This window comes from Novosphingobium hassiacum (assembly GCF_014196055.1).
Lineage (GTDB): Bacteria > Pseudomonadota > Alphaproteobacteria > Sphingomonadales > Sphingomonadaceae > Novosphingobium > Novosphingobium hassiacum.
In genome coordinates, this window is the sequence record NZ_JACICY010000002.1 from 1 (window position 1) to 113,530 (window position 113,530).

General features: G+C 64.1%; 103 protein-coding genes (1 of these 103 cut by a window edge). 53 read left to right on the plus strand and 50 right to left on the minus strand.

Annotated features, from left to right (window positions below; all coding sequences use genetic code 11):
- Positions 1-192: 192 nt before the first annotated feature.
- From prfA to GGQ88_RS04715, 7 genes are all read left to right on the plus strand, one after another.
- Entirely contained in the window at positions 193-1,257 is a 1,065-nt protein-coding gene (prfA, locus tag GGQ88_RS04685) for a peptide chain release factor 1 (RefSeq protein ID WP_183611989.1), read from the plus strand.
- A 114-nt stretch (positions 1,258-1,371) separates the two neighbouring features.
- Positions 1,372-2,235 carry a peptide chain release factor N(5)-glutamine methyltransferase gene (gene prmC / locus GGQ88_RS04690; protein WP_183611990.1) on the plus strand — a complete coding sequence of 288 codons (864 nt, stop codon included), beginning with the start codon at positions 1,372-1,374 and terminating at the stop codon, positions 2,233-2,235.
- A gap of 251 nt (positions 2,236-2,486) precedes the next feature.
- Positions 2,487-3,509, plus strand: a complete 1,023-nt coding sequence (locus tag GGQ88_RS04695) for a DUF4167 domain-containing protein (RefSeq protein WP_246385547.1) — start codon at positions 2,487-2,489, stop codon at positions 3,507-3,509.
- Positions 3,510-3,570: 61 nt separating this feature from the next.
- Entirely contained in the window at positions 3,571-5,154 is a 1,584-nt protein-coding gene (gene lnt, locus GGQ88_RS04700) for an apolipoprotein N-acyltransferase (RefSeq protein ID WP_183611992.1), read from the plus strand.
- A 74-nt stretch (positions 5,155-5,228) separates the two neighbouring features.
- Positions 5,229-6,434: a methionine adenosyltransferase gene (metK, locus tag GGQ88_RS04705; protein WP_183611993.1), complete on the plus strand. Its 1,206-nt coding sequence runs from the start codon at positions 5,229-5,231 to the stop codon at positions 6,432-6,434.
- Between the two features lie 137 nt (positions 6,435-6,571).
- A complete protein-coding gene (locus GGQ88_RS04710) occupies positions 6,572-7,198 on the plus strand; it encodes a lysozyme (RefSeq protein ID WP_183611994.1) in 627 nt (208 codons plus the stop codon).
- 292 nt (positions 7,199-7,490) lie between these two features.
- The gene (locus GGQ88_RS04715; protein ID WP_183611995.1) at positions 7,491-8,459 is read left to right on the plus strand and encodes a serine hydrolase; all 969 of its coding nucleotides are present in this window, start codon (positions 7,491-7,493) and stop codon (positions 8,457-8,459) included.
- 213 nt (positions 8,460-8,672) lie between these two features.
- Here GGQ88_RS04715 and GGQ88_RS04720 read toward each other — a convergent pair whose 3' ends face one another.
- On the minus strand, positions 8,673-8,870 hold the full coding sequence (locus tag GGQ88_RS04720; RefSeq protein WP_183611996.1) for a hypothetical protein: 198 nt from the start codon (positions 8,868-8,870) through the stop codon (positions 8,673-8,675).
- Between the two features lie 279 nt (positions 8,871-9,149).
- Here GGQ88_RS04720 and polA point away from each other — a divergent pair, with 279 nt between their 5' ends.
- Positions 9,150-11,987, plus strand: coding sequence for a DNA polymerase I (polA, locus tag GGQ88_RS04725; protein ID WP_183611997.1), 2,838 nt, complete (start codon positions 9,150-9,152; stop codon positions 11,985-11,987).
- A gap of 89 nt (positions 11,988-12,076) precedes the next feature.
- Here the strand turns inward: polA and GGQ88_RS04730 are convergent, their stop codons facing one another.
- Positions 12,077-12,775, minus strand: coding sequence for a hypothetical protein (locus GGQ88_RS04730; RefSeq protein ID WP_183611998.1), 699 nt, complete (start codon positions 12,773-12,775; stop codon positions 12,077-12,079).
- 169 nt (positions 12,776-12,944) lie between these two features.
- Here GGQ88_RS04730 and GGQ88_RS04735 point away from each other — a divergent pair, with 169 nt between their 5' ends.
- A complete protein-coding gene (locus GGQ88_RS04735) occupies positions 12,945-14,453 on the plus strand; it encodes a YifB family Mg chelatase-like AAA ATPase (protein WP_183611999.1) in 1,509 nt (502 codons plus the stop codon).
- 13 nt (positions 14,454-14,466) lie between these two features.
- Here GGQ88_RS04735 and GGQ88_RS04740 read toward each other — a convergent pair whose 3' ends face one another.
- Positions 14,467-14,718: a GlsB/YeaQ/YmgE family stress response membrane protein gene (locus GGQ88_RS04740; RefSeq protein ID WP_183612000.1), complete on the minus strand. Its 252-nt coding sequence runs from the start codon at positions 14,716-14,718 to the stop codon at positions 14,467-14,469.
- A 481-nt stretch (positions 14,719-15,199) separates the two neighbouring features.
- On the opposite strand from GGQ88_RS04740, the gene GGQ88_RS04745 reads away from it, so the two are divergent.
- The 3 genes from GGQ88_RS04745 (at position 15,200) to GGQ88_RS04755 (ending at position 18,180) form a co-directional block, all read left to right on the plus strand.
- Positions 15,200-17,221, plus strand: a complete 2,022-nt coding sequence (locus GGQ88_RS04745; RefSeq protein ID WP_183612001.1) for a ribonucleoside-diphosphate reductase subunit alpha — start codon at positions 15,200-15,202, stop codon at positions 17,219-17,221.
- 35 nt (positions 17,222-17,256) lie between these two features.
- The gene (locus GGQ88_RS04750; protein WP_183612002.1) at positions 17,257-17,646 is read left to right on the plus strand and encodes an SPFH domain-containing protein; all 390 of its coding nucleotides are present in this window, start codon (positions 17,257-17,259) and stop codon (positions 17,644-17,646) included.
- Positions 17,647-17,802: 156 nt separating this feature from the next.
- Positions 17,803-18,180 carry a PepSY domain-containing protein gene (locus tag GGQ88_RS04755; protein WP_183612003.1) on the plus strand — a complete coding sequence of 126 codons (378 nt, stop codon included), beginning with the start codon at positions 17,803-17,805 and terminating at the stop codon, positions 18,178-18,180.
- Between the two features lie 176 nt (positions 18,181-18,356).
- Here GGQ88_RS04755 and GGQ88_RS04760 read toward each other — a convergent pair whose 3' ends face one another.
- A complete protein-coding gene (locus tag GGQ88_RS04760; RefSeq protein ID WP_183612436.1) occupies positions 18,357-18,581 on the minus strand; it encodes a DUF2171 domain-containing protein in 225 nt (74 codons plus the stop codon).
- A 516-nt stretch (positions 18,582-19,097) separates the two neighbouring features.
- On the opposite strand from GGQ88_RS04760, the gene GGQ88_RS04765 reads away from it, so the two are divergent.
- On the plus strand, positions 19,098-20,156 hold the full coding sequence (locus GGQ88_RS04765) for a ribonucleotide-diphosphate reductase subunit beta (RefSeq protein WP_183612004.1): 1,059 nt from the start codon (positions 19,098-19,100) through the stop codon (positions 20,154-20,156).
- Positions 20,157-20,233: 77 nt separating this feature from the next.
- Complete coding sequence (locus GGQ88_RS04770; RefSeq protein WP_183612005.1) at positions 20,234-21,322, plus strand: DUF4062 domain-containing protein; 1,089 nt, start codon at positions 20,234-20,236, stop codon at positions 21,320-21,322.
- Between the two features lie 380 nt (positions 21,323-21,702).
- Here GGQ88_RS04770 and GGQ88_RS04775 read toward each other — a convergent pair whose 3' ends face one another.
- Positions 21,703-22,053 (minus strand): endonuclease domain-containing protein, encoded by a 351-nt coding sequence (locus GGQ88_RS04775; RefSeq protein ID WP_183612006.1) that lies wholly within the window; start codon positions 22,051-22,053, stop codon positions 21,703-21,705.
- A gap of 239 nt (positions 22,054-22,292) precedes the next feature.
- On the opposite strand from GGQ88_RS04775, the gene GGQ88_RS04780 reads away from it, so the two are divergent.
- The gene (locus GGQ88_RS04780; RefSeq protein WP_183612007.1) at positions 22,293-22,553 is read left to right on the plus strand and encodes a hypothetical protein; all 261 of its coding nucleotides are present in this window, start codon (positions 22,293-22,295) and stop codon (positions 22,551-22,553) included.
- Between the two features lie 85 nt (positions 22,554-22,638).
- Complete coding sequence (locus tag GGQ88_RS04785) at positions 22,639-23,064, plus strand: acyl-CoA thioesterase (protein WP_343057093.1); 426 nt, start codon at positions 22,639-22,641, stop codon at positions 23,062-23,064.
- On the opposite strand, the gene GGQ88_RS04790 is transcribed toward GGQ88_RS04785, so the two are convergent.
- Both GGQ88_RS04790 and ubiG read right to left on the minus strand, forming a co-directional pair.
- Positions 23,061-23,243 (minus strand): hypothetical protein, encoded by a 183-nt coding sequence (locus GGQ88_RS04790; RefSeq protein ID WP_183612008.1) that lies wholly within the window; start codon positions 23,241-23,243, stop codon positions 23,061-23,063. The genes GGQ88_RS04785 and GGQ88_RS04790 overlap by 4 nt on opposite strands.
- Before the next feature lie 12 nt (positions 23,244-23,255).
- Positions 23,256-23,984 carry a bifunctional 2-polyprenyl-6-hydroxyphenol methylase/3-demethylubiquinol 3-O-methyltransferase UbiG gene (ubiG, locus tag GGQ88_RS04795; RefSeq protein ID WP_183612009.1) on the minus strand — a complete coding sequence of 243 codons (729 nt, stop codon included), beginning with the start codon at positions 23,982-23,984 and terminating at the stop codon, positions 23,256-23,258.
- Positions 23,985-24,069: 85 nt separating this feature from the next.
- Between ubiG and GGQ88_RS04800 the strand changes: the two genes are divergently transcribed.
- Positions 24,070-25,326: an aspartate kinase gene (locus GGQ88_RS04800; protein ID WP_425490410.1), complete on the plus strand. Its 1,257-nt coding sequence runs from the start codon at positions 24,070-24,072 to the stop codon at positions 25,324-25,326.
- 1 nt (position 25,327) lies between these two features.
- Here GGQ88_RS04800 and GGQ88_RS04805 read toward each other — a convergent pair whose 3' ends face one another.
- A complete protein-coding gene (locus tag GGQ88_RS04805) occupies positions 25,328-26,002 on the minus strand; it encodes a pentapeptide repeat-containing protein (RefSeq protein ID WP_183612010.1) in 675 nt (224 codons plus the stop codon).
- A gap of 111 nt (positions 26,003-26,113) precedes the next feature.
- Between GGQ88_RS04805 and GGQ88_RS04810 the strand changes: the two genes are divergently transcribed.
- Positions 26,114-27,124 carry an NAD(P)H-dependent flavin oxidoreductase gene (locus GGQ88_RS04810; RefSeq protein WP_183612011.1) on the plus strand — a complete coding sequence of 337 codons (1,011 nt, stop codon included), beginning with the start codon at positions 26,114-26,116 and terminating at the stop codon, positions 27,122-27,124.
- 26 nt (positions 27,125-27,150) lie between these two features.
- Positions 27,151-28,416 (plus strand): TCR/Tet family MFS transporter, encoded by a 1,266-nt coding sequence (locus tag GGQ88_RS04815; protein WP_183612012.1) that lies wholly within the window; start codon positions 27,151-27,153, stop codon positions 28,414-28,416.
- Here the strand turns inward: GGQ88_RS04815 and GGQ88_RS04820 are convergent.
- Together GGQ88_RS04820 and GGQ88_RS04825 are read right to left on the minus strand one after the other, a co-directional pair.
- Positions 28,389-29,024 (minus strand): HNH endonuclease, encoded by a 636-nt coding sequence (locus GGQ88_RS04820; protein WP_343057116.1) that lies wholly within the window; start codon positions 29,022-29,024, stop codon positions 28,389-28,391. The genes GGQ88_RS04815 and GGQ88_RS04820 overlap by 28 nt on opposite strands.
- Before the next feature lie 167 nt (positions 29,025-29,191).
- Positions 29,192-30,610, minus strand: a complete 1,419-nt coding sequence (locus GGQ88_RS04825; protein WP_183612013.1) for a M20/M25/M40 family metallo-hydrolase — start codon at positions 30,608-30,610, stop codon at positions 29,192-29,194.
- 149 nt (positions 30,611-30,759) lie between these two features.
- On the opposite strand from GGQ88_RS04825, the gene gyrB reads away from it, so the two are divergent.
- The gene (gene gyrB / locus GGQ88_RS04830; protein ID WP_183612014.1) at positions 30,760-33,276 is read left to right on the plus strand and encodes a DNA topoisomerase (ATP-hydrolyzing) subunit B; all 2,517 of its coding nucleotides are present in this window, start codon (positions 30,760-30,762) and stop codon (positions 33,274-33,276) included.
- A 44-nt stretch (positions 33,277-33,320) separates the two neighbouring features.
- A complete protein-coding gene (locus GGQ88_RS04835; RefSeq protein ID WP_183612440.1) occupies positions 33,321-33,530 on the plus strand; it encodes a hypothetical protein in 210 nt (69 codons plus the stop codon).
- On the opposite strand, the gene GGQ88_RS04840 is transcribed toward GGQ88_RS04835, so the two are convergent.
- Both GGQ88_RS04840 and GGQ88_RS04845 read right to left on the minus strand, forming a co-directional pair.
- Complete coding sequence (locus GGQ88_RS04840) at positions 33,527-33,877, minus strand: arsenate reductase (protein ID WP_183612015.1); 351 nt, start codon at positions 33,875-33,877, stop codon at positions 33,527-33,529. The genes GGQ88_RS04835 and GGQ88_RS04840 overlap by 4 nt on opposite strands.
- Positions 33,874-34,185: an antibiotic biosynthesis monooxygenase gene (locus GGQ88_RS04845; protein WP_183612016.1), complete on the minus strand. Its 312-nt coding sequence runs from the start codon at positions 34,183-34,185 to the stop codon at positions 33,874-33,876. Before GGQ88_RS04845 ends, GGQ88_RS04840 begins: the two co-directional genes overlap by 4 nt.
- Before the next feature lie 162 nt (positions 34,186-34,347).
- On the opposite strand from GGQ88_RS04845, the gene aroC reads away from it, so the two are divergent.
- Together aroC and GGQ88_RS04855 are read left to right on the plus strand one after the other, a co-directional pair.
- Complete coding sequence (gene aroC / locus GGQ88_RS04850) at positions 34,348-35,418, plus strand: chorismate synthase (RefSeq protein WP_183612017.1); 1,071 nt, start codon at positions 34,348-34,350, stop codon at positions 35,416-35,418.
- Between the two features lie 56 nt (positions 35,419-35,474).
- The gene (locus GGQ88_RS04855; protein WP_183612018.1) at positions 35,475-36,794 is read left to right on the plus strand and encodes a dicarboxylate/amino acid:cation symporter; all 1,320 of its coding nucleotides are present in this window, start codon (positions 35,475-35,477) and stop codon (positions 36,792-36,794) included.
- Positions 36,795-36,926: 132 nt separating this feature from the next.
- Here the strand turns inward: GGQ88_RS04855 and GGQ88_RS04860 are convergent, their stop codons facing one another.
- The 4 genes from GGQ88_RS04860 to dapB all read right to left on the minus strand — a co-directional run bounded on the left by GGQ88_RS04860 (position 36,927) and on the right by dapB (position 39,992).
- A complete protein-coding gene (locus GGQ88_RS04860) occupies positions 36,927-37,334 on the minus strand; it encodes a hypothetical protein (protein ID WP_183612019.1) in 408 nt (135 codons plus the stop codon).
- A complete protein-coding gene (gene nth, locus GGQ88_RS04865; RefSeq protein WP_183612441.1) occupies positions 37,331-38,029 on the minus strand; it encodes an endonuclease III in 699 nt (232 codons plus the stop codon). The genes GGQ88_RS04860 and nth overlap by 4 nt, the downstream gene beginning before the upstream one ends.
- Positions 38,026-39,201, minus strand: coding sequence for a M48 family metallopeptidase (locus GGQ88_RS04870; RefSeq protein WP_183612020.1), 1,176 nt, complete (start codon positions 39,199-39,201; stop codon positions 38,026-38,028). Before GGQ88_RS04870 ends, nth begins: the two co-directional genes overlap by 4 nt.
- A gap of 62 nt (positions 39,202-39,263) precedes the next feature.
- Complete coding sequence (gene dapB / locus GGQ88_RS04875; RefSeq protein ID WP_183612021.1) at positions 39,264-39,992, minus strand: 4-hydroxy-tetrahydrodipicolinate reductase; 729 nt, start codon at positions 39,990-39,992, stop codon at positions 39,264-39,266.
- A gap of 35 nt (positions 39,993-40,027) precedes the next feature.
- Between dapB and GGQ88_RS04880 the strand changes: the two genes are divergently transcribed.
- Entirely contained in the window at positions 40,028-40,738 is a 711-nt protein-coding gene (locus GGQ88_RS04880) for an NAD-dependent deacylase (RefSeq protein ID WP_183612442.1), read from the plus strand.
- Here the strand turns inward: GGQ88_RS04880 and GGQ88_RS04885 are convergent.
- The 7 genes from GGQ88_RS04885 to GGQ88_RS04915 all read right to left on the minus strand — a co-directional run bounded on the left by GGQ88_RS04885 (position 40,730) and on the right by GGQ88_RS04915 (position 49,617).
- Positions 40,730-41,494 carry a HesA/MoeB/ThiF family protein gene (locus tag GGQ88_RS04885; RefSeq protein WP_183612022.1) on the minus strand — a complete coding sequence of 255 codons (765 nt, stop codon included), beginning with the start codon at positions 41,492-41,494 and terminating at the stop codon, positions 40,730-40,732. The two genes, GGQ88_RS04880 and GGQ88_RS04885, sit on opposite strands and share 9 nt — an antisense overlap.
- Before the next feature lie 199 nt (positions 41,495-41,693).
- Positions 41,694-43,088: a chromosomal replication initiator protein DnaA gene (gene dnaA, locus GGQ88_RS04890; protein ID WP_183612443.1), complete on the minus strand. Its 1,395-nt coding sequence runs from the start codon at positions 43,086-43,088 to the stop codon at positions 41,694-41,696.
- A 598-nt stretch (positions 43,089-43,686) separates the two neighbouring features.
- Positions 43,687-43,947 (minus strand): 30S ribosomal protein S20, encoded by a 261-nt coding sequence (rpsT, locus tag GGQ88_RS04895; protein ID WP_183612023.1) that lies wholly within the window; start codon positions 43,945-43,947, stop codon positions 43,687-43,689.
- A gap of 114 nt (positions 43,948-44,061) precedes the next feature.
- The gene (locus GGQ88_RS04900; protein WP_183612024.1) at positions 44,062-45,456 is read right to left on the minus strand and encodes a cytochrome P450; all 1,395 of its coding nucleotides are present in this window, start codon (positions 45,454-45,456) and stop codon (positions 44,062-44,064) included.
- 65 nt (positions 45,457-45,521) lie between these two features.
- Positions 45,522-46,535 carry a ferrochelatase gene (gene hemH / locus GGQ88_RS04905; RefSeq protein WP_183612025.1) on the minus strand — a complete coding sequence of 338 codons (1,014 nt, stop codon included), beginning with the start codon at positions 46,533-46,535 and terminating at the stop codon, positions 45,522-45,524.
- A complete protein-coding gene (locus GGQ88_RS04910) occupies positions 46,535-48,844 on the minus strand; it encodes a molybdopterin cofactor-binding domain-containing protein (RefSeq protein ID WP_183612026.1) in 2,310 nt (769 codons plus the stop codon). The genes hemH and GGQ88_RS04910 overlap by 1 nt, the downstream gene beginning before the upstream one ends.
- 5 nt (positions 48,845-48,849) lie before the next feature.
- The gene (locus GGQ88_RS04915) at positions 48,850-49,617 is read right to left on the minus strand and encodes an Mrp/NBP35 family ATP-binding protein (RefSeq protein WP_246385593.1); all 768 of its coding nucleotides are present in this window, start codon (positions 49,615-49,617) and stop codon (positions 48,850-48,852) included.
- 348 nt (positions 49,618-49,965) lie between these two features.
- On the opposite strand from GGQ88_RS04915, the gene hflK reads away from it, so the two are divergent.
- The 3 genes from hflK to GGQ88_RS04930 all read left to right on the plus strand — a co-directional run bounded on the left by hflK (position 49,966) and on the right by GGQ88_RS04930 (position 53,593).
- Positions 49,966-51,057: an FtsH protease activity modulator HflK gene (gene hflK, locus GGQ88_RS04920; RefSeq protein WP_183612445.1), complete on the plus strand. Its 1,092-nt coding sequence runs from the start codon at positions 49,966-49,968 to the stop codon at positions 51,055-51,057.
- A 1-nt stretch (position 51,058) separates the two neighbouring features.
- Positions 51,059-51,910, plus strand: a complete 852-nt coding sequence (gene hflC, locus GGQ88_RS04925) for a protease modulator HflC (protein WP_183612027.1) — start codon at positions 51,059-51,061, stop codon at positions 51,908-51,910.
- A 129-nt stretch (positions 51,911-52,039) separates the two neighbouring features.
- Positions 52,040-53,593: a Do family serine endopeptidase gene (locus GGQ88_RS04930; protein ID WP_183612028.1), complete on the plus strand. Its 1,554-nt coding sequence runs from the start codon at positions 52,040-52,042 to the stop codon at positions 53,591-53,593.
- Positions 53,594-53,669: 76 nt separating this feature from the next.
- Here GGQ88_RS04930 and GGQ88_RS04935 read toward each other — a convergent pair whose 3' ends face one another.
- The 5 genes from GGQ88_RS04935 to GGQ88_RS04955 all read right to left on the minus strand — a co-directional run bounded on the left by GGQ88_RS04935 (position 53,670) and on the right by GGQ88_RS04955 (position 57,863).
- Complete coding sequence (locus GGQ88_RS04935; protein ID WP_183612029.1) at positions 53,670-53,912, minus strand: hypothetical protein; 243 nt, start codon at positions 53,910-53,912, stop codon at positions 53,670-53,672.
- A gap of 102 nt (positions 53,913-54,014) precedes the next feature.
- Positions 54,015-56,132: a transglycosylase domain-containing protein gene (locus GGQ88_RS04940; protein ID WP_183612030.1), complete on the minus strand. Its 2,118-nt coding sequence runs from the start codon at positions 56,130-56,132 to the stop codon at positions 54,015-54,017.
- 134 nt (positions 56,133-56,266) lie between these two features.
- Positions 56,267-56,668, minus strand: a complete 402-nt coding sequence (gene msrB / locus GGQ88_RS04945) for a peptide-methionine (R)-S-oxide reductase MsrB (RefSeq protein ID WP_183612031.1) — start codon at positions 56,666-56,668, stop codon at positions 56,267-56,269.
- Positions 56,669-56,713: 45 nt separating this feature from the next.
- Positions 56,714-57,400 carry a hypothetical protein gene (locus GGQ88_RS04950; RefSeq protein ID WP_183612032.1) on the minus strand — a complete coding sequence of 229 codons (687 nt, stop codon included), beginning with the start codon at positions 57,398-57,400 and terminating at the stop codon, positions 56,714-56,716.
- Positions 57,401-57,509: 109 nt separating this feature from the next.
- The gene (locus tag GGQ88_RS04955) at positions 57,510-57,863 is read right to left on the minus strand and encodes a DUF8200 family protein (RefSeq protein ID WP_183612033.1); all 354 of its coding nucleotides are present in this window, start codon (positions 57,861-57,863) and stop codon (positions 57,510-57,512) included.
- Between the two features lie 173 nt (positions 57,864-58,036).
- Between GGQ88_RS04955 and GGQ88_RS04960 the strand changes: the two genes are divergently transcribed.
- Positions 58,037-58,531: a winged helix-turn-helix transcriptional regulator gene (locus GGQ88_RS04960; RefSeq protein ID WP_183612034.1), complete on the plus strand. Its 495-nt coding sequence runs from the start codon at positions 58,037-58,039 to the stop codon at positions 58,529-58,531.
- Between the two features lie 177 nt (positions 58,532-58,708).
- Here GGQ88_RS04960 and GGQ88_RS04965 read toward each other — a convergent pair whose 3' ends face one another.
- Positions 58,709-59,005 (minus strand): UrcA family protein, encoded by a 297-nt coding sequence (locus GGQ88_RS04965; RefSeq protein ID WP_183612035.1) that lies wholly within the window; start codon positions 59,003-59,005, stop codon positions 58,709-58,711.
- Between the two features lie 269 nt (positions 59,006-59,274).
- Here GGQ88_RS04965 and GGQ88_RS04970 point away from each other — a divergent pair, with 269 nt between their 5' ends.
- From GGQ88_RS04970 to GGQ88_RS04980, 3 genes are read left to right on the plus strand one after another with little or no spacing between them, the layout of a single operon-like run.
- Positions 59,275-59,541, plus strand: a complete 267-nt coding sequence (locus GGQ88_RS04970; RefSeq protein ID WP_183612036.1) for a hypothetical protein — start codon at positions 59,275-59,277, stop codon at positions 59,539-59,541.
- A gap of 52 nt (positions 59,542-59,593) precedes the next feature.
- Positions 59,594-60,445, plus strand: coding sequence for a diacylglycerol kinase family protein (locus GGQ88_RS04975; protein ID WP_183612037.1), 852 nt, complete (start codon positions 59,594-59,596; stop codon positions 60,443-60,445).
- A 47-nt stretch (positions 60,446-60,492) separates the two neighbouring features.
- A complete protein-coding gene (locus GGQ88_RS04980) occupies positions 60,493-61,341 on the plus strand; it encodes a metallophosphoesterase family protein (RefSeq protein WP_183612446.1) in 849 nt (282 codons plus the stop codon).
- A gap of 4 nt (positions 61,342-61,345) precedes the next feature.
- On the opposite strand, the gene panC is transcribed toward GGQ88_RS04980, so the two are convergent.
- A complete protein-coding gene (panC, locus tag GGQ88_RS04985; RefSeq protein WP_183612038.1) occupies positions 61,346-62,197 on the minus strand; it encodes a pantoate--beta-alanine ligase in 852 nt (283 codons plus the stop codon).
- Between the two features lie 98 nt (positions 62,198-62,295).
- Here panC and GGQ88_RS04990 point away from each other — a divergent pair, with 98 nt between their 5' ends.
- From GGQ88_RS04990 to pgmG, 3 genes are read left to right on the plus strand one after another with little or no spacing between them, the layout of a single operon-like run.
- Positions 62,296-63,111, plus strand: coding sequence for a division plane positioning ATPase MipZ (locus GGQ88_RS04990; protein ID WP_183612039.1), 816 nt, complete (start codon positions 62,296-62,298; stop codon positions 63,109-63,111).
- The gene (locus GGQ88_RS04995; RefSeq protein ID WP_183612040.1) at positions 63,111-63,401 is read left to right on the plus strand and encodes a J domain-containing protein; all 291 of its coding nucleotides are present in this window, start codon (positions 63,111-63,113) and stop codon (positions 63,399-63,401) included. The genes GGQ88_RS04990 and GGQ88_RS04995 overlap by 1 nt, the downstream gene beginning before the upstream one ends.
- A gap of 25 nt (positions 63,402-63,426) precedes the next feature.
- A complete protein-coding gene (gene pgmG / locus GGQ88_RS05000) occupies positions 63,427-64,830 on the plus strand; it encodes a phosphoglucomutase/phosphomannomutase PgmG (protein ID WP_183612041.1) in 1,404 nt (467 codons plus the stop codon).
- Between the two features lie 56 nt (positions 64,831-64,886).
- On the opposite strand, the gene GGQ88_RS05005 is transcribed toward pgmG, so the two are convergent.
- Positions 64,887-65,795, minus strand: a complete 909-nt coding sequence (locus GGQ88_RS05005; protein ID WP_183612042.1) for a BON domain-containing protein — start codon at positions 65,793-65,795, stop codon at positions 64,887-64,889.
- A 194-nt stretch (positions 65,796-65,989) separates the two neighbouring features.
- Here GGQ88_RS05005 and GGQ88_RS05010 point away from each other — a divergent pair, with 194 nt between their 5' ends.
- The 3 genes from GGQ88_RS05010 to GGQ88_RS05020 are packed head-to-tail and all read left to right on the plus strand — an operon-like array spanning position 65,990 to position 71,910.
- Complete coding sequence (locus GGQ88_RS05010) at positions 65,990-67,696, plus strand: Hsp70 family protein (protein WP_183612043.1); 1,707 nt, start codon at positions 65,990-65,992, stop codon at positions 67,694-67,696.
- 10 nt (positions 67,697-67,706) lie between these two features.
- On the plus strand, positions 67,707-69,473 hold the full coding sequence (locus GGQ88_RS05015) for a hypothetical protein (RefSeq protein WP_183612044.1): 1,767 nt from the start codon (positions 67,707-67,709) through the stop codon (positions 69,471-69,473).
- A 22-nt stretch (positions 69,474-69,495) separates the two neighbouring features.
- Positions 69,496-71,910: a ligase-associated DNA damage response DEXH box helicase gene (locus GGQ88_RS05020; RefSeq protein WP_183612045.1), complete on the plus strand. Its 2,415-nt coding sequence runs from the start codon at positions 69,496-69,498 to the stop codon at positions 71,908-71,910.
- Between the two features lie 250 nt (positions 71,911-72,160).
- Here GGQ88_RS05020 and GGQ88_RS05025 read toward each other — a convergent pair whose 3' ends face one another.
- The 4 genes from GGQ88_RS05025 to GGQ88_RS05040 all read right to left on the minus strand — a co-directional run bounded on the left by GGQ88_RS05025 (position 72,161) and on the right by GGQ88_RS05040 (position 74,798).
- The gene (locus tag GGQ88_RS05025) at positions 72,161-72,598 is read right to left on the minus strand and encodes an ExbD/TolR family protein (protein ID WP_183612046.1); all 438 of its coding nucleotides are present in this window, start codon (positions 72,596-72,598) and stop codon (positions 72,161-72,163) included.
- Between the two features lie 69 nt (positions 72,599-72,667).
- Complete coding sequence (locus GGQ88_RS05030) at positions 72,668-73,195, minus strand: ExbD/TolR family protein (RefSeq protein ID WP_183612047.1); 528 nt, start codon at positions 73,193-73,195, stop codon at positions 72,668-72,670.
- A 116-nt stretch (positions 73,196-73,311) separates the two neighbouring features.
- Complete coding sequence (locus tag GGQ88_RS05035; protein WP_183612048.1) at positions 73,312-74,061, minus strand: MotA/TolQ/ExbB proton channel family protein; 750 nt, start codon at positions 74,059-74,061, stop codon at positions 73,312-73,314.
- A gap of 77 nt (positions 74,062-74,138) precedes the next feature.
- The gene (locus GGQ88_RS05040) at positions 74,139-74,798 is read right to left on the minus strand and encodes an energy transducer TonB (protein ID WP_183612049.1); all 660 of its coding nucleotides are present in this window, start codon (positions 74,796-74,798) and stop codon (positions 74,139-74,141) included.
- Between the two features lie 465 nt (positions 74,799-75,263).
- Here GGQ88_RS05040 and GGQ88_RS05045 point away from each other — a divergent pair, with 465 nt between their 5' ends.
- Both GGQ88_RS05045 and GGQ88_RS05050 read left to right on the plus strand, forming a co-directional pair.
- Positions 75,264-76,031, plus strand: coding sequence for a hypothetical protein (locus GGQ88_RS05045; protein WP_343057094.1), 768 nt, complete (start codon positions 75,264-75,266; stop codon positions 76,029-76,031).
- Between the two features lie 83 nt (positions 76,032-76,114).
- Positions 76,115-77,422, plus strand: coding sequence for a homoserine dehydrogenase (locus GGQ88_RS05050; RefSeq protein ID WP_183612051.1), 1,308 nt, complete (start codon positions 76,115-76,117; stop codon positions 77,420-77,422).
- Here the strand turns inward: GGQ88_RS05050 and GGQ88_RS05055 are convergent.
- Positions 77,419-77,862: a hypothetical protein gene (locus GGQ88_RS05055; RefSeq protein ID WP_183612052.1), complete on the minus strand. Its 444-nt coding sequence runs from the start codon at positions 77,860-77,862 to the stop codon at positions 77,419-77,421. The two genes, GGQ88_RS05050 and GGQ88_RS05055, sit on opposite strands and share 4 nt — an antisense overlap.
- Positions 77,863-78,096: 234 nt before the next feature.
- Between GGQ88_RS05055 and glpX the strand changes: the two genes are divergently transcribed.
- On the plus strand, positions 78,097-79,089 hold the full coding sequence (gene glpX / locus GGQ88_RS05060) for a class II fructose-bisphosphatase (RefSeq protein WP_343057095.1): 993 nt from the start codon (positions 78,097-78,099) through the stop codon (positions 79,087-79,089).
- Between the two features lie 73 nt (positions 79,090-79,162).
- Here glpX and GGQ88_RS05065 read toward each other — a convergent pair whose 3' ends face one another.
- The 3 genes from GGQ88_RS05065 to rpoB all read right to left on the minus strand — a co-directional run bounded on the left by GGQ88_RS05065 (position 79,163) and on the right by rpoB (position 89,717).
- Positions 79,163-80,965, minus strand: a complete 1,803-nt coding sequence (locus GGQ88_RS05065) for a methyl-accepting chemotaxis protein (protein WP_183612053.1) — start codon at positions 80,963-80,965, stop codon at positions 79,163-79,165.
- 186 nt (positions 80,966-81,151) lie between these two features.
- Complete coding sequence (gene rpoC, locus GGQ88_RS05070; RefSeq protein WP_183612054.1) at positions 81,152-85,438, minus strand: DNA-directed RNA polymerase subunit beta'; 4,287 nt, start codon at positions 85,436-85,438, stop codon at positions 81,152-81,154.
- A 118-nt stretch (positions 85,439-85,556) separates the two neighbouring features.
- A complete protein-coding gene (gene rpoB, locus GGQ88_RS05075) occupies positions 85,557-89,717 on the minus strand; it encodes a DNA-directed RNA polymerase subunit beta (RefSeq protein ID WP_183612055.1) in 4,161 nt (1,386 codons plus the stop codon).
- Positions 89,718-90,223: 506 nt separating this feature from the next.
- On the opposite strand from rpoB, the gene GGQ88_RS05080 reads away from it, so the two are divergent.
- From GGQ88_RS05080 to rplL, 6 genes are all read left to right on the plus strand, one after another.
- Entirely contained in the window at positions 90,224-91,030 is an 807-nt protein-coding gene (locus GGQ88_RS05080; RefSeq protein ID WP_183612056.1) for a hypothetical protein, read from the plus strand.
- A gap of 168 nt (positions 91,031-91,198) precedes the next feature.
- Positions 91,199-91,351: a hypothetical protein gene (locus GGQ88_RS05085; protein WP_183612057.1), complete on the plus strand. Its 153-nt coding sequence runs from the start codon at positions 91,199-91,201 to the stop codon at positions 91,349-91,351.
- 18 nt (positions 91,352-91,369) lie between these two features.
- Positions 91,370-91,900 carry a DUF2975 domain-containing protein gene (locus GGQ88_RS21640; protein ID WP_183612058.1) on the plus strand — a complete coding sequence of 177 codons (531 nt, stop codon included), beginning with the start codon at positions 91,370-91,372 and terminating at the stop codon, positions 91,898-91,900.
- Complete coding sequence (locus tag GGQ88_RS05095) at positions 91,900-92,112, plus strand: helix-turn-helix domain-containing protein (RefSeq protein ID WP_183612059.1); 213 nt, start codon at positions 91,900-91,902, stop codon at positions 92,110-92,112. Before GGQ88_RS21640 ends, GGQ88_RS05095 begins: the two co-directional genes overlap by 1 nt.
- A gap of 305 nt (positions 92,113-92,417) precedes the next feature.
- Positions 92,418-92,930 carry a 50S ribosomal protein L10 gene (gene rplJ, locus GGQ88_RS05100; RefSeq protein WP_183612060.1) on the plus strand — a complete coding sequence of 171 codons (513 nt, stop codon included), beginning with the start codon at positions 92,418-92,420 and terminating at the stop codon, positions 92,928-92,930.
- Between the two features lie 63 nt (positions 92,931-92,993).
- Positions 92,994-93,365: a 50S ribosomal protein L7/L12 gene (gene rplL, locus GGQ88_RS05105; protein WP_183612061.1), complete on the plus strand. Its 372-nt coding sequence runs from the start codon at positions 92,994-92,996 to the stop codon at positions 93,363-93,365.
- 86 nt (positions 93,366-93,451) lie between these two features.
- Here rplL and GGQ88_RS05110 read toward each other — a convergent pair whose 3' ends face one another.
- Positions 93,452-94,819 carry an ATP-binding protein gene (locus GGQ88_RS05110; protein ID WP_343057096.1) on the minus strand — a complete coding sequence of 456 codons (1,368 nt, stop codon included), beginning with the start codon at positions 94,817-94,819 and terminating at the stop codon, positions 93,452-93,454.
- Between the two features lie 140 nt (positions 94,820-94,959).
- Here GGQ88_RS05110 and GGQ88_RS05115 point away from each other — a divergent pair, with 140 nt between their 5' ends.
- The 3 genes from GGQ88_RS05115 (at position 94,960) to groL (ending at position 98,452) form a co-directional block, all read left to right on the plus strand.
- Positions 94,960-96,336, plus strand: coding sequence for an MATE family efflux transporter (locus GGQ88_RS05115; protein WP_183612062.1), 1,377 nt, complete (start codon positions 94,960-94,962; stop codon positions 96,334-96,336).
- Positions 96,337-96,470: 134 nt separating this feature from the next.
- Positions 96,471-96,758, plus strand: coding sequence for a co-chaperone GroES (groES, locus tag GGQ88_RS05120; protein WP_183612063.1), 288 nt, complete (start codon positions 96,471-96,473; stop codon positions 96,756-96,758).
- Positions 96,759-96,805: 47 nt separating this feature from the next.
- Entirely contained in the window at positions 96,806-98,452 is a 1,647-nt protein-coding gene (gene groL / locus GGQ88_RS05125) for a chaperonin GroEL (RefSeq protein ID WP_183612064.1), read from the plus strand.
- Between the two features lie 118 nt (positions 98,453-98,570).
- Here groL and GGQ88_RS05130 read toward each other — a convergent pair whose 3' ends face one another.
- The 6 genes from GGQ88_RS05130 to GGQ88_RS05155 form a co-directional block, all read right to left on the minus strand.
- A complete protein-coding gene (locus tag GGQ88_RS05130; protein ID WP_183612065.1) occupies positions 98,571-99,107 on the minus strand; it encodes a GNAT family N-acetyltransferase in 537 nt (178 codons plus the stop codon).
- Positions 99,104-100,309, minus strand: a complete 1,206-nt coding sequence (locus GGQ88_RS05135) for a DUF445 domain-containing protein (RefSeq protein WP_183612066.1) — start codon at positions 100,307-100,309, stop codon at positions 99,104-99,106. The genes GGQ88_RS05130 and GGQ88_RS05135 overlap by 4 nt, the downstream gene beginning before the upstream one ends.
- A gap of 140 nt (positions 100,310-100,449) precedes the next feature.
- Complete coding sequence (locus GGQ88_RS05140) at positions 100,450-103,668, minus strand: efflux RND transporter permease subunit (protein ID WP_183612067.1); 3,219 nt, start codon at positions 103,666-103,668, stop codon at positions 100,450-100,452.
- Positions 103,669-103,674: 6 nt separating this feature from the next.
- On the minus strand, positions 103,675-104,868 hold the full coding sequence (locus GGQ88_RS05145; protein WP_183612449.1) for an efflux RND transporter periplasmic adaptor subunit: 1,194 nt from the start codon (positions 104,866-104,868) through the stop codon (positions 103,675-103,677).
- 378 nt (positions 104,869-105,246) lie between these two features.
- On the minus strand, positions 105,247-105,546 hold the full coding sequence (gene sciP / locus GGQ88_RS05150) for a CtrA inhibitor SciP (RefSeq protein ID WP_183612450.1): 300 nt from the start codon (positions 105,544-105,546) through the stop codon (positions 105,247-105,249).
- Between the two features lies 1 nt (position 105,547).
- Positions 105,548-105,886, minus strand: a complete 339-nt coding sequence (locus GGQ88_RS05155; RefSeq protein WP_183612068.1) for a hypothetical protein — start codon at positions 105,884-105,886, stop codon at positions 105,548-105,550.
- A gap of 133 nt (positions 105,887-106,019) precedes the next feature.
- On the opposite strand from GGQ88_RS05155, the gene mnmA reads away from it, so the two are divergent.
- Positions 106,020-107,168, plus strand: coding sequence for a tRNA 2-thiouridine(34) synthase MnmA (mnmA, locus tag GGQ88_RS05160; RefSeq protein WP_183612069.1), 1,149 nt, complete (start codon positions 106,020-106,022; stop codon positions 107,166-107,168).
- Positions 107,169-107,175: 7 nt separating this feature from the next.
- On the opposite strand, the gene GGQ88_RS05165 is transcribed toward mnmA, so the two are convergent.
- Positions 107,176-107,544: a hypothetical protein gene (locus tag GGQ88_RS05165; protein WP_246385552.1), complete on the minus strand. Its 369-nt coding sequence runs from the start codon at positions 107,542-107,544 to the stop codon at positions 107,176-107,178.
- Between the two features lie 31 nt (positions 107,545-107,575).
- On the opposite strand from GGQ88_RS05165, the gene GGQ88_RS05170 reads away from it, so the two are divergent.
- The gene (locus tag GGQ88_RS05170; protein WP_183612070.1) at positions 107,576-108,700 is read left to right on the plus strand and encodes a serine hydrolase domain-containing protein; all 1,125 of its coding nucleotides are present in this window, start codon (positions 107,576-107,578) and stop codon (positions 108,698-108,700) included.
- A gap of 414 nt (positions 108,701-109,114) precedes the next feature.
- Here the strand turns inward: GGQ88_RS05170 and GGQ88_RS05175 are convergent, their stop codons facing one another.
- From GGQ88_RS05175 to pdxH, 3 genes are read right to left on the minus strand one after another with little or no spacing between them, the layout of a single operon-like run.
- Positions 109,115-109,927 (minus strand): PhzF family phenazine biosynthesis isomerase, encoded by an 813-nt coding sequence (locus tag GGQ88_RS05175; RefSeq protein ID WP_183612071.1) that lies wholly within the window; start codon positions 109,925-109,927, stop codon positions 109,115-109,117.
- Between the two features lie 8 nt (positions 109,928-109,935).
- Positions 109,936-110,895, minus strand: a complete 960-nt coding sequence (locus GGQ88_RS05180; protein ID WP_183612072.1) for a cation diffusion facilitator family transporter — start codon at positions 110,893-110,895, stop codon at positions 109,936-109,938.
- A gap of 12 nt (positions 110,896-110,907) precedes the next feature.
- On the minus strand, positions 110,908-111,531 hold the full coding sequence (gene pdxH / locus GGQ88_RS05185; protein WP_183612073.1) for a pyridoxamine 5'-phosphate oxidase: 624 nt from the start codon (positions 111,529-111,531) through the stop codon (positions 110,908-110,910).
- Positions 111,532-111,607: 76 nt separating this feature from the next.
- On the opposite strand from pdxH, the gene GGQ88_RS05190 reads away from it, so the two are divergent.
- Together GGQ88_RS05190 and GGQ88_RS05195 are read left to right on the plus strand one after the other, a co-directional pair.
- The gene (locus tag GGQ88_RS05190) at positions 111,608-112,561 is read left to right on the plus strand and encodes a DnaJ C-terminal domain-containing protein (protein ID WP_183612074.1); all 954 of its coding nucleotides are present in this window, start codon (positions 111,608-111,610) and stop codon (positions 112,559-112,561) included.
- A gap of 3 nt (positions 112,562-112,564) precedes the next feature.
- Positions 112,565-113,530: the 5' portion of a YihY/virulence factor BrkB family protein gene (locus tag GGQ88_RS05195; RefSeq protein ID WP_183612075.1), read on the plus strand. 69 nt of this gene lie beyond the right edge of the window; the window shows 966 of its 1,035 coding nt (coding positions 1-966); its start codon is at positions 112,565-112,567; its stop codon lies beyond the right edge, outside the window.

The following is a 113,530-nucleotide window of genomic DNA, read 5'->3' on the forward strand; positions in this document are numbered from 1 at the left end:
CGCCCCGTTTTCTCCCCCGGTTTTGTCTATTGGTTTTTTCCCCCAACCCAACCAAACCCTTTTTTTTTCCCCCCCCCCCCCCCCCCCCGGGGGGGGGGGGGGGGGGGGGGGGGGGGGGCGAACGCCAGTACGGACGCGCGGCCTTGCCGCGCTCCCCCTCCCCCAGCCCCTCCCCGCCGGGGAGGGGGGCAAGTGAGCATATCCGACACCCGCCTGGGCCACCTGACGCACCGCTTCGCCGAACTCGAAGCGCGGCTCGCCTCCGGCACGCTCGAGGGCGCGGACTTCATTGCTGCCAGCCGCGACTATGCGGAACTCGAACCCGTCGCGCGCATCGCGCAGGAGATTGCCGCGATGCGCGGCGAACTGGCCAGCCTTGCCGCGATGGATGACCCCGACATGCGTGAGATGGCGGATGAGGAACTCTCCCGCATCCGCGCCCAACTGCCCGAGGCCGAACACCGCCTCGCCATTGCCATGCTGCCGCGCGATGCGGCAGACGTGCGCCCGGCCATGCTCGAAATCCGCGCGGGCACCGGGGGCGATGAGGCCGCGCTGTTCGCCGCCGACCTGTTCCGCATGTACGAGAAGTACGCGGCCGAGCAGGGCTGGCGGGTCGAAGTCGTCTCGGTCAACGCCAGCGACATCGGCGGCTACAAGGAAGTGGTCGCCAACGTCACCGGCAACGGCGTGTTCGCCAAGCTCAAGTTCGAAAGCGGCGTCCACCGTGTGCAGCGCGTGCCCGTCACCGAAAGCGGCGGGCGCATCCACACCTCGGCCGCGACCGTCGCGGTCCTGCCCGAACCCGATGAGGTCGATGTGCGGATCGAGGACAAGGATCTGAAGATCGACGTCTATCGCGCGAGCGGCGCGGGCGGACAGCATGTGAACACGACCGATTCGGCGGTTCGCATCACCCATTTGCCCACCGGCACGGTTGTCACCTGCCAGGACGGACGCAGCCAGCACAAGAACAAGGACAAGGCGATGCAGGTTCTGCGCGCCCGCCTGTTCGAGGCGCAGCGCGATGCCGCACAGGGCGAGGAGGCTGAGGCGCGCAAGGCGATGGTCGGAAGCGGCGATCGCTCCGAACGCATCCGCACCTACAACTTCCCTCAGGGCCGCGTGACCGATCACCGCATCAACCTGACGCTCCACCGGTTGCCCGAAGTGCTCGAAGGCACGGGCCTGGCCGAACTGATCGACGCGCTGATCGCCGAGGATCAGGCCAAACGGCTGGCTTCGATGGATGGGTGAGATCAGTCATCCCATGCCGCTCCCCCGCGCAGGCGGGGGCCTCGGGCACAACGCGATAGCTCTCGACAATTCGGCCCGAGGCCCCCGCCTGCGCGGGGGAGCGGTACTTTTTTGGTGACCGTCGCCCAAGCCCTGCGCGATGCGACCGCGCGTCTCGCCGCCACCAGTGATACCGCGCGGCTCGATGCCGAAGTCCTCATGGCCCACGCGCTGGGTTGCACACGCTCGGACCTGTTGCTGCGCCACATGACCGGCGAGGTGCCCCCCGGTTTTGCCGCGCTGGTCGAGCGCCGCTTGGGCCATGAACCCGTCGCCTACATTACCGGCTCGCAGGAGTTCTATGGCCTCGACCTTACCGTCAGCCCCGCCGTGCTGATCCCGCGCGGCGACAGCGAGACGCTGATCGACGCCGCCCGCGAGGCCTTTGCAGACGCAACGCCCCAACGTGTTCTCGACCTCGGCACCGGCTCGGGCGCTTTGCTGCTGGCGGCGGCAACGCTCTGGCCGCAAGCCGAAGCCATCGGGATCGAGCGCTCGCCCGATGCCCTGGCCGTGGCTACAGCCAATGGAAGACGCCACGCCCCGCATGCGCAATTCATCGCCGGCGACTGGACGCTCCCGAACTGGAGCGCCGCGCTTGGCAGGTTCGACCTCGTCCTCGCAAATCCACCCTATGTCGAGGACGCCGCAGACCTTGCCCCCTCGGTCCGCGCGCACGAGCCTGCACAGGCGCTGTTCGCAGGCCCCGATGGCCTCGACGATTACCGCGCGCTCATCCCGCAAATCCCTGGATTGCTGAGCGTCTGCGGCATCGCCATGATCGAGATCGGCTGGACGCAAACCGAGGCCGTCATCGCCCTCGCGCAAGCCGCTGGCCTCACTGCGAAGCTGCACCACGACCTCGGTGGACGCCCTCGCGCTATCGAAATGGCAGATCCTCGCAATAAAGCACTTGGCAAGGCGGATTTGCGCGACTAATTATGAATTCTGGCAGGGGACGGATGAAGGCTTCCCGTCCCGGCCAACTCCACCATGTGCAGGGATGAACGGCCACAGGGGCCGGGACGAGCGCAGATGCTGGGAACCCCGATTCGCCCATCGTTGAACGTAGGGCGAGCCGGTGGCGGAGGGCTTCGCGGCAGAAAGATTGCAGGTACGGCGGATTGCCCGCCAACATCGATACAAACCTGCAATTCATGAGGGCCGCCCCATTTAAGGAAGTGCCTGAGTTGAATAACAACAATCGTGGTAACAACCGCCGTCGCGGGCGCAGCAATAACGGTCGCCCGCAGAACGGTGGAGGACAGCAGCTCAACCGGATCGACAGTCGTGCGCGGGGCAATGCCCCCCAGATGCTGGAGAAGTACCGCAAGCTCGCGCAGGACGCCCATCTCAATGGCGACCGCGTGCAGGCCGAGTATTACCTGCAGTTCGCCGATCATTATTTCCGCGTGACCGCCGACAGCCGCGTCCGCCAGGAAGATCAGCGCACCCGCCCCCCCGGTCCCAACGGCGAACGCTGGCAGGAACAGGAAGGCGAGGACGACGCAGGCGATTTCAGCGTCGAGGGCGATTTCGCCGCATTCGACCGCGCCCCCTCGCGTCAGGAACGCGAAGCCCGTGACGAACGTCCCCGCGATGATCGTCAACGTGAGGACCGGCCCCGCGACGATCGCCCCCGGGACGATCGCCAGCGCAACGACCGTCCACGCAACGATCGCCCCCGTGAGGATCGCCCCCGTGAAGACCGTCCCCGTGAGGACCGTCCGCGCGTAGAACGTGTCAGTGACGAGCGGCCGCGTGAGGAACGTCCCCGCGACGATCAGCCTCGTGAAGATCGCCCACGGCGTATCAAGCGTGAGCGCGAAGCGGAGAACCCCGTCGTTGCTGAAGCACCAGTTCCCGGCGAAGGCGTCCCCGCCATCGAGGGTGAACCGATTGCCGACGCCAGCGACAACCCGTTCGTGCGCGAAAACCGTGGCACGCGCGGCCTGCGTCCACGCAACGAAAAGCGCCAGCGGCCCGCGCCGTCTACCGACGACGCACCTGCAACGTTCGATCCGTCGAGCTTGCCGCCGTCGATCAGCCTGCGCGCCGAACCTGAACCCAAGACCGCTCCTGCCCCTGCTCCCGCTGCCGCTCCTGTGGTGGCTCCAGCGCCGGTAGCCGAAGATGCGCCACCTGCGCCCAAGAAGCGCGGCCGTCCACGCAAGAACCCCTTGCCTGAACCAGCCGCGCCGGTTGAAGGCTAAGCTCATGGCACAGGGGCTGGCCGCTTGCGGTCGGCCCCTGCGCACCCCATAGCAGGCGCGCATGTCACGCTCCCGCCCGCTCCTCCGCCCCCATCTTCTGACCATCGTCGCCGGCGCGCTTGCCGCCTGCGGTTTCGAGCCGCTCCGGCTCTGGCCGCTGACGCTGGTTGCACTCGCGTTCCTGCTTCACCGCGTCTATGCGGCGAAAAGCTGGCGGCAGGCGCTGCTGACCGGCTGGCTGTTCGGGCTGGGCCTGTTCACCATCGGCAACAGCTGGATCGCCACCGCCTTCACCTATCAAGCCGAAATGCCCGCGTGGCTGGGCTGGATCGCGGTCGTCCTGCTCGCAGTCTATCTCGCGGCCTATCCGGCTCTGGCGACGCTGGGCGCGTGGTGGCTCGGCCGATCGCGCCGCGCGGCATTGCTTCCCGCACTGGCCGGATGCTGGATCATTGCCGAATGGCTGCGGTCATGGGTGTTCACCGGGTTTTCGTGGAACCCGCTGGCGATGGTCACGCTGGGCGGGTTCGAACGGCCCGGCCTCGCGCTGCTGTCGCAATGGACCGGCACTTACGCGCTCTCGGGCCTGGTCGTGCTGTTCGGCGGCTGGTGGCTCTTCGCGTGGCGCGCGTGGGCCAAGGGTCAGCGATGGGGCGCTGCGGCTTATGCGATCGGCCCTGCGCTGCTGATGGTCCTGCCCCTCCCGAACGCGATACTTGGCCATCAGCGCGTCGAGGGAACCTTGCCCTACACGCTGGTCCAGCCGGACATCCGCCAGGAGCTGCTCAACGATCCCGCCAACTTCGAAAACCAGTTCCGCAAGACCGCCGCCCTTTCGCTACACCGCGCGCCGGGTGCGCGGCGCATCCTGCTCTGGCCCGAAAGCGGCGTGCCCGATTTCCTGCGGCCGGGCTATCCCCGCTTCTGGTACGAGGAAACCACGTACGCCGCCGACCCGATTCTGGCGCGTGAGCGGATCGGCCGCGTGGCAGGCCCCGGCAGCCTGCTGCTGACCGGCACGACCGACCTCGCCATGCGGGGGCAGAACGTGGCTGGCGCGTACAATGTCGTTACCGCGCTCGACAGCACCGGCGCGATCCTCGGCAGCTACGCCAAGGCACACCTCGTGCCTTATGGCGAATACCTGCCGATGCGCGAGATCCTCGAACCGCTGGGCCTGTCGCGATTGGTCGCGGGTAGCATCGATTTCCTCAGCGGTCCCGGCGCGCGCACGATCGACTATGGCCCGTACGGCAAAGCCGGCGTCCAGATCTGCTACGAGATCATCTTCTCAGGGCAAGTCGTCGACCGCGCCCATCGCCCCGACTACATCTTCAATCCCTCGAACGACGGCTGGTTCGGCACCGCGGGGCCACCGCAGCACCTCGCGCAGGCCCGCATGCGCGCAATAGAGGAAGGCCTTCCGGTCCTGCGCTCGACAACCACCGGGATCAGCGCGGTGATCGATGCCGACGGCGTAGTGCGAGCTTTCCTGCCGCAACAGCGCGCCGGGCGTCTCGACGGCATGGTCCCCCCGGCGCACCCGCCCACGCTGTTCGCGCGGACGGGCAATGCGCTGGCGCTTGTCTGGGCGACAGTTCTTCTTGTCATCGCACTGGTTGCCACAACCGCTCGGAGACGCTAAGCGAAGGGCCACATAAAGGTTTCTTTATATCGGCCCGGCCCTGTAGACGGCCCGTTCCCTAAGAAGGATCGCCAATGCGCAGCGACTACCTGTTTACCTCCGAATCCGTTTCCGAAGGCCATCCTGACAAAGTCTCCGACCAGATCAGTGACGCTATCGTCGATCTGTTCCTGTCGAAGGACCCCGAGGCGCGCATCGCGTGCGAAACCCTGACCACGACCCAGCTCGTCGTGCTGGCCGGAGAAATTCGCTGCAAGGGCGTCTACGAAGACGGCGCATGGGCACCGGGTGCGCAGGATGAAATCGAGAAGGCCGTGCGCGATACGGTCAAGCGTATCGGGTACGAACAGGACGGATTCCACTGGGAAAAGCTTGAATTCATCAACCGCCTCCACGGCCAGTCGGCGCACATCGCGCAGGGCGTCGATGCGGCTGACAACAAGGATGAAGGCGCCGGCGATCAGGGCATCATGTTCGGTTATGCGACCGACGAGACCCCCGACCTGATGCCTGCGACGCTCTATTACAGCCACAAGATCCTCGAGCGCATGGCCGCCGACCGTCACTCGGGCGCAGCGCCGTTCCTTGAGCCTGACGCCAAGAGCCAGGTCACGCTGCGCTACGAAGGTTCGCTGCCGGTGGCCGCAACCGCCGTGGTCGTCTCGACCCAGCACGCGCCCGGCTATGACGAGGGCGACAAGGAAGCCGAACTGCACGCTTATGTGAAGCGTGTGATTGCCGACGTGATCCCGCCAGTGCTGCTGCGCGAGACGACCTACTACATCAACCCGACCGGCTCGTTCGAGATCGGTGGCCCCGATGGCGACGCAGGCCTGACCGGGCGCAAGATCATCGTCGACACCTACGGCGGCGCTTCGCCCCACGGCGGCGGCGCGTTCTCGGGCAAGGACCCGACCAAGGTTGATCGCTCGGCGGCCTACATCACCCGCTATCTGGCCAAGAACGTGGTTGCCGCAGGCCTTGCCACGCGCTGCACGATCCAGATCGCCTATGCCATCGGCGTGTCACAGCCGCTGTCGCTCTATGTCGATACGCACGACACCGGCACCATCGGTGACGACAAGATCGAAGCTGCGATCAAGGGAATCACCAAGCTGGGCGGCCTGACGCCACGCGCGATCCGCACCCACCTCGGTCTCAACAAGCCGATCTACCAGCCGACCGCTGCTTATGGCCACTTCGGACGCAAGCCCACGGGCGACTTCTTCCCGTGGGAACGCACCGATCTGGTCGAGGACCTGAAGGCGGCCCTCGCCTGATCCGGTAGCACGATTGCTGCAAGTTTTGGCGGCCCGCTTCCATGGGGAGGCGGGCCGTTTGCTTGTTGGGTTACATCTCGTCTTTCCTACAGTTCCGTATCTGCGCCAGCACCATGGCTTTTGGCGGAGTGTGGCGGATGCGCGAAATTACCCCCCGGATTGCCCTCGAACTGATCGCCCACGAAGGTATCGTCACCGAGGCTTACAAGGACAGCGTCGGCGTATGGACGTGGAGCGTCGGCGTGACCGACGCCTCGGGCCACAAGGTTTTCCCGCGCTACAAGGATAAGCCGCAGCCGCTTGAACACTGCATCGGTGTATACTTGTGGCTGCTGCGCGAGAAATACCTGCCGACCGTGCTCGCCGCATTCGGCCCGCACGATCCGACCGAGGCCGAACTGGGCGCCGCACTGTCGTTTCACTGGAATACCGGCGCGATTGCCCGCGCAAGCTGGATCGGGCGATTTGTCGCAGGCGATATGGCAGGCGCACGCAAGGCCATGCTCGACTGGGCGCGCCCTGCCTCATTGCTCGCGCGGCGCAAGAAGGAGCAGGCGCTGTTCTTCGATGGCAAGTGGTGTCAGGACGGCAATGCGGTCGTCTACAGGGTTGCCAAGCCTTCCTACCAGCCGTCAGGCGGCAAACGCGTGGATGTCCGCGCATTGGTCGAGGGGCTGTTCACCACCGCAGCACCCGGGCCTGCACTAACTCTGACACCTGCGCCAGAAAGAGCGCGCACATGGTTCGACCGTCTGTTCGACTGACCTCACGCCCCCCAGATAGCCGAACAGGAGCCCGCCCACCTCGCGCACCTGCCTCTCCTCCACACCCGAGAGTTCGCGCCTGCCTGGGGCGAACTGGCCCTGACCGATCGATTGAAGTCCAGCGCCAACCCCTGCCGCGCCGCGTTCGATTATTAAAAAGTGAGTTCCCGCCTTATCGCCAGCCCGCGCGGCAGACGCGGCAAGTCGTTGAAAATCGCACTTTCCGCGCAAATCGTGATGCGGTACCTTATGTTAAAGGCGCATAAACCAGGTTCAGGGTAAGGCATTTGGCATGAAGTTCCGCACCGCAAGGATCATCGCTGCGCTCCTGACCGCGGCCCCGGCGCTGGTTGCCACCGTTCCTGCGGTCCAGAGCCGCGCGCCGACAACCCTGCAAAGCCAGCGCGACCTCATCGTTCAAAGCCAGGTTGCCGCGATCGCCGCCGAAGGGCGCGGTCGAATCGGCGTTGCCGCTATGGATCTGGACGGCGGCGGGCAGATCTTCGTCAATGGCGACATGCCCTTCCCGATGGCCAGCACCGCCAAGATCGCGGTAGCCGCCACCTTCCTCGAACAGGTCGAGAAGGGCACTTACCGTCTCGACCAGCAGTTCCCGATGATGATCCGGGTGCGTGAAACCGGCGGAGTGAACCCCGAAGCACCGCTGCGCGCTGGCACGATCATGACCGCGCAAAGCCTGATGGAACTGATGATCACCCGCAGCAACAACGAGGCGACGGACGGGCTGATCACGGCGGTCGGCGGCTTCCACAACGTCAACAACTGGCTGACTCGCAACGGGATCATGGGCCAGCGTCTCGATCACACGATGGCAACGCTGGTCCGCGACGATGGTAAGGTCGATCCTGCCCGCGTGATCGACACCCGCACTTCGAGCACGCCGCGCGCAATGCTGGCGCTGCTGGCCGCGATCGATCGCGGCGGAGTGCTAAGCCCTGAAAGTCGCGCAGTCCTGCTCGATACGATGACCCGCACCAGCACCGGCAAGACCCGCATCCGTTCGGGCGTTCCCGCAGGTACGCTGGTTGCGCACAAAACCGGCACGCTCTGGGGCGTTACCGACGACGTCGGCATCATCCGCCTGCCCGATGGCCGCCATCTGGCGGTCGCGTTCTTCGTCACCGGGCCTGAAGGCCATGCTGCGCATGCCCAGCTGATCGGCCGGATGACCCGCGCGATCTACGACGGCTACAGCGCCCCGATGGCCGCAAACACGCAGGACCTCGTCCGCCGCCGCTGATCCTTGGCGTAGCCGCCCGGCGGCCGCCAATCACCGACCGCAATTGCTCTGCTCCCCCGCGAAGGCGGGGGCCTCAGGCCGAACGCGAACCCCTCGGCGCATGCGATTCCCGCACGTCGTTCGAACAGAAGTCGTTCGCACAGAAAAAGGGGCGTGGCCCGTAAGGACCACACCCCTTTAATTCCTGATATAACCTGCTCTTGCGAGCGGAGATTACATCGAAGCAGCGGTGCTCGCTTCAGCAGCAGCTTCCGAAGCGGCGCCCGAAGCGTCCATGGCGGCGCCCGAGGCGTCCATAGCAGCGTCGGTGGCTTCCATAGCGGCTTCGGTGGCTTCTTCAGCCGGCTTTTCCGAGCAGCCAGCGAGAGCAAAGGCAGTGCCGGCGACGGCGGCGAGGATGAGCTTGCGCATGCGTTACAATCCCTGGATTGAAGTGAACCGCGCCGGGCAAGCAGCCCGCCGCAAAGCCTACTCAGCCGGTAGACTTCTCAGCCCAATTAATCGCCAATTCATCAGCATGCAAGCATAAGACGACAGCAACTTGTCGCAACCTGCCTATCGCGCGGGGGCTACAGGCTTTTTTTCGCGGTTTCCCGTGCGTTCAAGCGTCTTTAGCATGCGCCGAAACGATGCAGAATGTCACACTGCAATCCCCATGACGCCGCGCTATCGCCCTGCTAACATCGTCTGATGGACGAAAAACAGCATCTCTATCTGGTCGACGGATCGGCCTATATTTTCCGCGCCTATCATCGCCTGCCGCCGCTCACCAACCTCCACGGCGTGCCCGTCGGCGCGGTCTACGGCTATACCACGATGCTGTGGAAGCTTGCCGAGGACCTGCACAAGGCCGACGGCCCCACGCACCTTGCAGTGATCCTCGACAAGGCGGGCACTTCGTTCCGCAATGACCTGTACGATCAGTACAAGGCGAACCGCCCGCCGCCGCCCGAAGACCTGGTTCCGCAGTTCCCGCTGATTCGCGATGCCACGCGCGCATTCAGCCTCGCCTGCATCGAGGAAGACGCGCTCGAAGCCGACGACATCATCGCCTCCTACGCGCGCGCCGCCACGCTGCGCGGCTGGGACGTGACCATCGTCTCGTCCGACAAGGACCTGATGCAACTGGTCGGCAAGTGTTCGGAAGGTGGCGGCTGCATCGACATGCTCGACACCATGAAGAACCTGCGCATCGACGTGCCCGAGGTGGTCGAGAAGTTCGGCGTCATGCCCGAGCTTGTCGGCGACGTGCTCGCGCTGATGGGTGATTCGGTCGACAACGTCCCCGGCATTCGCGGCATTGGCCCCAAGACCGCGACCAAGCTGATCCAGGAACATGGCAACCTCGAGTCGGTGCTCGCCGCCGCCCCGACGATGAAACCGGGCAAGCTGCGCGACAGCCTGATCGAACAGGCCGAGATGGCGCGCCTGTCGCGCGTGCTGGTGCAATTGAAGGAAGACTGCACGCTGCCGATACCGATCGAGGACTTCAAACTCGACACGATCCCGCGCGAGCCGCTGGCCGCATTCCTGACCGAGCACGGCTTCACCAGCCTGCTCAAGCGTCTGGACGGCGGTCAGGGCAGCCCGGGACCCAAGACCCAGCTCAACCCCGCCAAGCCCGACCATGCCGCCACCACGGCCGCCCCAGCCGGTGTCGCCCGCAAGCTGCCCGATTGGCCCGCGCCCGACCTGTCCTCCTACGCCTGCGTCCAGTCGGCATCGGAGCTCAGCGAATGGATCGCCCGCGCCTTTGCCGCGCGCGTCGTCGCGGTCGATACCGAAACCAGCGCATTGGATGCGATGCGCGCCGATCTGGTGGGGGTCAGCCTCGCGCTAGGCCCCAATCAGGCGTGCTACATCCCGCTGGGCCACGGCGGGACCGACATGTTCGCCGAACGCCCGGTGCAGATTGACCGGGCCACCGCGCTCAGCCTGCTCAAACCGCTGCTTGAAAGCGATGCGGTGCTGAAAGTCGGCCAGAACATCAAATACGACATCAACATCCTTGCCCGCCACGGCATCGCCGTCGCGCCGATCGACGACACCATGGTGATGAGCTTCTGTCTTGATGCCGGACGCGGCGAGGTCGGCATTGCCGGGCATGGCATGGACGAACTGTCCGACCGCCACCTCGGCCACACCACGATGACCTTCAAGGAGCTGTGCGGCAGCGGCAGGAAGGCGATCTCGTTTGCCGAAGTGCCCTTGGCGGACGCCACGCGTTACGCGGCAGAGGACGCCGACATCACCTGGCGGCTCCACCGCCTGTTCGCCCCGCGCCTCCCCGAAGAAGGCGGCACCCGCGTGTACCAGCGCGTCGATCGCCCGCTGGTGCCCGTGGTCGCGATGATGGAGCGCAACGGCATCAAGGTCGATCGTGAGCGGCTGGCCGGCCTATCCACTGAATTCGCCGTCCAGATCGCGCGCCTCGAAGGCGTGATCCACGAGAAGTGCGGCCAGAGCTTCACCATCGGCAGCCCCAAGCAGCTGGGCGAGATCCTGTTCGACAAGCTCGGTTACAAGGGCGGCAAGAAAGGCAAGACCGGGCAGTATTCCACCGACCAGTCTGTGCTCGAAGGGCTCGCCGGACAGGGCGCCGAAGTTGCCACGCTGGTGCTTGAATGGCGCCAGCTGTCCAAGCTCAAGTCCACCTATACCGACGCGCTGCAGGCCGCGATCAACCCGGATACGGGCCGGGTCCACACCAGCTACAGCCTTGTCGGCGCGCAGACCGGGCGGCTGTCGTCGAACGATCCCAACCTGCAGAACATCCCGATCCGCACCGAGATCGGTCGCCAGATCCGCGATGCTTTCGTCGCCGAACCCGGCAACGTCCTGCTCGCCGCCGACTACAGCCAGATCGAACTGCGTCTGGCTGCGCACATGGCCGATGTCCCCGCGCTCAAGGAAGCGTTTGCCGCCGGAGAGGACATCCATTCGCGCACGGCGATGGAGATGTTCGGCAGCGTCGATCGCGACACCCGCGGTCGCGCCAAGACGATCAACTTCGCCATCCTCTACGGCATCAGCCGCTGGGGCCTTGGCGGACGACTGGGCGTGAGCGCGGACGAGGCGCAAGCGATGATCGACCGCTATTTCGAACGCTTCCCCGGCATCCAGCGCTACATCCACGAGACGCTGGAGAGCGTGCGCGAGTGCGGCTATTCGCAAACGCTGTTCGGCCGCAAGACGTGGTTTCCGCGCATCGGCTCGAAGAATCAGGCCGAACGCCAGGGCAGCGAGCGCGCCGCGATCAACGCCCCGATCCAGGGCACCAGCGCCGACATCATCAAGCGCGCGATGGCCCGCATGATGCCCGCCTTGGACGACGCCGGGCTCGGCCACGTGAAGATGCTGCTGCAGGTCCACGACGAACTCGTGTTCGAGCTGCCCGAGGGTGATGTGGAAGCGGCGAGGCCAGTTATCGAGCGCGTGATGGCGACGGCGGCTGAGCCTTCGGTCAAGCTAACCGTGCCGCTGGGTGTTGAGATCGGCACCGGGCTTTCGTGGGGTGCGGCGCACTGATCTGAGAGTGGAGGCCCACCCCCGGCCCCTCCCGCCTGCGGGAGGGGGGAACGACGGTCAGCACTTTCTTCTCGGGGGGTGGGCTTCAATCAATCCAGCGCAGCAAACCGCGCCAGATCCGCCTTGCCCAGCATCAGGACATCCCGGTTGGGCACCGAATTGGTCAGCGCATAGAACGCCGCAGCCTGGTCATCGGCCAGCCCCATGTCGCGGTAATAGCCCAGATAGGCTTTGTTGACCGAGGCGTCGGCGGCAAAGTCATCCGGCTCGCGTCCATCCTCGTCGATCCACGAATGGACCACGAACGCGGCATCGGCCGCAGCGCTGCGGCTGGCACCGGCCAGAAACAGCTCGACCGCGCCCGAGCGTACCGATCCGTGATCGGGCACATGCGTCGCGATGCCCTTGGCGCGGATCATCCGCCCCAGCCGCAAGTTGGCGAAGTCATCGACCGTACCCGGGCAATCGGCCATCTCGAGCACGCGAATACCCGGATGCGCGCGCAGCATCGCGGCAAAGTCTGCGGGCGAATAGCTGTCGGTTTCGGCGACCAGCGCGGCGCGCGTACCATCGAGTACGTCGAACGGGCCATAGCTGGCGATACCGGTCCGCGGCGCGTCGTGCAGCGCGACCAGCCGCTCGGACCCCGGCTCCTCGACTTCGACCACGGTCGTCTCGGTCCAGGTCACGCCGTCTTCGACCCAGGTGCGGGTAGACACCTCACGCGCGGCAAGCGACTGGCAGGCAAGCAGCGCGGCAAAGACGGGCAGGATCAGGCGGCGGATCATCCCTCCTCATCCGCGCGAGCGCCTTGCCGAAGTGCCAAGAAAGCCGGTTAAATCCCGTTCACCAACAATATGCCACTCGCCGCAGATGCCTCCGTAATGGCGCGATCGCGGCATCGCCGCTTCCCTCTGCCCCTTCGCTACGCAATGACCCTGAGCGACAGGAGCATGCATGGTCGCGCTGGTATCGACGGTCGCCTATCTCGGACTGGAAGCGCGCAGCGTCGAAGTGCAGTGTCAGGTCGCGCCGGGACTGCCAGCGTTCAAGCTGGTCGGCCTGCCCGACAAAGCCGTTGGCGAAAGCCGCGAACGCGTGTCCTCGGCGCTCTCCGCCTTGGGCCTCGCGCTCCCACCCAAGCGGATCACGGTCAACCTCTCGCCCGCGGACCTGCCCAAGGAGGGATCGCACTACGACCTGCCCATCGCCATCGCGCTGCTCGCGGCGATGGGCGTTGTCGATCTCGAACAGATCGCCGATTACGTCGCGGTCGGCGAACTTGCGCTTGATGGGCGCGTGCTGCCCTCGCCCGGGGTGCTCCTCGCGGCGCTTCATGCCAGCGGTCTCGACAAGGGCCTGATCTGTCCTGCGGCGCAAGGACCAGAGGCGCGCTGGGCGAGCGGGATCGACGTGATCGCCGCGCCCGATCTGATCGGTCTCCTCAACCATCTCAAGGGCACCCACCGCCTTCCCCCTCCTTCCCCCGGCATTGCCGAAACGCCGCGCCGCAGAGCCGATTTACGCCAAGTGAAGGGCCAGGAAACCGCCAAGCGCGCGCTCGAAATCGCAGCAGCCGGCGCACACAATCTGCTGATGAGCGGGCCGCCCGGCGCGGGGAAATCGCTGATGGCCTCGTGCCTTCCGGGCATCCTCCCCGAATTGACTGCTGCCGAGGCGCTGGAAGTGTCGATGGTCGCATCGGTCGCGGGCACGCTCGAAGACGGCCGCATCAGCCGCGCCCGCCCATTCCGCGCACCCCACCACTCCGCCTCGATGGCCGCGCTGACCGGCGGCGGGCTGAAGGTCCGTCCGGGCGAAGTCAGCCTTGCGCATCTCGGCGTGCTGTTCCTCGACGAGCTGCCCGAATTCCAGCGCGCCGTCCTCGATTCGTTGCGCCAGCCGCTGGAGACGGGTGAAGTGACCGTCGCGCGCGCCAACGCCCACGTCACATTTCCCGCGAGGGTCCAGTTGATAGCGGCGATGAACCCCTGCCGCTGCGGGCACCTCGGCGATCCTGCGCTGGGCTGCAGCCGCGCCCCCCGCTGCGCCGCCGATTATCAGTCGAAGGTCTCAGGCCCGCTGCTCGACCGCATCGACCTTCATGTCGACGTTGATCCGGTCTCCGCCGCCGACCTGACGCTGCCCCCGCCCGCCGAGGGTTCGGACCAGGTCGCCGCACGCGTCGCAAGGGCGCGCGACATTCAGACCAAACGGCTGGAAGGCACCGGACGGCGGACCAATGCAGAGCTCGACGCAGACTTGCTCGACCAATACGCCACGCCCGACGAGCCGGGTCGCAAGCTGCTCGCCCAAGCCGCCGAAGCGATGCGGCTGTCCGCGCGCGGCTACACCCGCATGCTGCGCGTCGCACGTACGATCGCCGATCTGGCGGGCGCGGACACGATCGGGCGCGTCCACATCGCCGAAGCCCTCAGCTACCGCCGGGTCGCGCCGAGGGCCTGACAACCAAGCCCGTTTACAGGAAATGGCGCCCGATGAAGATCAGCACCATCGCGCCGATCACGGAGGCCAGGCAGCCAGCGCGATTCACGCCATCACCGAATGTGCTGCTGGTACGCCAGCTTGCGAACAGACCCGCCAGCAACGCACCGCCCACGCCGAGCAGGATCGTGCGGAGCAGGCCGATGTCCACGTCACCGGGATAGAAGAACCGCGCAAGGACGCCGACCACCAGCCCGGTGAACACGATCGAGATAAGATTCAGCATGGGGTCTGCTCCATTCCTGTGGACACCCTATATGGGGATGGTTGACCCCGGCTTGTCCACAATTTGTCATCGACGGCTGAAAAATATTTGGCATCGCCGGATTGCCCCTTGCAGTGCCGCTTGGTCCACGCGTCGCTGCACTGCAGCACGACCCTTCGAGCGCCAGAACGAATCGCATATGCGACGAATCGAGTCGCGCGCAGGGGCTTTACCCTCTTGTGTCTCCAACAGGTTGAGGCACTATAGGTAGTGGTTGGGCTTCGGGGGAACCTCTAGACCTTGTTTGGAGTAGTTTTTCGCGGATTGGCAACGCGTTGCTGCTGCGAACTGTCGACCGACGACGATTTGATATTGCGACGGCGTGGTGCTGCAGGAAGCATGTTCCTGTTACGTTCCATATCCGTTAGTGTCGGGCATGGCCCCGATTCGACAGGACGATGTGCCCGCAGCTTTGCGCGGGCATTCATACAGGGGTGACGACGTGGATTTCAGAACTGGAGACGGCTCGGTGGCTGCGCAGGACGAACTGGCCCTTAGTGAATCCGATGGAGGCGCTGCTGCGTCTGCCGGGAAGGCGAAAGCCCCAAACAAGGCAATGGATATGAGCAAGCAGGACACTGGCAGCGACGCACTGGTCGCGGGCATGGCGGCCTCGGTCGCAGCCGCGATGGCAGCGCCGCCGGTCAGCGATTCCAAGAAGGTCAACGACCGCCGCTTCACGATCGTTACCGATCACGCGCGCGATGCGCTGCTGACCGATTTCGGCAAGGATACGCTCGACGACCGCTATCTGCTGCCCGGTGAAAAGTATCAGGATCTGTTCGCGCGTGTGGCCGATGCCTATGCCGACGATCAGGACCACGCCCAGCGCCTGTACGATTACATCTCGAAGCTGTGGTTCATGCCGGCAACGCCGGTTCTGTCGAACGGCGGCACTGGGCGTGGGCTACCGATCTCGTGCTACCTGAACTCGGTGGATGACAGCCTCGAAGGCATCGTCGCCACCTGGAACGAGAACGTCTGGCTCGCCTCGCGTGGCGGCGGCATCGGCACCTACTGGGGCAAAGTGCGCGGCATCGGCGAGAGCGTCGGCCTCAACGGCAAGACCAGCGGCATCATTCCGTTCGTGCGCGTGATGGACTCACTGACCCTTGCGATCAGCCAAGGCTCGCTGCGTCGTGGCTCGGCGGCCTGCTATCTCGACGTCAGCCACCCGGAAATCGAGGAGTTCCTCGAAATCCGCAAGCCATCGGGCGATTTCAACCGCAAGGCACTGAACCTGCACCATGGCGTACTGCTGACCGACGAATTCATGGAAGCGGTGCGCAACGGCGACGAGCATCACCTGCGCAGCCCCAAGGACGGTTCGATCCGCGCCACCGTCGATGCGCGCTCGCTGTTCCAGAAGCTGGTTGAAACGCGCCTCGCCACGGGTGAGCCGTATATCGTGTTCTCCGACACCGTGAACCGCATGATGCCCAAGCATCACCGCGATCTGGGGCTGAAGGTCTCGACTTCGAACCTGTGTTCGGAAATCACCCTGCCGACCGGGCGCGACCATCTTGGCAACGATCGCACCGCCGTGTGCTGCCTGTCGTCGTTGAATCTTGAAACCTGGGAAGAATGGAACGGCGACAAGCTGTTCATCGAGGACGTGCTGCGCTTCCTCGACAACGTGCTGCAGGACTACATCGACCGCGCGCCCGCCGAAATGGACCGCGCCAAGTATTCCGCGATGCGCGAACGCTCGGTCGGCATGGGCGTGATGGGCTTCCATTCGTTCCTGCAGATGAAGGGCATTGCGTTCGAAAGCGCGATGGCCAAGGCGTGGAACCTCAAGATGTTCCGCCACGTCGCCGCCAAGGCCGATGAGGCATCGCTGATGCTGGCGCAGGAACGCGGGCCTTGCCCGGATGCTGCCGACATGGGCGTGATGCAGCGCTTTTCGTGCAAGATGGCGATCGCGCCCACCGCGTCGATCTCGATCATCTGCGGCGGGACGTCGGCCTGTATCGAGCCGATCCCGGCAAACATCTACACGCACAAGACGCTGTCGGGCTCGTTCGTGGTCAAGAACCCGTACCTGCAGAAGCTGCTCGCCGATAAGTCCAAGGATTCCACCAACGTGTGGAACACGATCCTCGAAAACGGCGGCTCGATCCAGCACCTCGACTTCCTGTCCCCTGAGGAAAAGGCGGTCTACAAGACCAGCTTCGAGATCGACCAGCGCTGGCTGCTCGAATTCGCGGCCGACCGCACGCCCTACATCGATCAGGCGCAGTCGCTGAACCTGTACATCCCGGCGGACGTCGACAAGTGGGACCTGATGATGCTCCACTTCCAGGCTTGGGAACGCGGCATCAAGAGCCTCTATTACCTCCGCTCGAAGTCGGTCCAGCGCGCGGGCTTTGCCGGTGGCGTCGAAGCCGACAACACCGCCGCCGCCCCGGTCATGGAACTGGCCGGACCGACCGATTACGAAGAATGCCTCGCCTGTCAGTGAGGGCATAGACACGAAGCGGGAATACGGAGCGAGTGATGGACCAGAAGACCGGCTGTAGCCTGATTGCTATCGTTGCAGCCGCAGTACTTCTGGCCATCGCAATGATTGGTTACCCGCAGTATCGCGTCTATTCGCAGCGTCTTGCAGGCGAAGCAGCACTGGCCGAGGCGCAATCCTCACGCCAAGTCGCAATCCTCGAAGCCCGCGCCAAGAAAGAAAGCGCGATCTCGCTGGCTGAGGCAGAAGTAATCCGCGCTGAAGGTGCCGCCAAGGCGAATCGGATCCTGCAGGATTCGCTGGGCGGGCCGGAGGGTTATCTGCGCTATCTGCAGATTCAGGCGTTGGAGGAGACCAAGGCCTCGCTGATCTACGTCCCTACCGAGGCTGGTTTGCCGGTGACGGAAGCGCGGCGCTTGGGCCAATAATGGCCTCACCCCCGCTACATTCAGCGACACTTCGCGGCTTGCGCGAGACAGCAACACTGCGCAACAAAACACCTGCTTGCACGATCCCAAGCAAGTCCGCTAAGGCGGCCTCGTCTAATTTTGCGATCAATTCGCATTATCAAAAGGATTCGTATCATGCGCAAGTGGCACCGCTGGATCACGGTGTTCTTCGGGGTGTTCATGCTGTGGATGTCGCTGACCGGCATCGGCAGCCACGTCACCGCGCTTTGGCCCGCTGGCCCCAAGGCCGAGGCGCCCGCCGCGCCTCCGGGCTTCGTCTGCCCCGAAACGATGATGTGCCGGCCCAAGGCCAAGCCCGGCGGCATGAAGTCGCTGGTCGGCTGGTTCCATCACCTGCATTCGGGCGAGGAATTCGGCCCCGTCGGCACCGCGATCTCGCTGATGACAGGATTTGCGCTGCTGTTCTTCAGCATATCGGGCCTGTGGATGTATTTCTCGATGTGGGCCAACCGCAAGTATCGCGATCTCAAGCCGCGCTGGTTCTGGAAGTAGGGCAGCATTTGTCGGGTGCGCCCCTGACATCCGTCAGGGGCCTGCCCGGATGCGCTTTCCTCCCAACAAAAACGAAAAGCGCCCCGCTTTTCAGCGAGGCGCTCTCCGGCCGCGATGTGCGACCTGGTCCCGAAGGGGGCGGGACGTTCGCGCAATCGGTACGCCGTAAACCGGACTTATTCTTCTTCGAGCATGCCCCAGGCAACGTCGCCGTTGGCCGACAGACGGACCTTGTCACCTTCGACTTCGGCGATCAGACCGACCGACAGGTAATGATGGTGGCCCGAATGGGTGCCGCCTTCGTGCCCGGCGTCGTTTTCACGCTTGGTCAGCTTGATGCGATGGCCATCGACGTGATCGACCGTGCCGACATGCGTGCCGTCCGCGCCGATCACTTCCATGTGCTCGCGGATCTGGCTCGACCAGTCGGACTGCCCGCCTTCAAGCTGCGACTGCTGGCCGGTGTCGGAGCTGAAGCCACCCTGCTGCTGGCCGCTTCCATCCTGCGACTGGCTCTGCTGCCCGTCGCCTGCCCAGCGCTGTTCGCCCTGGCGTTCGAAGCTGCCGCCGGCTTGCGGACGCCCACCGAGGTTGGCGTTGGCGCCGGTCACGTTGCGCGAGTCTTCAGGTTCATATTCACCCATGGCAAATCTCCTGCGGTATCAAGGGGTCATGGTCGCTTAGGAAAACCCTGCGGCCTTGCACTGAGAACCGTCTCGCCACCTGCCGGTTCCGCCCGAAACATCGCGCCGTCGCCAGTACGCGCCGGGTCAGCGCCAGTCCGCCCGAACCTGCACCAAAGGCGGTGCGCCGGGCCGGTGGAAAACCGCTCCGCAATCCCCCGCCAAGGCATCGCCTGCGCTTTCGCCGCGCCCCGCCAATCCCTACATTGACAGAATCAGCACAGGACTCACCCCATGCCCCTTCTTGAAGCCCGCAAGACCTACAAGCCCTTCGAATATCCCTGGGCCTACGAATTCTGGAAGCGCCAGCAGCAGATCCACTGGATGCCCGAAGAGGTGCCGCTGGGTGAGGACTGCCGCGACTGGGCGCAGAAGATTTCCGAGCATGAGCGCAACCTGCTGACGCAGATCTTCCGCTTCTTCACCCAGGCCGACGTGGAAGTGCAGAACTGCTACCACGAACAGTACGGCCGCGTGTTCAAGCCGACCGAGGTCAAGATGATGCTCGCCGCGTTCTCCAACATGGAGACGGTGCACATCGCCGCCTACAGCCACCTGCTCGACACCATCGGTATGCCCGAGAGCGAGTACGGCATGTTCCTCGAATACGAGGAACTGAAGGCCAAGCACGATTACCTGCAGACCTTCGGCGTCGACAACGACGAGGACATCGCGCGCACGCTCGCCATGTTCGGCGGCTTCACCGAGGGGCTGCAGCTCTTCGCCAGCTTCGCCATGCTGATGAACTTCCCGCGCTTCAACAAGATGAAGGGCATGGGCCAGATCGTCACCTGGTCGATCCGCGATGAATCGCTGCACTGCGAAGGCATCACCAAGCTGTTCCACGCCTTCGTCGCGGAGCGCGGCTGCCTGACCAAGGCGGTCAAGGAAGACATCATCGACTGCTGCCAGAAGACCGTGCGGCTGGAAGACGCGTTCATCGACCTCGCCTTCGAACAAGGCCCGGTTCCCGGCATGAGCGCCAAGGAAATCAAGCGCTACATCCGCTACATCGCCGACTGGCGCCTCAGCCAGCTTGGCCTGCCCGCGGTCTACATGATCGAAGACCACCCCCTGCCGTGGCTCGCACCGCTGCTCAACGGCGTCGAACACGCCAACTTCTTCGAAACCCGCGCGACGGAATATTCGAAGGCCGCCACGCGCGGCGACTGGAACACCGTGTGGAGCAGCTTCGACAGCCGCCGCAAAGCCAAGGGCGCGGCGAACGAGGAACTGGTCACGGGTGAGGTCGAGGTGGATATGTTTGGGGCTGCGGGGATTGCGGCGGAGTGAGGTGAAAGACTGAGCTGGACGTAACGTAAGGGATGGATGCGAGGGGATTCGCCCCTCGCGCTCCTCGGGGAAAGTAAATGGCGAAGCCGCGCGTATTTATAAGTTCGACATACTACGACCTAAAGCATGTGCGCGCTTCCCTCGAGGTCTTTGTCGAAACGCTCGGCTATGAGCCCATTCTATCGGAATATGGCTCGATAACATACGATCCGGCACAACCTTTAGACGAATCTTGTTATCGTGAAGCTCAATCTTCGGACATATTAGTGTTAATTATTGGTGGCCGATACGGCTCTGCTGCGAGTAATCAAACTCCCATCCAGAAAAAGAGGGATGAAGAGTTCGAAAGCGTGACGCGGCGTGAGTTCACTCGCGCGCACGATGCAGACATCCCAGTCTACGTGTTAATTGAAAGTGGGGTCTACTCCGAATACCAAACCTATCTGCGAAATAAAGATAACGAAAGCATTAAGTACGCACATGTCGACTCCTCCAAAGTCTTCAGCTTTATTGAGTTTATATTCGGAAAGCAACGGAACAATCCAGTGCAATCTTTTGAAAAAGGGGTAGACATAGAATCTTGGTTGAGAGATCAATGGGCAGGACTCTTCCAAGAACTCCTTCGGAAAAGACAGGACCAGTCAAAGTTTTCTGATTTGGCTTCTCAAATTCGGCACCTAGAAGCAATCAACACCACACTTAAATCTTATATGGAAACTGTTTTAGAAACAGTTTCTCCTGATAAATCATCTGATATTATTGAAAGAGAGAATAAATCTCTTTCAAAATCTCAGCTTGTCGAAGCTATCAGGAAGAATGATTGGTTTGATCACCTTGTTTCACTAGGCAGCATTTCACAAAATGACGCACTAGATGCGTCCTTAGACATAAACTCGACAAGCGATGTTATCCCAGCATATAGCTCAAGAATAAAAAATCTTCGTGATCTTGTGTACTGTTTGGAACCACTCGTGGAGTTTACAGAAGCAAGGCGTGCTTTTTATGCCCTGCGGGCGATGCTAGGGCAAGATAGAATTAGGTTTACTAAGAAATCTTTGCAGGAAATCAGTAGATTTCTGGAAGATAAACGGAAAGACAAGGCGTATAAGGAGAACATTGTTAGCTTAAGTTCTTCTGATGACATAACAGATGACTCGGAAGAATGATTAATTCATCTCGCGGATTGTTTGTCTAGAATATAGCTTTCATAAAGTTTTTATCATCGCAGATACTTGAATCCTATTGTCCCCCCTCACCACCACCCGGCTACGCTAGCTTTTCAACGCTCCGTAAGCCACGTGGAGGCTTGCGTATCGCCGTCGCGGATGGTTCCGCACAGGTTGCGGCCGCATTGTTGGTTTTATGCCTCGTAGGTTCGAGGCTTAGCGGGGCTTGTTTTTGATCAAGAGGGCGGAGGCCCACCCCTGGCCCCTCCCGCTTGCGGGAGGGGGATTTTGTTGTGTGTTGCTTGTGGGGTGTTCGCCCTTTCTTCCCCCTTCCCGCCTGCGGGAGGGGTTGGGGGTGGGCATTCGGCGGTGGCTGGGCCTCAGACTCTCCTCGCTGAAACCGCCAGTTGGATCGCGGTTGCTACGCCTTCGATGTTCTCGCGCACATCGGTGTTGGTGAAGCGCAGGACGCTGTAGCCGGCGTCGGTCATGAAGCGGTCGCGGGTGGCGTCGTGGTCGGGGCGGAGATCGTGGCTGTGGCCGTCGAGTTCGACCACGATCATCAGTTCACGGCACAGGAAATCGGCAAAGTAGGGGCCGATGGGCATCTGGTGGCTGAACTTTGCGCCGAGCGCACTGTTGGACAGGTAGCGCCACAGGGCGCGCTCCATCGGGGTGGCCTCGCGCCGGAGCGTGCGGGCGCGCTCGGTGTTGCGGGGTTTGAAGGGCATGGCGGTTTGTCGCGCGGGGTGGTGGGTTGCGCAATTGGGGTTGGTTCGGATTTGGTGCGAGTGTTGGGGGACGTGGACGGGCCCACCCCTAACCCCTCCCGCAGGCGGGAGGGGGACTGTGTTGTGCGCTCCCTCGCGTGTGCGCCCTTTCTTCCCCCCTCCCGCCTGCGGGAGGGGTCGGGGGTGGGCCTGCGCGACGACCATTGCGCGTGGCTCCCACCTCAACTACCCAACCACGCATGGAATTCGACGATCAGATGCGCCGGTACTTCGGGACCGAGGATATCGCTGCCGCCACGCCGGCCGCGCTTGATGCCGGGATCGAGCATATGCTGGTGGATTTCGGACTGGAGCGCGATCCTGCGCGCAAGTTCGGGATGTGGACGCTGCTCTACATGCTCGGCAGCGCGCCCGATCTGGACGTGGCGTTCAAGGATACGGAGACGCGCGATGCGGCCCGCAACTTCATGGATATGATGGATCGCGCCGGGGACGCCTGAGGCTGCGGCCAGCAAAAAACCGGCAACACGAAAAGGGCGGCTGCGCGCCTACCGCCGCGCCGCGAATCGTGCTATCTACACTGGTGTGAACAACTCCACGCCTCAGACGCTGCCCGCCCATCTCGTCCCGATCGCCATCCAGCCTTCGGACATCGACTTCATGGGGCACGTCAACAATGCGTCGTACCTGACCTGGGTGCAGGAAGCGGTGATCGATCACTGGCGTGCGCTGGCCCCGGCAGAGGCCGTCGCGGCGCACCTGTGGGTCGCGCTGAAGCACGAGATCACCTACCGCCGCCCAACGTTCCTTGACGACACGGTGATCGCGCACGTGATCCTGGAGAAGGTGCAAGGCGCGCGCGCATTCTACGAGACGATCATCAAGCGTGGTGAAGACGTGCTGGCCGAGGTCAAATCGAGCTGGTGCTGCCTCGATGCCGAAACGCTGCGCCCGGCGCGGCTGGCACGCGATCTGGTCGAGAAGTTCCTGCCCTCGGAAAAGACCGCCTAACGCAGCTTGGTAATGCCGAGGCTATCGGCCTTGGCGCGGGTCTTGACCGATTCCTCGCTGCGGGTCAGCGCCTTGGCGATGGCTTTCAGCGGCATGCCTTTCTTGGCCAGCGTGTGCAGCTTCTGGATTTCGTCGGGAGTCCACGCCTGCTTGTGACGCTCGAAACGTTCGGCGGCCATTGGTAATTCCTTTCAACCGTGCGTGACGGTGACGATGTAATTGAGCGCCGTGTTGTCGGACAGGTGCAGCCCGCGCGAGACGCTCCACGCGATGCCCATGGGGTTGCCCATTTTCAGGCCCGCCGCGCAGAGCAGATCGTGCAGCTCGACCGGCGTGATGAAATCATCCCAGTGATGCGTGCCGCGCGGGACCATGCCGATCCTCTCGGCTCCCTCGACCAGCAGCAGCCGCGATTGCGGGGTGCGGTTGGGGGTCGACAGGATCATCAGTCCGCCTTCTCTCAGCGCGGATTTGAGAGCGGCGATGAACGCGGGCTTGTCGGATACGTGCTCGATCACTTCCATTGAGGTGACGAGGTCGAAGCCGGTCAGGCCGAGTTCGCTCACGTCGCCGCAGCGATAATCGATGGCGAGGCCCGACCCTTCGGCATGAATCTGAGCAGCCGCGATGTTTTCCTGCGCGGCATCGACACCGGTGACGTTTGCGCCAAGGCGGGCCAGTGGCTCACACAGCAGGCCGGCCCCGCAGCCGACATCGAGCGCGCGGCGCCCGGCCAGCGGCTTGCGCCCATCGCTGGCGAAATGCGCATCGATGGCGCTGCGGATGAAGCCGAGCCTTACCGGGTTCAGCCGATGGAGCATCGCCGACGAGCCCTTGGGGTTCCACCAGTCTGCCGCCAGCTTGCCGAAATGCGCGGCCTCGTCAGGGCGGATGGTGGGCGCAGAGGTTGCATTGCTCATTTGACGTCCCTAAAGCGCGCGCGCCGCATGGTCCACCGGACTTGTGGGAAAGATTCTTTCACCTGTTGAAGTTGGGGAGCACGCCTTGGCCCGCATCGTGATGAAATTCGGTGGCACGTCGATGGCCGGGACCGAGCGCATCCGTCGTGTGGCGCGCATCGTGCAGCGCCAGCAAGCAGCGGGGCATGAGGTCGCGGTGGTCGTTTCGGCCATGGCGGGCGAGACCGACCGGCTGGTGAACTTCTGCCGCGAAGCCAATCCGCTTTACGATCCCGCCGAATACGATGTGGTCGTGGCCAGCGGCGAGCAAGTCACCTCGGGCCTGCTGGCGATGCACTTGCAGGCGCTGGGCTGCAGCGCGCGTTCGTGGCTCGGCTGGCAGGTGCCGATCAAGACCGACGACGCCCACGCCAAGGCGCGGATCGAGGACATCGACGCCGACGCGCTGATCGCCAGCATGGCGTCGGGCGAAATCGCTGTGATCCCGGGCTTTCAGGGCGTCAGTCCCGCTGGCCGCGTGACCACGCTCGGCCGGGGTGGCTCGGACACCTCGGCGGTAGCCGTGGCAGCGGCGGTCAATGCCGATCGCTGCGACATCTACACCGACGTCGACGGGGTCTACACCACCGACCCGCGCATCGTCGCCAAGGCGCGCAAGCTGAAGAACGTGACGTATGAGGAAATGCTCGAACTGGCTTCGGTCGGCTCGAAGGTCCTCCAGACACGTTCGGTCAGCCTGGCGATGAAGGAGGGCGTGCGCGTGCAGGTGCTGTCTTCGTTCATCGACGACGATGCGCCCGCCGCAGATACCATTCCCGGCACGATGATCGTCTCTGACGAGGAGCTTGAAGGACTCGATATGGAACGCCAGCTGATCACCGGCATCGCTGCCGACAAGAACGAAGCCAAGATCACCCTGACCCGCATCGCCGACCGTCCCGGCGCGGTTGCGGCGATCTTCGGGCCGCTGGCGGCTGCGAACATCAACGTCGACATGATCATCCAGAACATCGCCAAGGATCGTGGCGAGACCGACGTGACCTTCACCGTGCCGATTTCGGACCTCGCCCGCGCGCAGGCGTTGCTTGAGGAGCGCAAGGACACGATCGGCTATTACCGGATGCTGTCGAACGGCAAGGTCGCCAAGATCAGCGTCGTCGGCGTCGGCATGCGCAGTCATGCCGGCGTTGCCGCAACGATGTTCCGGGCCCTTGCCGATCGCGGGATCAACATCCAGGCGATCACTACCAGCGAGATCAAGGTCTCGGTGCTGATCGACGAGGACGAGACCGAACTGGCCGTACGCGTGCTGCACACCGCCTACGAGCTCGACGGCGAGTAATTCAGCGGATCAGCAGGCCCCAGCCCGAGAGGAGCTGTTCGGCCTGCTCGCGTGAGATGATCGCGCCGCGGAACAGCGCGGCATCCTCGAGGGTCAGGCCGCCGAGGTCCGCACCACGCAAGTCCGCGCCCGCAAAGCGCGAGCCCTTGAGGTTCGCCTCGCGCAGGCTGCAGCCTTCGAACACGGTCGAGCGGAAGTCGCACTTGGTAAGGTCGGCCTGAGCCAGATCGACGCGGCGCAGCGTTTCCTTGCGGAATGACAGGCCCGACAGCCGCGCATTGACCAGCAGGACTTCATCGAACGTGAAGCTCGTGCCACGCGCGGAGTCGAAATCCGCACCGGTCATGCGCGTGCCGGTGAACTTGGCTGAGTCGATATTGGCGCGGCGGAAAACCGCGTTGTTGAGGTCGCACCCGGTGAAGGCCGCCTCGCTCAGGTCTGCCGCCCCGAAATTGGCAAACGCGCCGCGGCACGATTGCCAGCTCGTACCCGTAAGCGTCGCCTTCGACAGATCGGCATGACGCAAGCTGCAGCGATCGAACGTCCAGCCCGACAAGTCGAGCCCGGAAAGGTCGGCCTCGTCGAGATCGCAAGCGATCAGACGGGCGGGCGCCCCGCACAGGCTCTCGATGTCGGTGCGGGCAAGGCTGCGGTCGGCAAGTTCGGTCAGGCTCATCGCTGTGGCATAAGCGTGGGCGCGATCGCAAGCCAGCGAACTCGGGCCTTGTTGCGGACACGTTGCGGCCCTAAAGCGCGCGCCAGCCTATCGTACGGGATCTCGAGCACAATGACCGCAACCCCCAAGACTACCGACATGATGCGGCGTGGTGCCGAATTTCTCGGGACCGAGCACGCCATCCTGTGCGGAGCGATGAGCTGGGTTTCGGAACGCAATCTGGTCTCGGCAATCAGCAACGCGGGCGGCTTTGGCGTGATCGCCTGCGGCGCGATGACGCCTGAATTGCTCGACACCGAGATTGCTGCGACCAAGGCGCTGACGACCAAGCCCTTCGGCGTGAACCTGATCACCATGCACCCGATGCTGTTCGATCTGATCGCAGTCTGTGCCAAGCACCAGATCAGCCATGTCGTGCTGGCAGGCGGGATTCCCCCCAAGGGCAGCGTCGAGGCGATCAAGGCGTTCGGCGCCAAGGTTCTGGTTTTCGCGCCGACGCTGGCCTTGGCCAAGAAGCTGCTGCGGTCGGGCGCCGACGCGCTGGTAATCGAAGGCTCGGAAGCCGGCGGGCACATTGGCCCGGTCTCCACCTCGGTGCTGGCACAGGAATTCCTGCCCGCGCTGGCCGATGAGCATATCGTGTTCGTGGCGGGCGGCATCGGCCGGGGCGAGATGATCGCGAGCTATCTCGAAATGGGCGCTTCGGGCGTGCAACTGGGTACGCGCTTTGCCTGCGCCACAGAATCGATCGCGCACCCCGCGTTCAAGGCGGCGTTCTTCCGCGGCAATGCGCGCGATGCCGTGGCCAGCGTGCAAGTCGATCCGCGCCTGCCGGTGATCCCGGTCCGCGCGCTGAAGAACAAGGGTTCCGAAGAGTTCACGGCCAAGCAGATCGAGGTCGCCAAGCGGCTCGACGAGGGCCTTGTCGATATGATTGCGGCGCAGCTCGAGATCGAGCATTTCTGGGCGGGCGCCCTGCGCCGCGCAGTGATTGAGGGCGATGTCGAGCGCGGTTCGGTCATGGCCGGACAGTCGGTCGGCATGGTGACGAAGGAAGAGCCGGTGGCCGAGATCATCGCGCAATTGATGGCCGAGAGCGAGGACGCCCTCACCCGCCGCTGATCGATCCCCCAACGGAGTTCCCCTGCATGACGCATCGCGCTTCGTTCGGGATCGTGTTCGCGATCGTGATGATCGACATGCTCGGGTTCGGCATCGTCGCGCCGGTGATGCCGGGGCTGATCATGCAACTTGCGCGGGTCGATGTCGGCACCGCGGCGGAATACGCCGGCTGGCTGGGCGCGGGCTACGCGCTGATGCAGTTCGTGTTCGCACCGATCATCGGCAACCTGTCGGACCGCTACGGGCGCAGGCCGGTATTGCTCGCCGCCGTATTGATGCTGGGCCTCGATTACCTGTTGCAGGCGATGGCGCCCCAATTCTGGTGGCTGGTGATCGGGCGCTTGCTGGCGGGCGTTACCGGCGCAAGCTTTTCCGCCGCTTATGCCTACATTGCCGACGTTACCCCGCCCGAAAAACGCGCGGCGAACTTCGGGATGATTGGGCTGGCTTTCGGCTTCGGGTTTGTCGTCGGGCCAGCGCTAGGCGGCCTGCTCGGCTCGATCAGCCCGCGTCTGCCGTTCTATGCGGCCGCCGCTCTGGCGCTGACCAACTTCGTGTTCGGACTGGTCTTCCTCAAGGAATCGCTGGGCCGGGAAAACCGCCGTCCGTTCGACTGGCGCAAGGCCAACGCGGTCTCCACGCTCAAGGCCTTGCGCGGGCAAAGCCCGACCGTGCTGTGGTTCGTTGCAGCGCTCGGCATGTGGCAGCTGGCGCATGTCGTTTACCCTGCGGTGTGGTCGTTCTTCGCGATTGCCGCTTACGGCTTCACCGTCCGCGATGTCGGGCTGGCGCTGGCAGTGGTCGGCCTGACCAGTGCGCTCGTTCAGGGCGTCGGCCTGCGCCTGGCCTTGCCCAAGCTGGGCGAGCGGCGCGCGGTGCTGTTGGGCGTTGCGGGGCTATGCGCATCGGCCGTGCTCTACAACGTCGCGCACACCCACTGGCAGGTCTATCTGGCGATTGCGGTCGGGTCGTTGCAGGGCTTCGTGCAGCCACCCATTGCCGCGTTCAACAGCCGCGCGGTCGATGCGCGCAGCCAAGGCGAATTGCAGGGCGCGGTGACCTCGATCGGCAGCATCGCGGCGATTGTCGGGCCACCGCTCTATACGCAGGCACTGGCGCGCTTCAGCGGGCCGAACGCGATCATCGATCTGCCGGGCATGCCCATGCTGCTGTCGGCGGCAATTTCATTGATCACGCTGGCGCTGTTCTGGAAGGGCGCGTCATTGCTCACCCGCGAAACGGGCGGCGCGGCGCTGAACGCAGGTCAACCCTCCAGCTCGACATCCCAGTAGAGCCAGTCGCGCCAGGTTTCGTGCAGGTAGTTGGGCGGAAACGCGCGCCCGCGTTCCTGCAATTGCCATGAGGTCGGGCGGATCGCGCGGCTCATCAGCTTCATCCGCGCCTGCTCAGGGGTGCGGCCACCCTTGCGCAGATTACACGGCGCGCAGGCCGCCGCGACGTTCTCCCACGAGGTGCGCCCACCCAGACGGCGCGGGACGATGTGATCGAAGGTCAGCTGTTCGAGACTGCCGCAATACTGGCACTGGAAGCCGTCGCGCAGGAACAGGTTGAAGCGGGTGAAGGCGGGATATTCGCTCGGCCGCACATACTGGCGCAGCGCGATGACCGAGGGCAGCTTCATGCCAAAGCCGGGGCTGTGTACCTCGCGGTCATAGGTATCGATGATGTCGACACGCTCAAGGAACACCGCCTTCACCGCCGTTTGCCACGGCCACAGGCTGAGCGGGTAATAGCTGAGCGGGGTGTAATCGGCATTCAAGACAAGCGCGGGGCAATTTGATAGATGGCGATCATTGCCCAACACATGGTTCAGCGCGGCGCCATCGCCGCTATGGGGCTTGGCCGAAGCCGCCCGCTCGATCAGCGCCTTATGCAGCACGTCCTGTTCCGGTCCCTGCATGACGGGGCGGGCCCGCCTTCGCAGGGGCAGTCATGGCCGAGCCGGGTGACCGCAGTGTTACGCATGAGCAGCAAACAACACCCGTGCGAGTCCTCCGTCAAGGGGAAAGCCCTCAGGATTTCCACAGCCTGTTCAAGGCCGAGCGGTTAGAACGCGTAGGCAGTGACCAGATCGGTCAACAGGTCGCGCCCGGTCATGACCGACTTGACATAGACCCGCTCGTTCAACCCATGCGTGCCGCCGCCGTCGGGATTGCCGAACAGCCCGGGCGGGCCGTAGCTGGGAATGCCCACGGCTGACAGGAACACGCCATCGGTTGCGCCGGTGGACATCACCGGCACCAGCGGCACACCGGGATAGTACTTGGCCACCAGCTTTTCGGCTGGCCCGAGGATCGCGGGATTGAGCGGCGGAGCCTTGGCCTCGGGACCGCGATTGTCGGTGCGCACGACAGTCATCTTCGGATCGGCGATCACGCTTTCGAGCGTCTTGCGCACGTCCTCTGCAGAGACGCCGGGGAAGATGCGGCAGTTGATGTTGGCACCCGCGCGCTGTGGCAGCGCGTTGTTGGCGTGGCCGCCGTCGAGCAGCGTGGCGACGCATGTGGTGCGCAGCATCGAGTGGAACGAGCGGTCGGTGTTGAGCGTGGCTTCGGCAGCCTTGTCGACAGGGTTAGCGGCAATTGCGACCATCGCCTTGCCCATCGCATCGCCGCGTGCGGCGCCTGCCTTGGAAAAATAGGCGCGCGTGGTATCATTGAGCATCAGCGGGAAATCGAAATCGCGGATGCGCGCGAGTGCATCGGACAACTCGTAAATCGCATTGTCCTTGATCGGGGCGGAGCTGTGCCCGCCAGGGTTGGTCGCCTCGACCCGGTAGTTGACGGGGGTCTTTTCGCCGACATGCATTGTCTGGACGACGACGCGACCACCCTGCTCCAGCGGCTTGTCGGTCCGTCCGCTGCCGCCTTCGTTAAGCGCGAATTCGGCGTCGATCAGATTGCGGCGGTTCTCGGACAGCCACTTCGCGCCGTTGAACGCGGTGCTGGTTTCCTCGCCGCAAGTCAGCGCCAGCTTGATCGTGCGCTTCGGGACCTTCCCCGCCATGCGCCAGCGCATCAGCATGTCGACCCAGATCGCGTCCATCGCCTTCATATCGGCAACGCCGCGCCCGTAGAAATAACCGCCTTCCTCGATGAAGGTGTAGGGATCGCGGGTCCAGTCCTCGCGCTTGGCGACGACCACGTCGAGGTGACCGAGCAGGAGGATCGGCTTTGCGGTCTTTGACGTGCCGGGCAGGACCGCGACGATGCCGCCCTCCTTGGGCGCTTCGGGCACGGCGAAACGATGGATCTCGGCGTCGGTAAACCCCGCCTTACGCAAGTGACCTTCGATCTTGTCGGCGAGCGCGGTGCAGCTGCCTGTCGTGATCGATGTGTCGGTCTCGACCATCTCCTTGTAGAGCGCGCGATAAGCCAGTTGATCGGGCCGCAGCGGCGTTTCTGCCGCTATCGCAGCAGCCATTGGCACCACCATCGGGATAAGCGTGGCGAGAAGTTTGCGCATGGTCGTGACGGCCCCCGGAGCAAATGCGTGTGCGCTTATCGTGCGCCAGCCTCGCCTCGTGCGCAAACGCCTTTTCCGGGATATCGCGGCCTGTGCAAAACAGGCCGGAATAGCTTGGGTTTTTGCCCTTTCGTGCCTATGTGCAAACGATGGCCAGTACGAACGAAAACATCCCCAACGCCAATGCTTATGGCGCCGATTCTATCAAGGTGCTGAAGGGTCTCGACGCGGTGCGCAAGCGCCCCGGCATGTACATCGGCGATACCGACGACGGGTCGGGTCTTCACCACATGGTGTTCGAGGTTTCGGACAACGCGATCGACGAGGCTTTGGCCGGGCATTGCGATCTCGTGCTGATCGAATTGAACCCCGATGGCTCGGTTTCGGTCGAGGACAACGGGCGCGGCATTCCTACCGGAATCCATTCGGAGGAAGGCGTTTCGGCTGCCGAAGTGATCATGACCCAGCTCCATGCTGGCGGAAAGTTCGAGAACACCTCGGACGACAACGCCTATAAGGTCTCGGGCGGTCTCCACGGCGTCGGCGTGTCGGTGGTCAACGCGCTGTCCGAATGGCTCGAACTGACGATCTGGCGCGATGGTCAGGAGCACTGGATGAAGTTCGCCCACGGCGATGCGGTCTCGCCGCTGATCGTGCGCGGACCTGCGCCTGAAGGCAAGAAGGGCACGCGCGTGACTTTCCTTGCCAGCACCGAGACGTTCAAGAACGTGCTCGAGTTCGACTTCGACAAGCTCGAGCATCGCTATCGTGAACTGGCCTTCCTCAATTCCGGCGTGCGCATTCTGCTGCGCGACAAGCGGCACGAGGAGATCAAGGAGCACGATCTCTATTACGAGGGCGGCATCGCGGCGTTCGTGAAGTATCTCGATCGCAACAAGCAGCCGCTGATGCCCGAACCGATCTCGATCAGCGCAAGCCGGGACGGCATCGGCATCGACGTGGCGCTGCAGTGGAACGACAGCTACTACGAAAACGTCCTGACCTTCACCAACAACATTCCGCAGCGCGATGGCGGCACGCACCTTGCCGCATTCCGCGCCGCGCTGACGCGCACGCTCAACGGCTATGCCGAGCGGTCGGGGATGCTCAAGAAGGAAAAGGTCACGCTGTCGGGCGACGACATGCGCGAAGGCCTGACCGCGATCGTCTCGGTCAAGCTGCCCGACCCGAAATTCTCCTCGCAGACCAAGGACAAGCTGGTCTCCTCCGAAGTGCGCCAGCCCTTGGAAAGCCTGATGGCCGACAAGATGAGCGAATGGCTGGAGGAAAACCCCGGCCACGCCAAGTCGGTGATCCTCAAGGTGATTGACGCTGCCGCCGCGCGCGAAGCTGCCCGCCGTGCCCGCGAACTGACCCGCCGCAAGGGCGCGATGGACATCGCCAGCCTGCCGGGCAAGCTGGCCGACTGTCAGGAGCGCGATCCTTCGAAGTGCGAACTGTTCCTGGTCGAGGGTGATTCGGCAGGCGGCAGCGCCAAGCAGGGTCGTGACCGCAAGATCCAGGCGATCCTGCCGCTCAAGGGCAAGATCCTCAACGTGGAGCGCGCACGGTTCGACCGGATCATCGGTTCGAAGGAAGTCGGCACGCTGATTCAGGCGATGGGCACTGGCATCCGCGATGAATTCAACCTCGAAAAGCTGCGCTATCACAAGATCGTGATCATGACCGACGCCGACGTCGACGGCGCGCATATCCGCACGCTGCTGCTTACGTTCTTCCACCGCCAGATGCCCGACATCATTCGGGCAGGGCATTTGTTCATCGCGCAGCCGCCGCTCTACAAGGTCGCCAAGGGCCGCAGCGAGGTCTACCTCAAGGACAACGCCGCGCTCGATCGTTATCTGCTCGAAGCAGGGCTCTCTGGCCGCGTGCTGGAGACGGTCGGCGGTGCGCGCAGCGGGCCTGACCTCGAAAGTCTGGTCGAACACGCGCTGCGCATGCGCAACCTGATGGCCTTCGTGCCGCGCCGCTACAATCCTGCGATCATCGAGGCGCTGGCGCTGGCCGGCGCGCTGGAACCGGACATCTCGGCAGACGTGCGCGCAGAGGCTCTGTCGCGCACGACGCGCTGGCTCGACCGCGGCGATACCGAGGCGCGCTGGCTGGTCGAGATGGCCGAGGAAGGTGGCTACCACATCCGCCGCGTGTGGCGCGGGGTGACCGACCATCACGTGATCGAAGCCGGGTTCCTTGTCAGTGCCGAAGCGCGCAAGCTGGCCAAACTGGCGGCAGAACACGCCGAAGTCTATTCGGGCGTCGCGCGTCTGGTGCGCGGGACAACCGCTGCGCCCGAACCCGAGCCGATCGTGTCCGGCGAAGAGGAGCCGGACACCGATGCACCTGCTGCCGCTCCGGTGACGCAGGCCAAGGACGCGATCACGCGGCCTTCGGAACTGCTCGAGACGGTGTTTGCTGGCGGCCGCAAGGGTCTGTCGATCCAGCGCTACAAGGGCCTTGGCGAGATGAACGCCGATCAGCTGTGGGAAACCACGCTTGACCCCGAAGTGCGCACGCTGCTGCAGGTCAAGGTCGAGGATGCCGACGTAACCGACGAGATCTTCACCCGCCTGATGGGCGACGTGGTCGAACCACGCCGCGAATTCATTCAGGAAAATGCGCTCAACGTGGCCAATCTGGACGTTTGATCTTGGCATTCACCGACGAGATTCCGTGGGATCAGCCCGCGACCATGATCGACCTTGAGGGCCGCGTTCCGATCATCGGCACGATCCGCGACTGCACGCTGCACTATGGCCTGTACAAGCCGCACGCGCGCGACAACGCGCGGATCCTGCTGACCCAGCCGATCCACCGCGAAGGCCGCGCCACGCGGACATGGTTGCTCGACCCGTCGGAAATCACCGAACTGGCCGAGCGGCTGACGCGCGAGACGAATTAGCGCTTCAGCGCGGCTTCCCACTCGTCTTCCTTGAAACCAACCAGCAAACCACCGGGGTATTCGACGATCGGGCGCTTGATTGCCGAGTTGTTTTCCGCAAGCACTTCTTCAGCCCCGGTCTGCCCGAGCGCGATTTTCTGCGCGTCATCCAGCTTGCGGTAGGTGGTCCCCGCCTTGTTGACGACCTTGGTCAGCCCGACCTTCGCTATCCACGCAGTAATCCGCGCTGGGCCGATCCCTTGCTTCTTGTAGTCGTGGAAGCTGTAGGCAATGCCATTGGCCTCAAGCCACTTGCGCGCCTTCTTGACCGTGTCGCAGTTGGGGATGCCGTAGACGGTGATGCTCATGGATTTTGCCTGTCGAAGTGGTGGATGCGCGAGGGCGTGCCCGCGTAGAGGGTGTAGCTTTCGTAGTATTCTGCGCGGCCTTTGGCTTGCACTTCTGCGTGCTCGGCGACGCGTCGCCAACCGAGGGCTGCAGCTTCGTCAGCCCATTCGGACAGGGCGATGACCTCGCCGTCTTCGGCGGTATAGCTCTTGAAGCTGCGGAAGCCCGGTTGCTGGCGAGCGAGTTGCTCCATCGCCTGCGCATCGGCGGCATAGGCGGCGGCATCGATGTCGGCGCGTTTGCGGTTGCGGAAGACGACGAGGTACACTGGGTGAGCTTAGCGCGTGGGGCCACCACCCCCAACCCCCTCCTCTAAAGAAGAGGGGGCTTTTTGTTGTGCGCGCCTTCTCCCCCTCCCCTTCAGAGGAGGGGGCCGGGGGGTGGTGCTGCGACAGTGGACTTTTGGCCCGCATTGCGACATTGCGCCCCCATGAGCCTGAACAGTTTCGGTCACGTGTTCCGTTTCACCACCTGGGGCGAAAGCCACGGGCCGGCGCTGGGCGCCGTGGTCGACGGATGTCCTCCGGGACTGGCGCTGTCCGAAGCGGACCTCCAGCCGTTCCTCGACGCGCGCCGCCCAGGGCAATCGCGCTTTACCACGCAGCGGCAGGAGCCCGATCAGGTCCGCATCCTGTCGGGCGTGTTCGAGGGCAAGACGACCGGCACCCCGATCAGCCTGATGATCGAAAACGTCGACCAGCGCTCCAAGGACTATGGCGATGTCGCCAAGGCCTATCGTCCCGGTCATGCCGACTATGCCTATGACGCCAAGTACGGCTTTCGCGACTATCGCGGCGGCGGGCGCTCCTCGGCGCGCGAGACGGCGGCGCGGGTGGCGGCAGGGGGCGTGGCGCGGCTGGTGATCCCCGAGGTCACGATCATCGGATACGTTAGCGCCATCGGCGGCGATGCCATCGATATGGCGAAGTTCGACGCTGCGCAGATCGCAGCCAATCCGTTCTTCTGCCCTGATGCACAAGCCGCCGTGCGCTGGGAAAAGCTGGTGGACGATGCGCGCAAGTCCGGCTCGTCATTGGGCGCGGTGGTCGAATGCGTTGCGACCGGCGTTCCAGCAGGCTGGGGGGCGCCGCTCTATGCCAAGCTCGATGCCGAACTTGCCCATGCGATGATGGGGATCAACGCGGTCAAGGGCATTGAAATCGGCGACGGCTTTGCCGCTGCCGCCAATACCGGCGAAGGCAATGCCGATCCGATGCGGCCCGGTGCTGGCGCGCCACAGTTCACCGCCAACCATGCGGGCGGTATCGCGGGCGGCATCTCGACCGGTCAGCCGGTGGTCGTGCGCGTGGCGTTCAAGCCGACCTCGTCGATCCTCACGCCGATGCCGACGATTACGCGGGGGGGCGAGGCAACCGAGCTGTTTACCAAGGGTCGCCACGACCCCTGCGTCGGCATTCGCGGCGTTCCGGTGGTCGAGGCGATGATGGCACTGGTGCTGGCCGACCAGAAGATGCTGCACCGGGCGCAATGTGGCGGTTGAGGTACTTGTGAAAGGTCGTTAGTCTCAGCCGTAACAATATTGCGGGAGCATCGATTTTGGCCAAGCGCCTGACACTCTACATCGTCATCGGCATGGTGCTCGGCATTCTCGTCGGCTTTGCGCTCAACACCAGTTACCCGGCAGGCGATCCACGGCTGGCGCAGATCGCCGACTACCTGAAACTGCTGCCCGACATCTTTCTGCATCTGATCAAGATGATCATCGCACCGCTGATTCTGGCGACACTGGTCGCGGGGATCGCAGGGATGGGCGACAGCGCCGCTCTCGGGCGCATCGGTGGACGGGCTCTGGCGTGGTTCATCACCGCCAGCCTGATCTCGATCAGCTTGGGGCTGGTGCTGGTCAACCTGTTCAAGCCGGGCGTCGGCCTCGAATTCACCGCAGCAGGCGATGTCGGGGAGCTGGCGACGGCGGACTTCACGCTGCGCCACTTCGTGCTCGAAATCTTCCCGACCAGCGCGCTGGACGCGATGGCCAACAACAACGTGCTGCAGATCCTAGTGTTCTCGCTGTTCGCAGGCGTCGCGCTCTCGGCCATCGGCGAGACGGGCGCGCCGATCGTGCGCGGGTGCGAGGCTCTGGCCAAGCTGATGCTGCAGATCACCGACTATGTGATGCGCTTTGCGCCGTTCGCGGTGTTCGGCGCGCTGGCGGCGGTGATCGCCACGCGCGGCCTCGGGATCATCATCACCTACGGCGTGTTCGTGTCCGAGTTCTACTTTGGCCTGCTGATCCTGTGGACGATCCTGCTGGGATTGGGCGCGATCTTCCTCAAGGGCCGGATCTTCTTGCTCGCCCGCTATATCCGCGAGCCGCTGCTGCTCGCATTCTCGACCGCGAGTTCGGAATCTGCGCTGCCCAAGCTGTTCGAACAGCTCGATCGGTTCGGCGTGCCGCGCCGCATCTCGGGCTTCGTGCTGCCACTGGGCTACAGCTTCAATCTTGACGGTTCGATGATGTACACCAGCTTTGCAACGATCTTCATCGCGCAGGCTTATGGGATCGAGCTGTCTGCGGGCCAGCAGATCGCGATGCTGCTGACGCTGATGGTCACGTCCAAGGGCATCGCCGGTGTGCCCCGCGCCAGCCTCGTGGTGATCGCCGCAACGCTGACCCAGTTCGGGTTGCCGCTGGAAGGCATCGCACTGCTGCTCGGCGTCGACACCTTCCTCGACATGGGCCGCACCGCAACCAACGTTGTGGGCAACGCGGTGGCGACCTCGGTCATCACCAAGTGGGAAGGCATGCTGCAACCGCCGATGGACCCCGACGCCGAGCCACCGCATGCGCCCGCGCACACGGCAGCCGATGGGCGTGCGGGGTTGAACCTGGATCCGGTGAACTTCGAGAGGTGACCCTCGGCTTCCATACTCCCTGCGTCATCCCCGCGCAGGCGGGGATCCAGAGTCCACTCACCGCACTGGATCCCCGCCTGCGCGGGGATGACGGAATGGCCGATGTCAGGGTGTGCCGGAGCGCTATCGCCCCTACTTGACCAGTTCCACCGGCGTGAATTGGCCAAGTCCGCACGAACCGCGATTGATCGGGCCGCTGCCACCAGTGTTGGCGATCACCGTGATGATATCGACGTTGCACAGCTGAGTCAGCGACGTGGCGTAGGAAAATGCGCGTTCGAAGCCGAGACTGTTGCAGCGGTTGGGCAGAGTGTTGCGGTACCAGCGATTGCCGTTGGTGCGAAAGTCGATGGTCCAGTCGTCGCGCACCCGGCTTTCACGGATCGACTGAAGCGGCAGGCAGCTGACCGGTGTGCCCACAACGCGAACAGCCGGGACATCTTTGCTCTGGCCAGATCCGGCGCGCTGGTCGCTGGCTGGCGCGGCACAGCTGGCCAGTGCGGCAGCGGAAAGCAGTAGGATCGAAGTCATGCGTTTCATGTCATGCTCTCCTTGCTTCGGGCCGCTGCCTTCTTGATGGCTGCGGCCGGTTTGGCCCCCTTGTCCAGCACCTTGGGCTTGTACTCGCAAAGGTCAACCACGCCGCAGTGCCAGCATTCGGGCGTGCGCGCCTTGCACACGTAGCGCCCGTGCAGGATCAGCCAGTGGTGCGCGCCCACGCGAAATGGCTGCGGCACTTTCTTCTCCAGCCCCTTCTCCACCGCCAGCGGTGTCTTGCCCTTGGCCAGACCCGTGCGGTTGCCGACGCGGAAGATGTGCGTGTCGACCGCAAAGGTTTCGGCCCCGAACGCACAATTCATCACGACATTGGCGGTTTTGCGCCCGACGCCGGGCAGTTCGGTCAGGAGGTCGCGATCGGCGGGGACTTCTCCGCCGTGCCGGTCCACCAGAATCCGAGCCATCGCCATCACGTTCTTGGCCTTCGAATTGAACAGGCCGATGGTCTTGATGTGCGCCTTCAGGCCATCCTCGCCCAGGTCGAGCATATCCTGCGGATGCTTGACCTGCGCAAACAGCAACCTCGTCGCCTTGTTCACGCCGACGTCGGTAGACTGCGCGGACAGCGTGACCGCCACCAGCAGCTGGTACACGTTGCCGTATTCCAGCTCGGTCTCGGGCGAGGGGTTGGCTTCGGCCAGACGGCGGAAGAACTCGAAGATCGCGGCGCGGTTCATCGTGCCGCCGCTGGCTGCCCGGATTGATGCTGCGCCTTCCACTCCATCGCCCGCAACACGCGCCGCTCGACCGAGGGATGGGTGTAGAACAACGCTTCTTCGATCGGGTGTGGCCGCGGATAGCGGTACTCGGCGGTTTTGAGCAGTGCGGAGGCCATCGCATCGGGCAGGCCGACGTGCTCCATCGAATAGGCGTCGGCCTCTGTCTCCGCCGCGCGCGAGAAGGCGTTGAGCACAGGGTTGGCAAGGAACCCCGCAATCGCCGCCAGCACCATGAATACCGGCAGGCCTACCGGATCGCCCAGTGTGGCCCTACTGCCCATCGCCGCAGCGACACGAGGGAACAGGCGGTCGATCGCGAACAGGACCAGCACCGCCAGCAACGGCAGCAGGATCACCTGCCGCCAGATATGGCCGAGCTGATAGTGGCCGGCTTCATGGCCGGTGACCGCACGCACTTCATCGAGCGAAGCCGACTTCATCGCGACGTCCGAGATCGCGATGCGCGCGGCCGGGCCGATGCCCGACACGTTGGCCGTAAAACGGTCCGACTGGCGCGAGCCATCGTAGAGAAAAATGCGGTCGTGCGGGATGCCGACGTCGTCCGCGATCTGTTCGAGCGACGCTCGCACCGGCCCTGCGGGGACCGGGATGTAGGTATTGAACAGAGGCTCTATCAGGGGCGGTCCCGCCAGCAGCATGATCACGGCCACCACACCGGCAAAGGCCCCACCCCACGCCCACCAGCGCTTTCCGGCACGACGGATCAGTGCGTAGACGCCGACCAGAAAAAGCGAGCCTAACACTGCTCCGATCGCCGTCGAAAGCGCCATCTGGCTGAGGAAATCGCCCAGCGGTTGATCGGAAAGACCATACGACCGTTCGCGGCTCCAGTCGGTCCAGATCGTCCATGGCAGGGTAATCAAAGCTTCGACGATGAAGAAGGTAAAGCACACCGCGAAAGTCGCCAGAAAGCGCTTCCGGCCCAAGACCTTGCCTGCAACACGATCGAGCACGCGGCTGCGCACGATCAGCCAGGCGACGAGCAGGGTGACGCCAAGGCCGATAACCAACAGCACCTCGTTGCCCCGGGTGTAAGCCGCTGCCTTCTCCAACTGCTCGGCGCCAAGGCTGTCCACCAACCGCGTGGCTTCTGCTACCGGATCGATCATCTTCCCCATCCCCAATACTCAGCACTGACACTACAGTGCGGGATGCGTGAAGCAATCGGTCGTTACAGCCCGAGAACCTGCGGCATGGTGTAGCGCCCGGGCTCCTTGCCCAGCAGCCATTCCGCCGCGCGCACCGCGCCCTTGGCAAAGATCGCGCGGTTTTCGGCCAAGTGCGAAAGCGAGAGGCGTTCGTTGTCGGCAAGGAAATGCACGGTGTGATCGCCCGCGACGCTACCGCCACGCAGCGAGGCAAACCCGATCGTTCCGGGCTTGCGCACTCCGGTGATGCCGTCGCGACCGCGAACCGCCTCTTCAGCCAGATGCACGCCGCGTCCGCCAGCAGCAGCTTCGCCCAGAAGCAGCGCGGTGCCAGAAGGCGCATCGACTTTCATCCGGTGGTGCGTCTCGACAATCTCGATGTCCCAGTCCTCGCCGAGCCGCGCAGCGGCCTCGCGAACGAGGTGCGCGAGCAAGGTGACGCCGAGCGAGGTATTGCCTGTCTGCAGGACGGGAATGCTGACTGCAGCGGCATCGATCAGCCAGTGGTGGCGCTCCCCCAGCCCGGTGGTGCCGACCACGATCGGGATACCGGCATGGATCGCTGCATCGAGGTTGAATTCGAGAGCGGTCGGTGCCGAGAAATCGACAAGGACCTCAGCCTGCGCCGCCAGCGCCCGGACGTCGCCGTCCTTGTCGATGCCGCCGACATAGTCGTGGCCAGCCGCTGTGATCGCTGCCTGAAGGGCATTGCCCATGCGTCCGGCACTGCCGATAATTCCGATTCTTGGCATTGCTTACCCCATTCCTGCCGTGCTTCATGGTCGCGATGAAACGCTCGCGCAATATCGTCATTCTCACCGGGGCCGGAATTTCGGCGGAATCGGGTATCGATACCTTCCGCAGCGCTGGGGGTCTGTGGGAACAGCACCGCGTCGAAGATGTCGCAACGCCCGAGGCCTTCGCGCGCGACCCCGACCTCGTCCTGCGTTTCTACGACATGCGGCGCGAGGCGATCCAGACCAAGGAACCGAACCCCGCGCATCTGGCGCTGGCGCGGCTCGACCGGGAATGGCCGAAGCGCGACGGCGGCCAGGTGCTGATCGTGACGCAGAACGTCGATGATCTGCACGAGCGCGGCGGCGCGCTGAACGTTCTCCACATGCATGGCGAGCACCTCAACGCGTGGTGCTTGGCCTGTGACTCCCGCCCCCGCTGGACCGGGACGTTAATCGACCGACCACCCTGCCCTGTATGCTCCGAGCCAGCGCTGCGTCCCGATATCGTATGGTTCGGCGAAGTCCCGTATCGCATGGATGAGATCTACGAAGCAGTGGCCGCCGCCGATCTGTTCGTGTCGATAGGCACATCGGGCGCGGTCTATCCGGCGGCGGGTCTGGTGCGGACCGCGCGCGAACTGGGGCTGCAGACGCTGGAGCTCAATCTGGAGCGCAGCCAAGGGTCGGCATGGTTCGACGAGACGCGGTTGGGGCCGGCCAGCGAGATCGTGCCGGCATGGGTGGACGAACTGCTAGGCTGAGTTGCAGCCCCGGCACTCCGGATCCTTGGCGATACGCATCGTGCGCAAGCCGGGCTTGAGGCCGTCGAGCACATGCAACTGGCCCCACTGCGGGTCGCCCAGCGTCGAGACACCCTCCAAAAGCACGCGCATTGCCGCCATCGCGCCGAATGCGCCGACCATGCCAACCATGGCGCCCAGCACGCCCTGATCGGCGCACGAATCGCAATCCTCGGCATCGAACGCATCGCCAACGAAGCAGCGGTAGCAGGAATGACCTTCGCGATGCCCGGCGAAGTTGGCGACCTGTCCCTGGAAGCGGCCGAGTGCAGCGGAGGTCAGCGGGATGCCTGCCGCAACGCAGGCGTCGGAAACGGCCAGCCGGGTGGCGAAGTTGTCGCAACCGTCGAGCACCACATCGGCCCCTGCGATCAGACTGGCGGCATTGTCGCGGGTGATGCGGGTCTGATGCGCGATGACGTTCAGCGCGGGATCGAAGCGGGCGACCCAGCGTGCTGCTGCCGCCGCCTTGGGCTGACCAATGTCGACCTCCGTGAAGATCGTCTGGCGCTGGAGGTTCGAGGCTTCGACCAGATCGTCGTCGATCAGCGTCAGCCGGCCGATACCCGCGCCCGCAAGGTACTGCAGCACCGGACTGCCGATGCCGCCCATGCCGACCAACACGACGTGGCTTGAAGCAAGCCGGGACTGCCCCATCGCCCCGACTTCAGGAAGGACGATATGGCGGGCGAAGCGGTCTAGGCGGTCCGGGGTCATGCGGTGGGGTTAGGGGGTGATGCGGAAAAGAGAAAGGGGTTCGCGCAGAGACGCTGAGGAGAAGGAGGGTGCTGAGATGTCGCTTGCTGTCGCCACCCAATCGCTTCGCATGATCGAGCCATTTTCGGTGGCTGCGCCGCTGGCTCTCCTCACTTTCTCAGCGTTCTCTGCTTCCTCTGCGCGAAACGCCTTAAACCCTTCAGTCTTCCAGCTGGCGCAGCAGGCTCCGCACGTCGCCGTCCATGTCGGCGTCGCGCGTGCGCAGGTCCTCGATCAGGCGGACGGCGTGGATTACGGTCGAGTGATCGCGACCGCCGAACTTGCGACCGATCTCCGGGTACGAGCGCGGCGTCAGCACCTTGGCGAGGTACATCGCCACCTGACGCGGGCGCACGACCGCGCGGGCGCGGCGCTTGGACGCCATTTCAGTGCGGTCGACGCGGTAGAACTGGCAGACCGTGCGCTGGATCTCGTCGATCGTGATCCGGCGGCGGTTGGCCGAGAGAATATCGGTCAGCTGTTCTTCGGCCAGTTGCAGCGAAACCGGCTGGCCGGTCAGCTGGGCATAGGCGATCAGCTTGTTGAGGCCGCCGACGAGCTCGCGCACGTTGCGGTTGATCGTCCGGCCAAGGAACTCGACCACATCCGACGGCACTTGCGTGTTGCCAAACCGGGCAAGACGATGCTCGAGGATCTTGCGGCGCAGTTCGATGTCGGCCGGCTGTATATCGGCGACCAGACCCATCGACAGGCGTGAGAGCAGGCGCTGTTCGACACCGTCCAGGGCCTGCGGCGCGCGGTCGGCAGCAACCACGAGACGCTTTCCCGCGCTCATCAGCGCGTCGATCGTGTGGAGGAATTCCTCCTGCGTCGAGGACTTGCCGATGATGAACTGGATATCGTCAACCAGCAGCATGTCGAAACCACGCAGCCGCGACTTGAACTCGATCATCTCGTTCGAGCGCATCGCCTGGACGAATTCGATCATGAAGCGTTCGGCCGAACAGTAGAAGATGCGCGCGCCCGGCTTGTTGGCGGCAAAGGCGTGACCGATTGCGTGGAGCAGGTGCGTTTTGCCCTGTCCGGTCGAGCCCTTGAGATAGAGCGGCGAGAACTGCGGAGTTTCGATCGCCGCCATGCGCTGCGCCGCGTTGACCGCGAGCACGTTGGCCGTGCCGGGGACGAATTCGGCAAAAGTCAGCGATGGATCGAGGCCCGAGAGCGCGCCGTCGGCCATGACCGGCGACATTGCCTGATGCGCTGCGATGCGCGGCTGAATGGCGGCCTCGGCACCGATGCGCAGCTCAGGCAGCGAGCGTCGGCGCGGATGCACCGTGACGCGCACCTGGCGCACTTCGGAACGGGCGATCTTCCATGCCAGGCTCAGGCGATCGGCAAAGCGATCCGCGACCCAGTTCGCCGAGAACTCGGTGGGCAGGAACAAGTCGAGCGTTCCGGTCTCCTTGCAGAACGAACCGAGCTGGATCGGCTTGATCCACTGCGCATGGAGTTGCGGCCCCAAGTCCTTCTTCAGACCCTGGCTGATGTCGGCCCAGTCCGCTGCCAGATCCAGCGCTTCCTGGTCTTCGATCATCACGTTGTCCCGCCCTTTTTTGTTGGCCTGATTGCGTTCGCCACGCGCGAGATTCAGCGCTGCGGCGTTGGCAGCTAGTGCCTGCTGGTTGGCGGTTACCATTGCGAATTCGTCCATCTTCACGCGTTCGCTGTCCCGACTACCGAAGCCTGTATGAACCTACGGTTCAGACAGACATGACCTACCCCACCCGTCGCACAGGATGTGCAACAGGCCGTATACTGTGCGATCTAAAATGACGCGCCGGATGAGAGTGATTCCCCGCCCCCCGGTCCGACCTGTCTATTGGCGCATGGGCCTATCGCGCAACCGGCCAGTCGCAAAAAAACTGAAATAAATGCCCTTGACTCGCCAAGGCCCGCAGAACTGCATCAAGCCATTGATAAGTAACTGTTTTTAACTATTGGCTCGCCGAATCGCGTAGTTTCCGTGACTTGTTGCGACTGCACACTGTAACATTACGGCGAATACCTACGCGGCGTCCGAACAAACGAAAATGGCCAGCGCACGAAGCGCCGGCCATGTTCTGCCTTTGTGCACGGTAAGCGGGCAGTCCGATCGCCTCTGCGACTGGAAGGCCGATTCGCCGATCAGCGAATCAGAGTGCAGCGACCCGCTTGGTCAGACGCGACATCTTGCGAGCGACGGTGTTCTTGTGGATCACGCCGCGAGCGATACCGCGCGCCAGTTCAGGCTGTGCTTCCTTCAGCGCTTCAGCCGCAGCCGTCTTGTCACCACCCTCGAGCGCGGATTCGACCTTCTTGACGAAGGTACGGATGCGCGAGAGACGGTTGCCGTTGATTTCGGCGCGACGGTCGTTGCGGCGGATGCGCTTGCGGGCTTGCGGCGAGTTGGCCATGTTTCTGTGTTTCTCGTCCTCTGGCGGGCCGCACGGCGGGCCGCTGAAATCTCATGGGTTTGGCGATAAGCTACCGCCGGAAAGCGCGGCCCTTAGCGGGCAGGCTCCGAATCGTCAACAGATTCGACGAAGCTCGACTTGCAGGCCATTGCGCGGCTTGGGGATCGGCCAAGCCTGCCACGATGGTTCATGGCCTGCCGGGAGGGTTACCTCATAGCGGGTGAGAATGTGGCTGACCAGCAGCTTCACCTGCATATAGGCAAAGTGCAGCCCGAGACACATGTGCGCGCCACCACCGAATGGCACCCAGGCGTATTTGTGGCGCCCGGCCGAATTTTCAGGCGTAAAGCGCAACGGATCGAATATTTCCGGGCGGGGCCAGTGCAGCGGGTCCATGTGCACAGCGGCTGGACTGATCCCGACCGGCGTTCCGGCCGGGATGGCAAAGCCGCCGAACGTGAAATCCCGCAAGGCCCGGCGCGGCATGTTCGGGACCGGCGGCATAAAGCGCAGTGCCTCCTTGAACGCCAGTTCGGTCAGTTCCATCCGGCCCAGGTCGTCATAAGCCAAGGGCAGGCCATCGCCCCCGGTGACTGCACGCGCTTCGGCGCGCAGGCGATCCTGCCAGTCGGGATTCTTCGCGAGTTGCCAGAACAGCACCGTGGCCGAACTGGTGATTGTGTCATGCGCGGCCATCATCAGGAAGATCATGTGATCGACCACCACGTCTTCGGGAAGGAGCGAGCCATCTTCGCGCGTGGCCAGCGCGAACTGGCTGAACATATCCTGCCCCGGATTGCTACGCCGTTCGCGCACCAGCTTGCCGAAATAGTCGGTCATGAGCCGACGCCCGGCTACGCCCCGGCCCATTTTGGTGAATGGCAGGGGGCGGCGCACGACGCCGACCGAGGCCTGGACCATATCGACGAAAGCCTTGTTCAGCGCATCGGCTTGCGGCCCCAGCGGAAGGCCGAGGAAGCTGGCGGCGGCTGTGTCCAGCGTCAGCGCCTTGATCGCATCGTAGAGCCTGGTCGCGCCGCCCCATTGCTCGACCGCACTTGCGATACCGGCGTTGAGCACGCTGCAATAGGCGCGCATCGGTTCGGGCTTGAATGCGATCGACAGCGCGCGGCGGTCGACGCGGTGCGCCTCGAAATCCAACAGCATCAGCCCGCGCGGAAACAGCAGGTTGAGCATCGGACCCCAGCCCTGCTCGTTCGAGAACAGCTTGTCGCGATCGAACAGCACCAATTCGTTGGCGTCTGCGCCCATCAGGTTGACGCCGCGCCGCCCGAAGCTGCGCGCACGATAGACCGGCCCGTAAGTCTCGGTCATCCGCCGCTGGAAACCGAGCGGATCGGACAGTTGCATGATCGTGGTGCCCAGTACCGGCCAGCCGTCTTCACCAGGGATGTGATCGAGCTTGTGCTCCCCACCCAGCCGTACCCAGTGCGGGTTGGCGCGTTCAGTGTGACGGTCGGTCTGCAGATCGGGCGCAAGCGTGGCCATGGTCTCTCCGCCAAGGTGTTAATCGGACAATTAACACGGCTGTCAGCAGAGTCAAACCGGGGTGGTCAGATCCATCCGGCCAGTTCACGCCGGGTCAGGGCTTCGAGCATTGCCATGCCGTCATCGCCGGTATTGAGACAGGCGAGCGAGGCGAAATGCGTGCCCCCTGCCGCGACGAAATCATCGCGCCCGCGAATGGCCAGCTCCTCGAGCGTTTCGAGACAATCGGCGGAAAAGCCGGGCGCGGCAATAGCGATGCGCTTCGTGCCCTTGCGCCCCTCGGCGATCAGCACCGTGTCCGTCGCCGGTTCAAGCCACTTGGCGCGGCCGAAGCGCGACTGAAAGGTGGTTTCGATGCGCAAGTCGGGATGGCTCTGCGCGAACCTTTCACCAACCAGGCGCGAGGTCTTGCGGCAGTGGCAGTGGTAGGGATCGCCCAGATGCAGCGTGCGTTCGGGCATCCCGTGGTAAGACAGCAGCAGCAGTTCGGGCACGAAATCGAGGGCTTCGATCTGGCGCGACAGATCTGCGTGGAGCGCCGCGATATAGGCCGGATCGTCGTGATAGGGGGGCAGCGTGCGCAGCGCGGGCAAGCGGCGACGCGCCTTGATCCAATCGGCCAGCGCATCGAGCGCCGAGGCGGTCGTCGCGCCCGAATAGTGTGGATAGAGCGGGGCGACGAGGATGCGTTCGCAGCCCATCGCCAGCAAGGCATCGAGTTCCTTGTCCATCGCGGGCGACTGGTAGCGCATCGCGTGGCGCACGATCGCCGCATCGCCCAACCGGCTCTGCAGCGCACGCGCCTGTCCGGCGGTGATCGCGGCGAGCGGCGAGCCCTCGTCGGTCCAGACTTGCGCGTAGGCGTGGGCAGACTTTTTCGGTCGGGTATTGAGGATGATCCCGCGCAGGATTGGCTGCCAGGCGATTGCCGGAATCTCGACCACGCGCTTGTCCGAAAGGAACTGCTTGAGGTAGCGCTTGACCGACTTGGCATCGGGCGCGTCGGGCGTGCCGAGGTTGACGAGAAGCACGCCGACCTTGCCGGTGAGGATCGTCGGGTGGTCTGCGGGGCGGTCCATCAAAGTCCTTCGGAAATCAGCGGCAGGCGGCGGAAGCGCGCACCCGTGGCTGAAAAAAGCGCGTTGGCAACGGCAGGGGCGACCGCGACCATTCCCAGTTCGCCGGGATCGAACGGCTGTTCGTTGCTGTCGGCAAAGGCAATATCGACCTTCGGGCAATCGGCCAGCAAGGGCAGCCCGAGTTGCGACAGGCGACCTGCAAGCGGGCGCCCCTTGGCATAGCCGCTCGAACCGCCGACCGCGTGGGCGAGGCCGAACATCAAGCCGCCCTCGATCTGCTGGCGCGCTATGTCCATGTTCACGATCCGCCCGATGTCGACGAAAGCGCTGAGCCGTTCGACCCGCACCACGCCTGCTTCCTGACGCGCTGTGGCGACGACAGCGATGTGGCCCGAGCGCACCGTGTCATCGGCGGTGGCAAGGTCCATGCGGTGACAGGCGATGCCCTGCCCCGACGCCTCGATCCCGCCGCCCCATTGCGCCAATCGGGCGACGCCGGTCAGGCAAGCGACGAGGCGCGGCTCGCCGTCGAGCATGCCGACGCGGAACGAAAGCGGCTCCCTACCCGCGAGATGCGCCATTTCATCGACGAAGCTTTCGGTGAAGAATGCGGTGTAGCCGTGCGCCTGTCCGCGGAACCGGGCGGTCGGCAGGCCAAGCGCGAGCGGGACGTGATCGACCGCCTTTTCCGGAATGCGATAGCGCGGCATCGCACCTTCGCAGGCCATCGGATCGGCGCGGTCCTGCAGGTCGAGCGCATTCCCTACGCCCCACCCGTCGAGCAGGCGTGCACCGGATTCGCGCACCGTGGCGGGTACTGCGAGCTTGGCGCGCCAGCCGAGGACGCGCGACTTGTCGGGGCTCAAGGCCCCATCGAGCTGTGCCGAGAGCGGGGTGCGGGGAATTCCCGCGAGCGATTCCTGCCAGCGCGAACAGGTCAGTTGCACCGGCTTGCCGAGCGTCGTAGCGATCGCGGCGACCTCGGCAGCGATGCGCACGTCGAGCCGCGCGTCAAAGCTGCCGCCAGCGTGGAGGGGATAAACGATGACGTCGTGCCGCGGCAGATTTGCAGCCCTTGCGGCGGCACGCCTTGCCCGTTCGGGGGCCTGGGTGGCGATCCACAATTCGAGCTTGCCCTGCCGCATCCGTGCGGTGGCGCTGGCGGTTTCGAGGGGCGCATGGAACGCAGGCTCGACATCGTAGCGCGCCGAAAGAGCGGGCTTTTGCAGCAGCGCATCGGGATCGCCCTCGGCGGAGATGCGCGTGGCCTCGCCTCTGGTCAGGGCCTTGTCGAGCGCGAGCAGAACCTTTTCGCTGTCGGCAATCGGACCATCGGCCTTGAAGCGCGGCTCCATCGCGCGAACGGCTTTGTCAGCCGCAAACCAGTTTGTCGCGGCAGCCGCGAGCCAGCGTTTGGCGCGAACGACTCCAACCAGACCGCGTACCGTGGCGGCGGCCTGCTTGTCGTAGCTCGACAGCAGGCTCGACCCTTGCGGGCCGTGTGCGATGGCGGCGAAGACCATGCCGGGCAGGCGTATGTCACCGGCGAAATTGAAGCTTCCATCGACCTTGGCAGGCAGGTCAAGCCGGGGATGGGACGCAGGGAAACCCTCGGGGAACTGCCCGGGACGCTGGCGCGGAGGTTCGGCACGCAGCACTGGCGGATCGGGCGGATCGTAGGCCACCGCGCTATCGAGCAGTTCGGCAAAGGACAGCCGCTTGTTGCCGTGGATAACGACGCTGTTTCGCGTCTCGCATTCCTCCCAGCCGACGCCCCATTTGTCGGCCGCAGCCTGCGCCATCAACGCGCGCAGAGCAGCGCCGGCCTCACGCAAAGGCGTCTCGAAAGCGGCGAGCGCCGTGCCATCGGCGGTAATCATCATCGGCCCGCGCTCGGCATGGAGGCGCGGCAAGATACCGGCGGGGTCATCACCCAGCGAGGCGAATGCGGGCATCCATAAGGGTGCCCATTTCGCCGAGAGCACGGGGTCGGCGTAAGCGGGGCTGATCGGTGCGGCTTCGACCGCGACCTTGCGCCAGTCTGCACCTGCTTCCTGCGCGACGATCTGCGCAACAAGCGTGGTGATGCCCTGCCCCATTTCGCAGAACGGCACCGCGACGGTCAGGATGCAGTCGGACTTGCCGCCCGGTCCCCTCACCTTGCCCAGCTTGAGGAAGGCATCGACAACGTGTTCACCCTTGCCCGCGACGAGCGGCACAGCGTGGCGGCGCGGGATCAGCGGGAAGGCGATCAGCAGCGCCCCGCCGACCCCTGCTCCGACCAGCAGCCCTCGCCGCGTCAGGCGCATCGCGCTCAGCGTTGCCCGTCGAGCCAGGCGAGCACGCCGCGCGCAATCGAGGCGAAGGCTTCGGCTTGCGGACCGTCACCGGCTGCGGGAGGATTGCCTGCATCGCTGTCCTGCCGGATCGACAGATCGAGCGGGATGCGCCCGAGGAACGGCAGGCCCATCGTGCGGGCGGCAGCTTCCGCACCGCCATTGCCGAACGGGTCGCTTTCCTCGCCACAGTGAGGGCAGATGTAGCCCGCCATGTTCTCGACCATGCCGACGAGCGGGACCTTGGCCTGCTCGAACAGTCCAATCGCGCGGGTGGCGTCCATCAGCGCGAGGTCCTGAGGGGTCGAGACGATCACCGCGCCAGCGGGCTTGTGCTTAGCGAGCATGGATAGCTGGACGTCGCCCGTGCCCGGCGGGAGGTCGACGACGATGATCTCGGTCTCGCCCCAGTGCGCATCGATCAACTGTTCGAGCGCCTTGCCCGCCATCGGCCCGCGCCACGCGATGGCCTGGCCGGGTTCGACGAGGTGCCCCATCGACAGCATCGGCACGCCGTAGGGACTGGGCACCGGGATCATCTTGTTGCCCTCAGCCTCGGGACGGCGACCCTCGGTGGACAGCAGACGCGGCTGCGACGGGCCGTAGATATCGGCATCGACCAGCCCGACCTTGCGCCCGAGGCGGGCCATGGCCACCGCGAGGTTGGCTGAAAGCGTCGACTTGCCGACGCCGCCCTTGCCCGAACCGACTGCAATGATCTGGCGTGCCTTGCGTTCGGCGGTCATGCCGAGGCGCACTTCGGCAGCGCCAGCCTTGCGCGCGGCATCGCGTACCGCCATTTCGAGCTTGTCGCGGTCCAACCGTTCGAGCCCACCGACTTCCAGCATGATCGTGGCAATGCCGTCAGCAAGCTTCAACGATTGCAGACGATCGCCCGCCGCGCCCATAACCGCTTCGCGCAAGGTTTGTTCTTCGATACTCAAGCCCGGTTCCCCGCTGATGACGTGCCCGCCTCCTAGCAGATGAATTTTGGGGAATGGACACTGTTTTTCGCGCGATCTGTTCCTATAACAACACGCATGACAGAACTGGGCGGTTGGATCGCGCGTATTGGCCGGGAGCGCGGCTTTTTCATGGCAGGCAAGAAGAGCCCGTGGGGTTCGGGCGGCGACGAGCCGCCGACTTCGGGTGACAAGGGTGACAGCCCGCCCTCAGGATCGCCCACGCCTCCAGCAGATGGACCGCGCAATCCATGGCTGCCCCCGCAGTCGGGCGAGCCGCCGCGCCGTGGACCGAACATCGAAGACATCTTTCGTGCCCGCAAGGGTGGCGGCGGTGGTGGGGGAGGCAATGGACCGACCATGCCGCGCCTGCCGCAACGGCCCGATGGAAAGTCATGGGCACCGATCGGCATTGGTCTGGTGATCGCAATATGGCTCGGCACGTCGATGGTCCACCGCATCGCCCCGCAAGAAAAGGCAGTGGTCACCACGTTCGGATCCTATTCCAGGACGCTCGATTCCGGCATGACCGTGACGCTGCCGTGGCCGATCCAGTCGGTGAACGTCCAGGACGTGACCTCGATCCGCCGCGAATCGATCCCCGAAGGCGATGGCGAGAAGCTGATGCTGACCGCTGATCAGAACCTGGTCGACCTGACCTATCTGGTGCGCTGGAACATCAAGGATCTGAAGCAATACACGTTCCAGCTGGCCGACCCCGACCAGACCGTGCGCGAGGTGGCCGAGGCGGCGATGCGCCAGTCGATCGCCGAGGTGAACCTGAACGACGCGATGGGTTCGGGCCGCCAGCAGATCGAACAGAATGTGCGCGACCGCATGCAGAAGGTGCTCGACGCCTATCGCTCGGGCGTGTCGATCCAGGGCGTCGATATCAAGAAAACCGATCCGCCGACCAAGGTGGTGGACGCGTTCAAGGAAGTGCTTGCCTCGCAACAGGACGCGCAGAGCGAGATCAACCGGGCGCAGGCATGGGCGCAGCAGTTGACCGCGCGCGCGGGCGGCGAGGCAACCGCGTTCGACAAGGTTTACGAGCAGTACCGGCTCGCACCCGAAGTGACGCGCCGCCGCATGTATTACGAGACGATGGAGCGCGTGCTGAGCCAGACCGACAAGGTCATCCTCGAATCACCCAATGTGCAGTCCTATCTGCCGCTTCCCGAAATGAAGCGCACGCAGACCAAGCCTGCCGAGGGGGGTAACTGAGATGAACGCCGTGCAAACCGTGTGGCAGGACCACAAGATCGCGATCATCGCCGCATTCGTCGCGCTGCTGGCGCTGGCGAGCTGCTTCACCGTGGTCGATGAAAAGACCCAGGCCGTGATCATCCGGCTCGGCGAGCCCAATCGCGTGGTCAACAAGTTCAAGCCGAATGCCGACTTCGGCCAGACCGGCGCGGGCATCGTGCTGCGCATTCCGTTCATGGAGCAGATCGTCGAAGTCGACAGACGCATCCTCGATCTCGACATGGAGCGCCAGCAGGTACTCTCCGCCGACCAGCGTCGTCTCGAAGTCGATGCCTTCGCGCGGTTCCGGATCATCGATCCGGTGCGTCTGGTGCAGACCGCCGGGACGACCGAGCGCGTGACCGAGCAGCTACAGCCGATTCTCAATTCGGCACTTCGGCAGGAACTGGGCAAGCGCACGTTCACGGCCTTGCTGACCGCCGACCGTGGCCGCGCGATGGAGCAGATCCGCGCCGGGCTCGACCGTGAAGCGCGTGAATATGGCGCCCAGATCATCGATGTGCGGATCAAGCGCGCCGACCTGCCCGAAGGCACCCCGCTCGAATCGGCATTCACCCGCATGGCGACCGCACGCCAGCAGGAAGCCGCCACGATCCGCGCACAGGGCCAGAAGACCGCGGCAATCATTCGCGCGACCGCCGAAGCGACGGCGGCGAAGACGTATGCCGATGCGTTCAACAAGGACCCGGCGTTCTACGACTTCTACCGCGCAATGCAGAGCTACGACGCGACATTCTCGCAGAAGGGCTCGACCACATCGATCGTGCTCTCGCCCGAGAACGAGTATCTCAAGCAATTCCGGGGCAAATAAGTCCCCCAAGCGTTGCAGCACCACGAAACGTGCCGTCGTTCAAAATCCGTTCAGGCAGATCGGCGTGAATCGGCGGTGAGATTTGAGAAGCGTCATGGCGCTTCGAACAGACAAAGAGGACCAGGCCACGTGCGATATGCTTACGGTGTGACTTCCGCGCTGCTGCTGGCTGGCAGCGCCTTGACCTTGCTGACAGGCTTTCCGGCGGGTGCACAAGTCGCTCAGAACGACCAGTCGGAGATGCGGACCGTCGTTCCGCGTGCCGGAGCGCCTTCGAGCTTTGCCGACCTGACCCAGCAGTTGCAGCCAGCGGTGGTCAATATCTCCACCCGCCAGCGCGTGAAGGTGCAGAACACCAACCCCTTCGCCGGAACGCCGTTTGGCGACCTGTTCGGCGGCGGACAGGGTGGAGCGCCAGGCGGCGGAGGCCAGACGCGCGAGGCGCAGTCGCTTGGTTCGGGCTTCATCATCTCGGCCGATGGCTATGTAGTGACCAACAACCACGTGATCACCGCCGACGGTCAGGGCCAGGTCGAATCGATCACCGTGACCACGCCCGATGGCACAGAATATCCGGCCAAGCTGGTCGGCAAGGACGCCGCTTCGGATCTGGCCGTGCTCAAGATCAGCGCGCCGAAGGCCTTTCCGTTCGTGAAGTTCGGCGATTCGCGCAAGGCGCGGGTCGGTGACTGGGTGATCGCCATCGGCAACCCGTTCGGACTTGGCGGCACGGTGACGCAGGGGATTGTCTCGGCGGTCTATCGCAACACCGGTTCGGGTTCGGCCTATGACCGGTATCTTCAAACCGATGCTTCGATCAACCGGGGCAATTCGGGTGGTCCGATGTTCGACATGGCCGGCAACGTGATCGGCATCAACAACGCGATCTTCTCGCCCACCGGCGGGTCGGTAGGCATCGGCTTTGCAATCCCTGCAGAAATCGCCGCGCCGATCGTGGACAAGCTCCGCGCCGGACAGGCGATCGATCGCGGCTATCTGGGCGTTCGCATCCAGACGCTGTCGGAAGATCTTGCCGCATCGTTGGGCCTGCCCAAGAACCGGGGTGAGTTCATCCAGGCGGTTGAGCCAGGACAGGCTGCGGCCAAGGCGGGCATCCAGGGCGGTGACGTCGTCGTCAAGGTCGATGGCAAGGACGTCAGCCCCGACCAGACGCTATCGTTCATCGTGGCCAACACCACACCGGGCAAGAGCATCCCGGTTGAGCTGATCCGCAATGGCAAGCGCCTGACGGTGACAGCCGTGGTGGGCAAGCGTCCGAGCGAGGAAGAACTGGCCAACCAGAGCTTCGACCCCGACGCGCAGCAGGACGACGACAGCTTTGCGGGCAATGGCACGCAGCAGCAGCCGGCGGGACCGAGCGTTCTGCAAAGCTCGCTCGGCCTTGCGACCATCCCGCTGACGCCGCAGATCGCGCGCCAGCTGGGTGCGGGTGAGGATGCCAAGGGCGTGGTGATCACTGCGGTTGACGGATCGTCCGACGCCGCGGCCAAGGGGTTGCAGCGTGGCGACATCGTGTTGTCGGCGAACTACGTCAGCATTACGACGATTGCCGATCTCGAGCGCATCGTGCGAACCGCGAAGGCGGAGAAGCGCGAGGCGGTGCTGCTGCGCATCCAGCGTCGTGGCCAACCGGCGATCTACACGCCAATTCGCCTCCGCTAACCGTAGGCGCCATTCACAATGAAAAAGGGCCGCCCCGGAAGGAGCGGCCCTTTTCTTTGCGACCCTAAAATCGGGTTCAGTAGGTCGAAGGCGGATCGCTGGCCGGGAAGCTTTCGTCCGAGGCCTGATCGACGTTGTCCCAGCCCTTGGGGTCGGAGCGCATTCCCTCGGACCCGGCCGAGCGGACCTTGGCGAAGTTTTCACCCGATCCTTCACCGTTTGCGAATGCGGCGGGGGATTGTTCAGCGTTCTGATTCTGCACCGATCGGTAAATGGCGTAACCGGCCGCGCCTACAGCGGCCCATTTCAGCAAGCCCATAGCGTGTCTCCTGCGGGAGAGGCAAAAGCCTCCCATCGGACAGGCAACGGTCGAAACCGCAAAAGGTTCAGGGCCGAAGCACAGCTGCGCCCGGGCGTGCGATCAGGGCGTTGGCGCGGGGATGCGCACGGGGGGCGCAGTCGGCTTCGGCGCGGGGCGACCGGTGGCACGGTTGAGGAAGTCGTCAGGCGCAGCCTGCTGCACTTCGGGCGGCACGCCCTGCGGCGGTGCGTCCGGATCGAACACTTCGGGATTTTCAGCCGGACGTGTGCGCCGCGAGGGATCGACGAGGTTGCCCTGCTCATCGACGTAGAAGTAATCGTCGGGGCTGCCGAGCATCGCTTCGTTGTCGGGTTCGAGCTGCCACTGCGGGAGCTTGAGTTCGGTGTCGAACTTTTCGACAGGGCGCTTGGCGGTGGCGACCTTCATGTAAGCGGCAAAGGCGCGGGCCGGCGCGGTGCCGCCCTGAAGGCCCGGGACCGCCTTGGCATCGTCGCGGCCCATCCACACGCCGGTCGTGATCCCGCTGGAGAAGCCGAGGAACCAACCGTCCTTGTTCGACGAAGTAGTGCCAGTCTTGCCCGCGACGGGTCGGCCGATCTGCGCGGCGCGACCTGTGCCGATGTTGACTGCGGTCTGCATCAGGTCGGTCATCGCGGCGGCGACATAGGGCGGCACGAGCTGCTGCTGCGCCTCGCCGCGATAGCGGTAGAGCACTTCGCCGTCGGTCGTGGTGACCTTGCGGATGCCGTAGGGCGTGACGGACATGCCCTTGGCCTGGACGGCGGCAAAGGCCCGGACCATGTCGATCACGCGGACGTCGGACGAGCCGAGGACCATCGAGGGGAGCGTGTTGATCGGCGTGGTAATGCCGAAACGGCGGGCCATGTTGGCGACGGTGCCAAAGCCGACTTCATTGCCGAGCTGGGCGGCGACCGTGTTCTTGGAATAGGCAAAGGCGGTGCGCAGGTCGATCTCGCCGGCGTAGCGCGCGCCGTCGTTGCGCGGGGTCCAGCCATCGATGGTGACGGGTTCATCGACCACGCGGTCGTCGGGGGTGTATCCGCCTTCGAGCGCGGAAAGATAAACGAACAGCTTCCACGCCGAGCCGGGCTGGCGCACCGCGTTGACCGCGCGGTTGTAGTTCGAGGTGACGTAGTCGGTGCCGCCGACCATCGCGAGGACCGCACCGTCGCGATCCAACGACACCATCGCGCCTTGTGCGCCCTTGGGGGCAAAGCCTGCGATTGCGCTGGTGGCGGCGCGCTGCATGACCGGGTCGAGCGTGGTCCAGACCTCGATCGGCTGGTCGTTCTCGGGCAGGAACAGGTCGAGCTGGGGCAGCGCCCAATCGGTGAAGTAGCGCGCAGAGTTCTGGCTGGCGCGGTCCTCGACCATCTTGACCTTCTTGAGATCGACCGCCGCAGCCTCATCCGCCGTCAGGTAGCCGTTCTCCTGCATGGTGGTCAGCACCACGCCTGCGCGACCAACCGCCGCATCGGCATCGGCGGTGGGCGAATAGCGCGATGGGGCCTTGACGAGGCCTGCAATGATCGCGGCTTCGGGCAGGTTTATATCCTCGCCCGAATGGCCGAAGAACTTGCGCGCGGCCGAATCGATTCCGTAGGCGCCGCCGCCGAAGTAGACCTTGTTGAGGTAGAGTTCGAGGACCTGATCCTTCGAGAACTTCTGTTCGAGCGCCAGAGCGAGCACCCACTCGCGTGCCTTGCGACCGAAGGTCTTGGTGTTGTTGAGGAAGATGTTGCGCGCAAGCTGCTGGGTGATGGTCGAGCCACCCTGCCGCCAGCTGCCGCTTTCGACACGAACCATGACCGAGCGGACGATGCCGATCGGATCGACGCCCCAATGGCTGCGGAAGCGGCGATCCTCGACCGAAACCATCGCATCCTTCATCGGCTGCGGGATGCGTTCGTAGGGGATCCACTTGCCGTAGCTGGGGCCGAGCGTCACGATTTCCGAGCCATCGGACGCGCGCACGACGATCATCTGGCCGGTCTGGCTGGACTTCAGTTCCTGATACCCGGGCAGCGAGCGCATGGTCACGGCCACGGCCACGCCCAACGCGATCATGCCGAGCAGCGCGAAGCCTGCGCCCCAGATCAAGACCCGCCCGGTCCAGCGCCGGAAGGCCGATTGGCGGGGAGGTTGCGGCGAAGACCTGCCGCCCTCGGGGCGGCGGGGTATGTCCCGTCTGGCCATCAGTCTTGTAACGCTTCCCTAAGTCTGGCGCAGTCCGGTTCAGCGCTCTGGTGGCGCGTTACATAGGGCAATCGCAACGCAGGGTTAACCGCTAATCGTCGTAACCGGCTTACAGGCCGACGGACAGCAAGCGGTCAGTCCTCCTTGGGGGTGAAATCGAGCGAGGCGCTGTTCATGCAGTAGCGCAGCCCGGTCGGGTTGGGACCATCGGGAAAGACATGGCCCAAGTGGCCTTCGCAGCGGGCGCAGCGGACTTCGGTGCGGACCATACCGTGCGTGTCGTCCCGCACTTCCTCGACCGCATCGCCTTCGACCGGGGCGTAAAAGCTCGGCCAGCCCGAACCGCTTTCGTATTTGGTGTCCGATGTGAATAGCGGCGCGCCACAACCAGCGCAGTGATATTCGCCTTCCGCCTTGTTCTTCTCGTAAGCGCCAGTAAACGCGCGTTCGGTCCCGCCCTGACGCAGCACCTGGTACTGTTCGGGCGAGAGGCGCTCGCGCCATTCGGCATCGCTGAGGTTGAGCTTGTCGGACATGGGGATCTCCTTTGCCCGCTTATATGGGGGCGCAGGTTCACAGGCTCAATAGTGCGTTTTCTCAGAGGGCTTGGCGAGGTCGTAGCAATGCGCGACGTCGTACTTGTCGATGCCGCCCTTATCGTCGTCGGCTTCGGCAGCCATGGCGTCGCGCGCCTGAATGACGGTCCGGTCCGCCTCGTCACCGGTCTTCCCCTTGGCGATCAGGGCTTCGCGTTCGCGTGCGGTGAGGACCGATGCCAGCGTGCGCACGTCCTGCGCCGCGGGCGTCATGCCTTCGCGCGCATGCAGTTCGTCGGCGGCAAGCGTGAGGATCGCCGCGCACTGGTTGAGGTCGGGCACGGTCAAGGGCGGGACCGACGCATCGAGACGGTCAAGACAGGGTTTCGCCAGCGAGGCCAATGCGGCCTCGGGATCCTTGGCAGATTGCAGTGAGGTAACTTCGGCAGCGAGCGCGGTGCGGACGTCTTGCCGGGCAAGACCCGCTTCGGCCATCACACGGGTGCCGGTGTCGGCAAAGAAGCGCTTGCCGCGCGCTGCGAGTGGCGGCCAGCCGGCCAGAGCATCGCCGCCTGCCTGCTGCGTCGCGACAATCGCGAAAGCGGCGGCGCAGCGCAAGTCGACCCGCCCGGCGGCCGTCAGTCGTGACAGATCCGCGGGCGGCTGCGGCGTGGCAGCGTGAACGGCTGGAGTGGCCAGAGCCAGGACGAGAAGCGAAACGGGGAAGCGCATGGCCCTGCAATAGAGACAAAAAAAGGCCGCGAACAGCGTCTGCGTTCGCGGCCCCTTCAGGTTGGCGCTTCGGGGCCGGTGGTGGGACCCGAAACGCGCTGGAGAACTTTCAGTCAGCAGCCGCTTCGTTGCAGCGAGCGAGATCCTGTTCGGCAAGATCGCCTGCAGGCGTGGCAAAGCGCGTAACCGGTCCGACCTTCTGAACGAGACGAGCGCAGACGATGACAGGGCGCGAGGTATCGCGCGGCGCGCTGCACTGCGCGGCCTCGCACTTCCACAGTACACCCTTTTGAATGACCTTTTGCGAGCCATCCATGGGACGGGTCAGGGTGGCGGAATAGAATGGGCCATTGGCGGCACGCGCGGGCATCGCGGTCGCCGTAAAGGTGGCGGCGGTGCCAACCAGAGCGAGGATGGCGGGAAAGAGTTGGCGAGCGGCGCTGGACCGGTTGGTAGCAATCATGATTATTCCCCTGACGTTACCCCCTTTGCGGGGCGTTTTCGTGTTCGAGCGGAAATTGCGGGGCGTTTGGAGAGGATGCGATTTCCGTTGCGAATCACTACCTATCGTATTAGGTTGCAGGTTGCAACTAGAAACTTAATTTTGCTTCTCGGATGGGATATGACAGCACCAACATGGCAAAACTTTGCGAACCCTTGAACGAGATCGCCCTGTGCGGTCTGCCCCTCGCGCTCGAGGCAATGGGAGAGCGATGGTCATTCATGATCCTGCGCGCGGCATTCAACGGGGTTCGCCATTTCGAAGACTTCCTTGAAGCGCTCGGCATCGCGCGCAACATCCTGTCCAACCGGCTGTCGCGGCTGGTCGAGGTCGGCATTCTCAAGCGCGAGCATTGCGCAGACGACCGCCGCCGGATCGAATACCGCCTCACGCCCAAAGGACTCGATCTGCTGCCCGCGATGCTGGCATTGCGCCAGTGGGGCGAAAAATGGCAGCTGGGCGTGCCATCGAATCCGATCCTGTGCGATGCCCGCGATGGCCTTCCGATCGCGCCGATCGGCATCCGCGCCCAGGACGGACGCTATCTTGCGCCCGATGCGCTGATCTGGCGCGAGCGTGTGGAGCTTGAGGCTGAAGAGAACGCCGGGAAACTTCGCGAGGTTCGCTAAAAGCAAGGCGTTTCGCGCAGAGTAAGCAGAGAGCGCGGAGGGGATGTGCAAGGCCGTCAGGCCATGTGGTCCCGTCAGCAACAGGCGCAAAAAAAGGGGTCGCCGGTTTCGCTGGCGACCCCTCGAGGTTGGCCGGACGGGGGACTGGTTCCATCCGTCAGGCAAGTGGCAGGCGACTTACTTGGCGGCAAACGCGGTTGGGCGGATGTCGGCCTTGGCGCGGCGGGCGTCAGCATAGGACTTGGCAAAGCACTGGCGCGCCAGCTCCAATTCGGCCGAGGACGCGTCCTTACGGGTCATCCCGCAGACGTCCTTGGCAGCACCCTTGAGCCGCGCATCGAGTTGAGCCTTGCCGCTGGCAGTCGAAAGGTCGAGGTCGGCGTAGCCGACGCTGCGGGTCTCTGCGAAAGCAGGCTGGCTGGCCGAAAGAGCGAGGCCGACGAGGCTGGCGGCGATGACAGAAGTGCGGATCATGAGCGTATTCCTTGCAATATTGCCGGAATTCGATCCGGCCGGGGGGCTGACTGCGGTGACCTTCGAGCCGCTGGGCCGGGGGTGGGTCTGGTGGGCTGGTTGGCCACCGCATGCATTTTCCCTAGGGTAGCCCGATGGTTAAAGCGCGCGGGGCTCGACCAGCTTTCCGTAGCGTCCGACGAGCGCCAAGCGTCGCCGACGAACCGCATTCGCAGGTCTACGAACTGCAAGTGTGACAATTCGTCAGCGAAGCCATATCGTGTTGCGAGATGGCGATTCTGATCACGTTCCTGCTGGGTGTCGGCAATTTCACCTTGCACCGCGCTGTCCGCGAAAGCGGTCACCCGCTGCTCGACCGCATGCCGTGGTTCGTCAATGCGCGTGGCGGACGCCTGACGTTGGGCATCGAGTTCCTGCTTTTGCTGGCCGCGCTGCTGTTTGCCGCAGAAAACAATGTCGGCGGGCCAATCGCTTACGTGATCTACTCGGTGCTCAACAGCTTCTCGGCGTGGCTGATCCTTACCAACAAGGTCTGAAGGGCAGTCTTCGGGCCGGAACAACTGGCACGTCTGCCGGTTTCTCGGAACAATGGAACTTTCCCCTCTCTGGCTGGTCACCAACACGGCAAGCGGTAGCAATACCGAAGCCGCGGTGGACGAACTTGCCGCTTCGCTGCGTGCCGCCGGTTGCGGCGCGGACCGCACCATCTGTTTCCCCGACGAGGATCTGCCTAGCCCGGCGGAGCTCGACGCGGCGGGCGTGAAGACGCTGGCAGTGTTCACCGGTGACGGCACGATCAATGCCGCCGCGACGCGGCTGGAAGGCTGGGGTGGCGCAATCCTCGTGCTGCCGGGGGGCACGCAGAACCTGCTTGCCAAGGCGCTGCATGGTGACGTGCCTGCCGAAGCGATCACGGGGAGTCTGGCGTCTGGGAGCTTCCGCCGCATCCGCCGGCATGCCGTCCGTACGTCGCAAGGCACCGGGCTGATAGAAGTGCTGGCAGGCCCCGGGGCGATGTGGGCCGACGTTCGTGAGGGTCTGCGCGATTTCGACATCGGCGCGATTGCCGAGACATTTGGCAATGCCCTGCGCGAAACGCGTGAGGGGCCGGGCGTGCGCCTGGTCGATCCCGCTGCAGGCAAGCCCGACGGCTATCGCGCGATCCGCCTGGCGCCCGATGGCGACAGGATGGAAGCTGACGGCTACGATTCCGAAGACTTTTCGGACATGGCGGCGCAAGGCTTCGCCATTCTCGTGAAACGCGATTTCCGCCAGGGACCGCATGACGAACTCGGCCATTTCGATAAAGTTACCGTCAGCAGCAGCGGTCCGATCGCGTTGATGATCGATGGCGAGCGGCGTGAAGGCGGCGAGGACGAGCAGCTTGTCTGCGACGAATTTGCCGTGGACTTCATCGCGACCGCGCCCGGCAGGGATTGACCGCCCTCGCCCGAGCGGCGATCAACAGCCCTCAGATGAACCGCACCATGACCCGCCTGTTCCACATCAGCGACATTCACTTCGGACTGGAGGATCGGCGCGCGCTCGACTGGGTGGCGCAATGCATCGCGCGCGAAAAACCCGATGCGGTTTCGATCACCGGCGACCTGACGATGCGAGCGCGCCATCGCGAATTTACCGCTGCCTGCCAGTGGATCATGGCGCTGGACGTGCCGGTGACGGTCGAGGTGGGCAATCATGACCTGCCGTACTTCAACCTGATCGAGCGCTTCATCGATCCCTATCGCCGGTTCCGCGCGATCGAGAAGCTGCTGGAACGCGAACTTACCCTGCCCGGCATTGCGATCGTCCCACTCAAGACCACGGCGCGTGCGCAATGGCGGATGAACTGGTCTAAGGGCGTCGTCGGGGCTGTATCGCTGCGGCAGACGCTGGCGGCGATCGACGCACTCCCCGCAGGCGTTCGCGCGGTGGTTGCCTGTCATCATCCGCTGGTCGAGGCAGGTACGCGCGGCAAGGCGCTGACCCGGGGCGGTGAGCGTGCGCTGGCCGAGCTTGCCGCGCGCAACGTGCAGGCGGTCCTTTCTGGCCATGTGCATGACCCGTTCGATCTCATCCATCCCACGCCCAACGGTCCGGTGCGGATGATCGGCGCTGGCACGCTGTCACAGCGGGTGCGTTCGACGCCGCCGAGCTTCAACGAACTGACGCTGGTCGATGGCGAGATCAACGTGCGCGTGCGCAATCTGGAGAGCGTGTCGACGCGCGACATGCAGATCGACGATGTCCCCGAGAATGCGCTGCCCCCACGCACCGAGGGCGAGCCTGTCGCACCGGTGGCGGCTGTCCCGGCGATCGACCCGCCGGTGCACTGATTTATCAGACGGGCATGTTGTCTATCAGCCGCGCGTTGCCGATGCGCGCGGCAACGAGCAAGCGTGCGGGTTGGCCGGAGAAGGTGGTGATCGTTTCGAGCGTGTCAGCTTCGCGCACGTCGGCGTAATCGACTGACACGAATCCTGCAGCGAGGATCTGTGCGTTGAGGCGCGCGAGCGTGTCGCCGATGTCGGCGCCCGCGTTGATCGCGGCGATGGCGTGGAGCATGGCTGCGGACAGGCCAGCCGCGCTGTCGCGTTCGGCATCGGTCAGGTACTGGTTGCGGCTGCTCATGGCGAGGCCGCTGGGTTCGCGAACGGTGGGAATGCCGATGATCGCGTTGGCGTGAGGCTGGGTGAGGTCGAGGTCGCGCGCCATGCGGCGGATGATCGCGAGCTGCTGCCAGTCCTTCTCGCCGAACAGCGCGATGTCGGGGCGGACCTGGTTGAACAGCTTGCACACGACCGTGGCAACGCCGTCGAAGTGGCCGGGGCGAGCGGCACCGCAGGCAACCTCGCTGACGCCGCTGACCGAGATGTTGGTGGCGTAGCCTTGCGGGTACATCTGATCGACGGTGGGCGCCCAGAGCAGGGCCACGCCTTCGGCTTCGAGCAGCGCGGCATCGGTGGCGAGGCGGCGGGGATAGGCGTCGAGATCCTCGTTGGGGCCGAACTGGCGCGGGTTGACGAAAATCGAGGCGATGACGTGGTCGGCGCGGGCGCGCGCCTCGCGGACCAGCGCCAAGTGGCCCTCGTGGAGCGCGCCCATGGTTGGCACCAGGGCAACTGTTTTTCCCCCGATTTTAAGCGCATCGACCGCTTTGCGCAGGTCATCGAGTCGATTGATGGTTTGCACGTTGGCGGCCACTCCACTAAGTCCGAAGGCAACGGCGATACGGGGCGCGAGGCCCTGTCGCAAGCCCGACCGGACAGCCACAGCAGAGAGTATCGCCCTTGTCGAACGGCCCACATCGCATCGTCTTCGCCAACGAAAAGGGCGGCACCGGCAAGTCGACGACAGCGGTGCACGTCGCTGTGGCACTGGCCTATCAGGGTGCGCGGGTGGCCGCGATCGACCTCGATTCCCGCCAGCGCACGATGCACCGCTATCTGGAAAACCGCGCGGAAACGATGCGGCGACGCAGCATTGCGCTGCCGACCGCGACGTTCGAGGTGTTTGGCGGCGATGACGCGGGCGAGCTCGACGCGCTGACCGAGAAGTTGGGACAGGAGCATGATTTTCTGGTGTTCGACACGCCGGGGCGCGACGATCCGCTTGCGCGGCATGTCGCGACGCGCGCCGATACGCTGGTGACGCCGCTCAACGACAGCTTCGTCGATTTCGACCTGATCGGTCAGGTGGACGCCGAGACGTTCAAGGTGCGCCGCCTGTCATTCTATGCCGAGCTGATCTGGGAAGCGCGCAAGAAGCGGGCGATGGCGACGATCAAGGATGCGCGCCGCGAGATGGACTGGGTCGTGGTGCGCAACCGCACCGGCTATACCGAGGCGCGCAACCAGAAGCGTATCGACCAGGCCCTGACCGAGCTGTCCAAACGCGTCGGCTTCCGCGTGGCCAGCGGGCTGTCGGAGCGTGTGATCTATCGCGAACTGTTTCCGAGCGGGCTGACGCTGCTCGACAAAGGGCAACTGGGTGAACTGGGCACGAGCCATCTGGTCGCGCGGCAGGAGTTGCGCACGCTGGTGTCGGGGCTGAACCTGCCGGTCCCGGCCAAGCCCGCGCCCGCAGCGCTCGAGAGCGCTGCCTGATGATCAAGCTCCTCGCGCTTGTGGCCCTCGTCAGCATCGCGTGCAAGATGCTGGCGGGTCGCTGGCCGTGGGAATTGCTGGCGGCCGATCCGCGCCGGGCGAGCGAGACGAAGGCGCGCAACCTGTTGGGTGTGTCGGTTTCGGCGGGCCATGACGAGGTGATCGAGGCGCATCGCAAACTGATCGGGCAAGTCCATCCCGACCGGGGTGGATCGAACGAGGCGGTGCACGAGGCGAACGCGGCGCGCGACCTGTTGCTCGCGCGGCTGGGCGGCCGTCTCGACCGGTAACCTGGGGACAGAGGGGAGACGGGACATGCGCCACAGCTTCCATCCCTCGATCCTGCGCGAATACGACATCCGCGGGGTGTTCGGCGAGACGCTGGGACCCGATGACGCGCGCGCGATCGGGCGCAGCTTCGGGACACGGGTGACGCGGGCTGGCGGCAGGCGCGTTGTGGTAGGCTACGACGGGCGGCTTAGTTCCCCCCTGCTGGAGCATGCTCTGGTCGAAGGACTGAACGCCAGCGGCATCGATGTGGTGCGCATCGGGCTGAGCGCGACGCCGATGCTGTATTACGCGGCGGCTTCAATTCCAGATGTTCAGGGCGGCATTCAGGTAACCGGCAGCCACAATCCCGCCAATCACAACGGCTTCAAGGCGGTACTTGAAGGGGCTGCTTTCTACGGGGCCGACATAGTCGATCTCGGGCGGATCGCCGATGAAGGCGACTGGCTGTCCGGTACCGGCCAGACCACGACTATCGATATCATGGACGCTTACGTCGACCGGCTGATCGAGGGGCTGGAGGGCGTCGACCAGACCCTGCTGGAGGGCCTGAGCATCGCCTGGGACGCCGGCAACGGCGCGGCCGGCCCCGTTATCGAGGCGTTGACCGCCCGACTTCCGGGGCGCCATGTCCTTCTGTTTACGAGCGTGGACGGCCATTTTCCCAACCATCATCCTGATCCGACTGTGGAAGCAAATCTCGCTGATCTCGGGCTTGCTGTCGCGCGGGGAAGGCTCGACTTCGGACTTGCCTTCGACGGCGATGGCGACCGAATCGGAGCTATCGACGGAGTGGGCCGGACGATCTGGGGTGACCAGCTGCTGGCGATCTTCGCGGAGGACGTGCTCAAGACATCGCCAGAAGCGACGATTATTGCGGATGTGAAGGCCAGCGGGGCGCTGTTCGAGCGGATCGCGGAACTTGGCGGGCGGCCGCAGATGTGGAAGACCGGCCACTCGCTGATCAAGTCCAGAATGAAGGAAATTGGTGCCGTTCTGGGCGGCGAGATGAGCGGCCACGTGTTCTTTGCCGACAGATACTACGGTTTCGACGATGCGCTCTACGCCGCGGTCCGTTTGATGGCGGCGACCGTGAGGCTCGGCAAATCCGTAACTGCGATGCGCGAGGCCATGCCGGTGATGTTCAACACCCCCGAACTGCGCTTCGCAATCGACGACGCGCGCAAATTCGAAATAGTCGATGAAGTGCGCGACCGACTTCACGCTGCGGGCGCGCAGATGAACGAGATCGACGGGGTTCGCGTAGATGCGCCAGACGGATGGTGGTTGCTGCGGGCGTCGAACACGCAGGACGTACTGGTGCTGCGTGCGGAAAGCCGGACAGCAGAAGGTCTAGCGCGGTTGCTGTCCGAGGCTGACGGACAGCTTGCCGAGTCTGGCATAAATCGTGGGTCCATCTTGGGCCATTGATCGGGGGGCATCCGGGCGGACGCCCCCCGCTTAACCATTCCTCAGCAATCGGGCACTCAGGCGTCAGGCGTCACGGACTTATCGCCGCCGCCCCAGCCGAGCGTGCCGCCCTGTCCTTCGAGCGAGCTTCCCGGCTTGACGCGCAAGTTGTTCTGCACGTGCTTCACGCCCGAGATTGCATCGACACAGTCTTCGGCGCGGCGCTTGGCCGAGCGATCCTCTACCGTGCCGGCAAGGGTCACTTCGCCTTCGGTGACGGTCACCGAAATCTGTCGCGCATCAAGGCGCGGATCTTCAGTCAGGCGATCGTTGGCGTCTTCGCGGATGCGTTCGTCCGAGCGGGTGTAGTCGCTCGGGCCGCGACCGCGATGGTCCTCTTCCCGGCGGCGCTCGGCGTCCTTGTCACCGAACCAGCTGCGAACCTCATCGACCGCACGATCAGCAAAGCCACGCCCATCGTCGCGCCCATAGCTTCCGGCCCCGGTATAGGCACCGTACGAGGAAACCGTTCCTGCGGCGCCCCCACTGGCCCCAGTGCCCGACCAGGCGCGGGCTCCGCCGCCATAGTCTTCGGACGTGAACAAGTCTGCGCCGGTCGGGCCATAGCCACGATCAAGGTTGCGCGACCGGGCTGAACCCTGATTCCCGTAGTAGCCTTGGCTGCCGTAAGCCTGACCGCCATAGTTCTGACCACCATAGCCCGGGCCGCTCGGGCTCTGACCGGTGTAGTGGCGGTCGCCGACTTCCCAATCATGCGTCCGGCGATCGCCGCTCTGGCTCTGTCCGCGCGATGGCCAGGAATCGTCGCGTGGGCGGGCTGACCCGACCGATCCGGTCCGGTCCCAGTTATCGCGGGCGAATTCACCGGGATAATCGTGGCCCGAGCCGCGCTCGGAGGAATCCCGGCTGAGACGTTCGTCATCGCGGTTGCGGTCTCGCGACGTCCAATCGGAGCGGTCGTTCATTGCATCTCTCCTTGCTGGATAACTGTTTGGCAAATGGTACTATTGGCAGAACGGTCCGCGCGCTGCTTCACCCCCAGCGCTGGTCGCAAGGAGCAGGCGATTCATCGCGAGTGCTCAGCCGCATGGCATCGCTTTGCGCTTGCCAAGGCCGTTTGCCCTGTCGCATCACCGCTTGCGAAGAACAGGACGCCATAATGCTCATTGGGATCGATCTGGGGACCACCAACTCGGCGGTGGCCCTGTGGAAGGATGGAAAGGCGACGCTGGTGCCCAATGCCCTGGGTGCGTTGCTGACGCCTTCGGCAGTATCGGTCCGGGCAGACGGTACGACGCTGGTGGGCGCGGCCGCGCTCGATCGGATGGCGGCGAAAGATGGCGCGACCGCGACCAGCTTCAAGCGGTTCATGGGCACCGACCGCAAAGTGCGCATGGGCCGAAAGGACTTGTCGGCCGAGGAGTTGTCGGCACTGGTGCTGATGGCACTGCGCGATGACGTGGCCGCCTTTACCGGCGAGCGCCCGACCGAGGCGGTGATCACCGTGCCTGCCTATTTCAACGATCGGCAGCGCAAGGCAACGCGGCGGGCAGGCGAACTGGCAGGCCTGACCGTGCGCCGCCTGATCAACGAGCCCACGGCCGCGGCTCTGGCATTCGGATTGCAGGACAAGGCCGAACGCGAACCGTTTCTGGTGTTCGATCTGGGCGGCGGGACGTTCGACGTCTCGATCGTCGAGATGTTCGAGGGGATTGTCGAAGTGCGGGCCTCGGCGGGAGACAATCGGCTGGGTGGCGACGATTTCAACGCGGCGCTGACGACCGCTCTGCGCGGGCGGCTCGATCCCGAATCGCGGCTTGCGAATATCGACGGGGCGCTGGCGCAAGCGCTGCTGCTGCAGGCGGCCGAGCGCACCAAGCGCGTCCTGAGCGAAGCACCGGAGGCCGAGTTCGGAGTAACCGTTGATGGCGAAAGGCTGACGACGCGCGTGACGGCGGGTGAATTCGAGGCGCAGACCGAGGGGTTGATCCGCCGCTTGCGCGATCCGGTGGTGCGCGCCTTGCGCGACAGCCAGATCGACGCCGCATCGCTGAGCGAAGTCGTGCTGGTCGGCGGTGCAACGCGGATGCCGGTGGTGCGCAAGGCGATCACGCGACTGTTCGGACGCTTTCCCAATTCCTCGGTCCATCCCGATCATGCGGTGGCGCTGGGCGCGGCGATCCAGAGCGGTCTGATCGCGCGCGACGGCGGGCTGGAGGAAATCCGCATCACCGACGTCTGCCCGTTCACGCTCGGCATCGAGACCGCCGAACGCACGGCACGCGGCATGCTCCAGCAAGGGCTTTTCTCGCCGATCATCGATCGCAATACGCCAGTGCCGGTCAGCCGGATGGGCATCTACAGCACGATGAGCAACAACCAGAAGCACATCGAGGTCGGCATCTTCCAAGGCGAGGCGCGCGAGGTTTCGGGCAACGTCCGGCTGGGCACGCTCAAGGTGCCGGTGCCGCCACGTCCCGAAGGCGAAGTGGCGATCGAGGTGCGCTTTTCCTATGACAGTTCTGGGTTGCTCGAGGTCGATGTCGAGGTTCCGGCTACTGGAGCCAAGCATAACCTGATGATCATTGACGAGGAGGATCGCAAGTCGCCCGCCGATCTGGAGGAGCGGCGCAAGGCGCTGTCCGCGCTGAAGCGCCACCCACGCGAGGATGCGGTCAACGAAGCGCTGCTGGCTCGAGCGGAGCGCTGCTTTGAGGAATTTCTGGGTGATGCGCGCGCGATCATCGGTGACCGCACGCTGGCATTCACGGCGGCGCTCGACAGCCAGGATCCGCGCCGGATCACCGATGCGGCGCAAGACCTGACGGCGCTGCTCGACACGCTCGAAGCCAATTCGCCGCTATGAGCGGGCCGCGATGACCCCGACACAGGCCTGGAGAGTACTTGGCATTGCCAAGACCGGCGACGTCGGCGCAATCCGCCGCGCCTATGCCGAAAGGCTCAAGGCGATGGACATCGATCGCGATGTCGACGGCTATGCGCGACTGCGCGAGGCGCGCGATGCGGCGCTGCGCTGGGCGCGGATGAAGGTGGCGGTTGATGAGGGGGGCCTCGAGCCGCTGGACGGGGTCGATGCTGTGGTCGAAACGCCGGAGGTTCCGGCTCCCGCCGAAAGCTCAAGCTGGCTTTATGCTGCCCCTGCGGCGACGGGGGAGAGCGATCCGACGCTGACCACCCGGCTGGGTGACAGAACCGCGGGCGCGCTCGATGTGACGCGGGGCGTTGGCGCGGCGCAGGCTCCGGCGGTGCAGGCAATCGAAGTGCAGCGCGATCCGTTTGCGCGTCCGGTGCTGCTGGGACTCGAGCAGGACCCCGATGCGGTGATGCCGGCCTGGGCGCACGAGCAGGCGTTGCATCGGCTGTTGCTGCCCGATCACGACGCCGACGAATACCCGCCGCTGGAGGGCTGGGAGGAAGCAATGGCGCGCGGCCATCTGAAGGCGATCCTGCACAATGCGCAGACGGTCAGCGTGTCCGCGTTCGATGAAGTTGACAACTGGCTGGCAGGGATGCTGATGCGGGCATGGCCTCGCTCGTCACCGTTGCTCGAGCCTGCCGCCGCCGTGTTCGGCTGGGAGAGCGAACGGGGCCGGGTCAACGAGCGGCCAGCTATCGCGTTTCTCAACATGCGGTTGCGGGGCTTGCGGTTCCTCGAAAAGGTCGCCGAGCCGGCACACCCGCTGCACAAGGCGTGGGTCGAGCTGACCACGCCCGCGCAGCAGGGCAGCCGTCGCGGCTGGTTCGTCAAGCGTCGCGATGTCGAGCAGCTGCTCGAAGGCGTACGCAAGAACTTTCCCGAGCTGGAGCATCATTTCGATCACTGGCGCGTGGCGCTGTGGGAGCGCGGGGGCACGTCGAGCGATAACTATGGCTGGCTGAGCGGCGGGCGACTGGCGCTCATTGCCATAATCCTGCTGGTGCAGATCGTGCGCTTTGCCCTGTCAGACGGCGAGCCCAAAAGGCAGCCGCTCATCGATCGACCACCTGTCACGACGCAGCAGCAGGACGCCGATCGGGCGGTGATCGAGCGCGCAGTCGGGTCGATCTTCGGTTCCGGCGTCACCTTCGCCCAGATCCAATCGCGCCAGCCCGATCTGGCAGCGCTGTTCTCGGCGAATCGCACGATCGCGCGATCGCAGCAGGACACTGACGGCGCTTACATCGCCAAAGTCCGCGATCTGGTGCGCGAACGCATGTATATGACCGCGCTGGTGATCAAGGGACCGTTGCTGGAGGACGTCCAGCGCATCCGCGTCGACATCCTGCGCGCCGCACGCAAGGCGGGCGCAGCGCAATGCATGACATTTGTGCGCACGCGCCGTCTGGGAGCCGAAGTGGCCTTGGCCCCATCGCTCCTGTCGCGCGAGAGCCTGCTCGCCAGACGCATGCTGGAGGCGCGCCAACTCGGGCCGCCGGCGCGGCTGCCGGCGAACCGCACGAGCGTTTCGGGTGCGGTGATCGGCAGGGTAATGGACAGGACCGGCATCGGCGAGGCGCGGGTGCGGCAGGCGCTGAACAATGCGGGCTCGGACGCCGATCAGTGCGCGGTGACCATCGCAATGCTCGACGTGGCGCTGACGCAGCCGGAGGCGCAGCGGCAGGCGCTCCTTTCGGTCCTGTGAGACAATCCCTATCTCGAGTGCGATGACGCTTCCCGCTTGCATAATCAACTGGTTCGACGTGCGCGGCTGGCGCGTGCGGCGGCATCAGCTGGAGATGCTCGAGGCGGCGGGTGCGGGTGAGCATGCCTTGCTCGTGGCCGACACCGGGGCGGGCAAGACGCTGGCCGGGTTCCTGCCGACGCTGGCGGAGTTCGCGGGCGACAATCCGCCGGGGGATGGACTTCACACGCTATACGTTTCACCGCTGAAGGCGCTGGCGCATGATGTGCAGCGCAATCTGCTGACGCCGATCAACGAGATCGGGTTGAAGGTGCGGGTCGAGACGCGCAGCGGGGATACGCCGTCGGACCGCAAGGCGCGGCAGCGCGCCAAGCCGCCGCATGTGCTGCTGACCACGCCCGAATCGCTGTCCTTGCTGCTGAGTTACCCCGAGGCGGCGACGATGTTTGCCGGGCTGAAGCGCGTGATCATCGACGAGGTCCATGCCTTTGCGACGGGCAAGCGCGGCGATCTATTGGCTCTGTCCTTGGCCCGCATGCAGGCGCTTTCGCCGGGGCTGCGGCGGATTGCGCTGTCGGCGACGGTAGCTGACCCTGATGAATTCCGCGCGTGGCTGGCGCCGGACGGTGCTGCAGACGCGGTGCGACTGGTCGTGGGAGAGCCGGGAGCGGAGCCCGAGGTGACCATCCTCAACCCGGAGGACCAGCGCGTGCCGTGGGGCGGCCATGCCGCCGCATGGGCTGTGCCGCAATTGTACGATGAGATCCGCCGCAACAAGACGACGCTGGTGTTCACCAACACGCGGTTCCTGGCCGAATACATCTTCCAGCTGATGTGGGACATCAATGAGGACAAGCTGCCGATCGGCATCCATCACGGCTCGCTGTCGAAGGAAGCACGGCGAAAGGTCGAAGGGGCGATGGCGCGGGGCGAATTGCGCGCGCTGATCTGCACCGCGAGCCTCGATTTGGGGGTGGACTGGGGCGATATCGATCTGGTCGTGCAGATGGGCGCGCCCAAGGGATCGTCACGCCTGCTGCAGCGCATCGGACGCGCGAATCACCGTTTGGACTGCGCGAGCCGCGCGCTGCTGGTGCCGGGCAACCGCTTCGAGTTTCTTGAGGCGTTTGCAGCACAGGAGGCCGTCGAGCAGGGGCAGCGCGATGGCGAGGACTTCCGGCCGGGCGGGCTCGACGTGCTGGCGCAGCATGTGATGGCCTGCGCCTGCGCGGGGCCGTTCGAAGAGACAGCGCTGCTGGCCGAGGTGCGCTCTGCGCAGCCCTATCGGTGGATCGACGAAGTCCAGTGGAAGCGCGTGCTCGAATTCGTGGCGACCGGGGGCTATTCGCTGCGGGCCTATGATCGGTTCAAACGGATCGTGCGCGACCGCCAGGGGACGTGGCGACTGGCGCATCCCGAGCAGGCGGCGCGGCACCGGCTCAACGCAGGGATCATCATCGACGCCGAGATGCTCGAGGTGCGATTCCGCAATGGGCGTTCGTTGGGCAAGGTCGAGGAAAGCTTCGGCGCGACGCTGTCACCCGGTGACACCATTCGCTTTGCGGGCATGGACCTCGAAGTGGAGGGCGTGCGCGACATGGAGCTGGTGGTGCGCGCGGCCAAGACGCCGGGGCAGATCCCGAGCTATGGCGGTGCGCGGATGCCGCTGACGACGCATCTGGCTGAGCGGGTGCGCGGATTGCTGGTCGATCGCGCGGGTTGGGCGCGCTTCCCCGACGACGTGCGCGAATGGCTGGAGGTGCAGGACTGGCGCAGCCGCTTGCCCGGTCCGGGCGATCTGCTGGCCGAGAGCTTCCCGCATGCCGGGCGGCATTACACGGTCTACTACACCTTTGAGGGTTGGAACGCGAACCAGTCGCTGGGGATGCTGATTACGCGGCGGATGAACGAGCGCGGGATGCAACCGCTCGGCTTCGTGGCGAATGACTATTCACTGGCGGTTTGGGGGATGAAGCCGGTGGACGACCCTGCGCCGCTGCTCTCGCCCGACATCCTGGCGCATGAATTCGTCGATTGGGTTCTCGAATCGCACCTGCTGCGGCGGGCATTTCGCGAGGTCGCGGTGATTTCGGGGCTGGTCGAGCGGCAACATCCGGGCAAGCGCAAGACCGGCAAGCAGGTGACGTTTTCGACCGACCTGATCTACGATGTGCTGCGCAAGTACGAGCCCGATCACCTTCTGATCGAGGCGGCGTGGGCCGACGCGCGCGCGCGGATGACCGATGTCGGGCGGTTGGGCGATCTGCTCGACCGGTCTGCGAGCCAACTGGTGCACGTGAAGCTGGACCGGGTGACGCCGCTGGCGGTGCCGGTTCTGGTGATGATCGGGCGCGAGCGTCTGCCCGATGGCGCGGTTGATGACGAGTTGCTGCTGGAGGCGGAGAGTTTATCGGCTGCGGCGATGCGCGTGGGGTGAGGAACTTTGTTTCGCGCAGAGGCGCAGAGGAGGCAGAGGGCGCGGAGGGGCTGCGAAACGCCGCAAGGCCATCGAAGCATTACCGCCCACGCCAAACGCAACGTGGATCGGGAGCGCGGCATCGCCGCGAGTGCACCATCTCAGCGGCCTTCGTTTTCTCTGCTCCTCTGCGCGAACCCTGCCTTCCTCGCACGAAAAAGGGAGCGGACTGCTCCGCTCCCTAATCCGCTTTCGCTAATTCTGAAGGGCCTTACTGGGCCTTCTGGAACGTCGCGAAGTTTTCGTTGCCGACGAAGCCGAACTTGGTGACCTTTGAATCCGAGATGATCTTCATCATCTGGTTCGCGATCTCGTAGCTGGCGTATTCCTCGGGCTGGAACTGGAGTTCCGGCTCGGGATTGATCGCCTTGGTCCCGTTGATCAGCGTGACCAGCTGGCCCGTGTTGATCGGCGTGCCATTCCAGAGGATCTGGTTGGTAGCCGTCAGGATCAGCTTGTTCTTGATCGGATCGATGACGGCCGACGGCGGCGTTGCCTGTGGCTGCGGCAAGTCGATGCTGACCGCGTGCGTCGCCACAGGGATGGTGATGATGAACATGATGAGGAGCACGAGCATGACGTCGATCAACGGCGTCGTGTTCATTTCCATCATCGGCTGGCCATCATCTGAACCGGCGCTCATTGCCATTGGTGGTACTCCTGTTCTCTCTTGGACCCGGAAGCAGCTGACCGGGCGGACGAACCGCCCGGGCAAGCCTTAACCGTTGGGGTCAACCGGGGTCGAGATGAAGCCGACCTTGGGATAACCCGCCGACTGGACGTTATAGATGGCACCCGCGATGCACTTCCATGGGACATTGACGTCGCCGCGGATCTGCACTTCGGGGATCTTTTCCGGATCCATGTTGGCGGCACCACCTTCACGCTTCACGATCGCATCGAGGCGATTGAAAGCCTGCTGGTAGAGTTCCGTGTTGTCGACCGGGGTCTGATTGTTGAAATAGACGCGGCACTGGCCGGTGCGCGATGAGCCCTCATATCCAGGCTCCCTCGGGCTGCGGCCTGCAGCGTCTGTCGCGACCACCGAAAGCATCAGGTTTTCGACCTTGTCCTGCGATTCCTCGCTGGGAAGGACGGGCACCTTGAGCTTCTCGACAGTCTGGATCGCGACTGGCACCGCGATGAGGAAGATGATCAGCAGCACCAGCATCACGTCCACGAGCGGCGTGGTATTGATGTCGGACATCGGGCGTTCTTGACCGCCGCCGCCTACAGACATTGCCATGGGTTACATCCTATCCGTTATCAACCGCGGGAGGGCCGGAGTTGCCGGAGACAGTGCTCCGACCAAGACCCGCGTTTCCGGAAAGGGGTCGACGGCGAACCGCCGACCCGGTTTTCTTACTTCTTGACCGGAGCGGCCGGGGTGGCGGGAGCAGCGGCAATCGCCGGCTTGACCGCACCCTTCGAGTTGATGTTCGCCAGAAGATCGGTCGAGAAGCCCGAGAGCAGTTCGGCGATCTTCTTGTTGCGAGCCTGCAGCCAGTTGTAGGCAAGCACGGCCGGAACGGCGACGAGCAGACCGAGCGCGGTCATGATCAGTGCTTCACCGACCGGGCCTGCGACCTTGTCGATCGAAGCCGAACCGGCAAGACCGATGTTGATCAGAGCGCGGTAGATGCCGACCACGGTACCGAACAGACCGATGAACGGCGAGGTTGCACCAACGGTTGCCAGGAACGGCAGGCCACCGGCCAGACGCGAGTTGATCGACGCTTCCGAGCGAGCGAGCGAGCCGTGCAGCCAGTCGTGCGCTTCCATGGCGTCGGTCATCTTCGAGTGCTGATCTTCAGCGGCAACGCCGTCGTCGACGAGCTGGCGCCAGGCCGAGTTCTTGTCGAGCTTGGCTGCGCCTTCGCGGATCGTACCGGCGCGCCAGAACTGGCCGCGAACAGCCTTGTACTGACCCAGGATCTTGTTCTGTTCGAAGAACTTGGTGAACAGGATGAAGAACGAACCGAACGACATGATGCCAAGGATGATGACCGTGGCATAGGCGATGAAACCGCCCTGCTGAAGGGCTTCGGCGAAACCGAACTTGTTCTGCGGCGCGGCGTTGGCGGCCCCGGCGGCAAGGTTGTAGATGAACATGCGAGTCTTCCTCTTCAATTCAAATCAAAGTGCGTGAAAGCCGTGGGGCCACGAGCTTTCGTGTCTGTTCGACCGGATCAATCCTTAGGAATGACCCAGCGAACCGAGTTCGAATATGATCCCGTGGTCGGCTGTCCCTCGCCATCGGTCGCAGGCGTGAAACGCGCACGACGCCGGACGTTGGCACATGTCGCCTCGTCAAGATCCGGGCTGCCTGAAGATCGAGTGATCTGGCAATCCGTGACCTTTCCGTCGGTCCCGATCGAGACACGAAAACCTGTTGTGCCTTCACGCTCTTCGCGAAGCGCACGTGAGGGATAGTCGTTCGTCGTCGCCCAGCTACCAGGGTTACCCTTGGGAGCCGCACCCTTCGGCGAAAACCGGGGGGGTGGCGGCGCAGCGGGTGCGGGAGGCAGCGCAACGGGCGCCGGCGGCAGTGCCACCGGAGGAGCTACGTTCACCGTCTGCACTTGCGGCGCAGGCGCGTTAAAGCTGATCGGCGGCGGAGGCGCGACGATCGGCGGTGGGGGCGTGTCTTGTTTCGGAGGAGGAGGCGGCGGTTCTTCCGGCGGCTTCTCTTCCTCGATGTTGACCGCCGAGGTTACCTCTTTCACCTTCTTGATCGCCTCATACGCCAGTCCTGTGACCAGCGCATAGCCGACGACGACATGAAGGATCGCAACGATGATGAGCGCGGTGATCTTGTTACCGCTCATCTGTTGGTCAGCGTATGCCATTCAGCTCCAATACTCCTGATCGCCCACCTGGACACGGAGCACGCGAAATACGGCCCTGACCCAAGGTGGGGCCGACGCACAGGATCACCGTCCTGCCCGCAGGCCAATCCAGCAAACTACAATCCACCCTGCCGGCAACCCGGTCTGCCGCCCCCGATCCGGTGGGTCGAAAGCGACAAGCGTCGGGCTGCTTGTTTTTGAATTGCCCGAACGGCTGGCATTCTTAACGGCGAAGCCCAAACCGCGCAAATGCTTTATCCGTTAACCGTCGATTCACGGTTGCACTGGCTGAAACCGGCATAGAACTAAGGGTAGGGCGCAGTTACATGCGCTCCGGAGACACATATGTTATATCATATTACAAGATTTGCGCTTCCGGCTCTGGCCCTTGCAGGGGCGACCGCAAACGTCGGAGTTGCCCCCGCATTCGCGCAACAAGCTCCGATTCGCGCCCCCGCTGCCGACGTGACTGGCGCGTCCGACAATCTGACTTATGCCGATCTGGCGGGCCTTGCCGAAGCGGCCGACGTGGTCCTGCGCGCGCAAGTGAAGAAGGCGAGCCGGCTGAAGCCCGAGCAGGCCCCCAACCTTCCCGTCGGCATGGCGCGGATGCTCATCGAAGCGCGGACGGTCGCGGTCCTGTCGGGTCCAGCGATGGGCGAGACGGTGCGCTACCTCGCCGATGTGCCGCTCGATGCGAAGGGCAAGCCGCCAAAGCTTAACAAGGCGCAAGTCATGCTGTTCGCCCGCACCGTCGCAGGACGCGCAGGCGAGCTGGCGCTGGTCGACGGCGGTGCGCAGATCGCGTGGTCTACAGGCGTCGAGGCGCGGACGCGGACGATCCTGACCGACCTGCTGTCTCCAGAGGCACCACCGCGAATCAAGGCGGTGCGCGAGGTGCTGTTCGTACCGGGCAACCTGGCTGGCGAGGGCGAGACGCAAGTGTTCCTGCAGACCGAGAACAGCGCGCCGGTCTCGCTCTCGGTGGTGCGCCGACCGGGCATGGCGCGCACCTGGGGGGTCAGCCTGTCGGAGATCGTCGACCAATCGGCACGGCCGCCTGCGCGCGACACTCTGACATGGTACCGACTGGCATGCTTCCTGCCGCAGGACATTCCGGCAAGCGCACGCCTTTCGGGCGAGGCGCATGGGCAGGAGGCTGAGGAGGACTATCGGTTCGTACTCGCTGAGCTGGGACCGTGCACACGGACGCGGCCCGTGGTGAGGCGCTGAGCCCTGCCCTGATTCGCTTGGTTGCCCCGCGCCCCCGTCTTCCCTAAGGCGCGGGCCGGGAAATTGCAGCGGACGGGACAGATATGAGCGAACCTTTGCGCATCGCGCTTGCCGGGCTCGGCACGGTCGGCGGCGGCGTCATCCGGCTGATCGAGGCCAATGCCAAGCTGATCGAGCGGCGCGCAGGGCGTCCGATCGTGATCACCACGGTCAGCGCGCGCAATCGCGGCAAGGATCGCGGGTTCGACGTGTCGGGCTATGCCTGGGAGGACGACATGGTCATCCTCGGCGAGCGGCCCGATGTCGATGTGGTGGTCGAGCTCGTCGGCGGGGCGGATGGCCCCGCACTCGCCTTGGCGCGCACGACGTTCGAGGCAGGCAAGGCGCTCGTCACCGCCAACAAGGCGATGATCGCGCACCACGGCATCGAGCTGGCAACCAAGGCGGAAGCGGCCAAGGTTGCGCTCAAGTTCGAGGCAGCGGTCGCGGGCGGCATCCCGGTGATCAAGGGCCTGAAGGAAGGCGCGGCTGCCAACGAGATCGCGCGGGTCTATGGCATCCTCAACGGCACCTGCAATTACATCCTCTCGACAATGGAAGACACCGGGCGCGACTTTGCCGACGTGCTCGCCGAGGCGCAGGCCAAGGGCTATGCCGAGAGCGATCCGAGCTTCGACATCGATGGCATCGACGCGGCGCACAAGCTCGCGATTCTCTCGTCGATCGCGTTCGGTACGGCGGTCGATTTCAAGCCGGTTGCGGCGACCGGCATCCGCCGCGTGGCCGCGGCAGACATCGCGCAGGCCGATGCGCTGGGCTACTATATCCGCCTGATCGGCATGGCGCAGACCGAATACGATTCAGACGGCAACCGCCGCCTGTTCCAGCGAGTTCATCCCCATCTCGTTCACCGCGATCACCCGCTGGCGCATGTAGACGGCGCGACCAATGCGGTTGTGGCCGAAGGAAACTTCGTAGGACGCCTGCTATTCCAGGGCGCAGGCGCGGGCGACGGGCCGACCGCGAGCGCGGTGGTGGCCGACCTGATCGACATTGCGCGCGGCGACATCGGCGCGCCGTTCTCGATCCCCATGGCCGAACTGGATCAGGCCGCGCCTGCCGACGTCGGGCATCGCCGCGGCAAGGCCTACATTCGCTTCAACGTGGCAGACCGCCCGGGCGTGCTCGCCGAGATCACCGCCGCAATGCGCGACGCCGGCGTTTCGATCGAGAGCCTGATCCAGAAGGGCAACAGCGACGACGCGCAAGTGATGGTCGCGATGGTCACGCACGAGGGGCCCGAGAGTGCGATTGCCGAGGCGCTGCGCTTGCTCGAAGGGTCGGCGTCATTGGCCGAGCCACCGCTGGTGATGCATATCCTCGGTGACTAAGGGGCCGGGATTTCACCCTTGGCGATTCGATCCGCATCCGAGCCGGGCGGCGGTGGCGGTAAGGCCTTGATGTCGAAGTAGTAGATCGGCGGCGGCACTCCGCCGAGGCCGATGCAGCCGCGGCTGCAATCGCGCAGACCGGAGACGTTGGGCGCGCGCGGCAGGCCGTCATTGGTCGATTTCGCGCCATCGGTTTCGTCGCGCAAAGGCAGGCGTTCCTTCTCGCTCGCCTCCTTGCCGCCGCAGACCACAATGGTGCCGTCGGAGCGCTGCATCGGGCGGCAACGTTCAGCCTGAGCGCCGGTCAGCAGGCGTTGCGAGGTCGACGCATCGTCCTGCGCGACCGATCCATTGGGCACGACCGGACCTTGCACCGGAGCCGTAGAGGCGGCCTGTTCCTGCGCGAGTGCCGGAGGCGCGCCGAAAAGAAGCGCAATCACGCCCGCAACTGCAACTCTGCGTCTCGACAAACCCGTGCCCTCGCGTCTAGTGCCTCAGGTAACACCTGCGTCACCTGTGCCGTGCAATCTGTGCGGCAACAAAGTGATGTTCAAGCATACGATTGCACAATCAACGTGCTACGTCGATCCGGTCCTGCCGTTCCGACCCTGCACAGCGGCTGAACATAGTGCTTGCGTGCCCGACCTTCGTTTTTCTCCATTCAGGGAGCCATCGTGACCGATCAGCCAACCAACCCCGCCCCATCCAAGGTCCTCGACCGCGTGCTCGTGCTCGAGATGGTGCGCGTTACCGAAGCCGCAGCGATCGGGGCATCGCGCCTGATCGGCCGGGGTGACGAGAAAGCCGCCGACGCTGCCGCCGTCGAAGCGATGCGCGCTGCGTTCAACGAACTGTACATGGACGGCACCGTCGTCATCGGCGAAGGCGAGCGCGACGAAGCCCCGATGCTGTACATCGGCGAGAAGGTCGGTTCGGCTCCGGGCGTCGGCCCCAAGATCGACATCGCGTTGGATCCACTCGAAGGCACGACGATCACCGCCAAGGCCGGTCCCAACGCACTCGCCGTGCTGGCGGTTGCCGAAGAGGGCGGCCTGCTCAACGCGCCCGACGTCTACATGGACAAGCTGGCCGTCGGCCCGGGCTATCCCGAAGGCATCATCGACCTCGACAAGTCCCCGTCCGAGAACGTCAAGGCCGTGGCCGCTGCCAAGGGCGTCGCTCCGGGCGACATCATCGTCTGCGTTCTCGACCGCCCTCGCCACGAAGCGCTGATCACCGAGCTCCGCTCGCTCGGCTGCGGCATCGCGCTGATTCCCGACGGAGACGTTGCAGGCGTCATTGCCGTCACCAACGATGAGACCGGCATCGATATGTACATGGGCACCGGCGGCGCGCCAGAAGGCGTGCTGGCCGCTGCCGCACTGCGCTGCGTCGGAGGTCAGTTCAAGGGCCGCCTGCTGTTCCGCAACGAAGACGAGAAGCAGCGCGCCTACAAGTGGGGCATCACCGACCTGAACAAGCAGTACGACCTGATCGAACTGGCCAAGGGCGACTGCATCTTTGCGGCCACCGGCGTCACCGACGGTTCGCTGCTGGCCGGCGTCAAAGTTCGCAAGAACGGCACGATGACCACCGAAACCGTCGTCATGCGCGCATCGTCAGGCACCGTCCGTTGGGTTAAGGGCGAGCACCGCAAGGGCCGCTGAGACGATCCCGCACGGATCTGTGAATTGGCCCGGCCACCTTTGGGTGAGCCGGGCTTTTTCGTTCTCTTGCCTGTCAGCCCGACGCGAGCGCCAGACGCGGAGGCGTGCGCGTATCCTGCAGTGCGGAACTGCGGCGCAAGCCTTCGGGATGGGCGACATGGGCGGGCCGTTTGCCGGTTTCACGGGTGCGGAATGTCGAGACCAGTTCGGTCAGGCGTTCGGCTTCGAGCGACAGACTGTGGGTGGCTGCCGAGGATTCCTCGACCATCGCCGCGTTGGCCTGGGTCATGCGGTCCATGTCGGCCACGGCATCGTTCACCGTGGCCAGTGTTTCGGCCTGACTGGCGGCAGCTTGGGCGATGCGCGTCACCAGAGCGTCGACTTCGCCGACCCGATCGACGATCCCGATCAAGCGCTCGCCGGTTTCGCCGACGAGGCTGACGCCTTCTCCGACTTGCGCGCTGCTCGTTTCGATCAGGGTCTTGATCATCTGGGCCGCCTCGGCCGAACGCTGCGCGAGAGCGCGGACTTCGGTGGCGACGACGGCAAAGCCGCGTCCCGATTCCCCGGCCCGTGCAGCCTCGACCCCGGCGTTGAGCGCCAGAAGGTTGGTCTGGAAGGCGATGCCGTCGATGACCGTGATGATCTGGCTAATCTCTCTGGCCGATCCTTCGATGGCTGCCATGGCCGAGACGGCTCGCTGCACCACCTCCCCGCCTTCGCTGGCCTGACGGTGCGTCGCGGCCATAGCGTCCTGCACGGCGCGGGCTCCAGTGGCGGTTTCGCGAACGCTTCGGGTTACGCCGTTCATCGAAGCCGTTGTTTCGGCAAGGCTGGAGGACTGCTGTTCATTGCGGCGGGCAAGATCGTCGCTCGCCTCGCGAATCTCGGAGATTGCGTTCATCACGCTGGCCGAGCCGACGCGCACCGTGCGCAGGGCAATCGACAGCGAATCAACTGCGGTATTATAATTCCTGCGTAGTTCCTCGTAGCCTTCAGGGAAGGCCCGATCGATGCGGTATTCGAGGTCCTGCCGGGCCATCGCATCGAGTCCCGACGAAAGCGAAGCTACGACGGCGCGCTGATCGAGTTCGGCCTGCGCGCGCGCCAGACCGGTGCTCCGAAAGACCGCGATCGCCCGAGCCATCATGCCGATCTCGTCGGCACGCTCGATGCCCTCGTCAGCTCCGCTGTAATCGCCATCGGCAAGCTGCTGCAAGGTCGCGACCTTCGCGACGAGCGGGCCGACGACACGGTCGCGCAAACGGCGCGCCGTCATGCTGACGAGTGCGAGTATCGCGCACGCAACGACCGTGAATACAGTCAGCATCACGCCCACGAACGTGTTGGCGTAACGCATCAGGTCGCCACGATAGGCTCCTGATTCCTCGACCAGATGGGCGACGGCCGCGTGCTGCTTGACGTAGGCAGGCGTCAGTTCGGCGGCGTGGACGCGGCGCATCGTCGCAAGATCACGGGCCTTCATCGCCGGAATGAAGCGATCGCCAAGCGCGGCCCAGAATGCATCGGCTGTACCGACCGTGGCTGACACTTCTTCGCGCAGTTCTTCCGGGACGGGCGCGGTCGCCCAGTATGCCTTGCGTTGCTGGAACAGCGCTTCTTCTTCGGCCAAGGCGACGAGCGCGTCCTCGATATGGCGCGGATCGGCTATGGCCCAGGTGGTATGCAGGTAGGGCTCGACCACGAACGCGGGCGGCGGGAGGATATCGGCGAGGAGTTCGTCCTGTAGCAGGTTCTGCCGGTGCAACGGACCGCCGAAGCGGGTGTAGCCGATGCCGATGGCGGCCATCGCGATAGCCGTCACAATCAGGCAGATCATGACCCTTGCACCGCGTGCTGACTGATCCTTGATCATGCAGGGTTGCTCCCGACTGCCCGAATTTGCCAATAAACCCTAGCTGGACAGGGTTAACTTCGCCGAGCGGTGAAGCTAGCGGGAATCCCTAAGCATACGATGCGAGACCTGGTGCGCGAACGACGAAAAGCCCCGCCGGATTGCTCCGGCGGGGTTTGTTCATTGTGCCTTGGATAGCGCTGAAGCTTATGCTTCGTCGTCACCCTTGATCAGGTAGTCGCCTGCATCCGCGTCGGTGCCGTGGGTTTCACCCTCGACTGCCGCCAAGGGATCGTCACCGATCGCAGCTTCCGGACCCTGTGCCAGTTCGGCCGCATGCTCTTCGGCTGCCGACGCCGGAGCGATCAGCGATTCCTGCAGCTTGCGGTACGAAGCACGCAGTGCCGCGTCGCGCGACGTTGCCGCAACGCGCATCCGGTTCATGCCCGCGCCGGTACCGGCGGGGATGAGACGGCCGACGATCACGTTTTCCTTGAGACCGATCAGCGAGTCCGTCTTTCCTTCGACCGCGGCCTGCGTGAGCACGCGCGTGGTTTCCTGGAACGAAGCGGCCGAGATGAACGAACGCGTCTGCAGCGAAGCCTTGGTGATGCCGAGCAACACGGGCTTGCCTTCGGCGGGCGCAAAGCCTGCTTCGAGCTTGGCGTTCACTTCGAGCATCTCTTCGAGATCGACCTGTTCGCCTGCCAGCAGGGTGGTGTCGCCACCGTTGGTGATTTCAACCTTCTGCAGCATCTGGCGAACGATCACCTCGATGTGCTTGTCGTTGATCTTCACGCCCTGCAGACGATAGACTTCCTGGATTTCGGCAACGAGGTATTCGGCCAAGGCCTCAACGCCCATCACTTCCAGAATGTCGTGCGGATCGGGCGAGCCCGAGATCAGGTTGTCGCCCTTCTTGACGTAGTCGCCTTCCTGCACGTCGATCACGCGGCTCTTCGGCACCAGGTACTCGACCGGATCACCCTCATCAGGAATGATCGCGATCTTGCGCTTGGCCTTGTAGTCACGCACGAATTCGATGCGCCCGGCGATCTTGGCGATGATCGAATTGTCCTTCGGCTTGCGGGCCTCGAACAGTTCGGCAACGCGCGGCAGACCACCGGTGATGTCGCGGGTCTTGGCAGCTTCGCGCGACGCACGGGCAAGGATTTCACCCGCCTCGACGCGCTGGCCATCCTCGACCGAGAGCGTGGTGCCCACGGCCAGCAGGTAGCGTGCTGCTTCACCCGAATCATCGTCCAGCAGGGTCAGACGAGGACGCAGGTCCTCCTTCTTGCTGCGGTTGATCGAGCGGTTCTCGGTAATCACGCGGCTGGTCATACCGGTGGCTTCGTCGGTCTGCTCGGTCAGGGTCTTGCCATCGACAAGATCCTGATAACGCACGATGCCGGGCTTTTCGGTGATGACCGGGGTGGTGAACGGATCCCACTCGGCCAGACGATCGCCCTGCGCAACGGTTGCGCCGTTCTCGTTGATCAGGTGGGTACCGTAAGGCACGCGGTGAATTGCGCGCTCACGCCCGTCGGTATCCATCAGGACGATTTCGCCGTTGCGAGCCAGCGACAGGCGGCGGTTGCGCTTGTCGGTGATCGTCGGGATATCGCGATAGATCACGGTACCGTCGCTGATCGCCTCCAAGTGCGACTGCTCGTTGACCTGCGCCGCACCACCGATGTGGAACGTACGCATGGTCAGCTGCGTGCCCGGTTCACCGATCGACTGCGCGGCGATAACGCCGACAGCTTCACCGATGTTGACCGGCGTGCCGCGGGCAAGATCGCGCCCGTAGCACTTGCCGCAAACGCCCATGGTCGCTTCGCAGACCAGCGGCGAGCGGATGCGTGCCGACTGGAAGCCAGCGGCCTCGATCCGGGTGATTGCCGGCTCGTCGAGCAGATCGCCCTTCGAAGCGACGATTTCGCCGGTCTTGGCTTCGATCAGGTCTTCGGCCAGCGTGCGGCCGAGGATGCGTTCGCCGAGCGAGGCGATGGTTGAGCCGCCCTGTACGATCGAGCGCATTTCCAGCGCGCGTTCGGTTCCACAGTCTTCCTCGATCACGACGCAATCCTGCGACACGTCGACCAGACGGCGGGTCAGGTAACCCGAGTTTGCCGTCTTCAACGCCGTATCAGCAAGGCCCTTACGAGCGCCGTGAGTCGAGTTGAAGTATTCAAGGACGGTCAGGCCTTCCTTGAAGTTCGAGATGATCGGCGTTTCGATGATCTCGCCCGAAGGCTTGGCCATCAGACCGCGCATACCGGCGAGCTGCTTCATCTGCGCTGGCGAACCACGCGCGCCCGAGTGGCTCATCATGTAGATCGAGTTGATCGGCTTCAGGCGGCCGGTTTCCTCGTCGATCGGCTCGGCACGAATTTCGTCCATCATGGCGTTCGCCACCTGATCGCCGCAACGGCTCCAGGCGTCGATGACCTTGTTGTACTTTTCCTGCTGGGTGATCAGGCCGTCCTGGTACTGCTGTTCATAGTCAGCAACCAGTTCCTTGGTTTCGTTGACCAGACCGTCCTTGCTGTCCGGGATGATCATGTCATCCTTGCCGAACGAGATACCGGCCTTGAACGCGTGGCGGAAGCCGAGCGACATGATCGCGTCGGCAAACAGCACGGTGTCCTTCTGGCCGGTGTGACGGTACACCTCGTCGATCACGTCGCCGACGTCCTTCTTCGTCAGCAGACGGTTGACGACGTCGAACGGCACCTTGTGGCTCTTGGGCAGGCACTCGGCGATCAGCATGCGGCCTGGCGTCGTTTCGAAACGCTTGACGTACTGCTTGCCGGATTCATCGGTCTGCGGAACGCGGGCGATGATCTTGGAGTGGAGCGTCACCGCCTTCACTTCCAGTGCCTGATGCACTTCGGCCATATCGGCCAGCATCATGCCCTCGCCCGGCTCGCCTGCGCGGTCCATCGAGAGATAGTAGATGCCCAGGACCATGTCCTGCGACGGCACGATGATCGGCTTGCCGTTCGCTGGCGACAGGATGTTGTTGGTCGACATCATCAGCACGCGCGCTTCAAGCTGGGCTTCCAGCGAAAGCGGCACGTGGACGGCCATCTGGTCACCGTCGAAGTCGGCGTTGAAGGCCGAGCAGACAAGCGGGTGCAGCTGGATCGCCTTGCCTTCGATCAGCACGGGCTCGAACGCCTGGATGCCCAAGCGGTGAAGCGTCGGCGCGCGGTTGAGCATGACCGGGTGTTCGCGGATCACTTCGTCCAGGATGTCCCAGACTTCCTTGCGTTCCTTTTCGACCCACTTCTTGGCCTGCTTCAGGGTCATCGACAGACCCTTGGCATCGAGCCGCGCGTAGATGAACGGCTTGAACAGTTCGAGCGCCATCTTCTTGGGCAAGCCGCACTGGTGCAGCTTCAATTCCGGACCGGTCACGATGACCGAACGCCCCGAATAGTCGACGCGCTTGCCCAGAAGGTTCTGGCGGAAGCGGCCCTGCTTGCCCTTGAGCATATCGGACAGCGACTTCAGCGGACGCTTGTTGGCACCGGTGATGACGCGGCCACGGCGGCCGTTGTCGAACAGCGCGTCAACGGCTTCCTGCAGCATGCGCTTTTCGTTGCGGACGATAATGTCCGGCGCACGCAGCTCGATCAGACGCTTGAGGCGGTTGTTGCGGTTGATCACGCGGCGATAGAGATCGTTGAGATCCGAGGTCGCGAAGCGGCCACCGTCGAGCGGCACCAGCGGGCGCAGTTCCGGCGGGATGACCGGCACGACGTCGAGGATCATCCATTCCGGGCGGTTGCCTGAATCGATGAACGATTCCACGACCTTGAGGCGCTTGATGATCTTCTTGGGCTTGAGCTCGGACTTGGTGGTCCGCAGCTCTTCCATCAGATCGTCACGCTCCTGAACCAGATCGAGGTTCATCAGCATGTGCTTGACCGCCTGCGCGCCGATGTCGGCCGAGAAGGCGTCTTCGCCATACTCGTCCTGCGCGTCGAGCAGTTCGTCTTCGGTCAGCGTCTGGTACTTCTCGAGCGGGGTCAGGCCCGGCTCAGTGACGACATAGCTTTCGAAGTAGAGGATGCGCTCAAGGATCTTGAGCTGCATGTCGAGCAGCAGGCCGATGCGCGAAGGCAGCGACTTGAGGAACCAGATGTGCGCGACCGGCGCGGCCAGTTCGATGTGGCCCATGCGCTCGCGGCGCACCTTGGTCACGGTGACTTCGACGCCGCACTTTTCGCAGACGACGCCCTTGTACTTCATGCGCTTGTACTTGCCGCACAGGCACTCGTAGTCCTTCACCGGACCGAAGATGCGCGCGCAGAACAGGCCGTCACGCTCGGGCTTGAACGTGCGATAGTTGATGGTTTCCGGCTTCTTGATTTCGCCGAAGGACCAGCTGCGGATGCGCTCAGGCGAGGCCAGACCGATCTGGATCTGGTCGAACGTCTCGGGCTTCGCAATCTGGTTCGTGAATTTGGAAAGTTCGTTCATCTGGGTCTTCCTTTATCCCCCTCCCGCTTGCGGGAGGGGTTAGGGGTGGGTCTTTTGGAGTGAGCCGATAAAAGCCCACCCCCGACCCCTCCCGCAGGCGGGAGGGGAGAAGGATGCCTTACTCGGCAGCCTGCGCGAAATCGTCGTCGTCGGTGTTATCCAGCGATGACAATTCGACGTTGAGGCCGAGCGAGCGCATTTCCTTGACGAGCACGTTGAAGCTTTCGGGAATGCCGGCCTCGAAGGTGTCGTCGCCCTTGACGATCGCTTCGTAGACCTTGGTGCGACCGACGACATCGTCCGACTTCACCGTGAGCATTTCCTGCAGCGTGTAGGCGGCGCCGTAGGCCTGGAGAGCCCAGACCTCCATTTCGCCGAAACGCTGGCCACCGAACTGCGCCTTACCACCCAGCGGCTGCTGCGTGACGAGGCTGTACGGCCCGATCGAACGTGCGTGGATCTTGTCGTCCACAAGGTGATGCAGCTTGAGCATGTAGATGATGCCCACGGTGACCTTGCGGTCAAAGGCTTCACCGGTGCGCCCGTCAAACAGCGTCGACTGGCCCGAGGTATCGAGACCTGCCTTCACCAGCATCGCCGTCACGTCGCTTTCACGCGCGCCGTCGAACACCGGCGTACCCATCGGAACGCCTGCCTTCAGGTTCTCGGACAGTTCGACGATTTCCTGCGTGGTGCGGGCGTCGATTTCGGCGTGATAGTTCTCGCCGTAGATGTCCTTGAGCTTGTCGATCAGCGCCGTCGGCGGGGGTGCCGCCTCCGGGTCCGGATTGGCGTGACGCCATTCTTCGAGCTGATGCGTGATCTGCTGGCCAAGTCCGCGAGCCGCCCAGCCAAGGTGCGTCTCGAAGATCTGCCCGACGTTCATGCGCGAAGGCACGCCCAGCGGGTTCAGCACGATGTCGACGTGCGTTCCGTCTTCGAGGAACGGCATGTCCTCGACCGGCAGGATGCGCGAAATGACACCCTTGTTGCCGTGACGGCCGGCCATCTTGTCGCCCGGCTGCAGCTTGCGCTTCACCGCGACGAAGACCTTGACCATTTTGAGCACGCCCGGAGCGAGTTCGTCACCGCGCTCGAGCTTCTCTTTGCGATCCTCGAACTTCTCCTGGATCGACTTCACGGTCGCGTCGTACTGCGCCTTGATCGCTTCCAGCTGCTGCTGGCGCGCATCGTCGGCAACGGCGAACTTCCACCATTCATAGCGTTCGACATCGGCAAGCACCTGCTCGTCGATCTCGATGCCCTTCTTGATGCCCTTGGGCGCAGCGGCGATGGTCTGCCCCATCAGCATCTCGCGCAGGCGGTTGAAGGTGGCGCGGTTAAGAATGCCGCGTTCGTCTTCACGGTCCTTGGCGAGGCGTTCGATTTCCTCGTTCTGGATCGCACGCGTACGGTCATCGATTTCGATGCCGTGACGGTTGAACACGCGCACTTCGACGATCGTACCGGCAACGCCCGGCGGCAGGCGCAGCGAGGTATCGCGGACGTCCGACGCCTTTTCACCGAAGATCGCGCGGAGCAGCTTTTCTTCCGGCGTCATCGGCGATTCACCCTTGGGAGTGATCTTGCCGACGAGGATGTCACCGGGGTGAACTTCTGCGCCGATGTAGACGATGCCCGCTTCGTCGAGGTTGCGCAGGGCTTCCTCGCCGACGTTCGGGATATCGCGCGTGATGTCTTCCGGCCCGAGCTTGGTGTCGCGCGCCATCACTTCGAATTCTTCGATGTGGATCGAGGTGAACACGTCGTCCTTGACGATGCGTTCGCTGATCAGGATCGAGTCTTCGTAGTTGTAACCATTCCACGGCATGAACGCGACGAGGGTGTTGCGACCCAGCGCCAGTTCGCCCAATTCGGTCGAAGGACCGTCGGCCAGAATATCGCCCTTTTCGACGACATCGCCCACCTTCACCAGCGGACGCTGGTTGATGCAGGTGTTCTGGTTCGAACGCTGGAACTTCTGCAGGGTGTAAATGTCCACACCCGACTGACCGGCTTCGATATCACCCGATGCACGGATAACGATACGCGTGGCGTCGACCTGATCGACGATACCGCCGCGCAGCGCGCCGATCGCAGCGCCCGAATCGCGCGCCACGGTCTCTTCCATGCCGGTGCCGACAAACGGTGCGTCGGCCTTGACCAACGGCACAGCCTGACGCTGCATGTTCGAGCCCATCAGTGCGCGGTTGGCGTCATCGTTTTCCAGGAACGGAATGAGCGATGCGGCGACCGAGACGAGCTGCTTGGGCGAAACGTCCATCAGCGTGACCGTATCGCGCGGCGCCATCACGAATTCGCCGTTCTGACGAGCCGAGACGAGTTCTTCGACGAAGGTGCCTTCAGGGCCGATTTCAGCCGAAGCCTGCGCCACGGTGTGCTTCTGCTCTTCCATCGCCGACAGGTAGACCACATCGCTGGTCACCTTGCCGTCGTTGACCTTGCGGTACGGCGTTTCGATGAAGCCGTACTTGTTGACGCGGGCGAACGTCGACAGCGAGTTGATCAGACCGATGTTCGGGCCTTCCGGCGTTTCGATCGGGCAGATGCGGCCGTAGTGCGTGGGATGAACGTCGCGGACTTCGAAGCCTGCGCGTTCACGCGTCAGACCGCCTGGGCCCAAGGCCGAAACGCGACGCTTGTGCGTCACTTCGGACAGCGGGTTGGTCTGATCCATGAACTGCGACAGCTGCGAGGAGCCGAAGAATTCGCGCACCGCAGCAACCGCAGGCTTGGCGTTGATCAGATCGTTCGGCATGACCGTCGACACATCGACCGACGACATGCGCTCCTTGACCGCGCGTTCCATGCGCAGCAGGCCAACGCGGTACTGGTTTTCCAGCAGCTCGCCCACCGAGCGCACGCGACGGTTGCCGAGGTTGTCGATGTCATCGACTTCGCCCTTGCCGTCCTTGAGGTTCACCAGTTCCTTGACCACGGCGAGAATGTCGTCGGTGCGCAGGGTGGTGACGGTGTCCTCGCAATCGAGGCTGAGGCGCATGTTGAGCTTGACGCGACCCACGGCCGAAAGGTCGTAGCGGTCGGGATCGAAGAACAACCCGTCGAACAGCGCTTCGGCGGTTTCGCGGGTCGGCGGCTCACCCGGGCGCATGACACGATAGATGTCGGACAGCGCATGATCGCGGTCCGGCGACTTGTCGGCCTTGAGCGTGTTGCGGATCCACGGACCCGTGGTCACGTGATCGATGTCGAGCAGTTCGAGACGGTCGATACCGGCGCGGTCGAGCACTTCGAGGTTTTCGACGCCGACTTCGTCACCGGCTTCGATCCAGATGCGCCCGGTCGATTCGTCGATCAGGTCCTTGGCTGCATAGCGGCCGAAGATTTCCTCGGTCGGGATCAGCAGTTCGGCAAGGCCGTCCTTCTGCGCCTTGTTAGCAGCGCGTGGGGAGATCTTCTGGCCGGCTGCGAAGATGATCTCGCCCGACTTGCCGTCGACGATGTCGAAGGTCGGCTTGGTGCCGCGCCACTGTTCGAGCACGAACGGAACCTTCCAGCCGCTCTCAGCGCGGGTCCAGGTGACCGTGTCATAGAAGTGATCGAGGATCTGGTCGTCGGCAAGGCCCAGCGCGTGCAGCAGCGCGGTGACCGGCAGCTTGCGCTTGCGGTCGATACGGACGTTGACGATGTCCTTGGCGTCGAATTCGAAATCGAGCCACGAACCGCGATAGGGAATGACGCGCGCGGCGAACAGGTACTTGCCCGACGAGTGGGTCTTGCCACGGTCATGGTCGAACAGGACGCCCGGCGAACGGTGCATCTGCGACACGATGACGCGCTCGGTGCCGTTGATAAAGAAGGTGCCGTTCTCGGTCATGAGCGGGATATCGCCCATGTAGACGTCCTGCTCCTTGATATCGATGAGCGACTTGGTCTCGGTCTCGGAGTCCACTTCGAACGTGGCGAGCTTGAGCGTGACCTTCATCGGCGCAGCATAGGTAATGCCGCGCTGGCGGCATTCGTTCACGTCATACTTGGGCGCTTCAAGGACGTAACCGTCCTTTTCCTTGATATCGAGGCTGGCCGTACCGGCGAAATCGCCGATCGGGAACACCGAGCGCAGGGTCTTTTCGAGGCCCGAGACGTAGCCGGTCGACGGATCGGAGCGAAGGAACTGCTCATACGATTCGCGCTGGACTTCGATCAGGTTGGGCATCTGCACGACTTCGTGAATATCACCGAAGATCTTGCGGATACGCCTTTTGACGCCGGGACGGCTGGGAGCTTTGGTAGCCATGAAGGTTACGAGCCTCTTTCAGGTACGGGCCGGAAAACCGGCGGAAATCTGCCACGCGCAGCGTGTGGCACCATCAAACGATAAAAGGCCGCACAGCGCATGATTTTCCGAAAACGGAAGCCATGGCCCGCAGCCTTTTGCGTCAGATGGATTGCCCGGCGCTTCCTTCCGTGGCCACCCCCTGCGCATGGGACGGCCTTGCTCGAAGCGTGGGCAGAGGCGGCATATAGGGTCTGTGCCTGCCGAAGTCAAAGGCCAAACAAGGGGTTGGCACATTCGTCGGCGGTCGTTGCCGATACTATCGCCGCGCCTTTCTGCTAGATGAACAGACGACGAAACGGCATCCGCGTAAGAGGAACAAACAAGGGTTAAGCGTCGGCTCGTAAGCAGGAACAGCTCATTTCATCGCCTTTACGGGGCCGGAAAACGGTTCGTCGCGTTCTCCTCATATGAACACGAACCTCAACATATCGCCCCGCAACATCATGGCGGTTTCAGCCATGTTGATGCTTTCCACTGGAATGGCCCGTGCGCAGGAAGCCGTGCAGATCACGGTACCGACTGCGCCTGTAACCGCTGCTCCGGCCACGCCGCCGCCTGCCGCTCCGACGATCGTCCTGCCTGAGGCAGCACCGGCATCCCCGGCTGCCACCCCGGCGGCTCCGGTCGTTGCCGAGACGGTAGCGCCCCCGCCGACGCGTGCTCCGCGCGCGGCGTCGACAGCGCCGCGTACTGCGCGGGCGGTTGAAGCAGCCGCGCCGGTTGCTGCGGCACCTGTTGTCGATCGCGCTCCTGCGCCGGTGACAGCGCAGCCCGTGCCGGTCGAACCCGTGCCCGCAGCGCAAGTTGCACCTCCTCCTGCTGCTGCGGTAGCGACGAGCGATACCCCAGATTGGGCATTGCCGGTTGGCGCAGCCGCAACTCTGCTGGTGCTGGGCGGTATAGGCCTTGCCATGACGCGTCGCCGCCGTGCTTGGGAAGCCGATGCCGATTTCGTGCCGCCCATGGTCAACCGCCCGGCCACGCGTCCAATGGCCGAGCGTCCGGTCGTGACCGAACGTCCTGCTGCTGCGCCGATGATGGCGAACAGCGCAGCCCCGGCTTCGGCTGACGATCGCGCCGAGCTGATCAATCGCATGGTCGCCGCGCAGCCTGACGCTTCGAATCCGTTCACGTCGGCAAAGGCGCGTCGCCGTCGTGCCCGCCTGATCGTGCAGTCGATGCCGAAGACGGCGCAGGAGCCCGCATCGATCCGCGCTCCGCAATATTCCGAGCGCCCGTTGCAGGATCACCGTGTGCTTGCATCTCTCTAACCCCCTTCGCCCGTCGCCACGTCGTGGCGGAGAGTGCGGCCTCTTCCGGATTTTCCGGGAGGGGCCGTTCTTCTTTGTGGACCCATATTGTTTTTCGATATTATTGATTGACGATAAACCGAATCGACCTTATTGAATATCGATACCGACCGTATCGGAGAACGATCAATGTCACTGTCCCGCCCCACGTACGCAGCCGCGCTCGCTTCGCTGTTGCTGGCCGCCACGCTGTGGTTGCCCGCGGCGAGGTCGGGCGGTGGCGCGTCCCTCTCCGCCGATGGTCCGGTTGCGGCAACTTACGCCTTGCCGCTTGCCGCCTGACCTCAAGGAGAGAAGTCCGTGTCCACATTCCGCTCCGACCCGCTCCTCGGCATTGCCAAGGTGCTGCTCACTATCACCATGATCATGTTCGTAATCGGCATCGTCGGGCTCGGCATCGGCGCCGCCGCCCTGCTCGTGATGAAGAGCGTCGTCACCGCCAAACTGCTTGAGAACGGCGCGCCGGCCGAGGCCTACTGGGCGATCCTGCTGCTGCTGCCGCTGATCGCCGGTTTGCTGATGCTGTCCTACCGCTTTGCTGAAAGTCTGCGGGCCATCGTCCGTACGGTCGAGCAGGGCGATCCGTTCATCCCCGACAACGCCGCCCGGTTGAGGACCATGGCGTGGCTAGCGCTCGCCTGCCAGTTGGTGGCGGTCCCGATCGGCGCGCTTGCCGTGTGGATCGAGAACGCGATGCAGGAGGTGGGAGACATCCAGGTTACCGGCGAGGTCTCGACCAATGGCCTGCTGCTGGCGCTGGTGCTGTTCATTCTGGCACGGGTGTTCAAGACCGGGGCAGAAATGCGCGAAGATCTGGAAGGGACCGTGTGATGCCCATCCATGTCAAACTCGACGACTTGCTTCACGCCCGCCGCATGACCCTGACCGAACTGGCCGAACGTATCGACCTGACGCTGGCCAACGTGTCGATCCTCAAGACCGGCAAGGCCAAGGCGATCCGCTTTTCGACGCTCGAGGCGATCTGCCGCGAGCTCGATTGCCAGCCCGGCGATGTGCTGGGATACAGTGCCGGGCCCGAGTAACGCTTGACTCAACGCCGCATTTCCACCAGAGGCCCGTCCCGACCGGCGGGCCTTTGGTTTGCCGATCATCCGTCCGAGACAGTTGGTGTGCAGGGTTTGCCTGCGCTTAATTCCCAACCCAGGCGGGGAAAAGAGTTTTTACAGCCGTCTCGCTCCTGAACCGGAACGCGATGCCTGCAGCGTCCGGCTTTTCGCCAGCGCACCTCCTTCCCTTGTCAACGGACTTAGCCGGTGGTCTTCGGGCCACCGACAACGTAGCCGGCCGTCCGGGACTCTCCCGTACGGCCATTGTGAAGGAGTTAGGCATGGATCGTTCGCAGAAAGCCGAATCGGTCGCATTCCTTAACGGCGTCTTTTCCGAGGCCGGCGCGGTGGTCATCACCCGCAACCTCGGCATGACGGTGGCCCAGTCCACTGTCCTGCGTAACAAGATCCGTGAAGCGGGTGCTACCTACAAGGTTGCGAAGAACAGTCTTGCCAAGCTTGCCGTCGCGGGCACCGATTACGAAGGTCTGGTGGACTTGTTCACCGGCCCTACCGCAATCGCGGCGTCCGCCGACCCGGTTGCTGCCGCCAAGGCAGTGGTCGAGTTCGCCAAGACCACCGACAAGATCGAAATCGTCGGTGGTGCAATGGGTTCGCAGGTTCTCAACGAAGCCGGGATCAAGGCACTTGCCACGATGCCGAGCCTCGATGAACTGCGCGGCACGCTCATCGGCCTCATCCAGGCTCCGGCCACGAAGATCGCTCAGCTTACCACTGCTCCGGCAGCCAAGCTGGCTCGCGTCTTCGGCGCCTACGCCAAGGAAGCCGCATAAGACTGTTCGAATTCCGCCCGGTGGCAGTGCTGCCGGACGCCATCAAATCAGGAGTGATACATCATGGCTGACATCGCCAATCTCGTTGCCGAACTGTCGAAGCTGACCGTTCTTGAAGCCGCCGACCTTGCCAAGGCTCTCGAAGAAGCTTGGGGCGTTTCCGCCGCTGCCGCTGTTGCGGTTGCCGGACCTGCCGCTGCTCCTGCTGAAGCCGCTGAAGAGAAGACCGAATTCGACGTGATCCTCACCGGCGACGGTGGCAAGAAGATCCAGGTCATCAAGGAAGTCCGCGCGATCACCTCGCTCGGCCTGACCGAAGCCAAGACCCTCGTTGAATCGGCTCCCAAGGCCATCAAGGAAGGCGTCAACAAGGCTGAAGCCGAAGAAATCAAGAAGAAGATCGAAGAAGCCGGCGGCACCGTCGAAATCAAGTAATCTTCTCGACCAGTTTCGCGGGTGTCTTGAAGCGCTCGCGGATGGGAAGGGCGGGGCCTCGGCTCCGCCCTTTTTCGTGCGCGCGATCAAATGGCGGGGACGTCGACCTCCTCAGCCATCGGCACGCTCACCCGCACCGCCAGACCACCACCTGACGCGCGCGCGAAGGAAAGTCCTCCGCCGAAGCGCTGCAGCAAGCGATGCGCGGTGGGGATGCCCAGCCCGAAGCCCGCCGTGTCACGCGCCCGTGCCTCATCCAGCCGATAGAACGGCGCGAGGATGCGCTCGAACTGGTCTTCGGGAATGCCGGGGCCTGCATCCTCTATCGTGATAATCCAGTGGCCGTCGGAGTCCCGCCCGGCTTTCACCTCGGCAAAGCCGCCGTGATGTATCGCGTTCTCGACCAGCGCCCGCAGCGCGAGCAGCAAGGGTTCGCGATAGGTGCAGACCGTTGCGCCCGCCCCTGCTTCGAGCCTCGTCTGTCCGGGAAAAGACCCCTCGAGCAGATCTGCGAGCGCCACGTCGAGGTCGACCAACTCGGGCGTGGCAGCCAGATGCTGGGCGCGCAGGTACTGCTGGAGCGACATCAGCATCGCCTCCATTTCCGCCGTGCTATCACGCGTCAACCCGGCAATCTCGGCATCGTCGATCAGATCGGCGGCGATCATCACGCGCGACAGCGGCGTGCGCAAGTCATGGCTGATCGCCTCGAACGAGCGCGCCTGATCCTCGAGCATCGCCGCGATCCGCGCCTGCATGGCGTTCATCGACCGGGCAAGACTGCGCAAGTCGTCGGAACCGCTCTCGCGCACAGGCACGACCTGCCCCTGCCCGATCGCATCGGCGGCATCGGTCAGTTCACGCAAGGGCCGCGTCATGATCCGCAGCGACCACAGCGCGAGCGCAAGGCCAAGCCCGGCCGTGACCAGCGTCAGCACCATCGCGCGCCAGGCGATCGGCCAGCGCGAACTGATGTCTCGCGAGCGGAAATTGAGCCAGGTTCCCTGCGCAAGTTGCATCGAGCCGACCAGATCACGATACCCGCGCCGCGACGGCTCGATCCCCAGCACCATCGCCTGTGTTGCCAGGGCCGGTTCCCAGCGCAGGATGTGGCTGCGGATTTCGTCGACTGCCTCGTCCTTCGGACCTCTCACCACGTGCGGCTTGTCGGCCAGCATGACTTCGAGGTGCCCGGTCGACATCGTCCGCGCCAGTTCCTGCGGCGCGACATCATGCACGCGCTGACTGACTACCAGCAATTCGGCAACCCGGCGGGCGTGATCCTCGCGCAGGGTTTCCTTGTCGATGGCATTGTAGAACAGCAGGCTGGCAAGCGCCTGCACTGCCGCAAGCAGCAGCAGCAAAGTCGCGGCGCGCACGGCCAGCCGCGAGAGGTTGGGGCCAAAACGCGGCTCGCGCGCGGCCCATCGAGCCTGCGTGGGCATCCTTTCCATGCCGCCAACGCTGTCACTGCTTGGGATCGCGGTCAACCGACGGGTACGCGCAGACACGATTTGAGACATGCGACGCCAGCCCTTGACGATAGACGACTCTTCTTTCCTTGCGTCCGCGCCCGCCCTATGGCGCGTGCCCCATGTTCCAAAAGCCGCCTCTCCACTGGACCGACGAATTGCGCGCGATGCTCAGCCTCGCTGCGCCGATGGTCGGCGCGAACCTGCTGCAGATGGCGGTGTTCGCGGTGGACGTGGTGTTCGTCGCGCGACTGGGGCCGGTGGCGCTGGCCGCATCGTCCTTGTCGATCGCGTTGTTCGGCCTGCTGATCTGGAGCCTGTCCGGGCTTGTGGGTGCGGTCGCTCCATTGGTCGCCGCCGAACTCGGCCGCCGCGCTCACGCCGTGCGCGAAGTCCGCCGCACTGTCCGCATGACCGGCTGGGCGGGGATGCTCGCGGCAGTTCTTGCGATGGGTGTGTGCCTGCTGGGCGAGCCGCTGATGCGCGTGACAGGGCAGCAGGAAGACGTGATCGCGCTGGCCGTTCCGTTCCTTGGCGTGTTGATGTGGGCGGCGGTCCCGGCCGTGATGGCCGCGCTGTTGCGGACTTTCGTTGCCACGATGGGCCGTCCCGGGATCGGCACGGCGATCACCGGCATGGCGGTTGCAATCAACGCGCTGGGCAACTGGCTGTTCGTGTTCGGCAATCTGGGCATGCCCGAAATGGGTTTGCGGGGATCGGCCGTCTCCAGCGTCGTAACGTCCTGTGCGATGCTGCTGGCGTACGTCGTCGTGATCCGGACCGACCGCCGCCTGCGCCGGTATCGCCTAATGGGCCGCTGGTGGAAGGTCGAATGGAAACGCCTGCGCGACGTCCTGCACATCGGCTTGCCAATCATGGCGACGATCATCGCCGAGGCCGGGATGTTCAATGGTGCAGCATTCATGATGGGCCGGATCGGCGAGGTCGAACTGGCCGCGCACACGATCGCGCTGCAATTCGCCGCAATCGCGTTTCAGGTGCCTTTCGGCGTGGCGCAGGCGGCAACGATCCGCGTCGGGCTGGCGTTCGGCGCGTGCGACCGGGCAGCAATTGCGCGCGCCGGGCGCGTGGCCATCGTGCTCGGCATCGGCTTCATGGTGCTGACCGCTAGTGCCATGCTGTTTGCACCCCATGCGATCCTGAGCATCTATATCGACCCTGACGCGCCGCAGAATGCCGCAATGGTGGTGCTCGCCATTCAGTACATGGTTGTAGCCGCCGCGTTCCAGTTGTTCGATGGCGCACAGGCGGTCGGCGCAGGGCTATTGCGTGGTTTGCAGGACACCCGCGTTCCAATGGGGTTCGCATTGTTCGGATACTGGGTGCCGGGTATCGGCACTGCGCTGTGGCTCGGGCTCTACACGCCGCTTGGCGGGCTGGGCGTGTGGATCGGATTGATGGTCGGGCTGGTGGTGGTTGCCACGTTGAACTTGTGGCGCTGGCGCAACCGGGCGCGGCTGGGGCTCCTGCCAGCCTGAACGTTCATCTGCGTGCAAAGAATCTCGTGCAACGCCATTGACGGCACCGGGACATGCTCCCATATCCCGCCCCGCTGGCACTCTCACCATGAGAGTGCCAAGCCCCATTTTTAGTATGGAAGAGGGAGAAACCCATGTCATTCCGTCCGTTGCACGACCGCGTGCTGGTACGTCGCGTCGAAGCTGAGGAAAAGACCGCAGGCGGGATCATCATTCCCGACAGCGCCAAGGAAAAGCCCGCTGAAGGCGAAATCGTCTCCGTCGGTTCGGGCGCCCGCGCCGAAAACGGCACGATCACCCCGATGGACGTCAAGGTCGGCGACCGTGTCCTGTTCGGCAAGTGGTCGGGCACCGAAGTCAAGGTTGGCGGCGAAGACCTGCTGATCATGAAGGAATCGGACATCCTCGGCGTGATCGGCTGATCACTTCGCTGTTCTGAAACCGAAACAATTCTTCAAAGGAAATCAACATGGCAGCCAAGGACGTAAAGTTCGGCCGTGACGCCCGCGAACGCATTCTGCGCGGCGTCGACATTCTCGCTGATGCAGTCAAGGTCACGCTCGGCCCCAAGGGCCGCAACGTCGTGATCGACAAGAGCTTCGGCGCGCCGCGCATCACCAAGGACGGCGTTACCGTCGCCAAGGAAATCGAACTCAAGGACAAGTTCGAGAACATGGGCGCCCAGATGCTGCGCGAAGTGGCTTCGAAGGCCAACGACGCAGCCGGTGACGGCACCACCACCGCCACCGTTCTGGCACAGGCGATCGTTCGCGAAGGCATGACCTCGGTCGCTGCCGGCATGAACCCGATGGACCTGAAGCGCGGCATCGATATCGCCGTCCTCAAGGTCGTCGAAAACCTCAAGTCGCGTTCGACCCCGGTTACCGGTTCGGCCGAAATCGCACAGGTCGGCATCATCTCGGCCAACGGCGACGTGGAAGTGGGCGAAAAGATCGCCCAGGCCATGGAAAAGGTCGGCAAGGAAGGCGTGATCACCGTTGAAGAGGCCAAGGGCCTCGAATTCGAACTCGATGTCGTCGAAGGCATGCAGTTCGATCGCGGTTACCTCTCGCCGTACTTCATCACCAACGCCGAGAAGATGACGGTCGAGCTCGAGAACCCGTACATCCTGATCCACGAGAAGAAGCTGTCGTCGCTGCAGGCGATGCTGCCGATCCTCGAGGCAGTTGTGCAGTCGGGCCGTCCGCTGCTGATCATCGCCGAAGACATCGAAGGCGAAGCTCTTGCAACGCTGGTCGTCAACAAGCTGCGCGGTGGCCTCAAGATCGCTGCCGTCAAGGCACCGGGCTTCGGTGACCGTCGCAAGGCGATGCTGGGCGATATCGCCACGCTGACCGCTGGCGAGATGATCTCCGAAGATCTCGGCATCAAGCTCGAAACCGTCACGCTCGGCATGCTCGGCCAGGCCAAGAAGGTCACGATCGACAAGGACAACACCACGATCGTCGATGGTGCCGGTTCGACCGACGAGATCAAGGGCCGTGTCGACCAGATCCGCGCGCAGATCGAAGTCACGACTTCGGACTACGACCGTGAAAAGCTGCAGGAACGCCTTGCCAAGCTTGCTGGCGGCGTTGCCGTGATCAAGGTCGGCGGTGCTACCGAAGTCGAAGTCAAGGAGCGCAAGGATCGCGTCGATGACGCTCTCCACGCTACCCGCGCTGCGGTTGAAGAAGGCATCGTCCCCGGTGGCGGTACGGCTCTGCTGTATGCAACCAAGGCTCTCGAAGGCCTTAAGGGCGCGAACGACGACCAGACCAAGGGCATCGACATCGTGCGCCGCGCGATCCAGACGCCTCTGCGCCAGATCGCCGAAAACGCAGGCCATGACGGTGCGGTTGTCGCTGGCAACCTGCTTCGCGAAAACGACGAGAACCAGGGCTTCAACGCCTCGACCGACGTTTACGAGAACCTCAAGGCTGCCGGCGTGATCGACCCGACCAAGGTTGTTCGTACTGCGCTGCAGGACGCCGCCTCGGTTTCGGGCCTGCTGATCACGACGGAAGCTGCGATCAGCGACAAGCCGGACGACAAGCCTGCCATGGGCGGCATGCCCGGCGGCGGCATGGGCGGCATGGGTGGCATGGACTTCTAAGTCCACGCATCCATACGCTGACAGAAACGGGGCCGGGGGAGCAATCCTTCCGGCCCTTTTTCTGGTGCTACTATGCTGTTCCAGGCGACCGGCACTGGCAGGCCACGACGCGCTAGTCCTAAGGCCTGACCCGCCGCTCCAGCAGATCGAGGATGATGTCGTCTTCCACGACATGTTCGCCGTATCGTACGAAACCAAGCCGTTTGGCGAGCGCGAAGGACGCATCGTTGCCTTGTTCGATCATGCAGGTGATGCGCTGCGGGCCGGCGCTCTGTTCGAACCACTCGAGCGCTGCGCGCATCGCCTCAAATGCATAGCCACGCCCCCAATACTGGCGAGCCACGATCCAGCCCGCTTCGGGCACGTCGTCCATGCCTTTGCCGAAGCCGCGCATCGTGTGGAACACGCCGACTTGCCCGACGAACGCGCCGCTGTCCTTCTCCCACACCATGAACATGCCGTAGCCGTAAAGCAGCCACGAGCCTGCACCGTGCAGCGCGCGCGAGAACATGTCGGTCGTCGGGTCATCGGCAGGCGGGCCGAGATAGCGATGCACTTCGGGATCGGCGTGAAGATCACGCAACAGCAGGTATCCGTCACGATCGGGAACATCGAGGATCAGCCGCTCAGTCTCGATCCGGGGCAGCTTGATCAAAGCGCCAGATCCAGCGCGTGGAGCAACAGGCCGACCAGCCCGCCGACCAGCGTCCCGTTGATCCGGATGAACTGCAGATCGCGCCCGACCGCGCCCTCAATCCGGTCGGTTACCGTCCGTGCATCCCAGCGTTTCACGGTTTCGGATACGAGCCGGACGATCTGCGCGCCGTAGCGCGTCGATACGCCGACCAGCGTGCGGCGGGCGAAGCGATTGACCACGCGTTGCAGACGCACGTCGCGCTGCAGGGCAAGGCCGAGTTCGGCAAGGCTCGCACCGAAGCCACCGCCCAGCGCGCCTTGCGGATTGCGCACGAGGTGCAGCAGGCGTGTCCGGCCACGCTCCCACAGGCCATCGAGCCAGCGTGCGAAGGCCGGGTTGGCAAGCACCTCAAGCTTCATCCGCTCGACCTTGTCGCGCATCGCATCGTCGTGGACCAAATCATGCGCCAGCGTCTCCAGCCCCTCTTCGATCTTGCGACGCAAGGGGTGGTCGGGGACGACGAGGGTTTCGGCGAGCATCTTGTAAAGGCCATCGAGCACCGCGTTGGCGAGCTTTTCGTCGAGCCCGGTCCAGCGCAGGATCGTGTTGGCCCGCTCGTGGATCATCGTCTTGATCAGCGGCTCGTTGGCCTCGATCGTTTCGGCGGCCTTGCGGACAACACTTTCGATCACCGCCATGTGGCGGCCATCGGCAATCGCAGCGCCGATGAGATTGCCGAGCAAGGGTGCAAGGTCGATCTTCTCGAGCTGTCGGCGGAAGGCGCCCTTGGCGAGGCCACCAAGCTCTTCAGGATCGAGCGATTCGAGGATATCGGCAATGAGGCCCGCCGCGCCATCGCGCAGGCGGCTTTCGCCGGTGCGTGGATCGGCCAGGAACGCGCCCGCCGCTGCCGCCGCGTTTACCGCGCCCATGCGCCGCGCCACGACTTGCGGCGTGAGGAAATTGCTTTGCAGAAACGCCGCCATCGTATCGGCGATGCGGTCCTTGTTTTCGGGGATGATCGCGGTGTGGGGGATCGGAATTCCGAGGGGGTGGCGGAACAGGGCGGTTACCGCGAACCAGTCGGCCAGCCCACCGACCATCGCTGCTTCGGCAAAGGCGCGGACGAAGCCGATTGCGGGGTGGACTGGCTCGAACTGCCGGGCGGCAAGGAACAGCGCGGCCATCAGAACAAGCAGGCAGGTTGCGATGAGCCGCATGCGCCGGGCGCGGTCTACCGGCACCGCGGACCTACCGGCCAATACCGGCCGCAGTGACGATTTTGGCCGAACGGATGCCGACCCGATAGGTCGGGCTTCGGCCGGAATCGTAGTCCCGGCAGGATCGGGCGCGCCTGCGTTCACTCCGCCGGGAATGCCCCACCGGCGGCATCGTTCCCTGCGGGTCGATAGGGCTGTGGCCGATCGCGGTCTTCGCTCGTTGCCTCCGCCCCGTCGCCCGGCTCGTATCCAAGCACCTTGCGTGCCAGCCACGGGCCAATACGCTTCTCAAGTCCATCGGCCAGACTGAAGCCAGCCGGGACGATCAGCAGGGTCAGCAGCGTCGACAGGATCAGACCGCCGATCACGACAATGCCCATCGGCGCGCGCCAGCCCGAATCGCCGCCCAGCGCGATCGACGTCGGGATCATGCCCGCCACCATGGCAACCGTGGTCATCACGATCGGCTGCGCACGCTTGTGTCCGGCCTCGATGATCGCATCGAGCTTGCTCTTGCCCGTCGCCATTTCCTCGAGCGCGAAGTCGATCAGCAGGATCGAATTCTTGGCGACGATGCCGAACAGCATGAGGATGCCGATGAACACCGGCAGCGACAGTGAATTCCCGGTGATGAGGAGCGCGATCAGTCCGCCCAGCGGTGCCAGGAACAGCGAACCCATGTTGACCAGGGGCGAGATGAAGCGGTGGTAGAGCAGCACCAGTACCGAGAACACCAGCATCACGCCCGCGCCCAGCGCGATCATGAAGTTGCGCAGCATTTCGGCCTGGAACTTGTCCTCGCCCGCCGCCGTGTTCGACACGCCCTGCGGCAGGTTCTTCATGATCGGCAGGTCCATGATCTGGGACATCGCGGTGCCCTTGGCCACGCCCGGTCCCAAGTCTGCCCCCACGTAGACGCGGCGGTTCTGATTGTAGCGCTGGATCTGCGTGGGACCCGAACCGAAGGTTATCTCGGCAACGCGCGACAGCGGCACCGAGCCACCCGATGCGGTCGGCACCGGCAGACTTTCGAGCGTGCTGAGATCACGGCGCGAGGCAACCGGCAGCTTCACGCGGATCGGCACCTGACGGTCCGAAAGCGAGAACTTGGCGCTGTTCTGGTCAATCTCGCCCTGCGTCGCGATACGGATCACCTGGCTCAACGCCTGTGTGGTGACGCCAAGATTGGCGGCCAGATCCAGCCGGGGCCGGATGACGATTTCGGGGCGGCGCAAATCGGCACTGACTCTCGGCGCGACCAGCCCCTTGATCGCACCCATCTGCTCGATCAGTGTCTGGGCGGTCTTCTGCAGCAATTCGGGATTGGCCCCGGCAAGCATGATCGAGATCGGGCGTCCCGAACCTCCGCCCGGCCCGCCACCGTTTTGCGCCGCGAAGTTCACGCGCACGTCGGAAATGGTCTGCAGCTTCGGCGTCAGCGCCCGCTCGAACACCAGGCTCGTGCGTTCGCGGTTCTCGCGCAGATTGAGATAGATATCCGCCTTTGCCTCACGCACCGCGGCGAGCGAAGATAGTACCTCCTGCTCCTTGCTCAGCATCGACACGACTTCGGCGACCTTGCGTTCGGTCTGCACCAGCGTGGTGCCGGGCACCATCTCGATCGTGACCTGACTCGAATCGCTGTCGGTATCAGGGAAGAACTGCATCGGAATCGATGCCCCCAGCACAACCGACAGCAGCAGCGCAGCCATGCCGATCCCCATCATCCACACGCGGTGGTCACGCAGGCGCGCAAGGAAACGGCGGCGTGGATGCCTGGCGCGATAGTCGCGGGCCTTTTGCGTATCGAGCGACCAGTGCAGGACCTTCATGTAGCGGTCCATCAGCGGCCCGCCACCATGTTCGGCTTCGCCATGCGCCTTGAGGAAGTAGGCAGCGATCATCGGGGTGATCATGCGCGCGACGAGCAGCGAGAACAGCACCGCGATCACGACGGTGAGGCCGAAGTTCTTGAAGAACTGGCCCGATACGCCCGGCATCAGCGCGACCGGGAAGAACACCGCGACGATCGAGAAGGTTGTGGCGACGACCGCAAGGCCGATCTCGTCGGCAGCGTCGATCGAGGCCTGATACGCACTTTTGCCCATGCGCATGTGTCTGACGATATTCTCGATCTCGACGATCGCGTCATCGACCAGCACACCTGCGACCAGGCCCAGCGCCAGCAGCGACATCTGGTTGAGCGTGAAGCCCATCAGGTCGAGCACCCAGAATGTGGGGATAGCCGACAGCGGGATGGCGACGGCCGATACGATCGTCGCGCGCCAGTCGCGCAGGAAGAAGAACACCACGATGACCGCCAAAACCGCGCCCTCGACCATCGCATTCATCGACGAGCGGTACTGATCCTTGGTATATTTGACCGAAGTGAACAGTTCCACGAAGTGGATCTTGCCGCCCTGCTCGGCCTCGAGCTTGCGCATCTCGGCGACAGCGCCGTCGTAGACCGAGACGTCGGATTCGCCGCGCGCACGCGACATCGAGAAGGTGACAACGGCCTTGCCGTTGAACTTGGCGATCGACGTCAGTTCGCTGAAGCTGTCGCTGACATCGGCAACTTCAGACAGGCGGACCGTGCGACCATTCGACAGGCCGATCTCGGTCTGCGAGAGGTCGTATGCGGTCTTGGCGTTACCGAGCACGCGAACCGACTGGCGCGAACCGGCAACTTCGGTCCGCCCACCAGCCGCGTTGATATTGACCTGTCGCAAGGCCGCGTTGATCTGGCTGGCGGTAACCCCGAGCGAGTTCATCCGCATCGGGTCGAGCGTCACCGCGATCTCGCGATTGACCCCGCCAGAGCGGCTGACTTCGGCCATCCCGGGGACCGTCAGCAGGCGCTTTGCGACCGCATCGTCGATGAACCACGACAACTGCTCAAGCGTCATGTCGTCAGCCGCGACCGCGAAATAGGCGATCGGCTGCGACGACGTTTCGAGCTTGAACACCTGCGGTTCGAGAATGCCTTCGGGCAGGTCGCTACGGACCTGGTCAACTTGGTTCTTGACCTCGTTGACCGCCGAATTGATGTCCTGGCCGATCTTGAACTGGATCGTCGTCTGGCTGTTGCCTTCGGACGCGGTCGAGGTCAGCGTGTCGACACCGGCAATCGAGCGCACGGCGGATTCGACGCGTTGGGTAATCTGGTTTTCGATCTCGGTCGGCGCGGCACCCGGCTGCGCGATCGAGACGATCACGATCGGGAACTCAATGTCCGGGTTGTCCTGGACCTTCATCCGCGAGAAGGAAACAAGACCCGCCAGCGTCAGGCCGAGAAACAGGACGATGGGTACGACCGGGTTGCGGATACACCATGCCGAAATGTTCTGGAAGTTCATCAACCGTTACTTCGACGCTGCAGGCTGGGAAGCAGCGGGCTGTGCGACAACCGGCTGGACCCGATCGCCTGCATTGAGGAACCCACCTGCACGCAGGACAATGCGCTCGTTGCCCGAAAGGCCCTGCACCACCGCAATGCCGCTGGCGCTGACCTCACCGGTCTTGACGTCGCGGCGCTGCGCCTTCTTGTCATCGCCGACGATGTAAACGAACGAGCCCTTGTCATCGCTCATGATCGCCGATTCCGGGAGCTGCGGTGCGGTGATCGTGCCCGAGCGCAAGGTTGCACTGGCAAAGCCGCCCGGACGCAGAGCTGCGTCATAGTTCAGCGCAATACGGGCAATCCCTTCGCGCGATTGCTGGTCGATCGTGGGCGAAAGCTGCCAAATCTGCCCGGTAAACACGCGCGTCGTGCCGACGGGAGTGACCTCCGCGCTGTTACCGACCGCGAGGCGGCCAATATCGGCTTCGGACAGCCGTGCCTGCATTTCGAGCTGACCATCGCGTGCAAGCGAGAACAGCACGCCGCTGCCTGCGCCCACCACCTGGCCAGGCTCGACCGCGCGGGTCAGCACAAGGCCGGCGGCAGGGGCGACGATGTTGAGCCGCGCGGCACGGGCGCCGAGCTCGCCAAGACCCGCGCGAGCGACACGCACGCGGGCTACGGCCGCATCGCGCGTGGCGGTAAGGCGGTCGATATCGGCCTTGGAAATAAACCCCTTCTCGACCAGCTTGAGCGCGCGGTCGAGGTTGGCTTGTGCGAGCCGCGCATCTGCGTCTGCCACTGCGATATTGGCCGACTGGCTGGCGATCTGCTGGGTCTGCACCGAGCGGTCGATCACTGCGAGGACCTGCCCTGCCCGCACCCAGTCACCCGCGTCGACAAGCACCTGCACGACCTGTCCGCCCTCGCCCGCGACGCCGACCGGCATTTCGCGACGCGCGGCAAGGGTGCCGCTGGCCGTGATGGTCCCGACGATCGTCGCCTTGCCCGGCACGATGACCGTAACAACCTGATCCTGTGGCTTGGCGACAGCATCCGATGCGCCGGAATCGTGCATCAACCACCAAGCCAGCCCCAGCGCGAGTGCTGCGCCAACTCCGATGATCCATTTGCGACGCGTCGAGCGCTTTTCGCTTGTCGGAAGAGGTTCCAGCGCAAGGGCGCTGTCGGCATCGATGGTCGTTTCGTAATTCATGTCTGTCACTGCCTTCGTCCCGAGCCGGTGCGAGGGCGGGCCCCTGTTTGCTTGACGGGGTGTATTACACTGGTAATCCACCTGTCGCAAGCACCGCGGCGCCACCTGAGTGGCGATCATGGCGCGGCAATAGCCCCCCTACGGACAACTGGCAATTCAGTCTCGCCAAAGGACTTAAGCCGAATTGGAGGGCGTGTCTTTCTTGCATCTGTAACTTATTGTAACGCGCGGGCACCCTTCGGCAATCGATTCAGCCACGTACACTGGTGCGCAAGAAGACTCCTGATCGCGTGGGAAGACAAGCTTGGTTGCGGTGTAACAAAAACGGCCGCTACCCGAAGGAAGCGGCCGCTACATTCAAGCGCATGAAGTGTGCGCTCAATATTTGAGCTGGCGCTCGTACAGATCGCGATAATGCTGGATGCGAGTGACGCGCAAACCCTGCATCCCCGAGCGATCGACCGCACGCTGCCACGACGCGAACTCCTCGAGCGTCAGGTTGTAACGCTCGCAAACCTCGTCGATGGTCAGCAGCCCGCCATTGACGGCAGCGACCACTTCAGCCTTGCGGCGCACGACCCAGCGCGTGGTCGATGGCGGCGGCAGGTTGTCAATCGTAAGCGGTTCGCCCAAGGGGCCGATCACTTGCGACGGGCGGATTTTCTGGTTTTCGATCATGTCAATCTCGTACATCAGCGCGGCTGGACCGCACGCCGGTCATCTGTCCGTCAAGGTGTGCCGGATCGGCTTTGCCATTCACTGAAGAGGTTGGGTTAACAAGACCTTCATTTTCAATGGATTGCGCCGGAACGCCCGAAAACCCCGACGCAATGATTCGCGCGGTTCGCCCGTCGAAGCTGCCGGTCGACGGTGTGATTTCGCTGTTTCCCGAACTCCCCATCAGACGGCGAAAGTCCTGCACCGCAGCGATGCGCGAGCACAGCTCGTGCCAGGTCATCCGGCGCAGACCGGGGCCGGTTTCGGCCGGGGCGAACAGCCCTTGATTTTCGAAGCTCATGTCCATCGCCGACCCTTCTAGGGGGCAGACAGCTAAGGTCCGGTAAAGGACGCATTTAACTTTTGTACATGATCGCAGGCTGATCGTTCGGCCTAGCTTTGCCACGCGGCCCAAAACGCCTATGGGCCATGCGATGTCCGTGATTTCCGCCCTTCCCGACCTGGCCGAACTGTTCGACCTGCCGCAGCCGCTGGCGGGCAAGCGGATCGTCGTGGCCATGTCAGGAGGCGTTGACAGCTCCGTCGTCGCCGGAATCGCAGCCGCAAGCGGTGCCGAAGTGATCGGCGTGACGCTGCAGCTTTACGATTATGGCGCGGCAACCGGGCGCAAGGGGGCATGCTGTGCAGGCGACGACATCCGCGATGCGCGCGCCGTCGCCGACCGGCTGGGCATCGCGCATTATGTGTTCGATCACGAATCGAGCTTTCGTCAGGATGTCGTCGAGCGCTTCGCCGACGACTATCTTGCCGGCCGCACACCGATACCGTGCGTCCGCTGCAACATGGGGCCGAAATTCACCGACCTGTTCGCGATGGCACGCGAACTGGGTGCCGATTGCCTTGCGACCGGGCACTATGTCCAGCGCGTGGTCGGTGCGGCAGGCCCCGAGCTGCACCGGGCAAGCGATCCTGCGCGCGACCAGTCCTATTTCCTCTACGGCACGACCGAGGCGCAGCTCGAATTCCTGCGCTTTCCGCTGGGTGGCCTGCCCAAGAGCGACACACGCCGGATTGCCGAAGAACTGGGGCTTGCGGTCGCCGCAAAGCCCGACAGCCAGGACATCTGCTTCGTGCCCGACGGCGATTACGCCAAGGTGGTGCGGGCGGTCCGGCCCGAAGGCGATGCGCCGGGCGAGATCGTGCATGCGGCGACGGGCGAAGTAATCGGGCAGCATCGCGGGATCATCCACTATACCGTCGGTCAGCGCCGCGGTCTGGAGATCGGCGGACAGCCCGAGCCGCTGTTCGTGATCGGCCTCGATGCGCCGGGGCGGCGCGTCATGGTGGGACCGCGCAGGATGTTGGCAGTGGCCAGCGCCACGATCACCGAGACCAACCGAATCGGCCCTCTGCCCGATGTGCCGCTCACCGCCAAGGTGCGCTCGATGGCCAAGCCGGTGCCGGTGAGGCTCGAGGGCGCGTTCGGCGATGGTGCCAGCGCCACGATCCGCTTCGACCAGCCGGAATACGGCGTCGCACCGGGTCAGGCGGCGGTGCTCTATGCGGGCGAGCGGGTGATCGGCGGCGGCTGGATCGATTCGACTGAAAACTGGGAAGGCTGAGCGTCGGTTACTTCCACGGTTCCAGCACGCAGCCCCAGCCTTCGCGATAAGTCGCGGTCTGGCTGACGACCAGTCCGAAGCGCGCGGTGACGCTGCGGGCTTGCGTGTCCTCGCTCAAGGTCACCAGTTCCATGCCGGGCTCGAAATCCTTGGCGCAGTCCGAAAGCCCGCGCCCGCCGACGAAGCGGCACGAACAGGCGACGCGCGCGCCGTAGCTTGCGCCGGTGGTCGCATAACTGCGCAGGGGTGACAGGAACACCACGAACAGCAACGCAATCAGGCCCAAGCCGATCAAGGCCAAGCGCAACCGCCAGTTGCGGCGGGGTGCGACGGTCAGTGACGGAGCTGTGGGGGAATGGTTGTTGCCGGTTGCCATCGGTGCGCGTTCTGGTTGAAGGACGGACCCGATGGTCCGCCGCTTGACTTCCCTTATCCTGACGCTTGCCGTCCTGCCAGTGCTGGCGGGATGTTCGCGGGGGACGAACGCGCCCGACGCGCCGCCGCCGCTGTCAGAACAGGCGATGAAGGCGGTCGTCAAAGACCCGGGCGTGGGCCGCGAAAAACTCGCCCGCGCGGTCGATGCGCTGTTTGCCGAGGACGCAGCCGAGACCCGCGCCGTGGTGGTGATGAAGAACGGGCGGATCGTCGCGGAGCGTTATGCGCAGGGCTATCACGAGAACACGCGCTTCGTCAGCTGGTCGATGGCCAAGACGGTGACCGGGGTGATGATCGGGATGCTGGTGTCGGACGGACGCCTGCGGCTCGACGAAACCGCGCCCGTCCCGGCATGGCAGCGTTCGGGCGATCCGCGTGGCGAGATCACCTTGCGCCAGTTGCTCCAGATGCGCTCGGGCCTGCGCCATTCCGAGGCGATCGACCCGATCTACGAATCGGACGAAGTGCGGATGCTGTTCCTCGACGGGCGCGACAACATGGCACGCTATGCCGAGGACCAGCCGCTCGAGGCAGAGCCGGGACGCAAGTTCGAATATTCGACCGCGAGCAGCGTGATCCTCGCCGATCTGGCCGCGCGCGTGCTGTCGCCAGCGCCCGACCCGGAGAGCCGCCGCCGTGCGGTGTCGGACTACTTGCGCACGCGGCTGTTCGAGCCTGCGCGGATGAAGTCGATGCTGCCCGAATTCGACGAGTCTGGAACGCTGGTCGGCGGCTCGCTGATCCACGGCACCGCGCGCGACTGGGCGCGATTCGGCGAATTTCTGCGCAACAAGGGATCGGTACGCGGCGCACAGATCATCCCGCGCCAGTGGATCGACTTCATGGTGACGCCATCGCCAAGAGAAGCGCAGTACGGCGCGCAAGTCTGGCTCAACCGCAAACCGACCAACGGCGACGCGTCGCTGTTCCCCGACCGCGGCCCGAAAGACCTGTTCGGCTGCATCGGGCACCTCGGCCAATATGTGCTGGTAAGCCCGAGCCGGGGGCTGGTGGTCGTGCGGCTCGGCAAGACACAGGACGACCGGACGGACGCGGTGGTCGATGGCCTTGCGGATATTGTGGCGCTGTATCGCTAGGGTGTGGGGCGATTGCGAAGGGCTACCGGGATGGCTGCTTTGCGATGCTTCTCACCAAAAGCTGCTTGTCAGGAGACGACGCCATTGCGAACTTTCGCTGAACGCGCGATATTCGGCAAATGGAGCCCGGTGGTCATCTGAACTGGATACTTGCCGTCGCCTTGCTGGCTACATCCCTTTTCGGTGGATTGGCTCGGCGGATCACTCTCCGCGATGGTTCCAGTATCGACAGCGACAGCGATCCTAGGACGTTTTGGACGTTCATTGGAGGGTGTGGCTTCGCGGGATTTGCGTTGCTGATCCAAGCACTTTTGAACTTCCGCTAACTCCCCAATCCAGGTCGCCCAACTTATCCCAACAGTAAGCCAATTCCCGACAGTTGCGCAGGTCTGAACGCATCCACGCCGTCCAGCTTTACGGCAGCGTGAACAGGCCCTCGACGACCGTCACGCACTGCCCGCCGAGCAAGACGCGGTCGCCATCCAGCCGACAGGCGAAGTCCGCACCTCGTGCCGATGCCTGATGGGCGGTGAAGGCGTGTCGTCCGAGCTTCGCCGCCCAATAGGGCGTGAGCGCGGCGTGGGCGGAGCCTGTCGCTGCGTCCTCGTCGATCCCACCACCGGGCACGAACACGCGGCTGACGATGTCGGCGCCGCACGCATCGCCTGTGCCGAGGGCCGTGGCGATGAACTGGGCATCGCCGTAGCCAAGCAATGCCTTGAAATCGGGCGACAAGGCGCGGACGTCCTCGGCGTTCGGGTAAACGAAGATGTTGTAGCCCTGGTCGCTCTGCCAGACTTCGGTCGGTGCTGCCGCGCCGAGCATCTGCACTGCTTCGTCGAACGATCCGGGCGTGGTGCGGATCGCGGGCAGCGAGAGGGCGTAGCGCTCACCATCGCGCGCGACTTCGAGCACGCCTGCCTTGCGCGTGGCGAAGGTCACGCGCCCGCGCATCGGGTCCTGCCCCAGCACGACATGACCCGACGCCAGCGTAGCGTGGCCGCACATCGCGACTTCGACCGTGGGCGTGAACCAGCGCAGTTCGAAATCGGCGGGGCCAGCGAGGCTCGGCACCAGAAACGCAGTTTCGGCGAACAGGTTTTCCGCGCCGATCGCCTGCAACATCGCGTCATCGGGCCACGCTTCGAGCACCATCACTGCCGCCTGATTGCCGCGCAACGGTTGCCCGGTGAACGCATCGACATGGAAGTAGGGGACTTTTTGCACGGGTTACCTCAGTTCGGGGCGCCCTGCGCGAGGAGCGCCGGGCTGGTTTCATCCGCATCGGCGAGCAGATTTTCCGCACCCATCGTGTCTTCGTCGACCAGACCTTCGGGATCGGGATGGATCAGGATTTCGACGCCGGGGAATTCGGCCATCAGCTTGTCCTCGATCTCGTCCATGACGCGGTGCGCCTCGGTGACGGTCATGCGGCCATCGACCCAGACGTGGAACTGCACGAAATCGCGGTTGCCGCTGGTGCGGGTGCGCAAGTCGTGGAGGCCCTTGAGTTCGGGATGCTGCGAGACGACCTCGAGAAACCGCTCGCGCTTCTCGACCGGCCATTCCTGATCCATCAACTGCTCTATCGCCGCTTGCGACGCGCCCCACGCACCCCACGCCAACCACAGCGCAATGCCGAATGCGAAAACCGCATCGGCCCCGCGAATACCGGCATAAGTATCGAGCAGCAGTGCGGCGATCACCGCGACGTTGAGAAACAGGTCGGATTTGTAATGAACGTTATCGGTGCTGATCGCGAGGCTGTTGGTCCGCTTGATAACATGCCGCTGGTAGGCCAGCAGCGCAAACGTGGCCCCAAGCGCGATGGCCGAGACAAGTACGCCCGATTCGGCCTCCGCCACCTGTGCACCGCCGAAGAACTGCTGGATCGCGCGGAAGGCGAGGCCGATCGCCGAGATCGAGATCAGCACGACCTGGAACATTGCCGACAGCGCCTCTGCCTTGCCATGGCCGAAACGGTGATTGTGGTCGTCGGGCTGCGAGGCGACCCACACGCCGAGCAGCGTGGCGAGACTGGCGACAAGATCGAGCGCGGTATCGGCAAGGCTGCCGAGCATCGCCGCCGACCCGGTCGAGATGACCGCCCAGACTTTCAGGCCAACAAGCAGCATTGCCACCGATATGCTGGCAAGCGCCGCGCGGCGGTTCAGGTTGGCGTGGGTCTGGTCCATATCTGCCGTGCCTTAGGGGTAAAGCAGGGTGCTGGTCCAGCCGACTTGCCCGTCGCTGACGAAGCGGCGGCGTTCGTGCAGGCGAAAATCGCGGTCCTGCCAGAATTCGATCGCGGACGGGGTGACCCGGTAGCCCGACCAATGCGCCGGACGGCCGATGTCTCCTTCCGGATATTGGGCACGCAATTCGTCGACGCGGTCGAGATAGGTCTGGCGGTCGGGCAATGGGCGCGACTGGTCGGAGGCCGCCGAGCCAAGCCGCGATTCGGGGTGGCGGCTGGCGAAGTATGCGTCGGCTTCTGCCTCGGTCACCGGGGTGATCGGGCCTTCGATGCGGATCTGGCGGCGCAGCGACTTCCAGTGGAACAGCAGCGCGACGTGGGGATTGGCCTGCAGTTCCCCCCCCTTGCGACTGTGCAGGTTGGTATAGAACACGAAGCCATCGGGTCCGTGGCCCTTGAGCAGGACCATCCGCACCGAGGGATGACCGTCAGGCGTGGCGGTGGCGAGCGCCATCGCGTTGGGATCGTTCGGTTCGGATACGCGCGCTTGTGCGAACCAGTTTTCGAAGATCGCAAAGGGATCGGCGTGGGGGATGGCATCGGCGCTTGCTGCGGTCTGTTCTGAATCGTGCATGCCCCGATCTACTCCGACAAGCGCGCGCAGGAAAGGCAACCTTGCGGGCAGGCGCGGTTAATCCTAGCTAGGGGTTATGGCCGATCCGTACACGACCCTCGGGGTTCCGCGCAGCGCAAGCGAGAAGGACATCAAGTCCGCCTATCGCAAACTCGCCAAGGAACTGCACCCGGACAAAAACAAGGACAATCCCAAGGCAACGGAACGCTTCTCCGAAGTGACCACCGCCTATGACCTGCTGTCCGACAAGGACAAGCGGGCCAAGTTCGACCGGGGCGAAATCGATGCCGACGGCAATCCTGCCGGGTTCGGCGGCTTTGGCGGAGGACGCGGCAGCCAGGGCGGTTTCCGCCACGATGGCGGGTTCGAAGGCGGTTTCGGTGGCGCTGCCGAAGGCATCGACATCGGCGACATCTTCGAAGGCCTGTTCGGTGGGCGCGGCGGCATGGGCGGCGGCGGTCCTGCTGGAATGGGCGGAATGGGCGGTGGTGCCCGCCGCGGCCCTCCCCCCAAGGGCGCGAACATCAGCTACCGACTGCAGGTCTCGTTCGTCGACGCCGCGACCCGCGCCAACCAGCGCATCACCCTGTCCGATGGCAAGACCATCGACCTCAAGCTGCCTGCAGGTCTGGAGCACGGCCAGCAGATGCGCCTGACCGGCAAGGGCGAGGCAGGGCCCGGCGGCAATGGCGACGCCATCGTCAGCATCGAGATCGGCAGCCATCAGTTCTATGAGCGCGATGGCGACAACATCCGGCTCGATCTGCCGATCAGCCTGTCAGAAGCGGTCCACGGCGCGAAGGTCAAAGTGCCCACGGTGGATGGTCCAGTGATGCTGACCGTCGCGCCCGGAACGTCGAGTGGGCGCACACTGCGGCTCAAAGGCCGGGGGTTTACCCGCAAGGACGGCACGCGCGGTGATCAGCTGGTGACGTTGCAGATTGATATTCCTTCAGAAAATTCGGATCTGATCGCCCGGCTCGAGGGTTGGCAGGACACGCGAGACCTGCGTAGCAACCTGGGAGTCTGAGGCATGGAGCCCGGAGAGCTTCCGCCGGGCGCAAAACCGCTCGTCGATGTACCCGACCTGTCGCCGGAAGCGCGGCGTAAAGAGGCCCTGCGCTGGCGCGCGGGAGTGGCTGAAGCGCGCGAACGGCTCGGCCCCGGCAGCAAGGCTTGGGAAGTGACCAAGCGCGTCTGGACCGGCGTGTTCAACGACGGTTCGATCCATGCAGGCAACCTTGCCTACATGATGATCATCGCGCTGTTTCCGTTCTTCATCAGCGGCGCAGCGCTGTTTTCTGCAATCGGTGAGCCCGACCAGCGCGCCGCAGCGATCGATACGATAGTGCGCGCGTTGCCGCCAGTCGTCGCCAACGTTATCGAGCCGGTCGCGCGCAGCGTGATCGATGCGCGCAGCGGCTGGTTGTTGTGGATCGGCGGTATATTCGGGCTGTGGACGGTAGGCAGTCTGGTCGAGACGATGCGCGACATCCTGCGCCGCGCCTATGGCACGCGCTGGGAACACGCGTTCTGGCGGTATCGCCTGGCATCGACCGGAATCACCTTGGCTTCGGTGATCCTGATTCTCCTTTCGATCATTGCGCAAGTGATCATCGGCACCGCGCAAGAGGTGATCGAGGCGTGGTTGCCGCAATTCAACGACTTGCTCAAGATGTTGGCGATCAGCCGAATTGCTCCCGCTTTCGTGCTGTACGGCGCATTGTGGTTGCTGTTCGCATCGTTGACGCCGGGCGCGTTTCGCGGTCGCGACTATCCCAAGTGGCCCGGCGCGCTGTTCGTTACCGGCTGGTGGATCGGCGTGACCACCGCGTTGCCCACGGTGCTGCGCACGTTTTTCTCGTATGATCTGACCTACGGCAGCCTTGCCGGAATGATGATCGCCCTTTTCTTTTTCTGGCTGGTCGGCTTAGGGATGGTCATTGGAGCCGAGCTTAACGCTGCACTTGCCGAAACACCGGAAGAGCGCGACATGCTG

Excerpts from the sequence above, each read along its gene's own strand:
- GGQ88_RS04750 (WP_183612002.1), top strand. The coding sequence starts at position 17,257 with ATGGACCAGAAGACCGGCTGTAGCCTGATTGCTATCGTTGCAGCCGCA.
- gyrB (WP_183612014.1), top strand. The coding sequence starts at position 30,760 with ATGGCCAGTACGAACGAAAACATCCCCAACGCCAATGCTTATGGCGCC.
- polA (WP_183611997.1), top strand. The coding sequence starts at position 9,150 with ATGGACGAAAAACAGCATCTCTATCTGGTCGACGGATCGGCCTATATT.
- GGQ88_RS04770 (WP_183612005.1), top strand. The coding sequence starts at position 20,234 with ATGGCGAAGCCGCGCGTATTTATAAGTTCGACATACTACGACCTAAAG.
- GGQ88_RS04950 (WP_183612032.1), bottom strand. The coding sequence starts at position 57,400 with ATGCGCTTCCCCGTTTCGCTTCTCGTCCTGGCTCTGGCCACTCCAGCC.
- GGQ88_RS04715 (WP_183611995.1), top strand. The coding sequence starts at position 7,491 with ATGAAGTTCCGCACCGCAAGGATCATCGCTGCGCTCCTGACCGCGGCC.
- GGQ88_RS04910 (WP_183612026.1), bottom strand. The coding sequence starts at position 48,844 with ATGCGCCTGACGCGGCGAGGGCTGCTGGTCGGAGCAGGGGTCGGCGGG.
- rpoB (WP_183612055.1), bottom strand. The coding sequence starts at position 89,717 with ATGGCTACCAAAGCTCCCAGCCGTCCCGGCGTCAAAAGGCGTATCCGC.
- GGQ88_RS04780 (WP_183612007.1), top strand. The coding sequence starts at position 22,293 with ATGGAATTCGACGATCAGATGCGCCGGTACTTCGGGACCGAGGATATC.
- GGQ88_RS05095 (WP_183612059.1), top strand. The coding sequence starts at position 91,900 with ATGCCCATCCATGTCAAACTCGACGACTTGCTTCACGCCCGCCGCATG.
- GGQ88_RS05180 (WP_183612072.1), bottom strand. The coding sequence starts at position 110,895 with ATGGACCAGACCCACGCCAACCTGAACCGCCGCGCGGCGCTTGCCAGC.
- GGQ88_RS04900 (WP_183612024.1), bottom strand. The coding sequence starts at position 45,456 with ATGGCCACGCTTGCGCCCGATCTGCAGACCGACCGTCACACTGAACGC.
- GGQ88_RS05165 (WP_246385552.1), bottom strand. The coding sequence starts at position 107,544 with ATGGCAACCGGCAACAACCATTCCCCCACAGCTCCGTCACTGACCGTC.
- GGQ88_RS04960 (WP_183612034.1), top strand. The coding sequence starts at position 58,037 with ATGGCAAAACTTTGCGAACCCTTGAACGAGATCGCCCTGTGCGGTCTG.
- dapB (WP_183612021.1), bottom strand. The coding sequence starts at position 39,992 with ATGCCAAGAATCGGAATTATCGGCAGTGCCGGACGCATGGGCAATGCC.
- GGQ88_RS05170 (WP_183612070.1), top strand. The coding sequence starts at position 107,576 with ATGGTCCGCCGCTTGACTTCCCTTATCCTGACGCTTGCCGTCCTGCCA.
- GGQ88_RS05155 (WP_183612068.1), bottom strand. The coding sequence starts at position 105,886 with ATGAGCTTCGAAAATCAAGGGCTGTTCGCCCCGGCCGAAACCGGCCCC.
- GGQ88_RS05005 (WP_183612042.1), bottom strand. The coding sequence starts at position 65,795 with ATGAACGACCGCTCCGATTGGACGTCGCGAGACCGCAACCGCGATGAC.
- GGQ88_RS04835 (WP_183612440.1), top strand. The coding sequence starts at position 33,321 with ATGATCGACCTTGAGGGCCGCGTTCCGATCATCGGCACGATCCGCGAC.
- GGQ88_RS04975 (WP_183612037.1), top strand. The coding sequence starts at position 59,594 with ATGGAACTTTCCCCTCTCTGGCTGGTCACCAACACGGCAAGCGGTAGC.
- rplJ (WP_183612060.1), top strand. The coding sequence starts at position 92,418 with ATGGATCGTTCGCAGAAAGCCGAATCGGTCGCATTCCTTAACGGCGTC.
- GGQ88_RS05085 (WP_183612057.1), top strand. The coding sequence starts at position 91,199 with ATGTCACTGTCCCGCCCCACGTACGCAGCCGCGCTCGCTTCGCTGTTG.
- GGQ88_RS04860 (WP_183612019.1), bottom strand. The coding sequence starts at position 37,334 with ATGAAACGCATGACTTCGATCCTACTGCTTTCCGCTGCCGCACTGGCC.
- GGQ88_RS04765 (WP_183612004.1), top strand. The coding sequence starts at position 19,098 with ATGCCCCTTCTTGAAGCCCGCAAGACCTACAAGCCCTTCGAATATCCC.
- GGQ88_RS04735 (WP_183611999.1), top strand. The coding sequence starts at position 12,945 with ATGGTCGCGCTGGTATCGACGGTCGCCTATCTCGGACTGGAAGCGCGC.
- GGQ88_RS05015 (WP_183612044.1), top strand. The coding sequence starts at position 67,707 with ATGACCCCGACACAGGCCTGGAGAGTACTTGGCATTGCCAAGACCGGC.
- hflK (WP_183612445.1), top strand. The coding sequence starts at position 49,966 with ATGGCAGGCAAGAAGAGCCCGTGGGGTTCGGGCGGCGACGAGCCGCCG.
- GGQ88_RS05080 (WP_183612056.1), top strand. The coding sequence starts at position 90,224 with ATGCTTTCCACTGGAATGGCCCGTGCGCAGGAAGCCGTGCAGATCACG.
- GGQ88_RS05115 (WP_183612062.1), top strand. The coding sequence starts at position 94,960 with ATGTTCCAAAAGCCGCCTCTCCACTGGACCGACGAATTGCGCGCGATG.
- GGQ88_RS05035 (WP_183612048.1), bottom strand. The coding sequence starts at position 74,061 with ATGTTCATCTACAACCTTGCCGCCGGGGCCGCCAACGCCGCGCCGCAG.
- GGQ88_RS04840 (WP_183612015.1), bottom strand. The coding sequence starts at position 33,877 with ATGAGCATCACCGTCTACGGCATCCCCAACTGCGACACGGTCAAGAAG.
- GGQ88_RS04955 (WP_183612033.1), bottom strand. The coding sequence starts at position 57,863 with ATGATTGCTACCAACCGGTCCAGCGCCGCTCGCCAACTCTTTCCCGCC.
- GGQ88_RS05140 (WP_183612067.1), bottom strand. The coding sequence starts at position 103,668 with ATGAACTTCCAGAACATTTCGGCATGGTGTATCCGCAACCCGGTCGTA.
- GGQ88_RS05030 (WP_183612047.1), bottom strand. The coding sequence starts at position 73,195 with ATGGCAATGTCTGTAGGCGGCGGCGGTCAAGAACGCCCGATGTCCGAC.
- dnaA (WP_183612443.1), bottom strand. The coding sequence starts at position 43,088 with ATGATCGAAGACCAGGAAGCGCTGGATCTGGCAGCGGACTGGGCCGAC.
- GGQ88_RS04825 (WP_183612013.1), bottom strand. The coding sequence starts at position 30,610 with ATGCGCAAACTTCTCGCCACGCTTATCCCGATGGTGGTGCCAATGGCT.
- pdxH (WP_183612073.1), bottom strand. The coding sequence starts at position 111,531 with ATGCACGATTCAGAACAGACCGCAGCAAGCGCCGATGCCATCCCCCAC.
- GGQ88_RS04885 (WP_183612022.1), bottom strand. The coding sequence starts at position 41,494 with ATGACCCCGGACCGCCTAGACCGCTTCGCCCGCCATATCGTCCTTCCT.
- mnmA (WP_183612069.1), top strand. The coding sequence starts at position 106,020 with ATGTCCGTGATTTCCGCCCTTCCCGACCTGGCCGAACTGTTCGACCTG.
- GGQ88_RS05110 (WP_343057096.1), bottom strand. The coding sequence starts at position 94,819 with ATGGAAAGGATGCCCACGCAGGCTCGATGGGCCGCGCGCGAGCCGCGT.
- GGQ88_RS04720 (WP_183611996.1), bottom strand. The coding sequence starts at position 8,870 with ATGCGCAAGCTCATCCTCGCCGCCGTCGCCGGCACTGCCTTTGCTCTC.
- nth (WP_183612441.1), bottom strand. The coding sequence starts at position 38,029 with ATGAACCGCGCCGCGATCTTCGAGTTCTTCCGCCGTCTGGCCGAAGCC.
- GGQ88_RS04815 (WP_183612012.1), top strand. The coding sequence starts at position 27,151 with ATGACGCATCGCGCTTCGTTCGGGATCGTGTTCGCGATCGTGATGATC.
- sciP (WP_183612450.1), bottom strand. The coding sequence starts at position 105,546 with ATGATCGAAAACCAGAAAATCCGCCCGTCGCAAGTGATCGGCCCCTTG.
- GGQ88_RS04760 (WP_183612436.1), bottom strand. The coding sequence starts at position 18,581 with ATGGAAGTGATCGGCGCGGACGGCACGCATGTCGGCACGGTCGATCAC.
- GGQ88_RS04870 (WP_183612020.1), bottom strand. The coding sequence starts at position 39,201 with ATGATCGATCCGGTAGCAGAAGCCACGCGGTTGGTGGACAGCCTTGGC.
- GGQ88_RS04965 (WP_183612035.1), bottom strand. The coding sequence starts at position 59,005 with ATGATCCGCACTTCTGTCATCGCCGCCAGCCTCGTCGGCCTCGCTCTT.
- GGQ88_RS04790 (WP_183612008.1), bottom strand. The coding sequence starts at position 23,243 with ATGGCCGCCGAACGTTTCGAGCGTCACAAGCAGGCGTGGACTCCCGAC.
- GGQ88_RS05025 (WP_183612046.1), bottom strand. The coding sequence starts at position 72,598 with ATGGCAATGAGCGCCGGTTCAGATGATGGCCAGCCGATGATGGAAATG.
- lnt (WP_183611992.1), top strand. The coding sequence starts at position 3,571 with ATGTCACGCTCCCGCCCGCTCCTCCGCCCCCATCTTCTGACCATCGTC.
- aroC (WP_183612017.1), top strand. The coding sequence starts at position 34,348 with ATGAGCCTGAACAGTTTCGGTCACGTGTTCCGTTTCACCACCTGGGGC.
- msrB (WP_183612031.1), bottom strand. The coding sequence starts at position 56,668 with ATGTCCGACAAGCTCAACCTCAGCGATGCCGAATGGCGCGAGCGCCTC.
- GGQ88_RS05010 (WP_183612043.1), top strand. The coding sequence starts at position 65,990 with ATGCTCATTGGGATCGATCTGGGGACCACCAACTCGGCGGTGGCCCTG.
- GGQ88_RS04755 (WP_183612003.1), top strand. The coding sequence starts at position 17,803 with ATGCGCAAGTGGCACCGCTGGATCACGGTGTTCTTCGGGGTGTTCATG.
- rpsT (WP_183612023.1), bottom strand. The coding sequence starts at position 43,947 with ATGGCCAACTCGCCGCAAGCCCGCAAGCGCATCCGCCGCAACGACCGT.
- GGQ88_RS04970 (WP_183612036.1), top strand. The coding sequence starts at position 59,275 with ATGGCGATTCTGATCACGTTCCTGCTGGGTGTCGGCAATTTCACCTTG.
- GGQ88_RS04710 (WP_183611994.1), top strand. The coding sequence starts at position 6,572 with ATGCGCGAAATTACCCCCCGGATTGCCCTCGAACTGATCGCCCACGAA.
- GGQ88_RS04915 (WP_246385593.1), bottom strand. The coding sequence starts at position 49,617 with ATGACCGCCGAACGCAAGGCACGCCAGATCATTGCAGTCGGTTCGGGC.
- hemH (WP_183612025.1), bottom strand. The coding sequence starts at position 46,535 with ATGGACCGCCCCGCAGACCACCCGACGATCCTCACCGGCAAGGTCGGC.
- GGQ88_RS05040 (WP_183612049.1), bottom strand. The coding sequence starts at position 74,798 with ATGGCATACGCTGACCAACAGATGAGCGGTAACAAGATCACCGCGCTC.
- GGQ88_RS05135 (WP_183612066.1), bottom strand. The coding sequence starts at position 100,309 with ATGCGGCTCATCGCAACCTGCCTGCTTGTTCTGATGGCCGCGCTGTTC.
- GGQ88_RS04980 (WP_183612446.1), top strand. The coding sequence starts at position 60,493 with ATGACCCGCCTGTTCCACATCAGCGACATTCACTTCGGACTGGAGGAT.
- GGQ88_RS04730 (WP_183611998.1), bottom strand. The coding sequence starts at position 12,775 with ATGATCCGCCGCCTGATCCTGCCCGTCTTTGCCGCGCTGCTTGCCTGC.
- pgmG (WP_183612041.1), top strand. The coding sequence starts at position 63,427 with ATGCGCCACAGCTTCCATCCCTCGATCCTGCGCGAATACGACATCCGC.
- metK (WP_183611993.1), top strand. The coding sequence starts at position 5,229 with ATGCGCAGCGACTACCTGTTTACCTCCGAATCCGTTTCCGAAGGCCAT.
- GGQ88_RS05065 (WP_183612053.1), bottom strand. The coding sequence starts at position 80,965 with ATGATCAAGGATCAGTCAGCACGCGGTGCAAGGGTCATGATCTGCCTG.
- rpoC (WP_183612054.1), bottom strand. The coding sequence starts at position 85,438 with ATGAACGAACTTTCCAAATTCACGAACCAGATTGCGAAGCCCGAGACG.
- GGQ88_RS05145 (WP_183612449.1), bottom strand. The coding sequence starts at position 104,868 with ATGAATTACGAAACGACCATCGATGCCGACAGCGCCCTTGCGCTGGAA.
- GGQ88_RS04775 (WP_183612006.1), bottom strand. The coding sequence starts at position 22,053 with ATGCCCTTCAAACCCCGCAACACCGAGCGCGCCCGCACGCTCCGGCGC.
- GGQ88_RS05050 (WP_183612051.1), top strand. The coding sequence starts at position 76,115 with ATGAGCGAACCTTTGCGCATCGCGCTTGCCGGGCTCGGCACGGTCGGC.
- GGQ88_RS04805 (WP_183612010.1), bottom strand. The coding sequence starts at position 26,002 with ATGAGCCTGACCGAACTTGCCGACCGCAGCCTTGCCCGCACCGACATC.
- GGQ88_RS04935 (WP_183612029.1), bottom strand. The coding sequence starts at position 53,912 with ATGGGCTTGCTGAAATGGGCCGCTGTAGGCGCGGCCGGTTACGCCATT.
- GGQ88_RS04810 (WP_183612011.1), top strand. The coding sequence starts at position 26,114 with ATGACCGCAACCCCCAAGACTACCGACATGATGCGGCGTGGTGCCGAA.
- groES (WP_183612063.1), top strand. The coding sequence starts at position 96,471 with ATGTCATTCCGTCCGTTGCACGACCGCGTGCTGGTACGTCGCGTCGAA.
- GGQ88_RS04880 (WP_183612442.1), top strand. The coding sequence starts at position 40,028 with ATGAAACGCTCGCGCAATATCGTCATTCTCACCGGGGCCGGAATTTCG.
- GGQ88_RS04940 (WP_183612030.1), bottom strand. The coding sequence starts at position 56,132 with ATGGCCAGACGGGACATACCCCGCCGCCCCGAGGGCGGCAGGTCTTCG.
- ubiG (WP_183612009.1), bottom strand. The coding sequence starts at position 23,984 with ATGAGCAATGCAACCTCTGCGCCCACCATCCGCCCTGACGAGGCCGCG.
- rplL (WP_183612061.1), top strand. The coding sequence starts at position 92,994 with ATGGCTGACATCGCCAATCTCGTTGCCGAACTGTCGAAGCTGACCGTT.
- GGQ88_RS04995 (WP_183612040.1), top strand. The coding sequence starts at position 63,111 with ATGATCAAGCTCCTCGCGCTTGTGGCCCTCGTCAGCATCGCGTGCAAG.
- groL (WP_183612064.1), top strand. The coding sequence starts at position 96,806 with ATGGCAGCCAAGGACGTAAAGTTCGGCCGTGACGCCCGCGAACGCATT.
- GGQ88_RS04740 (WP_183612000.1), bottom strand. The coding sequence starts at position 14,718 with ATGCTGAATCTTATCTCGATCGTGTTCACCGGGCTGGTGGTCGGCGTC.
- GGQ88_RS05020 (WP_183612045.1), top strand. The coding sequence starts at position 69,496 with ATGACGCTTCCCGCTTGCATAATCAACTGGTTCGACGTGCGCGGCTGG.
- hflC (WP_183612027.1), top strand. The coding sequence starts at position 51,059 with ATGAACGCCGTGCAAACCGTGTGGCAGGACCACAAGATCGCGATCATC.
- GGQ88_RS05190 (WP_183612074.1), top strand. The coding sequence starts at position 111,608 with ATGGCCGATCCGTACACGACCCTCGGGGTTCCGCGCAGCGCAAGCGAG.